The organism is Dyadobacter diqingensis, from assembly GCF_024220585.1.
Taxonomy (GTDB): domain Bacteria; phylum Bacteroidota; class Bacteroidia; order Cytophagales; family Spirosomataceae; genus Dyadobacter; species Dyadobacter diqingensis.
In genome coordinates this window covers 1-115,343 of record NZ_JAMXKF010000002.1, presented here as the reverse complement: position 1 = coordinate 115,343, position 115,343 = coordinate 1, and the positions used below count along the sequence as shown (strand labels likewise).

The 115,343-nt window shown below is 43.9% G+C and carries 104 protein-coding genes and 2 pseudogenes (1 of these 106 running past the window's edge); 48 read left to right on the top strand and 58 right to left on the bottom strand.

Annotated features, from left to right (window positions below; genetic code table 11):
• Positions 1 to 162 carry the 5' end (the start) of an LLM class flavin-dependent oxidoreductase gene (locus M1L62_RS06290; protein WP_310589960.1) on the bottom strand. The gene continues 867 nt to the left of window position 1, outside the view, so the window shows 162 of its 1,029 coding nt (coding positions 1-162); it begins with the start codon at positions 160 to 162; its stop codon lies beyond the left edge, outside the window.
• Positions 163 to 552: 390 nt separating this feature from the next.
• On the opposite strand from M1L62_RS06290, the gene purL reads away from it, so the two are divergent.
• On the top strand, positions 553 to 4,218 hold the full coding sequence (gene purL / locus M1L62_RS06285; protein ID WP_254412175.1) for a phosphoribosylformylglycinamidine synthase: 3,666 nt from the start codon (positions 553 to 555) through the stop codon (positions 4,216 to 4,218).
• A 122-nt stretch (positions 4,219 to 4,340) separates the two neighbouring features.
• Here the strand turns inward: purL and M1L62_RS06280 are convergent, their stop codons facing one another.
• Positions 4,341 to 4,760 (bottom strand): hypothetical protein, encoded by a 420-nt coding sequence (locus M1L62_RS06280; RefSeq protein ID WP_254412174.1) that lies wholly within the window; start codon positions 4,758 to 4,760, stop codon positions 4,341 to 4,343.
• Between the two features lie 354 nt (positions 4,761 to 5,114).
• Here M1L62_RS06280 and M1L62_RS06275 point away from each other — a divergent pair, with 354 nt between their 5' ends.
• The 3 genes from M1L62_RS06275 to M1L62_RS06265 all read left to right on the top strand — a co-directional run bounded on the left by M1L62_RS06275 (position 5,115) and on the right by M1L62_RS06265 (position 8,258).
• Positions 5,115 to 5,996: a DUF6528 family protein gene (locus M1L62_RS06275; protein ID WP_254412173.1), complete on the top strand. Its 882-nt coding sequence runs from the start codon at positions 5,115 to 5,117 to the stop codon at positions 5,994 to 5,996.
• Positions 5,997 to 6,254: 258 nt separating this feature from the next.
• Positions 6,255 to 7,265, top strand: coding sequence for an aldo/keto reductase (locus M1L62_RS06270; protein WP_254412172.1), 1,011 nt, complete (start codon positions 6,255 to 6,257; stop codon positions 7,263 to 7,265).
• A gap of 72 nt (positions 7,266 to 7,337) precedes the next feature.
• Entirely contained in the window at positions 7,338 to 8,258 is a 921-nt protein-coding gene (locus M1L62_RS06265) for a helix-turn-helix domain-containing protein (RefSeq protein WP_254412171.1), read from the top strand.
• A gap of 18 nt (positions 8,259 to 8,276) precedes the next feature.
• Here the strand turns inward: M1L62_RS06265 and M1L62_RS06260 are convergent, their stop codons facing one another.
• The 6 genes from M1L62_RS06260 to M1L62_RS06235 form a co-directional block, all read right to left on the bottom strand.
• The gene (locus M1L62_RS06260) at positions 8,277 to 9,059 is read right to left on the bottom strand and encodes a phage tail-like protein (protein ID WP_254412170.1); all 783 of its coding nucleotides are present in this window, start codon (positions 9,057 to 9,059) and stop codon (positions 8,277 to 8,279) included.
• Positions 9,060 to 9,160: 101 nt separating this feature from the next.
• Positions 9,161 to 9,388 carry a DUF2905 domain-containing protein gene (locus tag M1L62_RS06255; RefSeq protein WP_254412169.1) on the bottom strand — a complete coding sequence of 76 codons (228 nt, stop codon included), beginning with the start codon at positions 9,386 to 9,388 and terminating at the stop codon, positions 9,161 to 9,163.
• An 18-nt stretch (positions 9,389 to 9,406) separates the two neighbouring features.
• Positions 9,407 to 9,697 carry a Dabb family protein gene (locus M1L62_RS06250; RefSeq protein WP_254412168.1) on the bottom strand — a complete coding sequence of 97 codons (291 nt, stop codon included), beginning with the start codon at positions 9,695 to 9,697 and terminating at the stop codon, positions 9,407 to 9,409.
• A 120-nt stretch (positions 9,698 to 9,817) separates the two neighbouring features.
• Positions 9,818 to 10,783, bottom strand: coding sequence for a 3-keto-disaccharide hydrolase (locus M1L62_RS06245; protein WP_254412167.1), 966 nt, complete (start codon positions 10,781 to 10,783; stop codon positions 9,818 to 9,820).
• Positions 10,784 to 11,144: 361 nt separating this feature from the next.
• Positions 11,145 to 11,555, bottom strand: a complete 411-nt coding sequence (locus tag M1L62_RS06240) for a response regulator (protein WP_254412166.1) — start codon at positions 11,553 to 11,555, stop codon at positions 11,145 to 11,147.
• 228 nt (positions 11,556 to 11,783) lie between these two features.
• The gene (locus tag M1L62_RS06235; RefSeq protein ID WP_254412165.1) at positions 11,784 to 14,282 is read right to left on the bottom strand and encodes a PIG-L family deacetylase; all 2,499 of its coding nucleotides are present in this window, start codon (positions 14,280 to 14,282) and stop codon (positions 11,784 to 11,786) included.
• A 436-nt stretch (positions 14,283 to 14,718) separates the two neighbouring features.
• Between M1L62_RS06235 and M1L62_RS06230 the strand changes: the two genes are divergently transcribed.
• From M1L62_RS06230 to M1L62_RS06205, 6 genes are all read left to right on the top strand, one after another.
• Positions 14,719 to 15,108 (top strand): hypothetical protein, encoded by a 390-nt coding sequence (locus M1L62_RS06230; protein WP_254412164.1) that lies wholly within the window; start codon positions 14,719 to 14,721, stop codon positions 15,106 to 15,108.
• Positions 15,109 to 15,238: 130 nt separating this feature from the next.
• Positions 15,239 to 16,714, top strand: coding sequence for a sulfatase family protein (locus tag M1L62_RS06225; RefSeq protein WP_254412163.1), 1,476 nt, complete (start codon positions 15,239 to 15,241; stop codon positions 16,712 to 16,714).
• Between the two features lie 99 nt (positions 16,715 to 16,813).
• Positions 16,814 to 17,386, top strand: coding sequence for a DUF2975 domain-containing protein (locus M1L62_RS06220; protein WP_254412162.1), 573 nt, complete (start codon positions 16,814 to 16,816; stop codon positions 17,384 to 17,386).
• Positions 17,387 to 17,388: 2 nt separating this feature from the next.
• Positions 17,389 to 17,589: a helix-turn-helix domain-containing protein gene (locus tag M1L62_RS06215; protein WP_254412161.1), complete on the top strand. Its 201-nt coding sequence runs from the start codon at positions 17,389 to 17,391 to the stop codon at positions 17,587 to 17,589.
• Positions 17,590 to 17,669: 80 nt separating this feature from the next.
• Positions 17,670 to 17,867, top strand: coding sequence for a KTSC domain-containing protein (locus tag M1L62_RS06210; RefSeq protein WP_254412160.1), 198 nt, complete (start codon positions 17,670 to 17,672; stop codon positions 17,865 to 17,867).
• Positions 17,868 to 17,946: 79 nt separating this feature from the next.
• Entirely contained in the window at positions 17,947 to 18,327 is a 381-nt protein-coding gene (locus tag M1L62_RS06205; RefSeq protein ID WP_254412159.1) for a hypothetical protein, read from the top strand.
• Positions 18,328 to 18,382: 55 nt separating this feature from the next.
• On the opposite strand, the gene M1L62_RS06200 is transcribed toward M1L62_RS06205, so the two are convergent.
• Complete coding sequence (locus M1L62_RS06200) at positions 18,383 to 19,312, bottom strand: Nif3-like dinuclear metal center hexameric protein (RefSeq protein ID WP_254412158.1); 930 nt, start codon at positions 19,310 to 19,312, stop codon at positions 18,383 to 18,385.
• 90 nt (positions 19,313 to 19,402) lie between these two features.
• On the opposite strand from M1L62_RS06200, the gene M1L62_RS06195 reads away from it, so the two are divergent.
• The 6 genes from M1L62_RS06195 (at position 19,403) to M1L62_RS06170 (ending at position 28,073) form a co-directional block, all read left to right on the top strand.
• Positions 19,403 to 19,582 (top strand): hypothetical protein, encoded by a 180-nt coding sequence (locus M1L62_RS06195; protein ID WP_254412157.1) that lies wholly within the window; start codon positions 19,403 to 19,405, stop codon positions 19,580 to 19,582.
• 84 nt (positions 19,583 to 19,666) lie between these two features.
• The gene (locus M1L62_RS06190) at positions 19,667 to 20,245 is read left to right on the top strand and encodes an RNA polymerase sigma-70 factor (RefSeq protein ID WP_254412156.1); all 579 of its coding nucleotides are present in this window, start codon (positions 19,667 to 19,669) and stop codon (positions 20,243 to 20,245) included.
• Positions 20,246 to 20,314: 69 nt separating this feature from the next.
• Positions 20,315 to 21,424: a FecR family protein gene (locus tag M1L62_RS06185; protein WP_254412155.1), complete on the top strand. Its 1,110-nt coding sequence runs from the start codon at positions 20,315 to 20,317 to the stop codon at positions 21,422 to 21,424.
• A 157-nt stretch (positions 21,425 to 21,581) separates the two neighbouring features.
• The gene (locus tag M1L62_RS06180; protein ID WP_254412154.1) at positions 21,582 to 25,106 is read left to right on the top strand and encodes a SusC/RagA family TonB-linked outer membrane protein; all 3,525 of its coding nucleotides are present in this window, start codon (positions 21,582 to 21,584) and stop codon (positions 25,104 to 25,106) included.
• 15 nt (positions 25,107 to 25,121) lie between these two features.
• Positions 25,122 to 26,651 (top strand): SusD/RagB family nutrient-binding outer membrane lipoprotein, encoded by a 1,530-nt coding sequence (locus tag M1L62_RS06175; protein ID WP_254412153.1) that lies wholly within the window; start codon positions 25,122 to 25,124, stop codon positions 26,649 to 26,651.
• 126 nt (positions 26,652 to 26,777) lie between these two features.
• Positions 26,778 to 28,073, top strand: coding sequence for a purple acid phosphatase family protein (locus tag M1L62_RS06170; RefSeq protein WP_254412152.1), 1,296 nt, complete (start codon positions 26,778 to 26,780; stop codon positions 28,071 to 28,073).
• Between the two features lie 27 nt (positions 28,074 to 28,100).
• Here M1L62_RS06170 and M1L62_RS06165 read toward each other — a convergent pair whose 3' ends face one another.
• Positions 28,101 to 28,811: a LytR/AlgR family response regulator transcription factor gene (locus tag M1L62_RS06165; protein WP_254412151.1), complete on the bottom strand. Its 711-nt coding sequence runs from the start codon at positions 28,809 to 28,811 to the stop codon at positions 28,101 to 28,103.
• Position 28,812: 1 nt separating this feature from the next.
• On the bottom strand, positions 28,813 to 29,853 hold the full coding sequence (locus tag M1L62_RS06160; protein WP_254412150.1) for a sensor histidine kinase: 1,041 nt from the start codon (positions 29,851 to 29,853) through the stop codon (positions 28,813 to 28,815).
• A 253-nt stretch (positions 29,854 to 30,106) separates the two neighbouring features.
• Between M1L62_RS06160 and M1L62_RS06155 the strand changes: the two genes are divergently transcribed.
• Positions 30,107 to 32,548: a TonB-dependent receptor gene (locus tag M1L62_RS06155; protein WP_254412149.1), complete on the top strand. Its 2,442-nt coding sequence runs from the start codon at positions 30,107 to 30,109 to the stop codon at positions 32,546 to 32,548.
• A gap of 78 nt (positions 32,549 to 32,626) precedes the next feature.
• On the opposite strand, the gene M1L62_RS06150 is transcribed toward M1L62_RS06155, so the two are convergent.
• Positions 32,627 to 33,319, bottom strand: coding sequence for a DUF2461 domain-containing protein (locus M1L62_RS06150; RefSeq protein WP_254412148.1), 693 nt, complete (start codon positions 33,317 to 33,319; stop codon positions 32,627 to 32,629).
• A gap of 119 nt (positions 33,320 to 33,438) precedes the next feature.
• Entirely contained in the window at positions 33,439 to 33,822 is a 384-nt protein-coding gene (locus M1L62_RS06145; RefSeq protein ID WP_254412147.1) for a winged helix-turn-helix transcriptional regulator, read from the bottom strand.
• Between the two features lie 193 nt (positions 33,823 to 34,015).
• On the opposite strand from M1L62_RS06145, the gene M1L62_RS06140 reads away from it, so the two are divergent.
• The 3 genes from M1L62_RS06140 to M1L62_RS06130 all read left to right on the top strand — a co-directional run bounded on the left by M1L62_RS06140 (position 34,016) and on the right by M1L62_RS06130 (position 36,055).
• A complete protein-coding gene (locus tag M1L62_RS06140; protein WP_254412146.1) occupies positions 34,016 to 34,402 on the top strand; it encodes a hypothetical protein in 387 nt (128 codons plus the stop codon).
• 5 nt (positions 34,403 to 34,407) lie between these two features.
• Entirely contained in the window at positions 34,408 to 35,394 is a 987-nt protein-coding gene (locus M1L62_RS06135) for a hypothetical protein (protein ID WP_254412145.1), read from the top strand.
• A 160-nt stretch (positions 35,395 to 35,554) separates the two neighbouring features.
• Positions 35,555 to 36,055 carry an anthrone oxygenase family protein gene (locus tag M1L62_RS06130; protein WP_254412144.1) on the top strand — a complete coding sequence of 167 codons (501 nt, stop codon included), beginning with the start codon at positions 35,555 to 35,557 and terminating at the stop codon, positions 36,053 to 36,055.
• 53 nt (positions 36,056 to 36,108) lie between these two features.
• Here the strand turns inward: M1L62_RS06130 and M1L62_RS06125 are convergent, their stop codons facing one another.
• Positions 36,109 to 36,669 carry a cupin domain-containing protein gene (locus M1L62_RS06125; RefSeq protein WP_254412143.1) on the bottom strand — a complete coding sequence of 187 codons (561 nt, stop codon included), beginning with the start codon at positions 36,667 to 36,669 and terminating at the stop codon, positions 36,109 to 36,111.
• A gap of 144 nt (positions 36,670 to 36,813) precedes the next feature.
• A complete protein-coding gene (locus tag M1L62_RS06120) occupies positions 36,814 to 37,818 on the bottom strand; it encodes a helix-turn-helix domain-containing protein (protein ID WP_254412142.1) in 1,005 nt (334 codons plus the stop codon).
• A gap of 244 nt (positions 37,819 to 38,062) precedes the next feature.
• Between M1L62_RS06120 and M1L62_RS06115 the strand changes: the two genes are divergently transcribed.
• The 4 genes from M1L62_RS06115 (at position 38,063) to M1L62_RS06100 (ending at position 40,630) form a co-directional block, all read left to right on the top strand.
• Positions 38,063 to 38,683, top strand: a complete 621-nt coding sequence (locus tag M1L62_RS06115) for a YceI family protein (protein ID WP_254412141.1) — start codon at positions 38,063 to 38,065, stop codon at positions 38,681 to 38,683.
• A gap of 53 nt (positions 38,684 to 38,736) precedes the next feature.
• The gene (locus tag M1L62_RS06110) at positions 38,737 to 39,612 is read left to right on the top strand and encodes a c-type cytochrome (RefSeq protein ID WP_254412140.1); all 876 of its coding nucleotides are present in this window, start codon (positions 38,737 to 38,739) and stop codon (positions 39,610 to 39,612) included.
• A 105-nt stretch (positions 39,613 to 39,717) separates the two neighbouring features.
• Positions 39,718 to 40,158 (top strand): GNAT family N-acetyltransferase, encoded by a 441-nt coding sequence (locus tag M1L62_RS06105; protein WP_254412139.1) that lies wholly within the window; start codon positions 39,718 to 39,720, stop codon positions 40,156 to 40,158.
• Positions 40,159 to 40,171: 13 nt separating this feature from the next.
• Positions 40,172 to 40,630: a GNAT family N-acetyltransferase gene (locus M1L62_RS06100; protein ID WP_254412138.1), complete on the top strand. Its 459-nt coding sequence runs from the start codon at positions 40,172 to 40,174 to the stop codon at positions 40,628 to 40,630.
• A 6-nt stretch (positions 40,631 to 40,636) separates the two neighbouring features.
• On the opposite strand, the gene M1L62_RS06095 is transcribed toward M1L62_RS06100, so the two are convergent.
• From M1L62_RS06095 to M1L62_RS06065, 7 genes are all read right to left on the bottom strand, one after another.
• On the bottom strand, positions 40,637 to 43,039 hold the full coding sequence (locus tag M1L62_RS06095; RefSeq protein ID WP_254412137.1) for an ABC transporter permease: 2,403 nt from the start codon (positions 43,037 to 43,039) through the stop codon (positions 40,637 to 40,639).
• A gap of 190 nt (positions 43,040 to 43,229) precedes the next feature.
• Complete coding sequence (gene msrB, locus M1L62_RS06090; protein WP_254412136.1) at positions 43,230 to 43,784, bottom strand: peptide-methionine (R)-S-oxide reductase MsrB; 555 nt, start codon at positions 43,782 to 43,784, stop codon at positions 43,230 to 43,232.
• A gap of 180 nt (positions 43,785 to 43,964) precedes the next feature.
• A complete protein-coding gene (gene bshB1 / locus M1L62_RS06085; RefSeq protein ID WP_254412135.1) occupies positions 43,965 to 44,696 on the bottom strand; it encodes a bacillithiol biosynthesis deacetylase BshB1 in 732 nt (243 codons plus the stop codon).
• Between the two features lie 57 nt (positions 44,697 to 44,753).
• Positions 44,754 to 45,830 (bottom strand): M23 family metallopeptidase, encoded by a 1,077-nt coding sequence (locus tag M1L62_RS06080; RefSeq protein ID WP_254412134.1) that lies wholly within the window; start codon positions 45,828 to 45,830, stop codon positions 44,754 to 44,756.
• An 86-nt stretch (positions 45,831 to 45,916) separates the two neighbouring features.
• Complete coding sequence (trxB, locus tag M1L62_RS06075; RefSeq protein ID WP_254412133.1) at positions 45,917 to 46,885, bottom strand: thioredoxin-disulfide reductase; 969 nt, start codon at positions 46,883 to 46,885, stop codon at positions 45,917 to 45,919.
• Positions 46,886 to 47,066: 181 nt separating this feature from the next.
• Positions 47,067 to 48,968 (bottom strand): OmpA family protein, encoded by a 1,902-nt coding sequence (locus tag M1L62_RS06070; RefSeq protein ID WP_254412132.1) that lies wholly within the window; start codon positions 48,966 to 48,968, stop codon positions 47,067 to 47,069.
• Positions 48,968 to 49,549, bottom strand: coding sequence for a 7-carboxy-7-deazaguanine synthase QueE (locus tag M1L62_RS06065; protein WP_254412131.1), 582 nt, complete (start codon positions 49,547 to 49,549; stop codon positions 48,968 to 48,970). The genes M1L62_RS06070 and M1L62_RS06065 overlap by 1 nt, the downstream gene beginning before the upstream one ends.
• A gap of 146 nt (positions 49,550 to 49,695) precedes the next feature.
• On the opposite strand from M1L62_RS06065, the gene mnmE reads away from it, so the two are divergent.
• From mnmE to M1L62_RS06050, 3 genes are all read left to right on the top strand, one after another.
• The gene (mnmE, locus tag M1L62_RS06060; RefSeq protein ID WP_254412130.1) at positions 49,696 to 51,063 is read left to right on the top strand and encodes a tRNA uridine-5-carboxymethylaminomethyl(34) synthesis GTPase MnmE; all 1,368 of its coding nucleotides are present in this window, start codon (positions 49,696 to 49,698) and stop codon (positions 51,061 to 51,063) included.
• A gap of 227 nt (positions 51,064 to 51,290) precedes the next feature.
• Positions 51,291 to 51,899, top strand: coding sequence for a helix-turn-helix domain-containing protein (locus tag M1L62_RS06055; RefSeq protein ID WP_254412129.1), 609 nt, complete (start codon positions 51,291 to 51,293; stop codon positions 51,897 to 51,899).
• Complete coding sequence (locus M1L62_RS06050; protein ID WP_254412128.1) at positions 51,896 to 53,023, top strand: site-specific integrase; 1,128 nt, start codon at positions 51,896 to 51,898, stop codon at positions 53,021 to 53,023. Before M1L62_RS06055 ends, M1L62_RS06050 begins: the two co-directional genes overlap by 4 nt.
• A 66-nt stretch (positions 53,024 to 53,089) precedes the next feature.
• On the opposite strand, the gene M1L62_RS06045 is transcribed toward M1L62_RS06050, so the two are convergent.
• Entirely contained in the window at positions 53,090 to 53,794 is a 705-nt protein-coding gene (locus M1L62_RS06045) for a hypothetical protein (RefSeq protein ID WP_254412127.1), read from the bottom strand.
• 227 nt (positions 53,795 to 54,021) lie between these two features.
• On the opposite strand from M1L62_RS06045, the gene M1L62_RS06040 reads away from it, so the two are divergent.
• Positions 54,022 to 54,372, top strand: a complete 351-nt coding sequence (locus tag M1L62_RS06040) for a helix-turn-helix domain-containing protein (protein ID WP_254412126.1) — start codon at positions 54,022 to 54,024, stop codon at positions 54,370 to 54,372.
• Between the two features lie 469 nt (positions 54,373 to 54,841).
• Here the strand turns inward: M1L62_RS06040 and M1L62_RS06035 are convergent, their stop codons facing one another.
• From M1L62_RS06035 to M1L62_RS05925, 23 genes and pseudogenes are all read right to left on the bottom strand, one after another.
• The gene (locus M1L62_RS06035; RefSeq protein WP_254412125.1) at positions 54,842 to 55,177 is read right to left on the bottom strand and encodes a recombinase family protein; all 336 of its coding nucleotides are present in this window, start codon (positions 55,175 to 55,177) and stop codon (positions 54,842 to 54,844) included.
• Entirely contained in the window at positions 55,128 to 55,286 is a 159-nt protein-coding gene (locus M1L62_RS06030; protein ID WP_254412124.1) for a hypothetical protein, read from the bottom strand. The genes M1L62_RS06035 and M1L62_RS06030 overlap by 50 nt, the downstream gene beginning before the upstream one ends.
• Positions 55,287 to 55,357: 71 nt before the next feature.
• Positions 55,358 to 55,651: a hypothetical protein gene (locus tag M1L62_RS06025; RefSeq protein WP_254412123.1), complete on the bottom strand. Its 294-nt coding sequence runs from the start codon at positions 55,649 to 55,651 to the stop codon at positions 55,358 to 55,360.
• Positions 55,652 to 55,662: 11 nt separating this feature from the next.
• A complete protein-coding gene (locus M1L62_RS06020; protein WP_254412122.1) occupies positions 55,663 to 56,733 on the bottom strand; it encodes a hypothetical protein in 1,071 nt (356 codons plus the stop codon).
• Between the two features lie 25 nt (positions 56,734 to 56,758).
• A complete protein-coding gene (locus M1L62_RS06015) occupies positions 56,759 to 57,559 on the bottom strand; it encodes a hypothetical protein (protein WP_254412121.1) in 801 nt (266 codons plus the stop codon).
• Positions 57,560 to 57,598: 39 nt separating this feature from the next.
• On the bottom strand, positions 57,599 to 58,441 hold the full coding sequence (traN, locus tag M1L62_RS06010) for a conjugative transposon protein TraN (RefSeq protein WP_254412120.1): 843 nt from the start codon (positions 58,439 to 58,441) through the stop codon (positions 57,599 to 57,601).
• Positions 58,442 to 58,474: 33 nt separating this feature from the next.
• Positions 58,475 to 59,803: a conjugative transposon protein TraM gene (gene traM, locus M1L62_RS06005; RefSeq protein ID WP_254412119.1), complete on the bottom strand. Its 1,329-nt coding sequence runs from the start codon at positions 59,801 to 59,803 to the stop codon at positions 58,475 to 58,477.
• Positions 59,804 to 59,805: 2 nt separating this feature from the next.
• The gene (locus M1L62_RS06000; protein WP_254412118.1) at positions 59,806 to 60,204 is read right to left on the bottom strand and encodes a hypothetical protein; all 399 of its coding nucleotides are present in this window, start codon (positions 60,202 to 60,204) and stop codon (positions 59,806 to 59,808) included.
• Positions 60,205 to 60,250: 46 nt separating this feature from the next.
• Complete coding sequence (gene traK, locus M1L62_RS05995; RefSeq protein WP_254412117.1) at positions 60,251 to 60,868, bottom strand: conjugative transposon protein TraK; 618 nt, start codon at positions 60,866 to 60,868, stop codon at positions 60,251 to 60,253.
• A 46-nt stretch (positions 60,869 to 60,914) separates the two neighbouring features.
• Entirely contained in the window at positions 60,915 to 62,027 is a 1,113-nt protein-coding gene (gene traJ / locus M1L62_RS05990) for a conjugative transposon protein TraJ (protein WP_254412116.1), read from the bottom strand.
• 11 nt (positions 62,028 to 62,038) lie between these two features.
• Positions 62,039 to 62,671 carry a TerB family tellurite resistance protein gene (locus tag M1L62_RS05985; RefSeq protein WP_254412115.1) on the bottom strand — a complete coding sequence of 211 codons (633 nt, stop codon included), beginning with the start codon at positions 62,669 to 62,671 and terminating at the stop codon, positions 62,039 to 62,041.
• A gap of 7 nt (positions 62,672 to 62,678) precedes the next feature.
• Positions 62,679 to 63,314, bottom strand: coding sequence for a hypothetical protein (locus M1L62_RS05980; protein ID WP_254412114.1), 636 nt, complete (start codon positions 63,312 to 63,314; stop codon positions 62,679 to 62,681).
• A 10-nt stretch (positions 63,315 to 63,324) separates the two neighbouring features.
• Positions 63,325 to 64,002, bottom strand: coding sequence for a conjugal transfer protein TraI (locus tag M1L62_RS05975; protein ID WP_254412113.1), 678 nt, complete (start codon positions 64,000 to 64,002; stop codon positions 63,325 to 63,327).
• Between the two features lie 13 nt (positions 64,003 to 64,015).
• Positions 64,016 to 66,487, bottom strand: coding sequence for a TraG family conjugative transposon ATPase (locus tag M1L62_RS05970; protein WP_254412112.1), 2,472 nt, complete (start codon positions 66,485 to 66,487; stop codon positions 64,016 to 64,018).
• Positions 66,488 to 66,541: 54 nt separating this feature from the next.
• Entirely contained in the window at positions 66,542 to 67,549 is a 1,008-nt protein-coding gene (locus tag M1L62_RS05965) for a DUF4133 domain-containing protein (RefSeq protein ID WP_254412111.1), read from the bottom strand.
• 339 nt (positions 67,550 to 67,888) lie between these two features.
• Positions 67,889 to 68,191 carry a DUF4134 domain-containing protein gene (locus M1L62_RS05960; protein WP_254412724.1) on the bottom strand — a complete coding sequence of 101 codons (303 nt, stop codon included), beginning with the start codon at positions 68,189 to 68,191 and terminating at the stop codon, positions 67,889 to 67,891.
• Between the two features lie 114 nt (positions 68,192 to 68,305).
• Positions 68,306 to 68,833, bottom strand: a complete 528-nt coding sequence (locus tag M1L62_RS05955; RefSeq protein WP_254412110.1) for a hypothetical protein — start codon at positions 68,831 to 68,833, stop codon at positions 68,306 to 68,308.
• Positions 68,834 to 69,205: 372 nt separating this feature from the next.
• The gene (locus M1L62_RS05950) at positions 69,206 to 69,499 is read right to left on the bottom strand and encodes an HU family DNA-binding protein (RefSeq protein ID WP_254412109.1); all 294 of its coding nucleotides are present in this window, start codon (positions 69,497 to 69,499) and stop codon (positions 69,206 to 69,208) included.
• Positions 69,500 to 70,302: 803 nt separating this feature from the next.
• Positions 70,303 to 70,458: a hypothetical protein gene (locus tag M1L62_RS05945; RefSeq protein ID WP_254412108.1), complete on the bottom strand. Its 156-nt coding sequence runs from the start codon at positions 70,456 to 70,458 to the stop codon at positions 70,303 to 70,305.
• A 271-nt stretch (positions 70,459 to 70,729) separates the two neighbouring features.
• Positions 70,730 to 71,149, bottom strand: a pseudogene (locus M1L62_RS05940) (XRE family transcriptional regulator).
• A 529-nt stretch (positions 71,150 to 71,678) separates the two neighbouring features.
• The gene (locus tag M1L62_RS29540) at positions 71,679 to 73,013 is read right to left on the bottom strand and encodes an SMODS domain-containing nucleotidyltransferase (RefSeq protein WP_254412107.1); all 1,335 of its coding nucleotides are present in this window, start codon (positions 73,011 to 73,013) and stop codon (positions 71,679 to 71,681) included.
• Complete coding sequence (locus M1L62_RS05930; RefSeq protein ID WP_254412106.1) at positions 73,000 to 74,196, bottom strand: HNH endonuclease; 1,197 nt, start codon at positions 74,194 to 74,196, stop codon at positions 73,000 to 73,002. Before M1L62_RS05930 ends, M1L62_RS29540 begins: the two co-directional genes overlap by 14 nt.
• A 49-nt stretch (positions 74,197 to 74,245) precedes the next feature.
• Positions 74,246 to 75,163, bottom strand: coding sequence for a BRCT domain-containing protein (locus tag M1L62_RS05925; RefSeq protein ID WP_254412105.1), 918 nt, complete (start codon positions 75,161 to 75,163; stop codon positions 74,246 to 74,248).
• 468 nt (positions 75,164 to 75,631) lie between these two features.
• On the opposite strand from M1L62_RS05925, the gene M1L62_RS05920 reads away from it, so the two are divergent.
• The 6 genes from M1L62_RS05920 (at position 75,632) to M1L62_RS05895 (ending at position 82,213) form a co-directional block, all read left to right on the top strand.
• On the top strand, positions 75,632 to 77,083 hold the full coding sequence (locus M1L62_RS05920) for a tellurite resistance TerB C-terminal domain-containing protein (RefSeq protein ID WP_254412104.1): 1,452 nt from the start codon (positions 75,632 to 75,634) through the stop codon (positions 77,081 to 77,083).
• The gene (locus M1L62_RS05915; RefSeq protein WP_254412103.1) at positions 77,080 to 78,393 is read left to right on the top strand and encodes an ATP-binding protein; all 1,314 of its coding nucleotides are present in this window, start codon (positions 77,080 to 77,082) and stop codon (positions 78,391 to 78,393) included. Before M1L62_RS05920 ends, M1L62_RS05915 begins: the two co-directional genes overlap by 4 nt.
• A gap of 2 nt (positions 78,394 to 78,395) precedes the next feature.
• The gene (locus M1L62_RS05910) at positions 78,396 to 80,519 is read left to right on the top strand and encodes a DEAD/DEAH box helicase (RefSeq protein WP_254412102.1); all 2,124 of its coding nucleotides are present in this window, start codon (positions 78,396 to 78,398) and stop codon (positions 80,517 to 80,519) included.
• A 283-nt stretch (positions 80,520 to 80,802) separates the two neighbouring features.
• Entirely contained in the window at positions 80,803 to 81,213 is a 411-nt protein-coding gene (locus M1L62_RS05905; protein ID WP_254412101.1) for a hypothetical protein, read from the top strand.
• Positions 81,214 to 81,432: 219 nt separating this feature from the next.
• On the top strand, positions 81,433 to 81,843 hold the full coding sequence (locus M1L62_RS05900; protein ID WP_254412100.1) for a hypothetical protein: 411 nt from the start codon (positions 81,433 to 81,435) through the stop codon (positions 81,841 to 81,843).
• A 232-nt stretch (positions 81,844 to 82,075) separates the two neighbouring features.
• The gene (locus M1L62_RS05895) at positions 82,076 to 82,213 is read left to right on the top strand and encodes a hypothetical protein (protein WP_254412099.1); all 138 of its coding nucleotides are present in this window, start codon (positions 82,076 to 82,078) and stop codon (positions 82,211 to 82,213) included.
• Positions 82,214 to 82,466: 253 nt separating this feature from the next.
• Here M1L62_RS05895 and M1L62_RS05890 read toward each other — a convergent pair whose 3' ends face one another.
• A complete protein-coding gene (locus M1L62_RS05890; RefSeq protein ID WP_254412098.1) occupies positions 82,467 to 82,772 on the bottom strand; it encodes a helix-turn-helix domain-containing protein in 306 nt (101 codons plus the stop codon).
• A 477-nt stretch (positions 82,773 to 83,249) separates the two neighbouring features.
• Here M1L62_RS05890 and M1L62_RS05885 point away from each other — a divergent pair, with 477 nt between their 5' ends.
• From M1L62_RS05885 to M1L62_RS05875, 3 genes are read left to right on the top strand one after another with little or no spacing between them, the layout of a single operon-like run.
• Positions 83,250 to 84,623 (top strand): TlpA family protein disulfide reductase, encoded by a 1,374-nt coding sequence (locus tag M1L62_RS05885; protein ID WP_254412097.1) that lies wholly within the window; start codon positions 83,250 to 83,252, stop codon positions 84,621 to 84,623.
• A gap of 11 nt (positions 84,624 to 84,634) precedes the next feature.
• The gene (locus M1L62_RS05880; RefSeq protein ID WP_254412096.1) at positions 84,635 to 87,862 is read left to right on the top strand and encodes a SusC/RagA family TonB-linked outer membrane protein; all 3,228 of its coding nucleotides are present in this window, start codon (positions 84,635 to 84,637) and stop codon (positions 87,860 to 87,862) included.
• Positions 87,863 to 87,879: 17 nt separating this feature from the next.
• Positions 87,880 to 89,226 carry a RagB/SusD family nutrient uptake outer membrane protein gene (locus M1L62_RS05875; protein WP_254412095.1) on the top strand — a complete coding sequence of 449 codons (1,347 nt, stop codon included), beginning with the start codon at positions 87,880 to 87,882 and terminating at the stop codon, positions 89,224 to 89,226.
• A 124-nt stretch (positions 89,227 to 89,350) separates the two neighbouring features.
• On the opposite strand, the gene M1L62_RS05870 is transcribed toward M1L62_RS05875, so the two are convergent.
• From M1L62_RS05870 to M1L62_RS05850, 5 genes are all read right to left on the bottom strand, one after another.
• On the bottom strand, positions 89,351 to 89,599 hold the full coding sequence (locus tag M1L62_RS05870; RefSeq protein WP_254412094.1) for a hypothetical protein: 249 nt from the start codon (positions 89,597 to 89,599) through the stop codon (positions 89,351 to 89,353).
• A 131-nt stretch (positions 89,600 to 89,730) separates the two neighbouring features.
• Positions 89,731 to 90,153, bottom strand: coding sequence for a MauE/DoxX family redox-associated membrane protein (locus M1L62_RS05865; RefSeq protein WP_254412093.1), 423 nt, complete (start codon positions 90,151 to 90,153; stop codon positions 89,731 to 89,733).
• 176 nt (positions 90,154 to 90,329) lie between these two features.
• Positions 90,330 to 90,890, bottom strand: a complete 561-nt coding sequence (locus tag M1L62_RS05860) for a cyclic nucleotide-binding domain-containing protein (RefSeq protein ID WP_254412092.1) — start codon at positions 90,888 to 90,890, stop codon at positions 90,330 to 90,332.
• 21 nt (positions 90,891 to 90,911) lie between these two features.
• Positions 90,912 to 92,111, bottom strand: coding sequence for a hypothetical protein (locus M1L62_RS05855; RefSeq protein WP_254412091.1), 1,200 nt, complete (start codon positions 92,109 to 92,111; stop codon positions 90,912 to 90,914).
• Positions 92,112 to 92,284: 173 nt separating this feature from the next.
• Positions 92,285 to 92,428 (bottom strand): hypothetical protein, encoded by a 144-nt coding sequence (locus M1L62_RS05850; RefSeq protein WP_254412090.1) that lies wholly within the window; start codon positions 92,426 to 92,428, stop codon positions 92,285 to 92,287.
• 547 nt (positions 92,429 to 92,975) lie between these two features.
• Here M1L62_RS05850 and M1L62_RS05845 point away from each other — a divergent pair.
• On the top strand, positions 92,976 to 94,034 hold the full coding sequence (locus M1L62_RS05845; RefSeq protein ID WP_254412089.1) for a hypothetical protein: 1,059 nt from the start codon (positions 92,976 to 92,978) through the stop codon (positions 94,032 to 94,034).
• Between the two features lie 418 nt (positions 94,035 to 94,452).
• Here M1L62_RS05845 and M1L62_RS05840 read toward each other — a convergent pair whose 3' ends face one another.
• From M1L62_RS05840 to M1L62_RS05830, 3 genes are all read right to left on the bottom strand, one after another.
• Positions 94,453 to 95,595, bottom strand: coding sequence for a sensor histidine kinase (locus M1L62_RS05840; RefSeq protein ID WP_254412088.1), 1,143 nt, complete (start codon positions 95,593 to 95,595; stop codon positions 94,453 to 94,455).
• Complete coding sequence (locus M1L62_RS05835; RefSeq protein ID WP_254412087.1) at positions 95,588 to 96,421, bottom strand: LytR/AlgR family response regulator transcription factor; 834 nt, start codon at positions 96,419 to 96,421, stop codon at positions 95,588 to 95,590. The genes M1L62_RS05840 and M1L62_RS05835 overlap by 8 nt, the downstream gene beginning before the upstream one ends.
• 127 nt (positions 96,422 to 96,548) lie before the next feature.
• On the bottom strand, positions 96,549 to 99,629 hold the full coding sequence (locus M1L62_RS05830; RefSeq protein ID WP_254412086.1) for a lantibiotic dehydratase: 3,081 nt from the start codon (positions 99,627 to 99,629) through the stop codon (positions 96,549 to 96,551).
• Between the two features lie 475 nt (positions 99,630 to 100,104).
• On the opposite strand from M1L62_RS05830, the gene M1L62_RS05825 reads away from it, so the two are divergent.
• The 3 genes from M1L62_RS05825 to M1L62_RS05815 all read left to right on the top strand — a co-directional run bounded on the left by M1L62_RS05825 (position 100,105) and on the right by M1L62_RS05815 (position 101,875).
• Entirely contained in the window at positions 100,105 to 100,476 is a 372-nt protein-coding gene (locus M1L62_RS05825; protein ID WP_254412085.1) for a single-stranded DNA-binding protein, read from the top strand.
• Between the two features lie 35 nt (positions 100,477 to 100,511).
• Positions 100,512 to 101,570, top strand: coding sequence for a DUF932 domain-containing protein (locus M1L62_RS05820; RefSeq protein ID WP_254412084.1), 1,059 nt, complete (start codon positions 100,512 to 100,514; stop codon positions 101,568 to 101,570).
• 65 nt (positions 101,571 to 101,635) lie between these two features.
• Positions 101,636 to 101,875, top strand: coding sequence for a hypothetical protein (locus M1L62_RS05815; protein ID WP_254412083.1), 240 nt, complete (start codon positions 101,636 to 101,638; stop codon positions 101,873 to 101,875).
• Positions 101,876 to 102,120: 245 nt separating this feature from the next.
• Here M1L62_RS05815 and M1L62_RS05810 read toward each other — a convergent pair whose 3' ends face one another.
• A complete protein-coding gene (locus tag M1L62_RS05810; protein WP_254412082.1) occupies positions 102,121 to 102,405 on the bottom strand; it encodes a hypothetical protein in 285 nt (94 codons plus the stop codon).
• 575 nt (positions 102,406 to 102,980) lie between these two features.
• Between M1L62_RS05810 and M1L62_RS05805 the strand changes: the two genes are divergently transcribed.
• From M1L62_RS05805 to M1L62_RS05785, 5 genes and pseudogenes are all read left to right on the top strand, one after another.
• On the top strand, positions 102,981 to 103,508 hold the full coding sequence (locus M1L62_RS05805) for a hypothetical protein (protein WP_254412081.1): 528 nt from the start codon (positions 102,981 to 102,983) through the stop codon (positions 103,506 to 103,508).
• A 767-nt stretch (positions 103,509 to 104,275) separates the two neighbouring features.
• Positions 104,276 to 104,656, top strand: a complete 381-nt coding sequence (locus tag M1L62_RS05800) for a plasmid mobilization protein (RefSeq protein WP_254412080.1) — start codon at positions 104,276 to 104,278, stop codon at positions 104,654 to 104,656.
• Entirely contained in the window at positions 104,650 to 105,930 is a 1,281-nt protein-coding gene (locus tag M1L62_RS05795) for a relaxase/mobilization nuclease domain-containing protein (RefSeq protein WP_254412079.1), read from the top strand. The genes M1L62_RS05800 and M1L62_RS05795 overlap by 7 nt, the downstream gene beginning before the upstream one ends.
• A gap of 24 nt (positions 105,931 to 105,954) precedes the next feature.
• Positions 105,955 to 106,524 (top strand): annotated as a pseudogene (locus tag M1L62_RS05790) (S1 RNA-binding domain-containing protein); the annotation flags it as partial.
• A gap of 481 nt (positions 106,525 to 107,005) precedes the next feature.
• Positions 107,006 to 108,148: a CHAT domain-containing protein gene (locus tag M1L62_RS05785; RefSeq protein ID WP_254412078.1), complete on the top strand. Its 1,143-nt coding sequence runs from the start codon at positions 107,006 to 107,008 to the stop codon at positions 108,146 to 108,148.
• Between the two features lie 362 nt (positions 108,149 to 108,510).
• Here M1L62_RS05785 and M1L62_RS05780 read toward each other — a convergent pair whose 3' ends face one another.
• Together M1L62_RS05780 and M1L62_RS05775 are read right to left on the bottom strand one after the other, a co-directional pair.
• Positions 108,511 to 110,583 carry a caspase family protein gene (locus M1L62_RS05780; protein WP_254412077.1) on the bottom strand — a complete coding sequence of 691 codons (2,073 nt, stop codon included), beginning with the start codon at positions 110,581 to 110,583 and terminating at the stop codon, positions 108,511 to 108,513.
• Positions 110,580 to 111,884, bottom strand: coding sequence for an alpha/beta hydrolase family protein (locus M1L62_RS05775; RefSeq protein WP_254412076.1), 1,305 nt, complete (start codon positions 111,882 to 111,884; stop codon positions 110,580 to 110,582). Before M1L62_RS05775 ends, M1L62_RS05780 begins: the two co-directional genes overlap by 4 nt.
• Before the next feature lie 508 nt (positions 111,885 to 112,392).
• On the opposite strand from M1L62_RS05775, the gene cas5 reads away from it, so the two are divergent.
• Entirely contained in the window at positions 112,393 to 113,325 is a 933-nt protein-coding gene (gene cas5, locus M1L62_RS05770) for a CRISPR-associated protein Cas5 (RefSeq protein ID WP_254412075.1), read from the top strand.
• 300 nt (positions 113,326 to 113,625) lie between these two features.
• The coding region (gene mobC / locus M1L62_RS05765; RefSeq protein ID WP_254412074.1) for a conjugal transfer protein MobC at positions 113,626 to 115,343 on the top strand (1,718 nt) is incomplete at its 3' end.

Here is a 115,343-nt window from a genome sequence, read left to right as displayed (position 1 = left end):
GTGATGTTCGGCAAGCCAGTAGCGGGTATAACCAAGTTTTTCTGCTTCCCGCGCCAGTTCAAGGCTCGTTTTAAAAGTATCAGCCGGCGTTTTTCCTTCAATGACAGTGGCCAGGTCGAGGACCGAATAAGCAACAGGTTTTGACTCTTTTGTATGCATCATATCGAATATTTTTGACTGAATATCTGTCGGGATATCCTTCATTATGTAAGTAATTCTGGTAAGTAACTAACGGTTTCTGATTGTTAGTCACACGTAACAACTTAATCTAACACCAAAAGAATATGAATAGTTGAATAATCGTTCAAGAATTATTGAAGAAATTTTCTCCGATCGCAGAAATACCCTTGGACGCCTCGTAACTCGCTTTTTTCATGAGGCAGCATGCTAAAAAGGACTTATCACATGTCAATTTAATTACTTTTCATGAACTATAACCAAATGAGGGAACCATTCAGCCGCATAAAGGTTTTTTATTTTATCAGAACTATTTTACGCTACGTATGGACATCGCGAAAATTTCAAAGTAACTTTGCGCCATAATAACATACCATGATTTATTTCTTTTCCAACGACCACGACACTGTTTTTGCTTTACAGATAGAGCGAACTCTCACCGAGCCTGACATTGCTAAACTAAGCTGGCTATTTGGCGGTGCAAAACTTCAAAAGGAAACCGTCCTGAAAAACTTCTTCGTTGGTCCGCGTGCCGCCATGATTACCCCATGGAGCACAAATGCCGTTGAGATTACCCAGAATATGGATATTCAGGGAATCATCAGGATTGAGGAATTTAGAAAAGTTGAAGCGGATTTTACCGGTTTTGATCCTATGTTATCTCAGAAATACGATGAGCTAAACCAGGAAATATATCTGATAAGTCTTCAGCCGGAGCCGATCATCGAAATCAACGATGTTGCAGAGTATAACCAGCAGGAGGGACTTTCCCTTAGTGATGAGGAGGTAGATTATTTGAATAAACTTTCTGAAAAACTTGGTCGTAAACTGACTGATTCTGAGGTTTTTGGGTTCTCGCAGGTTAACTCGGAGCATTGCCGTCACAAAATATTTAATGGTACGTTCGTGATCGACGGGGTGGAGCAGCCAACGTCATTGTTCAAGCTGATCCGTAAAACCTCTGAGACAAATCCAAATGGAATTGTTTCGGCTTATAAGGATAATGTAGCTTTTGTAAAAGGGCCTCGTATCCAGCAGTTTGCTCCTAAGCGCCCGGATGTTCCTGAGTATTATGAAATCAAAGATTTTGATTCGGTTATATCTCTAAAAGCCGAAACACATAATTTCCCGACGACCGTTGAGCCGTTCAACGGAGCAGCGACAGGGTCAGGCGGAGAGATCAGAGACAGGCTTGCCGGTGGACAGGGCTCATTGCCTTTGGCCGGAACCGCTGTTTATATGACCTCTTTTTCTCGTCTGGAAGAAAACCGTCCATGGGAAAAGGGAGTGCAAGAAAGACAATGGCTGTATCAAACGCCGATGGATATCCTGATCAAGGCTTCAAACGGAGCTTCCGATTTTGGAAATAAATTTGGTCAGCCATTAATTACAGGGTCATTGCTGACTTTCGAGCATGAAGAAGATGCGAGAAAGCTTGGGTTTGACAAAGTGATTATGCAGGCTGGCGGTGTTGGTTATGGCAAAGCTGATCAGGCGAAAAAAGAAAAACCATCTGTTGACGACAAAATTGTTGTTTTAGGCGGAGAAAATTATAGAATCGGGATGGGCGGAGCTGCGGTTTCGTCGGCTGATACCGGGGCATTTGGTTCTGGTATTACCCTGAACGCAATTCAACGTTCAAATCCTGAAATGCAGAAAAGAGTCGCAAACGCGGTTCGTGGTATGGTGGAAAGCGATAACAATACCATCGTTTCTATTCATGACCACGGCGCAGGAGGTCACCTGAACTGTCTTTCTGAACTTGTGGAAGAAACTGGCGGAAAGATTGATCTGGATAAATTGCCGGTAGGTGATCCAACGCTTTCTGCCAAGGAAATCATCGGTAACGAGTCGCAGGAGCGTATGGGACTTGTGATCAGCAAGGAAAATGCAGCCACCCTGCAAAGAATTGCAGACCGTGAAAGAGCGCCGATGTATACGGTAGGAGAGGTAACTTCTGACCATCGTTTTACATTCGAGTCGGCTACAACAGGAGCCAAGCCAATGGATCTTGCAATGGATGACATGTTTGGAAGTTCTCCAAAGGTGGTTATGCACGACAAAACTATTGAAAGAACTTATCAGCCTGTAACTTACGATGCGGCCAATCTGGCGGCTTACCTTGAACAGGTACTTCAGCTTGAAGCGGTTGCAAGTAAAGACTGGCTTACCAATAAAGTTGACCGCTGTGTGGGCGGGCGTGTTGCCAAACAGCAATGTGTGGGCCCGCTTCAGTTGCCATTGAACAACTGTGGTGTGATGGCGCTGGATTATCAGGGAAAAGACGGAATTGCGACATCCATTGGACATGCTCCGCTTTCGGCGCTTATCGATCCTGCGGCAGGTAGTCGTAATGCGATTGCTGAGTCATTGTCAAACATTGTCTGGGCTCCGCTTAAAGATGGTCTGGAAAGTGTATCACTTTCGGCCAACTGGATGTGGGCTTGCAAGAATGCCGGTGAGGATTCACGTTTGTACAAAGCGGTGCAGGCCTGTTCTGAATTTGCGATCAGCCTGGGAATCAATATTCCGACAGGAAAAGATTCTTTGTCGATGAAACAGAAGTACAAGGATGCAGAAGTGATTGCGCCGGGTACTGTGATCATTTCGGCAGCTGGCCATTCTGACGATATCAGGGCGGTGGTAGAGCCGGTTCTTCAAAAAGACGGAGGTGATATTTATTACATCAATCTTTCTGGTGACGCCTACAAACTGGGTGGTTCTTCTTTTGCACAGATTCTTAACAAAATAGGAAACGAGACACCGGACGTTTTGAACGCAGAGGCGTTCAAAAATGCCTTTAATACCATTCAGCAGCTGATCAAAGCCGGAAAAATCCAGGCCGGTCATGATGTTGGCAGCGGTGGTTTGATCACAACGCTTTTGGAGCTTTGTTTTGCAGACCGTAATCTGGGTGCAGCCATCGATCTTTCTTCTTTGGGAGAGCAGAATATTATTGAAAAATTATTTGCTGAAAATATCAGTATCGTTTTCCAGGCGGATAAATCTGCTGAGGCAGTTTTGGATGCCAATGGCGTAACTTATCACAAAATTGGTTCTGTCGATTCGAAAGCGGCTCTGACCGTTAAAGATGCAAGCGGAAGCTGGAATTTTGACGTCGATCATCTGCGTGATGTCTGGTTCAAAACTTCGTTCCTGCTGGATCAGAAACAGAGCGGTGAAGTGAAAGCCAGAGAACGTTATGACAACTATAAAAACCATGTGCTTAACTACACGTTCCCGATTCAGTTTGACGGGAAAGCACCGGTAATTGATCCTTCAAAACCAAGACCGAAAGCGGCTGTTCTTCGTGAGAAGGGAAGTAATTCGGAAAGAGAACTTGCCAATGCGATGTATCTGGCCGGTTTTGATGTGAAAGATGTACACATGACTGACTTGATCTCTGGCCGCGAAACGCTTGAAGATATCCAGTTTATTGGTGCCGTTGGAGGATTTTCTAACTCGGACGTTTTGGGTTCAGCAAAAGGCTGGGCGGGTGCATTTTTGTACAACGAAAGAGCAAAACTTTCACTGGAAAACTTCTTCAAACGTGACGATACACTTTCAGTAGGTATTTGTAACGGATGTCAGTTATTTGTTGAGCTTGGTCTTATCAACGCGGATCACGAGGAAAAACCAAAAATGCTTCATAATGAAAGTAAAAAACACGAAAGTGGCTTTACTTCACTGACCATTCAGGAAAACAATTCGGTGATGTTGTCGACACTTGCCGGCAGTACGCTGGGAGTTTGGATCTCACATGGTGAAGGTAAATTTGCGCTTCCTTATACCGAAGATAAGTATAAGATCGTAGCCAAATACGCTTATGAAACTTATCCTGCGAACCCGAACGGATCAGATTACAATACGGCTATGATGTGTGACAATTCAGGAAGACACCTGGTGATGATGCCTCACATCGAGCGTTCTCTTTTCCAGTGGCACTGGGCTAACTATCCGGCAGGCAGAAACGACGAAGTTTCTCCATGGATCGAAGCTTTCGTGAATGCAAGAAAATGGATAGAAACATCAGGAAAGTAAGATAACAGGACTTGTTAAAAACAGGTTTGAAAATAAAGTAAACAGGGTTGCGGGATTAGTTCAGCGACCCTGTTTTTTATAAGTAGTGTTTGTAAAGACGTGGCAGGTCGTTTTGGCCTCGTTTAATTATCGTGGAAATTAAGCATATTGCCATACACCACTGAATCGTCGATCAAAATTGCGTAGGCCCGGTAGTTTATATTGTTGGTGCACAACTGCGGCCCTATTTTTGACTTGTCGCCAACACTGGCAGGCAAATCAAAAATGACTTTCAGATTGTTTTCAATGGTTGGATTCTCAATCACAGGACCGTTTCCGGCTCCAAACGCACTGTACACCACGCCATATTCTTTCACGGGCAAACTCCCTGTTCTCACCACATTCAATGAAAAAACAATAGAGCATTTCAGTCCGTTAGGATTGGAAGTGATCGGCAAAGTTTTTAACTCGATTTTCTCGGGTATGTCGTGATCCGTACAGGAAAGGGCAAAGGCTAATAACACCAAAAAAATGGTACTTCGAAGTGGAGATAGTTTGGTCATAAAAGATGTAATTAAGTAGGACAATAATTAACTTTTATTGAACAATATTAATATTTTTATTTTTAAGTATCCTTAAAATTTTTGAGGAAGTGGGCCTGATTGTTTTTATGGATAGGGCGATTTATTTAACGGTCGATCGCTGAATTGCAAAAGCCCGGATCGTAAATGAAATCGGGGTTAAGTAACCATTTGGTAATCTGTGAACCTGTTGGCCGGATGCAGATGCTTTGACAAAAAGTGTTCATGTGAAGAAATCTATAATTTTCGATAATCAGACTGTTATAAACCATCCTGTTTTTATATTTACCGAAACGCTGATCAGGCGGATTTCAAACCTAATATCCTGAACCCAAGATGAAAAAAAGTGTTTCTGTTATCTTTTTATTGCTGATAAGTACCTTCCCAACTTTTGCGCAGTCCGCAAAAACATTGCTGGTTTGTGGCGACAGTAAAGTGCTTTTGGTCGATTATAATAAATCCAGGGACAGTATCCCTCACATCGTCTGGACCTGGGATGCGCATGCAGCCAAAGACCTGCCGGAATTGTACCGGACTAAAATGTTCAACACCATGGATGACTGCAAGCCGGTAAATAACGGGAAGCAAATCCTGGTTTCGGCGTCCTCAGGGGCCATCGCACTCCTGAACACTTCGGACCGTAAAGTTCTTTTTTATGCAGCAGTACCCAATGCACATTCCATAACGCTGCTGCCTGGCAATATCGTGGCTGCCGCAGCGTCTACGGCTAAGGATGGAAATAAAATCATGTTATTTGACAGGGCTCAGCCAGAAAGGGCAGTTTATACCGACAGTCTTTACTCGGCACATGGCCTGGTGTGGAATGAAAAGAGAAAGAGCCTTTTTGCGCTGGGATATCAGGTGTTGCGGGAATATAAACTCGCTTCCAAGGACAAGCTTGAACTCAAAACGGAATGGAAAATACCCGGTATTGGCGGACATGAACTACAACTTACTGCTGACGGGAAAAATCTTTTTGTGACAGAACACAACGGCGCATGGATATTCGATCTGAGCACTTATAGTTTTAAGAAAATCGAGGGGTTTCCTGACGCGGAAAATATCAAGAGTTTGGGGCAAAGTCCATCGGGACAATACATTTACACCATTCCGGAACAAAGCTGGTGGACCTTCCATGTCCGGTTTTTTCAGCCGTCACGCAGCCTGGCTTTTCCTGGCCTGCATGTGTATAAAGCGCGTTGGTTTGAAACACATTAAGAAATAAGAACCCCGGAAGGCCGAAGTTCTTATAAGCAACATTTCTACCTAATTCATTAGAATGAATTGGCCGCAAATTTACCGCTTTTTGTTATTAATCTAATATTTATAACAAAAAAGATATCAGGCGGTATTCTTCCTTTTATTGTCATCTGACTCCAATTTGTATACAAAATGAACCGTTTTGTATAATCCTGCAAAATCTGAAACTGCCACCTTTGCAGTGTTAATAATTACTTCATTATACAAAATTGGTTTATGAGCAGTATTAAGAAAATAGAACTGGGAAGTCAGGGACTGGTGGTGCCGGTGCAGGGTCTTGGATGTATGGGTATGACAACCATTGCCGGCAATGATATTTACGGGACGGCAGATGAAAAGGAATCCATTGCGACCATTCACCGGGCTTTGGAGCTGGGTGTAAATTTCCTTGACACAGCTGATCTTTACGGCCCGCTTTTAAATGAGCGGCTGATCAGCAAGGCCATAGCTGGAAACCGGGATCAATATCATATCGCTACAAAATTTGGTTATGAAGTTGACGATAACGAGCAGCTTACCTGGGCAATCAATGGACGTCCTGAATATGTGAAAAAGGCGGTGGAACGCTCTCTGAAAAACCTGGGAACGGATTATATCGACCTATACTATCTGCACCGTGTCGATCCTGAAACGCCCATTGAAGATACTGTGGGGGCGATGGCGGAGCTGGTTCAGTCGGGAAAGGTGAAGTATATCGGATTATCGGAAGTTTCAGCACAGACGTTAAGAAAAGCACATGCGATTCATCCGATCACGGCAGTGCAAACGGAGTATTCTTTATTTGAACGCACTGCGGAAGAAAACGGGGTTTTTGATACACTTAGGGAGCTCGGAATTGGGTTTGTATCCTATTCTCCCCTGGGACGTGGTTTCCTTACCGGAGATCTGAAAAATCCGGAAGATTTTGAAGCAAACGATTTTAGGAGAACCATTCCTCGTTTTCAGGGTGAGAATTTTTATAAAAATCTGGAACTGGTAAAAGAGATACAGAAACTGGCGGAAGAGAAAGCCGTAACGCCTTCACAGGTGGCTATTGCCTGGGCCTTATCAAAGGGAACAGTTCCGATTCCGGGTACGAAACGGATCAAAAACCTGGAAGCGAATGTAGCTGCTACGGATATTACTTTTACACCGGCGCAGTTTGCGCATCTGGAATCGATTGTGCCGGTGGGCATCATTTCCGGTGACCGCTATGACCAGACGTCCATGGCGGGCGTGAATTTGTAATTAATTCCCCAACGAAACAGGAAAGCATGTAATTTTGTACAGCGCTTTCCTGTTTTCAAAAATAAAGATCAGATGAAAAAAACGTCCGCCGCGCCACATATTATCAACTCCATTGCTGAGTATCACAGCATTGTAGGTTTGCCCGGCCCTGAGCATCCGTTGATCAGTGTGATCGGTCTTACCTGTAATCCGGATATGCCGCAGTTGCCGGACGACAAACTGATCTATAATTTTTACAGCATATTCCTGAAAAAAAATATCGATGCCATTGGTTATGGCCGCAAATATTATGATTTCAGCAACGGAGTCATGGGTTTTTCAATGCCGAGACAGGTTTTTACACTGGACCGCAATGTTGATTATTCCAGGATCACGGGCTGGATGCTGCTGATACATCCGGATTTTATACGAAAATATCCGCTCGCCAGCCGCATAGACAGTTATGGATTTTTCTCCTATAACCTGAACGAAGCGCTGCATCTTTCTGAAAAAGAAGAGGCGATGGTCGATAGGATTATGATGGATATCCGTCATGAATATCAGCAGTCGATTGATGGGTTCAGCCAGGACGTTATCGTATCGCATATTGAGGTGCTGCTCAACTATTCCAATCGCTTTTATAACCGACAATTTATCACAAGAAGCAGCTCGGAAGAGGAGCCGCTGGTCCGTTTTGAACAGCTGATCCGGAAAATTTTCCAACAGGAGGATGTTGGTCAGATTCCCGGCGTAAACGAAATTGCCGAGCAACTCAATGTTTCTGCGCATTATCTCAGCGATATGCTGCGTTCGCTTACGGGCATGAGCGCACAGCAGCACATTCATAACCTCTTGATTGAAAAGGCAAAGGAAATTCTGCTGACAACCAATCTGTCAATTAACGAAACTGCCTACAAGCTGGGTTTTGAATACCCGCAGTATTTCAATCGTTTATTTAAAAATAAGACGGGCATCACGCCGGCTGCATTTCGTAAGGAAACAGCTAACAATTAGTTTTTCACTTACCTGGAACTACAATTTTCGGATTGCCCATGACACCCCGGGAGTAAGTCCGCCCCCAATGTTGACACTCGGTGTAAAACCCGAATTCAGATAAAACAGACCTATTACGTCACCTGCATTTAAAATAACATTTCTGGATAAAGTCACGACACCCCTGTCCAGTACAGCCTTTAAGGTTAGTACCAATACAACATTAACGTTTAACATCGGCAGATATCCACTTATAAGGCTTGAAGTTATCGGCGCCACTTTTCTAACCTCAAAATATGGATTTACACCGGGGCCTGCACTGACTGAGGTAGTCACTGTCAGGTTGTAGTTAATTGTTGTTTCAATAGCATAGGTGCCTGTTTCCGGAACCGTGAAATTTCCCGTTGTCGGGTTAAAACCGGGTGCATTATAAGAAGGGTTTGTGACACTCCATCCGCTAAGTTGTGTATTAGCATTTGTGGTGACCGAATTCAATGTTGCAGAAAAGCCAAGGTCTTTCGCAGGCGCGGGGACAGATTCTGAGCTAACCCGTTTCCAGCCTTCTGTTTCATGGTAAAAGTAAAATCCGTTTATGTCGTTGGTCTGGTAAACCAGCAATCCGGTTGCCGGTGTCACGATTGACTCGCGGTCGGCTTTCAAAATTCTGGGAATTAAGATTCCTTTGTTCGGACTGACTACTTCCAGCATGGCATTGCCATCCGGTGTGGTGGTTCCAATACCAACCTGGGCTTCGACGGACGAAGTTTTAACAAGGAAACAAGACAGTGCAAGAATTGCAGAAATACGGGTAAAGGTTTTCATACATATCAAGTTAATAGAGAAGAATTTCTACGAAATATATAAAAATTTTTCTATAACCGACTGACTTGAAGACCGGATTTAGGGAGCGACCGGCGTTTCTGCTAATTCAGGATTTTCCTTACCAGGAAAATAATAAGATTCAAAAGCCCGCTTAAAAGGATCATGGTTGTGATTGGGAAAAAGAATTTGAAATTCTCCCTTTCCACACGAATATCTCCTGGGAGCCGGCCCAGCCAGTGGAGTTTGTCGCCCAGAAAGTAAACCACAGTGCCGAGCACCAGGAGAATCAGTCCGGCTATGATGATGTATTTGCCTGTATTTTGAGACATACCTGACTCTGTTATGACTTAGAACGGTGCATAGTCAATTTCCAGAAAATCTTCGACATCACGCAGCCAGAACTCCTGTACAAAATAGGTATGATCAGGATGGTTGGAGTAGGCGTCATAGGTCTGTTGACTTTCAAATTCCATGGTCAGGCCATAATCAAAGTTGTTTTTCGGGCTTGTTTGTTTCAAACACTGAAAGTTAAGAACGCCGGGTATTGAAACTAATGCCCTGGCGGCGTCAAGAAATGTTGTTTCCTCTGTCGAGTTTTTCGGGTATTTCAGTTTGAAAATAACGGAATGCTGTATCATGGATTTGCGGTTTGAAATGCGGGATTATGTTGTTCTGTTGGTTCAAGAAACAGTATGTTAAGAAAAAACCGTTATCTGAAATTGCTCAGGATAACGGTTTTTTCTTAATTTCTGCGTTGATTATTTCGCAGGTGTGATGATGATGTTACGGTATTCAACCGGACCATGATCTCCCTGGATGTACAACGGACCTGGCTCACCTTCATTACTGTCAAGCGCACCTCCGGTAATGCCCGGAATTTCCTGATTTGTAATAACCGTTTTGCCATTAACCACCAAAGTCAGCATTCGGCCGATTAGCGTAATGTCAAATGACTGCCACTCGCCCGGATCTTTCGCCATCATTTCGCTTGGCGTGATAAAGCCGTAAACGGCACCAAGCTGATCCAATGCCGGTTCCAGTCCTTTTCCATCGGTAACCTGCATTTCATAACGTCCGCGAAGATACACGCCGCTGTTGCTGCCCTTTGGGATTTTGAATTCAGCATGCAGTTTGAAATCGTTGAATTTCTGATCAGTCACAAGATTAGCACCCGATTTTGCACTTTTCAAAACGCCGTTTTCAGCCACCCATTGGTTGGTGCCTTCTGCATGCCATCCTTTGATGGTATTTCCGTCTGTCAAACGAATTGGCTTTCCCCAGACCGGAGCCGTAGCCCTACGTAAGGAAGGTGCGCGTACGCCTGTCCAGGTATAGGTTTTTCCGTCAGGTGTTGTCAGCGAACCACTTAATTTTTCGCCCTGAATCGCTCCTTCGAGTGTGAAATCCTTATCACCTCTTTCCCATTGCGGGGGTATGGCGAAATGGAATTTTCCGTCTTTGAAATGAACTTCAGAAATCGGGCGGGCGCTTCCTGAAAATGAAACAAACTGGCCGATCAGTGTATGATTGCCTGAATGTCTTACTTCCAGCCAGGATGGCGACGGTTTGCCGGCCACATCAACAGTGATATCCCATCGGCCTTCAATCGGAGAGGCGAGCGGTTTTGCGATGGATGGCATTGTCAAAATAGCCAGAAGCAATGTGAAAGCCGGCAGCAGGTGCCGGGAAAAATGGCGTAGGTTGGTTTGGAATAATCTGTTCATACAATGGTTATATTAAGAGGCGTCAATTTACTTATAAAAGTTTAATAAATAGCCGGCAAGCAGCCTTTAAGCTTTGGCTTAGGCGTTTGTCTGGTAGTTAGGATTTGATTTACAGTATATTAGGAGAGGGGAGTGATTTGGCTCCGGTTTTTCGAATGTTATTGAAATCTCTCAAAGATGATACATACCCAGAAAACTTTTATGAGGGCCTTCTTCCTTGTAAAAATAAATACCGATCAGGAATCTGGTATTGTCGTCCACTTTACTTCTTTGAGTTCGATACACGTGCATGAAAACGCATCCTGAGCCAGGAACGTCAACACGATGAACATGAATCTTTTCATATCAGAATAAGTTCTGTTTAACTCTGCTCGAAATCAAAAAAACAGGTTTGGAGGGCTTGTGCGATTTTTATAAAACCGTCGTAGTTATTGGGTTTTTTAATGAAAGCATTAATGCCGGTCTGATAAGCTTCGTCGATCAAAGTTTTGTCGGATGATGTCGAGATCATGACGGCTGGAATATGTTTTAACTTGTTATTGGCCCGGATGGTTTGCAGGACTTCGATACCGGTGACCCTGGGCATGTTCATGTCAAGCAAAATAAGAATATTGGCCTCTTCTGTATTTTCGGATTCGATAAGATGCAGCAGATCATCTCCGTCGGCGGCTTCAACAATTTTTATTTCCAGATCCAGTTTACGGATAGCATCCGAAATAAATAAACGGTCATCTTCATCATCGTCAGCAATGTAGATAATTTTCGGCTTCATTCGTAAGGGTGTAATTTAAGAATCATGAACGGCGTAAATAACCGAATCATGAGCGGATGGTTTGGATATGCCTTAAAGATAAGGAAAATACTTTTTTGGACTTTTTATATTGTACTGATTTTGGTCACATAATTTGATACGCACTTAGCGGCGAAATGGTTAGTCGGGGTGACGGAGTTCATTACCAGTATATTAGGCCTAGTATGTGTTTGCAGGCAGGAGATTTGGTTATTTGCCAAGCGAAATCAAATTGGAGAAAACACGATATGCTCCGGGCACACCGGCCGGCAGCTGACGGAACCAGCTCATGGTTGTGTATACATAATTTCCTTTGCCGTATTTGGCGATCAGGATACCGCCGTCGAGTTTTTCACTGCCAGGATCATTGCAGGAAATAACGGTTTCATATTGTTCAGACCAGCTTTCAGGCTGATAAAGACTGCGCTCCTGTACCCATCCATCGAAATCCTTTTGGGTGATTTTGTTGGGGTAATTTAGAGCTCTGCAATCAGGTTTTAAGAAGCGGACTTCTGCCTGCTCGACCGTAACCCTTTTACTGGAAACCTTGAACGGATAGGGCCCGAAATCTTCCATAAGCAGTCCCTGATCGGAGTTATATTGGACGATTAAATTTCCGCCGTTTTCGACATAATGCAGCAACACCGGATTGATCACTTTCAGACGTTCCACGATGTTGTAAGCCCTGACACCGACTATAACCGCATCGTATTTTTGAAGTTTTTCTGTGGATATATCGCCATCCGGCAAAAGCTCCACGTTGTAGCCGATCTGCTGTAAACTGGCCGGTACCATATCGCCGGCACCCTTAATGTAGCCGATCAGATTCCCGGTTTTATTAATTTCCACTCGCACCACCTTTGCTTTGGCAGGAGGAAAAAATACCTGCGTAGGGATATGCGGATAGCTGATCATGCCAAGGCTTCGGTCATATGTTTTACCATCAACAGACACCTCTGCCGTAATCTCATTTTCGTCCGCAAAGTCGGGAGGGAATAATTGGAAATCAACACATTGCTCGGCTCCTTTTGTTTTAAGGCTAAATGTGACAGAGGCGGGTTCGCAACGCCAGCCAGAAGGAGTTTTCAGTTTTACCAAACCCGAAAGATTGTCTTTACCAGCTTTAACGACCACATTTATTTTTTTATCATCCTTTCCGTCAAACAGATAAACCTTCTGACTTACGCTCACATACGCGGGTGGGGTGATGGTTAAGGGCTGATAAATCTCGCCCAGAATCGGATCCGTTTTTTGATAAACCACTGGTGCGGAATAGTGGAAATTTTTACCATCAATATTAAGCTCAAAATCGATTTTGGCGGATGGGACGTTTTCTGCCAGCCCGATTTCCTGTTGGCTGCCAATTTTAAAAAGCCCTAATGTACCTTCTTCACGTAGCCAGTAAGGCTGTGAATACGTGACATTTTCAGGAATTCTGATCTGGCTGGAAAGCCTGATCTCCTGATTATTAGTCAGACGAATATTAACCAGCGAATCTTTTTTCTCAAACGGAAAGCTTATCTTTTTCAAAACGACAGGGAGCGAAGATCGGTTGATCGCTTCGATTTTCAGACTTAACTGCTCACCGGGTGTATAGGAATAATCCTGAGAAGTGACTTGCAGATACAAACCAAGCGAATTCTGGATGAGTTTGTCAATATCCTGTAACTTGGTTTGTTTCCAGTATCCCTCGGGTAATTTTTCTATTTCAGACTTAATTTTCAACAGGGCAGGGGCAACGGCAGAAGGATTGGTTGGCTGGTAACTGCTGATTACCTGCGTAATAAGTTGGTCAAGCCGACCGGCTCCTTTGACCCGACTCCAGTCGGTGCGGACACCGTCCATCAAATCTGAGGTAGCTTTCTCGCCTTTTACATGTTTGAAATACTCAACCAGACTTCCCCGGAAACCAATCGTTCCGAATCCCTGGCTGCGGTGCTGGCTTCGGCTTTCGGCCGCAATTTCACCATACGACTTGCCAAGTAACGGGTTAAAAATGCCCACGTCTATTTTCAGGTACTCTTTCGCATCCTTTTCGTCCACCTGGTCCCTGCGCTGGTTCCACCACATACCGGCATTCCAGACCAGACGTTTTGTTTTCCAGGGTTTAACAAATTTTAATTGTTCAGGAAATTTATCGGGGTCTGCGGCAGCATCGAAAGCCTCTTCGGCAAGGATCGCCGAGGCGATATGGTGGCCATGTCCGGCTCTTTCGTCCGGTGGGAAACGTGTTACAATTACGTCCGGTCTGAAATTCCGGATCACCCATACCGCATCAGAAAGAAGTTTTTCCCGGTCCCAAATGGTAAAAACTTCTTCTGCACTTTTGGAAAACCCAAAGTCCACAGCCCGCGAAAAAAATTGCTGGCCTCCATCGATTTTTCTTGCTTGTAAAAGCTCCTGCGTCCGGATAATCCCCAGGTTTTCTTTGATTTCCGTACCGATCAGATTTTGTCCGCCATCCCCGCGCGTCAGCGAAAAATAGGCGGTATTATAAAGTTTTTCATTGGCCAGATAAGCGATGAATGTCGGATTTTCATCATCGGGATGCGCCCCGAAATAAAGTACATTACCCAGCACATTGAGTTTTTGAATGCCCTGTAAAATCCTGGATGAAGAGGGGCGGACCTGCGCCTGCACCGTCTGCGGTAAAGAAAAACCGGCAAGAATGAATCCAGTCAGCAGAAAACGGGTGAAATGGCGCAGCATAACTTTCAAAGATTGTGGTAATACAAAAGGGCTTCCGGAGATTTACCAATGCAATATAGTAAATAGTGGATAATACTATATATAAATTATAGAGTTAATATAGAATAAAATTGAAAGAATATAACTTCGTCTTAAATAAGTCAAATTCAGGGAGGTGAAGGTTCAAAATGACCTGATTTTGATGTTATTCATTCTTTTCTGATAATTCATGAACGTTGTCTGGTTTGGTGATTTTAGGATCAAATGCGGGTGGAACAGGATATCTGTGTGCCCGAAATACTGCCTCCGGTAAATAAATATAGTCTAGTAAATCTATGGGTTTTATTTGTTTTTTAAAATATTGTTTTAATTTTGGCTGATCATAGCTATAACAGCGATAAGAAACGAAGCTTGCTCATCGACTCATTAAGATAAACTGGTTGTTAAAACAGAAAACATGACACACGAGAAAACATTTATACTGGCAGTAGGCAGGGAAGCGAAAATTATTCTGCACGGAAAAATACAACGAAACGGAAAGGAGATCGAGGTAGGTTTTGAGTTTTTAATAAAGGACTCGCACGACCAGTATTTCCACAGTCCGATCGGCATCAACCATCCGCAGTACTGGAAGCTGAAAAAATCAACTCCCGAAAAAGCACAATTACTGGAAATGGAATACAGCGGTGTTTCCAGAAAACAGCTTAATGAAGCCATCCGGGAATTCAGGCATTTTATCGGTCCCGGATTTAATCTGAAGTACAACGTGAAAATTCAGGACAGGATCAAAACGCTGAAAGGCATTCGTTTAAGCACGGGAACCCGGCGGATGCTCGCGGCGGTTTAGTAACGCATCAAGTTTTATGGCAAGGATCCGGCGAATTCAGATTTCCGGATCTTTTTTTGTTGTGAAATCTTGAAACTTAGCGAAAAACATAAAAACTTGCCAATAGACAGTTAATTCCTAAATCACCTGGATGTTAAAGTACATGAACCGGAAATGTATTTCATTTCTTCAGCTCGCTGGTTTCTTTTTATTGATTCTGCTCAGTAGTAGCAGCAAACCTTTCAGCAAAAGCCGGCCTGTTGCCGGAAAACCCAATATCCTTTTTATTTTCACTGACGATCAGCGGTATAATACCATCGCAGCCTTGGGAAATCCCGAGGTGATCACGCCAAATCTGGATGCGCTGGTCGGGAAAGGGACCACTTTTACCCAAGCCTATAACATGGGTGCCTGGCATGGCGCTATTTGTGTAGCCAGCCGGGCGATGCTGCTGACGGGATTATCGGTTTGGCAGGCTAAAAAGCAGGAAACTAATTATACTCCGCTGATTCAGGCGAACGGATTTTGGCCGCAGCAGTTGAAACAGGCTGGTTATGAAACCTACATGAGTGGAAAATGGCATGTAGAAACTGATGTTAACAAGCTTTTTGACCACGTAAGTCATTTGCGTCCTTACGGTATGGCAAACCAGACGTCAGCCGGCTATAACCGGCCGCTTTCGCCATCGGATACAACCTGGCAGCCCTGGAAGGAAGAATACGGAGGTTTCTGGACCGGCGGAAAACATTGGAGCGAGGTGCTGGCCGACGATGCCGTTGGTTACATTCAGGAGGCGTCTCAGAAGGAAATGCCGTTTTTTATGTACCTGGCTTTCAACGCGCCACACGACCCGCGGCAGGCACCCAAACGCTGGGTTGATAAATATCCGGTGGAAAAGATCAAACTGCCGGCCAGTTATCTGGATGAATATCCTTTCAAAGACGCGATGGGATGTGGCAAGGATTTAAGAGACGAACAGCTGGCTCCGTTTCCGCGGACGCCCTATGCTGTCAAAAAGCACATCCAGGAATATTATGCCAGTATTTCTTATATGGATGAGCAGGTGGGAAGGATTTTGTCGGCATTGGAAAAAAGTGGAAAACTGGAAAATACGTATATCATTTTTACTGCTGATCATGGGCTGTCGGTAGGGCATCATGGGCTCATGGGCAAGCAAAGTATGTTTGATCACAGCGTTCGTCCACCGCTTGTCATAGCCGGCCCTGGTATCCCGAAGGGCGAGAAACGTGACCAACTGGTGTATTTTCAGGACGTAGCAGCTACGACTTATGAACTGGCGGGGATTAAAAAACCTGCACATGTTTTCTTCAACAGTTTGTTGCCGTTCATTAAATCAAAAAATAAGGTGGGGTATTATGCAAGTATTTATGGCTGTTACACCGATCAGCAGCGGATGGTACGTACAGCGCAGTACAAACTGATTGTTTATCCAAAAGCTTCTAAAATACTTCTATTTGACGTGAAAAAAGACCCGGAAGAAATGCACGATTTGTCGGGACAGACGGCCTATAAAAGTGTTTTGAGAGATCTGAAAGAAAAATTGGTGTCGCAGCAAAAACAAATGCAGGATGAGCTTGATCTGACGCCATATTTGAAAGAGATATAGGTTTACTGGTTTGTCTATAACAATAAATATTTATTGTTTATCGATAAATATTTATTGTTAAATTCTTTTTTATACTTATGTTTGAGAAAAAAACGGCTCATGAAAAAGAATAATCTTTTGAATTTCTGCATCCTTCTATGCAAAGGATTTTGTGTTTTGCAGGTCGCTGCTTTTGTCGCGCTTACGGTAGCCTTCATCCATTTTCAGGTTAACCCTGATTATTATGATTTCAAACCAGCGAAGTTTTCATCTGGAGATGCGATGTTTTCATATAGTTTTACGGAAAAATGGTCGGCTCAGCCTTCACCGGAAAACAGTGAATTATCGTTAAACCAGATCACAGTATTTTCTCTGTATTTAAATTATTTGCAATTCAGTTTGATGATCCTTTTTACCTTTCTCTCGGTACGGGAGTTTGTTAAAGTTGTTACCTCTGTAACCCGGATTGAAACTTTCCGGATTTCAAATATTTACTCTTTCCGAAAAATCGGCAAGTATCTTTTGATTGTTTTTATTCTTTCGGGTTTTTCTGTTATTCATTTTAAAGAAGCGACTTTCAGGAGTTTCTCGCTTCATCTGATGCCTCTTATGCTCATGATTTTTTCTTACATCATGGCTGAGATTTTCCGGGAAGGAAATAATCTCTCAGAAGAAAACCAACTTACCATCTGACCATGCCTATCATAATAAATCTGGATGTAATGCTGGCAAAGAGAAAAATGTCCGTAACAGAATTGTCGGAAAAAGTGGGGATAACACTCGCCAATATTTCAATACTAAAAAACGCGAAGGCCAAGGCGATCCGGTTTTCCACGCTCGAAGCGCTTTGCAAAGAACTGGATTGTCAGCCGGGAGATATTTTGGAATACCGATAACCTCCCAACGTAGGATCAAGGCACGATTGTTGATTAAGATTTGTAAGTGATTCTTGTGCGACAATCAACCACTTCTAATCATGCCGTCGTCCGTTGTGTCCAAAATGGCCTACCTTGCCGAGTCTGAGACTTTGCGCATAACCTTTGTTTCGGGGATAATCTATGATTATAAAAAAGTCCCGGTTAGCGTTTATGAAGCCATGAAAACAGCCTCTTCCAAAGGAATCTTTCTAAATGAGGTTATCAAAGGGAATTTTGACTTTGAAAAAATCCACTGACAACGGGGAAAATTTGCGCAGGTATGATTCTTGTTCTGATAGGTTAAAACAGTTCAATTTTCAATAAATCCTGTTAGTTATGAAAAAGATCATCGCAGTTATAGCATTAGTTGCCCTTTCAACCTGGACTCTCGCTCAGAAAGATACGACCAAATCAACGGCGCAAAAGGTAGGCTCGGAAGTAAAAAAAGATGCCAAAGCAGTCGGTAAAGGCGTAAAAAAAGGAGCGAATAAGGTGGGCGAAGTAGCCGAAGACGGATATGACGCAACCAAAAAGGGGGTTAAGAAAGGAGCAGAGAAAGTGGGCGAAGTAGCCGAAGACGGATATGACGCAACCAAAAAGGGGGTTAAGAAAGGAGCAGAGAAAGTAGGTGAAACAGCCGAAAAAGGTTACGATGCTACCAAAAAGGGTGTAAAAAAAGCGAACAAAAAGGTGAAGGAAGAAGCAAAGGATTTATAACATTAAGGGAAATATTTGGTAATGCCTGCTTTGAAAAAAGCAGGCATTATTCGTTTTAAATCCAGGTGAAAGGGTCACCGGAGGCTAAATGCGTAACTTTGATATCCGTCAGTTTTGGTTGTAGCCACTCCGCTACCCATTCCATACCGGGTTCTTCGCTTACGGCATGGCCCAAAACGATCAGTGAGATTTTTTTGCCGAAAGCGCGGGCATCGCGGATATATTCAACAGTTTCCCACTCAGGCGATTCCCCAACAATCAATACGTCCGGATTTTCTGACTCGGCAACGGAAACCTGCCTTTGTCCTCCCCAGGCGCCGGGAAGGAGCGCTATTCGTTCACAAGACTGCGCCGGATCACCGATAGTCCTGACATGCGAAATCCCAAGGGAAGATTTTAGATGCTGCACCAACTGCTGTAAAGACAACTTCGGAATGGTTAACATCACCTGCCCGGTTTTATAGTACGGCAGCCAGTTGGCTTTTTTAGCAACCCCATAACTGATTGCATCCGGCTTCAAAGCGTGGCAATAGTCATGAAACCGCCAGACAGCAATTTTATGTTTTTCCAGAAGTGCCTGTTTTTCTTTTAAAACACTGTTGTTTTTTACCCAATCCGGGTTATCACTATGGTTGTAAAACGACGGCTCATGCGCAATAATAAAATTGGCATTTTGTTTTACGGCCTGTTCAATGACAGGAATGGTCGGAAACATTGTTGTAATTATGCCTGTCACAATTTGATCTGCTTTCCCGCTTTTGAGCGTGTCTACCGTATCTTTCAAAACAGACAGGTTTCCCTCTTTCAAAATCAGATCCATAATTTCCTGGACGGTCAGCGACTTTTTTACCGGCAAACCAGTATGATTTGTAAACGAGGCATGCAAACCCAGCAGGGCAAGCGCGCCAGCTGATTTTAAGGAATTTTCGATAAATTTTCGTCTTTCGAGACTGGGAGTAGAAAAACGGGAAGGTAGCTTGTCCATTGTGTTTGTTTTGCTTTTTATATAAAATGCGGCGAAATGATTAATTTACCCTAGCAGCCGTGGCATTTGATTCTTTTGCTGATCAATTTGATGAAAAATATTCAATTTGAAATAATGCAGGCGAAAAATGAAAGAATTGAACAGTTTCTTTCCCAGTATGTTAGTCTGTTTGAGGGAGAAGTGCGTATTGATGTAAAGACGGATGGCATTTCTCCTGATGAGCGTGGGTCAGGCATGAACCAATGTTTCGTAATTGTTAAATTTTTTTGAGCGCTTGATTGAAGATGTCTGACCATTTACCTTAGTTGAAAAAATAACGAACCCTGCCTAAGGCGACTTTATCTTACAGCGATCATGCAGAAGTATGCTGAATTATCTGATGAAGATTTGCTAATCCTGTTTCAGGAAGACAGTGAGGGTGTTTTCAAAGAAATTTACAACCGCTACTGGTCACCACTTTACTCCGCCGCCTACCGACGCGTAAAGTCGCGGGAAGTATCTCAGGAGATCGTTCAGGATATTTTCACGAGTTTCTGGATCCATAGGGATGAACTGCATGTGAAAACTTCACTGACCGGTTATTTGCTGACGGCTGTAAAATACCGTGTTTTAAATCATTTTGAGAAGGAAATGGTTAGGAGAAATTACAGGAACCTGATTGTCAATATGCCCGATCAAAGCCCTAACCTTACCGAAGAAGCTGTTTTTTATGAAGATCTTAACCGGCAGCTGGACCTGGAAGTAGCCCAATTTTCTCCCAAATGCAAAGAAGTATTTGAACTCAGCCGCAAAAGTTATAAGTCTAATAAAGAGATCGCCGATTTGATGAATATTTCGGTCAAAACCGTCGAGAATCATCTGACCAAGGCCCTGCAAATTTTAAGAATCCAGTTTAAGGAAGTAATGATCCTTTTCATTTTCTCACAGCTCTAAGCCGTCCGTAATCGTTTCGGGATCGGAAAAAAACACCTTACAAAAATATTTTTTCAAACTGACTGGGGGATGTTTCATTCTGACCTGACTGTACTTTATAAGGAGCCGGATTTAATCTCCTTTCGCAAATCAACACAGATGTCAAAAGAAATCTCGCCGGAGCTGATCCGGAAGTATATCAACAAAACATGTACACCGGAGGAAGTTCGTCTGGTCGAGGCCTGGTATGGATCGTTTGAAAAGGAGCAGGACCCTTTGCTTGATATACCTGCTGATGCGCGTCAGGAACTGAAAGGGGAGATGTTTGACAATATCCTTACCAATATTGGGAGAGACGACCGGTCAAAAATATACCCCGTCACAGGCCGTAGCCGGGTCATGTATTATACGCTTGTCGGTATCGCGGCGACGGTACTGCTGATATTGGGTTGGCAGTGGTTCGATGTCAATAACTCCTTTAAACAATCGGCTGATCTTGAAATCGTTTTTGAGAACAGCTCCAAAAGCATTAAAAGGCAGGTACTTTCAGACGGTAGTGTCGTGTGGCTGCAACCGCATACGGTCATTCGTTATCCGCAGGTTTTCATAGGCGGGCTTCGGACGGTACGTCTCACCGGCGAAGCTTTTTTCGAAGTAACCCGTGACCCGGCGCATCCGTTTATTGTGTACAGTGGCCATGTTATCACCAAAGTTCTTGGAACAAGTTTTAACATCAAGGCACTTGAAAGGGCACCGTCGGTGGAAGTTTCGGTGGTGACAGGAAAAGTAACAGTCGGGGTGGATGAAATTTTGCCTTCGCAGAAAAATGATAAAACAGAGGGAAGTCAGGTGGTGCTTTTGCCTGAGCAAAAGGCTGTTTTTCTGGAAAATAAGCAAATCCTGAAAAAGGAGGAAATCCTGCCGGGGAGAGAAAATGACGTCCGGATCTGGGAAAAAACAAGTGTTGCCTTTGATAACAAACCGATGTATGAAGTCGCCAGAACATTATCGGAGGAATATGATGTCGCGATCCGCATAGAATCGGAGGCATTAAAAAATTACATTTTGAAAGCCGATTTTTCCGGTCAAAACCTTCCTGATATTTTAGAAATGATGGAAAAATCACTGAATGCAACTTACGAAATCAACGATAAGGAAATCGTTTTCAAACCCAAATCAACTAACCCAACTGCGCAATAGTATGAAGTAAACACCCGGCGAAAATTTTAACAAAAAAAGAGCCGAAAGTGTCATCACCACTTCCGGCCCTATTAAAATTCCTTCCCGCATCACACCTTCTGAAAGGTGAACGGGGATGAACTGTCCCATCATTATCACAAATGAAACTATCAAATTTATGAATTATTATGTACAAATGCCGTTCGATTGGTGGAAAATCATGAGAATTACGTGTATTCAATTATTTGTCGCCATAGTATTTGCCTGCGCATCCTTTGCGCATGACAGCAGGGCGCAGCAGGTTCTGGACAGGAAGGTAAGCCTGTCCGTGCGAAATGTCAGTTTGCAGGAAGCGCTCCGGAAATTGGAGCGTTCCGGTGAGGTGAAATTTGTATACAGTGAAAATGTTGTAAGTACAAGCCGCCTTGTCAGCGTAGAAACTAAAAATGCAAGGCTGACCACGGTTTTGGATAAGTTGTTTCAGTCCTATGGCATTACTTATTCGGTGGTCAATGACAGGATTGTACTGGGTAAAGAGATGTCGGTACGCGAAGAGGAGGCTGCCGACGACGACCTGACCTTTTCGGCAATGCCTTTACAAATTGTTGCAAAAGGCGTTGTTACAGATGAAAAGGGCGAAGGACTTCCAGGCGTCAGTATCGTTTTAAAAGGAACGCAGCGCGGAACCACCACCAATAGTGAAGGTAAATTCGATCTGGAAGTTCCGGATGATCAGTCCATTCTTGTATTTAGTTTTGTGGGATATAAAACGCAGGAGCTCATCGTTGGTAAAAGTACCAGTTTGTCTGTTTCGTTGATTCAGGAAGATAAATCGCTGAATGAAGTGATTGTTACTGCCCTGGGTGTAAAGCGCGATGAGAAGGCTCTGGGCTATTCGGTGGCGCAGTTGGACGGTTCCGAGATCAGCAACGTTAAATCTCCAAACATGCTGAATGCGCTTGCAGGCAAAGTGGCCGGTGTAAATATCGTGAGCACAAGTACCGATGCAGGCTCGACAGCGTTAATGACGATCCGCGGACAATCGTCCATTTCGAAATCCAATCAGCCTTTGTTTGTAGTGGATGGGGTTCCGGTTGCCAACTCATTGAGAACACCAAATATGGCCGTTGGGCGCTCTGTGACGGATTACGGAAGTCCGATTGGTGATATAAATCCTGATGATATCGAGACCATAACCATATTAAAAGGAGCAAGTGCAGCTGCGTTGTATGGTAGCCGTGCAGGAAGTGGAGTGGTTCTGATCACGACAAAAAATGGCTCTGATGCCAAACGAGGCTTGGGTGTAACGGTCAACTCTACGACGATGTTTGACAAAATCTGGCAGTATCCGGGTTTTCAGAATCAGTACGGGACCGGGGATTTTCCGGGTACCAACAATACCAAACAGGGAAGTTCCTGGGGGCCGAGACTGGACCAGGGAACAAAATTTGTCCAGTGGAACAGTCCGGTTGACGCGAGCGGCAAAGCTGTGCCGACGGACTGGGTTTCTTATCCCGACCGTGTGAGCGACTTTTTCAGGACTGGTGTGACTTACACCAATAACCTGGCCGTAACCGGCAATAACGGCAAAGGCAATTTCAGACTTTCCTTCACCAACATGACCAATCAGGGTGTGGTGCCGAACACAGGTTTGAAACGGAACACACTTGATTTTGCAGCGGGACATAAGTTAAACGACAAAGTCAGGATCTCGACCAACATCGGTTATACCAACAATTCCAGTGATAACCGCGCGGCAGCTTATCGCGAAAGTGTGACGGAAGTTTTGTATAAAATGCCAGCGAATGTTGACCTGAACCAGATGCGTAATTACTGGAAACCCGGTCGTGAAGGCTTTGAGCAAGTAACCTATGATCCGGGCGGACAGGATAACCCGTTCCTGATTGTCAACGAAGAAACCAATGGATATAGCAGAAACCGTGTTGCCGGAAATATCCAGGCGATGATTGACATCACGAAAGATCTGAGTCTGATGGCGCGGACCGGGCTGGATTTTTATACCGAAGACCAGGATTTGAAAAGACCTTTCAGTGCCAAAAGAACGGCGAAGGGGGGATATTTTATCAATAACCTCTTCTTCATGGAACAGAATACCGATTTTCTTTTGACTTACAAAAAGAACATTACGCCTGACTGGTTCGCTTCGGTTTCGGTTGGAGCCAACCGCATGAACCAGAAATCGAGACAGCTTTCGCAAACGGCGGGAAGCCTTGTGCTGCCTAACATCTACAATGTTGCCAACGCTCAGGCCGGATCACTAACGTCCTATCAGTGGAATTCAGACAAGCGGATCAACAGCGTTTACGGAACGGGTGAGCTTGCTTACAAAAACATGGTATTTCTTAACGTAACCGGAAGAAATGACTGGTCGAGCACATTACCTGAACAGAATAACTCCTTCTTCTATCCGTCTGTTTCACTGAGTGCAGTGCTGACCGATATTTTGAAAGTCTCTTCCAAAACATTGTCCTTTGCCAAACTGCGCGCAAACTGGTCGCAGGTGGGTAGTGACACAGACCCTTATCAGCTTTTTAATACAATTCAGCTTACCGACTGGGGTAGTGTAAAACGTGCTAACCTGGAATTTGATCTAAAAAACAATATGCTCAAACCTGAAATCGCTACTTCGTATGAAGTGGGGGCTGATCTCCGGTTTTTTACAGGCGGCAGGTTAGGGCTGGATATCACCTGGTACAAAACCAATAACCGTAACCAGATCATAAAGATACCAACTTCGATCGCGGCGGGTTCAAGCACGAAACTGATCAATGCAGGAAATATCCAGAACGCTGGCTGGGAAATTGGCTTAAATGCCGTTCCTGTCAACACGGCATTGCGCTGGGAGATTTCTGCCAATTTTACGAGGAACGTAAACAAGGTGGTTGAGCTGGTGGACGGTGTTTCGGAATATTCCATGGGGAGTGCCGATGGTGATAACATCCGTTACATCATCAAGGAAGGATCGAAAATCGGGGATATGTCGACACCAACCTGGATCAAAGTGCCGGACGGACAGTTTGCCGGACAGCCACTTCTGGATGCAAACGGGAGACATCAGCGCTCGACGAGTTATGATTATGTAGGCAATTACAATCCTGATTTCACAGTTGGGTTTAACAACACTTTTACCTACAAAAATGTAACGCTGAATTTCCTGATCGACTGGCGCAAGGGCGGGATGTTTTACACATATCCTTTAAGACAGATGATTTTGCTCGGTACGTCTGATAAAACGCTGACCGGTAGAGACGCCGAATCCGGTGGTTTGCCGTGGATCGATTCGGAAAAACGCAACCGGAATGACGGGATGATTATTGACGGTTATATCAAAAATAGCGACGGAACGTATCAGAAAAACGACAAGGTGATCGCGGCTTCTGACTATTACGACAACCTTTACAACAAGTATTACGAGCGTTCGATGTACGAATCCACGTTTATAAAACTTCGTGAAGCGTCTCTTACGTATGCCTTCAAAAACAAGACTTTGGGCAAATTGCCAATTCACAATCTGACGGTTTCACTTATCGGTCGTAACCTTTTCAACTGGACGGCGGCTAACATCGGTTTTGATCCTGAAACGAGCATGAGTGTGGCTGAGGATGGCTTTCGTCAGGGTGTAGGTCACTGGACCTTGCCGGGTGTTCGGTCTTATGGATTTAAAGTTGGCTTCAATTTTTAAACAGTGTTCTTGAAAATGAAAAATATGAAACCATTTTTCAGTACTTCTCAGAGAAGGGTTGAAAGATTAAAAAAGAAAATATCTTCCGGGCTATTCTTCGTCGCTTTTATCGGGATCTGCCTGAGTTCATGTACGGATGATTTTGAAAAAATAAATGAAAATCCTAACCGGCCGGAGTCTATTAATTCAGATTATCTCATGTCGAATGTGATCGTTTCCACGGCGTATTATTATCAAACCCAGGCGTTTTCCGGTCGGCCTGCCATTGCCGGGAGGTATATGACGCTGGTCCGTACAACCGGTTATGATCTTTTTAACTGGGGCCCGGTTGGCTGGTATGATGCCTATTCGTTTTTGATGGTCAATAAAACGTTGGCAGATCAGGCGGAGAAGCTGGGAGAGTCTCAGTACCTGGCAGTTTCCAAAATCATGAAGGCGTTCAATTACGCTTATGCAAGCGATCTTTACGGGGATCTGCCCTACACGGACGCTTTGCAATCGAAGGAAAGCAATCTGACGCATCCGAAGTATGATCTGCAAAAGGATATTTATCCGGACTTATTGCGTGAGCTGCGTGAGGCGAATGATTTACTGGCGTCGACGGATAAGGTGATTTTGGCCAGTGCAGATATGATGTACGGTGGCAAGGCGCTGTTGTGGCGGAAACTGGCGAATTCTTTGAGGCTGCGTATGCTGCTTCGGATTTCAAAAAATTACCCTGCTGCGTTTACCGAAATGCAGGAAATTGTGAAGGATAAGTCCAAATATCCGGTATTTGAAAGCAATGCCGATAACGCGGAAATCAAGTATTTGGGAGATATCGCGGCAAACAGCTGGCCGGGCGGAACACTCGCCATGATCGACTACGATTTTGTGAAAACAAAGGCGAGTAAAGAAGTGGTTGACCATCTTCTGGCCAGAAATGATCCGAGAGTGTCGGTTTGGTATACGCCGGTTAAAACCATGGCGGGGGCCACTGTTGATAAAAATGAATATGTTGGTGTGCCCAATGCGATCGACGAACCGGCTTCCTACAACGGTGGCGAGGATCATATCTCTCAGCTCGGGTCTATTTTTAGGAAAAACTCGGATAATATGCTCAAAGCAAGTCTGATTACCTATTCGGAGGTTTGTTTTATTCTGGCTGAGGCGCTGCAAAGCGGAAAAATTACTGTCGCGGGCGAAACTGCCGAGTCGTACTATAACAAAGGGATTGAGGCTTCGATGGATTATTATGGTGTGAAAGCCGAGGCTGCAAAGAGAGATTATTACAACCAGACGCTGGTGAAATATGACGGCACACTTGAACAGCTTATCACGCAGAAATGGCTTTCGATGTTCTTCAAAACCTCTGAGGGATGGTTTGATCACCGTCGTACTGGTTTTCCTAAATTCCGTACAGGGCCACTTGTTGTCAATAAGTTGATTCCTAACCGGTACCGTTATCCGGATAGCGAAAGTGCTACCAACAATGAAAATTACAAGAAAGCCGTCAGCGTTTTCGGAGCTGATGACGAGTATACGTTAATGTGGTATCTCAAATAGAATCAGGTTACTTCCAATAGCCTGATCCGCTTTGTGAACCGTATCCTTATGTAGTCGAATGCATGTAACCGGGTGATGCAGACAACTGTTCACCCGGTTCTTTTTACTTTTAAAACCCTAATCCTGATGCCAGTTAAAATTTTCATCTTTTTGTTTTTTCTGCTTGGTTATATGCCGTTGTACGCGCAGATAACAGGCAATCCGTACCTTCCCGGATCATTTCCTGACCGGATTATTTTAAACATAACCCAGGATCCGTCCATTTCCATGGCTGCAAACTGGCGCACACAGGAGTCGGTCTCGGAAAGTTTTGCTGAAATTGTGTTGGCAGATGCTGATCCCCGTTTTGTTGATAAGGCAAAAAAGATCAAGGCCATTTCTCAAAAACTTCAGTTCGAAGATACGCCGACAGCCGTTTACCATTCGGTGATTTTTGAAAATCTGACACCCAACACAAAATATGCTTACCGGGTGGGGCAGGGAGAGCACTGGAGCGAATGGATTCATTTCAATACCGCCGGAAAGGTCGGGGAGAAATTTTCCTTTATTTATTATGGTGATGTGCAAACCAATATCCGCTCGCTTTGGTCGCGTGTGGCGCGCGAAGCCTACGGGAAAGCGCCCGATGCGAGACTGATGATGTATGCAGGGGACCTGATCAACAAGGCAAACAGGGATATCGAGTGGGGTGACTGGTTTCAGGCCGGCGGGTTTATTCATAGCATGGTTCCAGGATTTCCTACGCCCGGAAACCACGACCATTTTGATACGCCGGAGGGAGTTAACACGACATCCGTTTTTTGGCGGCCACAATTTACACTGCCTGAAAACGGTCCGAAAGGATTGGAGGAAACCTGTTATTATGCCGACGTTCAGGGCACCAGATTTATTTCCCTGAATTCGGATCAGGTGGAAGTTTCGGATCAATATCTGGAAAAACAACGGGTATGGATGGAGGATATCTTGAAAAATAACCCGAATAAATGGACGGTGGTTACGTTTCATCACCCTATTTTTTCTCCGAAGTCCACGCGTGATAACAAGCGTATGCGGGAGAATTTCAAGCCGCTTTTTGACAAATACAAAGTTGACCTGGTTTTGCAGGGGCATGACCATACCTACGCGCGTGGTATGGCAAAAATCCCGATGAACGAAAAAGGCGCTGTTTCCGGTACGATGTATGTGGTGTCGGTGAGTGGTCCTAAAATGACAGATTCCAATGTGGAAAGAAGGGACTGGATGGATCGTTCAGCTCTTTATACGCAGCTTTTTCACGTCGTTACCATCGATCATGACAGGCTCATGTTTGACACTTTTACAGCCACCGGCGAGCTTTATGATGCTTTTGATCTGATCAAACAAAAGGGGAAGATCAACAAAATCATTGACCGGATTCCGGCCGGGGTTAAGGAAAGGAGATAAGGTCTGAAAACCGGTTTAGGCGACGTTTTACAGACCGATACTTTTCAGAAAATTTTCCCTGTAATTGCTGCCTATCGGGATTTCGTGTTTTTCGATAAAAATCCGGTTTCCTTCGATATGGGTTATTTTGGACTTGTTGATGATGAACGAGCGGTGCACGCGGAGGAACAGCGATTGGGGTACCAGTTCTTCAAAGTTAGAAAAAGTCATAGCCGGCAAAAGTATATTTTGTACCGTCACAATTTTGGTGTTATTACCGTTGGCTTCGGCAAAAAGCAGATCGTCGAAGCCAACTTTAAAAATTTTTCCTTCTGTTTTCACAAAAATGTAGTCCTCGGTTTTGGCAGCATTTGTCTCCGTCGGTATTTGTGGTTGGACCTGCAATTTTTCAATAGCCTTATCCACAGCGATCACAAACCGGTCGAAGGAAAATGGTTTTAACAGATAGTCGCAGGCGGCGAGGTCAAAAGCGTCCAGCGCATATTCTTTGTAAGCTGTCGTGAAAATAACAACGGGTTGATTTTTTAGCGTTTTCAGGAACGAAATGCCGTTCATCACAGGCATATTGATATCCAGAAATAAAATGTCAATCTTCTGCTGTTGCAGGATCAGCTTTGCATCCAGTGCGTTGGCGCAGGATGCCGCCACGTGCAGATAAGGCAAATGAGCGCAATAAGCCTGCACAATGTCCCTGGCAATCGGTTCATCATCTACGATCAGGCAGTTAATTTCTGTCATTTTATTTCATCTTTAATTGTAAGATCACGCTATACGACGACGCCTCGTTTTTGATCTGTAATTCATGTTGGCCGGGGTATAAAAGTTCCAGCCTTTTGTTGACGCTGGTTAACCCGAACCCACTATGTTTAGGAATCAGTTCGTCAGGTTCCTGGCTAAGACCACATGAGTTTTTGATCGAAAACAGAATGGAATCCGCCCAGATTTTAAGTTGTATGTCGATAAAAATCTTTGGCTCGGCCGTATTTTTGGAATGCTTAAACGCATTTTCTATAAAAACAATCAGGAGCATTGGCGCTATTTTTATATCCTCGCGGGTTATCTCCTCGAAATCCGTTGAAAGTACAAGCCGGTCGCCGAGCCTTATTTTTTCAAAGTCAATATAGTTGTTAATATACGCCATTTCATCTTTTAGCGGCACAAATGTCTCCGTTGCGTCATAGATCGAATAACGAAGCAGGTCGGATAATTTCAGGAGCAGCGGCGGTACTTTCTCATGCTGGGTAATGGAGAGGCCATACATGTTGTTGAGCGTATTAAACAAAAAATGCGGACTCAACTGCGATTGCAGCAAATGCAGTTCACTTTTGCTGTGCGCAGCCGAAGTCTGTGCTTCATTTAACTGATTTTGCGTAACCGCCCTGACAATTTTTACCAGCATCCCTATGCCAACGCTCAGCATCACAAAAGGTATCCAGTAGAGTAAAATATTCAATGCGCGGCGCCCTTCAAGCGGATATTCAGCATGAACAAAAAGTTCGATGATACTCACGACGATCAGGACTGAAAGCAGTATAATCAGACTAGCCGGCAAGGTTTTTAGCCTGGAAGCCCAGGTAGCAATGAGATATCTTCCCAAAAAGACACCTCCAAAAAAACACATCGTAACGGCCGTAGCGACAGCTTCTTGCTCATGTACGCCAATCGCATCCACGAAAGAACTGGTCGCCAGCCATACAGGCACCGCAGCAATGGCCGTCAGAATGAAATACAGGTAATCTTTCGGAGTCAGTTTTTTGAGATCGTTATTTAGATCGTTCATATGATTTTCGTTTGCCCGTGATTTTAATAACAGGCCGTAAATTTCAGGAGCCGCGGCATGACTTATAAATTCTGCTGACGAATATGTACTAATTCCTGACGGAAACCATATTTCGACTTTCCAATCACTTTGACATTGAAAAACCTGAATCTGTCAGGCTTTTCAGGCGGTTCGACAGCATTGTTTCATGCCTTGAACGGTGAGATCCATCTTTGTTTCATCAATCTATTAGCCAATGATTAAAGCAAACAAGATGTCCAAACTAATCACCTTTCTCTTCTGCTGGTTTCTGACTGTGGAAACCTTTGCTCAGTCCGGAATAATTGCCGGGACTGTGAAAGATACAAAAAACGAAGTAATACCGGGGGCAACTATAAAGCTGCTCAGGGGCACGGACTCCACAATGGCCGCCGGAGAAATAACCGACGGCAAAGGGAAATTCCAGTTTAACGCACTGGCCAGTGGGGTTTATTTTCTGACTATTACGGCAATGGGACAAAATCCGTATCGTAGTGTATCACTGACGATCGATGATACACACAGCCAGATTGTTCTGCCGGCAATTCTACTTCTTTCTGCCAAAAGTGTTATTCTGAATGAGGTTGTTGTAAAGGCAAAACGGCCTTTGATTGAGCAGGATATTGACAAGACGATTGTCAATGTAGAAGCTATGATCAGTGCTGCGACGAGTAGTACTTTGGAAGTTTTGGAAAAAACGCCGGGTATCACGCTGAGTGCCAATGGCGAAATCAGTCTGAATGGGAGGTCCGGTGTGCTGGTGCTGATCGACGGCAGAGCAACCTATATGTCGGGACAAGACCTTGCTGCTTATTTAAAATCGATTCCGGGTGGAGTGCTTGACAAGATTGAACTGATCGATAATCCGTCTGCAAAATATGACGCGGCGGGCAACGCGGTGATTAACATTCGTTTGAAGAAAAACCGGGCCGGCGGTTTTACCGGGAGCCTTTTCACAGGTTATTCGCAGGGCCGTTACGGACGGAGTAATGACGCGCTAAACCTGAATTATCGTTATAAAAAGTTGAATGTGTTTGCAAATATTGGTTATGGTTTTGAGAAAAATTATACCGACGAAAATTGGGACAGACGATTTTTTGATATCCGGAATGCGTTGACTTCTTCGGTAAAACTGGAAAATAATCAGGTGTATAAAAACAATGGTTTGAACGCCAACCTGGGACTGGATTATGCGATTTCAGAAAATACCACCTACGGTTTTCAGGTAAATTACAATGGATCAGAAAGAAAAGGCCGTCTGGATTATTACAGCGATTATTTCAATGCAAATCATGAGCTTGATGCGATTGGCACGGGTAACACTGCTGGACGTGAGAACCGGAAAAACCTGGCGACAAACTTTAACTTCGTGCATAAATTTGGCAAAAGTGGCCGGGAGATTTCCGGCGATATCAACTATCTGAATTACACTACACGAGGCAATCAGCTACTAGACAACTTTGTCTATCGGCCGTCCGATGCTGTGACAACGGGAAACCGTTTTATCTATCTTATCCCTTCTGACATCAATATTTATACGGTAAAAGTTGACTATGTGCAGCCGCTCAAAAACAAGGCCCGGTTGGAAGCCGGTTTCAAATCGAGTATTGTTGACAACGACAACATCGTGAATTATTACAACATGAATGGAACGTCGGAAAATATCGATTACAGTAAATCCAACCATTTTAAGTACCATGAAAACCTCAATGCGGCCTATGTCAATTCACAAAGATCCTGGAAACGGCTTGGCGTTCAGCTTGGATTACGGGTTGAAAATACACAGATCGTTGGTAATCAGCTTGGTAACGAAGAGGTAACGGCGAGTCGCTTTACTAAAAATTATACAAGATTTTTTCCGTCCATTTTTGTCAATTATAAACTTGATTCGGTCAACAAAAATGCGCTGACTTTTAGCCTGACCAGAAGAATAGCGCGGCCGAATTATCAGTTGCTGAATCCGTTTTTATTTTTCCGTGACAAATATTCCTACACGGCCGGAAACTCTGATCTTAATCCGCAGTACCAGTATCGTTTCGAACTGAAATTTACACACAAACAGTTTCTGCGTATGGGGCTTAGTTACAACAAATTTATCAATTCCATTCTGAATGCGACAGACGTCAGAGACAGCGTTTTTATCACAAGACCGCAAAACATTGGCGGCGGTTTTATGGTGCTTTTATCAAATGGAATTTCATTGGCGCCAGCCAAATGGTGGAATATGAATCTAGAGGCTTTGCTGTCCAGAATCGGGGTTAACGGATTTGTAGATGGTAAACCACTGGATTTAAAAACTTATATGGCCAGGATTAATTTATACAATCAGCTGACAATCAGTAAAAAATGGAGCGCCGAGATTAGCGGGTATTACGCGAGCCGGGATCTGGCGGGGCAGGGTTTTACAAAAGGAATGTTCAGAGCTTACTTCGGTATCCAGAAAAAGATCTGGAAGGACAAGGGCAGCGTCAGGCTGACTGTGGAGGATATTTTTCACTCGTGGGTTTATCACAATCAGTCGGAGGGGCTTAAACAGGCAGATTATTTTCAGAGAAGTCAAACGGATACGCGTCGGGTAGGTCTGGCGATGACCTATCGTTTTGGTAAAGAAACATTTGCAAGAAAGCGCCGGCATAACAACAATGCTTCCGACGAAGAAAAGGGGAGGGTGGAGTAGCCTGAAAACTTACCATTCGAAATACAGATGCTCGTCTTTAAAATCTGTATTTCGAATGGTTTTTCCGATAAAGTTGCGTCAGATTTCAAGACCGTTGATGTCCGTAGTTAACACGGCGCTCATATAGTCGAAAAAAGGCCGCATGTTTTTGAAAGTCTGGTTGACGGCCTGGACAAAATCAGGGCTAAGTACTTCTCGATCCGAGAACCGCTTCATTAACAAAAACTGTTTGTAACGAAGCAGGTCGATGGATTCATGGCTGGCATCAAAGCCCTTTGGAGACGTTTTTACCTGCTCACCATGCAAAGCACCAAAGGTGTCAATGAATGTTTTGCTGCCAATGATATTTCTCAACGGAGCAGAATCAAAACTGATATCATCACGGACACGTCTTAAATCTTCCGGATTGGGTGCCCAGAAGCCGCCGCCAATAAAGCTGTTGCCCGGTTCGATATGAAAATAATATCCACCCCGAAGTTGTTTGGTCGCGCGCGTGAAATTACCACTCCAATTGGTTTTATACGGGATTTTTTCCTTTGAAAAACGTGTGTCCCGATAGATGCGGTGAAGGCTCTTTTTGCCCGATGGTGTTTCTATCAGATCGTGTTTACTGAATTCTGCCAACAGGGCATCCGCAAAAATTTCGATGGCATTTTGCTGTTCAATAAAGACATCCTTGTGGGCATTGAACCAGTCCCGGTTATTGTTCTGTTGTAGCGATTTCAAAAATTCCAGGCTTGACGCCGGGATTTGCGTTTGTTGTGCTGACATTTTATTGAAAACCTTGGTGATTGTGATGAATCAGAGCACTTCATAAGAAATGTCCCTGATAAGACAATGGCAGAAACCCGCGCAAAGTTCCATAGCAAAATGTGGAACGGCCCGGGTTATCAGTCTTGATACATTATTGTCCGCCGGTGTTCAACTCCCCATTTCATGATTTCAATGATGGCCTTATCGAGCGTTTTGCCGTAAGGCGTGATCTCATATTCGACGGTAATGGGTTTGGTATCACAAACTGTACGTTTAATTAGCTTGTTGATTTCCAGTTCCTGCAATTCTTTGGATAACATTTTAGCAGCTATTCCGTCAACTTCCCGAAGCAGTTCCATAAACCGTTTTTTGCCCCGGAAACTCAAAGTGCCAATAATCAGAATCTTCCATTTCCCATCTATGATGTCAAGCGCATCCCGGATTCCCAGTGTCATTTCGTTTCTTTCCGCCTGATAATCAATCTTACAGGCATTGATAAGCTCTTTTTCCAGTGGCTCCATATCTTTTCTTTAGTTGCGCTAATTTAAAAGTATTATCCTGTAAACACAGACTGATTTTCAGAAGAACGTAAAAAGGGAAGCTTTTAATCATGCTGAGATAGTTTCATCGAGGAAACCAGTTTCCCACATGAAACAAATAGCTGTTCCGTCTTCAAACTTGGAGACTTTTACGGCGTCAAATAATTATCACAAAATGAAATATCTCAAATATTACACGGCTGTCCGCTTTTTGCTTGGCACCTTCCTGACACTTACTCTGGTGATGTCTTTCCAAAAAACGCCCCAGCAGATGGGCATGAGCCCGACTGCAATCCGCATAATCACAGGCCTTTGGGATACTGGTTATCTCATGCAAACGGTAAAAGTGCTTGAAATTATTACTGCTTTATCGCTGCTTTCCAATTATTACGTCCGGCTTACCACGATCCTTTTTATACCGGTTATCATCAACATTATTCTGTTTGACATTTTTGCAGATAACCTGAAAGGTCTTGCCGCGGCGGCGCCCATTCTACTGCTCTCCATATCGCTTTTGCTGATCAACAAGCATGCTTATTCATCTCTTTTAATAACAAAATAAATTCTATGAAAAAGACCCTTTTCTTGCCTGTGTTGTTTTGCCTGTGCGGCGAAGCAGAGGCCCAGACACGCCAACCGGTGAAACAGGCCGTATCCGCTTTGAAGACCGATAAATTCCCACTTAGAAAAAATTTTGAGTTACAGGCTGAGCAGTTCGCTCCCAAACACTACACGCCGGAGGTCAGGTCGGGGAATCTGAACAGCGGAGAAATTTCAAATCATTACCGCCTCAAAGCCGGGGTTAATATTCCAATATATAAAAGTAAAAACTGGCAGGTTTTTACTTCGTTGCGGTATAAATATGAACTGTTTGAGTTTAATAATTTCGGAGAAAATTCTGGTTTGCCTTTGGCCAATTCGGTAGAAGATAAAATGGAATTTCATCTGGTAACAACCGCCATTAATGTCACGCGCTTTTCCTCCCTTTTTAATAAACCGGTGATATACAACGCGTCGATAATTGCCGACGCGACCGACAAAAGCATGGGCCGGGTGAAAGGGATTGTTTCTGCGACGATGATTTTTAAAAGAACTGAAAATACGACAATTACGGCGGGTCTGACCGGCTTCGCTGATATTTCCTCGCTTTACCCGGTTTTGCCGATTTTCTCCTATCAGCAAAAATTCAAAGATCCGCGCTGGACAATTGATGTAACACTTCCGCAGCGTTTGTTCCTGCGAAGGACTTTGTTTCCCAATAGCCGGTTATCGCTTGGCAGCGAGCTGGAAACCGAAGTTTTGTATGTAAACCTTAACAACCCGGATTTTATCAAAACTTATGACTATCGCCAGTTTGAGCTGAAATCCGGGATCGTTTATGAGCATAATCTGGGGAAAAACATTGTTACAACTTTTAAAGCTGGTTTAACCCATGTGATTGCCTCCCGGGGAACTGCAAAAAACCAGCCGGCGGGCGATTATTCTTTTAAAACCACTCAGGATCCAACCGGTTATTTCAACATTGGTATTTCGTTCAGCCCGTTCGAAAAGTAAAATTGATAGTCGTATGTGAAAATTCAGAAATCAAGTGTTCAGTGTCGATAATGATCAAGAGTTGAGGTGCTGCCTTAACTCTTTTTTGCTGTCGGATTTATTCTATTTTTTGCCGGTCCATCTATGCATTTTTGTAACCGAATTTAAAACCTTTAAGGCCATGACGTCAATTTCCAATTTAGTTTTAATGACCACCGCCCTGACCACGGCTTTAATCGCCGGTCTTTTTTACGCCTACTCCTGCTCGGTAAATCCTGGTCTGGCACAACTTGGCGACAGGGAATACATTGCCGCGATGAAGTCCATCAACGTGGCGATTATTAACCCGGTTTTCCTTTTCAGTTTTATGGGGACATTACTCCTTTTGCCAATTAGTGCTTTTTTGCAATACCAGCACGGCGTGTCCACGCGCTTTTGGTTTTTACTCGTAGCAACCTTGGTTTATGTAATAGGTACTTTTGGTGTTACCGTAACGGGAAATGTTCCTTTGAATGAAACCCTGGCCCAATTTGATCTGCAATCGGCTTCGGTAGAGGTCATCGCTAAACAAAGGGCAGATTTTGAACTGCCATGGAACCGCTTTCATACGATACGTACGGTTGCCGGGGTTATCTCGCTTTTACTGGTTATTCTGGCTTGTCTGGACAGGAGTGCAGAATAGATTCATTTTCACGGTTTTGAATATGAAATTCCAGAGGGGAAGGACAGGCAGTCTTAGTTTTCGGGTTTCATAGGAGGCCCTACAATTTGCATGTCATGCCTGGCAAAAATTGCCGCCAGTTCTTCTTTGGTTGGCTCTTTTGCCAATGCAGCCATATAAACGAAAAAATCTTCAAGCTTTCCGGCTGGCTGTACGATAACGCTCATTTTCGCTTGTTCACTTACCTGAATCCAGGCGTGGGCGACTTTTCGGGGCAAAAAAATGGTTTCACCCGCTTTAAGCTGAAACTTTTCCTGGCCTACCTGGAAATGATATTCGCCTTCCAGTACCTGAAATATTTCGTCCTGATCAGGATGGATATGCAGGGGAACTCCACGCCTCGGCGAAAGACCTGTCTGTTCAAAAATGGCGAGTTGACCGTTGGTATCTCTTCCGGAAACCTTCACATCCTGCACATTTGAGTTGACGCCTTTCAACTGAATGTGCCCGTGATATCTTCCCTCGCCTTTCTTTACAGCAAATGGCTTTTTGTCATCTGTTTGTTGGTCGCTAGGCTCGGATGAGGCCCATGGAACCGCCAACCATGCGGATTGAATGAATATCCTTCGTTTCATAACCGGGAAAATTTACAGGATTGATTAATTCAGCTGCTGATGGAAGCTGAATTGATAATCCAATTTACAGAAACCGGAAATGAATGTCCAGGTTAATTTATTTAATGGGCTAGTTGTCAGTTAGATATATCGGTGTTTTCGGGGTTATATTGTCACCGGTCTGCCTTTGTTCTGATAAGCCGAAGGGCTGACACCCATATATTTTTTAAAAGCGATGGAGAAATGCTGGGAATGTTCGTAGTTCAGGATGCTGGCTATTTCATCTACTGAAAGGGTGCAATTAGCCAGTAAATTACCGGCATATTCCATCCGTAGTTTGCGTAAATAGTTGAAAACGGTGGTATTGAACAATAACTTAAAGCCCTTCTTGACTTTAAATTCGTTAAGCAGACAAATCCGGCTTAGCTGCGTCAGGTTAAGATCTGCAAGGAAATTGGTATCCAGATAATTTTTAAGCAGATGAAGTTTTTCGGCTTCGTCCGCACGAATTTCTTCATGCACTGAAACTGTCCTGCGAAACTGCTCCATTTGCAGCGCGAGTAATTCCAGAATCCTTGACTGTAAAAGCAGATTTCGCATCGGCCCGGTTTCATTCGTATTTCTGATAGAGTCGATCAGACGAAGCATGTATGGCGTGGTTTCAGGATTATTCCGGTTTCCTGAAAAGGGTCTGTTATGTTGCAGATCATCAATAACGCGGTCGCTCCACGTATCTGAAATATCCAGGCAAGAAAGAAAAAAGTCCCTCTGCAAGCTGATATGCAGCATTTCAACTTCCTGATTTGCCGCTATTCTGCTTACGTCTTTTCCTTCGGGAGAATACACCAGATTGTGATAATTCGGACGCATGTTTAATTCATGACTCAGGCCTGAGAAACAGGTGTCCAACCTGCCTTTCATGAAAAAGTTGATATTGATGGTGTCGGTTGAGTCAACATCGCGAAGTTCGGAGTCATTATGCATTTCAAACCGCATGTCAGTCACCTGCATATAAGGTGTTGCGATGTGCGCGAAATTGATCCGTCCAACCGAGGGATGAAAATAACCCGGAGCGGTTACTGGCTTGACAGGAATACTGTCCGTTACCGATTTCGGAGCCGGCAACGCCTCGAAACTAATAATGTCCGCAGCATTAATTACAAATGCCATAACAATTTTTGATTTCTACTTTTTCCCAAACAGAATGAAATTCTGGTAGCAAAAGTAGGGTTTTGATTCATCCGGGGCGGCAGATCTGGCGGTAAAAAGCTTAATAGTTATTAACCGGTACCATCAGGTTTAAGCGTTTTGAAAAAATCCGTTTTGCGTATCCCGTATTCCATTTGGCGTAGGTTGAAGTGATTTTGAATGATCATTTTTGCAGCAGTAAAAATCACAAATCAATCTATTAGTCATGAAAAAGAAACTTTTGCTATTAGCAGCCGTTCCGGCATTTTTATGGAATTGTACCGATCACGATCTTGCTTCATCAACAAAATTTACCCTTAACCCGCAGTCGGTGGCTGAGTGGAAAGGATTCCTGAAAACCGGTTATTTTAATAACGGTACCATTGCTGTTGAGAGTGACGACATCACCGTGCAGGATGGGCGTGTAAAGAGCGGTTCGTTTACCATTCCGGTTTCATCCATTATCAACCTTAACCTGCCGACCGAACAGGTGAAGGAACAGCTGGTACACCATCTTCAAAGCCCTGATTTTTTCAACATGGCGCTACACCCGGATGTGACCTATAACATTACCGACGTTAAGCCGTATTCGGGGGCGAAGGAAGGTGATGTTGCAGGAGCAAACTATCTGGTTAACGGTAATTTAACGATCCTTGGAAAAACTAATCCGGTATCTTTTCCTGCTAAAATTGTGATTGCCGGAAATCTTTTATCGGTAGAAGGAAATGTCAAATTTGACCGGACAAAATGGGGGATAACTTTCGCGACGGCTCCTGATCTGGCGCCGGAAAATTATATTGAGCCGATGGTTGAAATTCATTTGCAATTATCGGGGGAGAAAAAATAAGAACGGAATTGTCTGCCCGCCAAGGTCAGACAATTTTTAAAATATCATTAGCCATGATCATAAAAATATTAAAATGGGCAGGGATAACGCTGCTATCGGTAATCGCTTTGCTAGGCGCAGGTTATGGTCTGATTGCCATGAACATAAAAAACAGGACAGTCCGACAATACAATTTTGACAACGAGGTTTTAGACATAAAATCGGACAGCGTAACGCTAGCGCGGGGAAAACATCTCGTGGCGATTAAGGGCTGTCAGGATTGCCACAGCAAGGACCTTTCAGGCAGGATCATGATGGACGACGGCGCCGTCGGACGACTTTCAGCCAGCAATCTGACGGGTGGAAAAGGAGGTCTGCCGTCGGATTACAGCGCCACAGACTGGATAAAGGCACTTCGTCACGGCATTGATAAAAGCGGACAGCCACTGATCTTTATGCCCTCGCACGAAACAACACTACTGTCTGAGCAGGATATGGCCGCCATTATCGCTTACTGCCAGACGGTTCCTGATGTGGATCATGAGCTGCCTCCGATCAACCTCGGGCCGGTGGCCAATGTGATGAGTTACTTTGATAAAATGCCACTGTTTTCGGTTGAAAAAATTGATCATGCGAAACCGATGGTAGCAAGAGCCGATACCGTAGAAGGAATAAAACTAGGAGAATACCTCGCTGTGTCATGCAGTGGTTGTCATCGCGCAGACTTTAAGGGAGGTGACCCATTGGCTCCCGGACTTCCACCCGTGCCGGATATTACATCAAGCGGAAACCCTGGCAAGTGGACGCAGCAACAGTTTTTACAAACCCTGCGAAGCGGAAAAACGCCGGATGGCCATCAGATGAAAAATGATGACATGCCCTGGCAGATGACCGCTCAATACGAAGATAAAGAGCTTGCGTCGTTGTATCAGTTTCTTCATTCCAGATAATGGGGAGCCGTCATTCGGCTAGTGATTATTAACGGTTATTGTGCCTGAATGAGCTAAATACGACACGAAATATTATATTGCAGATTAACGAAGCGTACTTTTAGCATGTCACTTTTTATTGATTCACCATCCAGGGAAGACTATTTTCAGATTACTGAACTTTGGGAGGCATCGGTTCGAGCCAGTCATGATTTTCTTGGCGAGGCAGATATTCAGTTTTTTAAACCGCTTATCCTGCATGAATACCTTGACGCCGTCGATTTATACTGCGTTCGGGATGAGCAGGATAAAATAACCGGCTTTATCGGGCTGGCCGAAGATAAGGTTGAAATGCTGTTTGTACATCCGTATTCTTTTGGGAAAGGAATCGGCAAGTTTTTGCTGCAATTCGCAATCAGCGAGAAAGGGGTGACCCGGGTTGATGTGAATGAACAAAATCCCAAGGCCGTGGACTTTTACAGGCATATGGGTTTTGACGTAACAGATCGTTCGGAAACAGATGGTCTGGGCAAGCCTTTTCCAATTCTGGCCATGAAACTGCAATAATTATTAATATCACATGGAGATTAAGAAATACGAGGAAAAACACAAAGCCGGAGTTCTGGAACTGTTGAGATTAAACACGCCGCAGTATTTTGCACCGGAGGAACGGGAGGATTTGATTGAATATCTGGACAATCGCCTGGAGTATTATTATGTCGTTGAAATGGAAAATAAAGTGATGGGTTGTGGTGGTCTCAATTTGTCTGATGACCCTGAAACGATCAGGATTTCATGGGATATCATTCATCCGGAAAGCCAGGGGAAAGGGCTGGGCAGCCAGCTCACGAAATTCCGGATTGAACGTATCCGCGAAATGGGTGGTATCAAAATCGTGTCGGTCCGTACCTCGCAGCTTGTGTACAAGTTTTATGAAAAACTTGGTTTTGAACTAAAAGAAGTTGCCAAAGACTTTTGGGCCGAGGGTTTGGATATGTACCGGATGGAATGTCACATCGATTCGTTTGTCTGGAAATAAGCTGGGCTACTCCGTGCTGATGGCTTTTACCGGATTCATTAACGCAGCCCGGAAAGTCATCATACCGACGAGCGCGGTGACGATCAATCCAAAAATAATGGTTATGGCTGCAAAATTGGCCCACCCGATCTCAATACGGTAGGCATAGTTTTGCAGCCATTTAGTAAGTCCCAGCCACACCAGTGGAAAGGCAATAACCAGGGCAACGGCTGTAACGATCGCAAATTCTTGCAGAAAAAGCATCACAATGCTCGCCTCCGAAGCACCCAAAACTTTCCGTATGCCAAGTTCTTTGGTCCTTTTTGAAACATTAAGCGATACCATTCCCAGAATTCCCAACAGCACAATGATGATGGCGAGGACTGTGGCAATGCCCGCTGCCTTTTTTAGTTGTATTTCTGATTTGTAAAGTTTCATAAGCGTATCGTCCATAAAAACATATTCAAAAGGAGCATCCGGCATCAGCTCGCGCCATTTTTTTTCGATACTGTTAAGTGACGTAGCAATATTACCAGGCGGGATTTTGAAAGACAAATACCGGTAAACGCTGGCTGTTTTGATATGGAGAAAAGCCAGTGGCTTGATCTGCTGGTGCATGGACTCGAAGTGGAAATCCTGTGTTACTCCCGCGATGATTAGGGGAGTACTACTGAAATGCATCCGTATCTGCTGGCCGACGGCGTCCTGAGGACTTTGATATCCCAGCGCTTTTACAGCCGCTTCGTTGATCACAATTTCGTCGGCTTTGTAAATCCCTTCTTTTGCATGGAAGAATTTTCCTGCCAGCACTTTAAGTCGATAGGTATCTGCAAATTTCTCGTCCGTGGAAAGCATCTGCGTGTAAACGGCTTGCGTGGAATCCTGACCTGTTTTGTATAAACCATTGGTATTTCCAAAATTTCCATTCGGTATTTCATAGGACAAACTGACCTGGGAAACTTCTGTAATACGTCCCATTTGATTGCGTACCGACTCCATTTTTGTGACACCTTCCGGCGTCCAGTCGCGCGGGGCGGCTATGGATACGATGGATGTTTTGTCGTAACCGAGATCTTTGCTGAAAAAATAACTGACCTGTTTGGAAATTAAAGTTGCGGCGGCGAAAACAAATAACGCAATGGAGAATTGTGCCACGATCAGGACTCTTCGGAACAGAATGTTATCCTTCACAGACCGAAGTTTTCCTTTCACTGATTCAATGGCGGGAAGTGAGGATAGAATAAACGCAGGGTAAATGCCGGCCAGTAACGCAATGATTCCTGTGAACGCGATAACCGTAAGTATTGAATAGGGGAGCAAAGCAAAAAATGAACTGATCTGTCTGCCCAGAATATCTGCGAAATAAGGCCGGAAAAGCTCATAGAAACCAACTGAGAGCAGCATAGCTACGGCGGAGAGGATAACCGACTCGGCCAGAAATTGTTTGATGAGCTGGCTTTGAAGACTGCCAAGCACCTTGCGGACACCGATTTCCTTGATCCGTGAGGATGAATTCCCGATGGTAATATTGACAAAATTGACAACGGCCATCAGCAGGATGAAAAGAGCAACGCCCGATAAGGTGTAAATCATTTTTCTTGCGAGACCGTTATTCTGCTGCATGTAAAAATCGGTCAACGGTGTCAGATAAACTTTCAGATTTGTCCTGATGTTTTCCGGGGTATTGGTCGCTAAAAGCTGCTGTATGGCTTTGTTCAAATCCTCTTTTTTGATACCTTCTTTCAGTTCGAGGTAGGTGATCATGTAGGGGAAAGACCAGCTTTCGGCATTTTGACGGCCTTTCAGACTACCGAGCGGAATGAAAATATTGGCAGGAGATTTCAAGAGATTAGTTACCGAATTGTCGGGAATCGTTTTCAGAACGGCCGTAATCTTATACTCCTGTTTTTGTCCGACAAAGTTATCCAGGTTAAGTATCTGACCGAGCACGTCCGTTTTTCCAAAATATTTAATTGCTTTTTCTTCCGTAATCGCTACCGAATTGGGTTGCTGCAAGGCTGTTTTGGCATCACCATAAAGCAACGGAAATCCATACATGGAAAGAAAAGTGGAATCTCCGGCCTGGACATCCTCCCGAAAATGTTTATCGCCGTTTGAAACGGCCACCGTTATCCCGTCAAAGCGGTAGTAATTCGCAACCAGATTCGGATAATCTTCTTTGAGCGATTTTCCCAGCGGACCCAGGGTCGCAATTTCGATCCCCATATTTTCGTCCGTCCATTTGCTTTGAAGGATATACTGATTTTTGGGGTTTTTCAAAGTCGCATTAACCTGCCATTCGCTCCACACATAACTGCCGATCAGGAAGGTAAATGTCATGCCGGCAGAAAGACCAAAAATGCTCACCAGTGAAAAGAATTTACGTTTCAAAAGGTTCCGCCAGGCGATTTTGAAGTAGTTATGGAGCATGGAGTTTGTCAGGCTAATTTGGAAAGTATTTCATTTCCCAAAATTAGGAGAGTGTCGGTGGCTAAGCTAACAGGATCGCCGGATTTAACGCTTTTTAACTTTTTGGTTTCTTACAGTATGAACGAAAAAACAAACGGCGTTAAATCAGGTCTGCCGATTTAACGCCGTTTGAAGGAATCTGTGATTCAGGTTATTTACCGCTTGTTGATTTTTTGTGTTTTTTGGAATAACTTTTTTCAGCCGTTTTGGCTTTTTCAAAATCAAGTACCACACCATTGATGCAATAGCGCAAACCTGTTGGAGGAGGTCCGTCGTCAAAAACGTGTCCAAGATGCGATTTACAGCGTCCGCATGTTACCTCCGTTCTGACCATGCCCAGACTTGTGTCTTTGTGGTAAAGAATTGAAGTTTTACTGATCGGCTCGTAAAAACTTGGCCAGCCACATCCGCTGTCAAATTTGGTATCGCTTTGAAAAAGCGGGTTCCCGCAGACGGCGCAATAGTATGTGCCAATTTCTTTGGAAGTTTCAAATTTGCTGGAAAACGGGCGTTCCGTTCCTTTCAGTCGGGCTACGTCATAAATCTCGGGTGAAAGCACTTTTTTCCAATCCTTGTCCGACTGATTTACCTTATTGGTGTCAGTATGCGAGTAAACCGGACTTTTGGTCTTTTGTTCTTGACCATAACAACTTTGAAACCATAACCCTGAGATTATCAGAGACAACATTATCAGTTTATTTTTCATTATCGTCAGCTTTATTTTTTAAGATATACGAAATTTAGGCACGCAAAGATGTAACATATTGACATTTCACCTTGTTCCGGCAATTTGATATTCGCTTGGTTTTGTTGGCTATGAATGTAAAACAAAAGCCTGAAATCAAAAATTCGATCCCAGGCTTTACTATCGGGTAAAAATTGCAGGTCAGATGAATGAAGAAAGATCCTGAACACCGAGCATACGGCGTGTCGTAAATCCTTCGCCATATTTAACGCCAATGGCATGTCCCATTTCCTGTGCTCTGGCTATAATAAATTCCAGAAAAGCAGGGGAGGAGATATAACTTTGCGGCTCATCGCTGTTTGCATCATATTCAGAGTTAAAGAACTGGCTTTTGAATGCACGGACTGCCTGTATTTTTTGGTCATGGAATGCAGTAATATCCACCACGAAATCCGGTTTGATGTATCGGTCCTGGATGGAATGAAAAACCAGGCGTGGCCTCCATGCTTCCTGTTTATTGCCCTGCTCGTCAAAAGTTTCAATCATCCTTAGTCCCGAATAGAAACAGCTGTCGGCTACCAGTTGTGCTCCGCGCCCGTGATCGGGATGGCGGTCGTCGATGGCGTTCGTTATAACGATATCCGGCTGGTACTTTCTGATGTAAGGGATAATTGCTTTCTGCTGTGCTTCTATATTCTGAAAAAAGCCGTCTGAAAGGCCCACATTTTCCCTTATATCAACATTGAGCACCTTGGCCGCGTCGGCAGCTTCCTGAATACGGCCTTCGGGTGTACCTCTGGTTCCAAGTTCTCCACGGGTAAGATCAACAATCCCGACTTTTTTACCCAGTGCCATTTGGGCTAGTAAAGTACCTGCACAACAAAGTTCTACATCGTCGGGGTGTGCAGTTATGGCAAGAATATCAAGTTTCATTGGGGCTTTTTGCTTTCTATTGTAAAAATAAAGCCGGAATTAATCCGGCTTGACTTGTTATTTGATTCTTATTTTTTGGCCCAGGCGTAAAGTTGACCGGGTTGATATCCGGTTCTTTTTGGCAATAGCCGAAATAGCAACTCCGTATTTTGACGCGATGGATGACAGCGTATCTCCTGAACGCACTTTATGCAAAATCGAACGTGTGTAGGCGGCCGGCGCATCGCCAGCATCAAACTCGCTTTTTGTGGTACGTCCGCCGCGGAGGTGACTCCATGCATTGCTGGTTAGTAAAAAGTGATCCGATTTGATCTGAGCATTTTCCCAGTCGTAAATATTTCTTGGGTCAAACGGATTTCCTTCGTAACGGTTTTCATAGTGTAAGTGAGAGCCAGAGCTACGGCCGGTATTACCGCCAAGCCCGATTACCTCACCAGCTTTCACCAACTGGCCCGACTCCACCAATTGCTTGGAAAGGTGACCGTAGAGTGTTTCCAACCCATTGTAATGACGTACCAGAATGAATTTTCCATAACCGCTTCCGTCCCAGGCTACAATCCTGACCATCCCGTCATACGTTGACCGGACCGTGTCACCTGTTTCCAGATCAAGGTCGGTTCCGTTATGCCAGCGGCCCCAACGATAGCTAAAATTAGAAGTCGTCGGTGTCTGCGGCATGGGCGTGCTCCACATCCGGTTAACAGCAGGGTTATACAAAGTCAAATCGACAGGTTCGTCAAAATCAAGCGGGCTCAAACCATAAGGGTTGATGGTCCGGGCGTCCCAGATCACGTAATACTCGGCAGATTTTACCCATTCGTCTCCCACAAGAAGCGAATCGACAACTTCTACCACATCGGTTTCTCCTTCGTCAATTGTTGAAGTGTCCTCACTTACAACGGGATTGAGCGGTTTTACAGGTTCAAACTGGCTCTGGAATTTTAAGGTAGAGGTTTCTACCTGGTATTCGTCCTCGGGCTGAGGCGTTCCTACTTTGGTTGGGCCTTCATTGGCATTACTTCCTGCCTGATTGATTTTCGGGTTTTTCTTGAACTTTCCTCGCTCTTGTGCTTGCGTGTTCCAGGGGATCAAACACACGACCATTAGCAAACCTACAATAAGCTTTTCTTTCATAAATATTATTAATGTATCGGGCTACCAACTGTGTTTTGCACAAATTGGTAGCCCGACTTTAAATGTCTGAGTTGTCCGGTTTATTCTTAATTTGTTTCAAGGATATCGTCAGCGATCACCTCAACCTCACGCTCCATCAGGAAACGTTCAGCGTCCAGAGCAGCCATACAGCCTGTGCCAGCGGCAGTTATCGCCTGGCGGTACACATTGTCCTGTGCATCACCACAGGCAAATACTCCTGCAACATTGGTATGTGCAGAGCCTTTGATGGTTTTGATATACCCTGTTTCATCCATGTCGATATATCCTTTGAAAATTTCGGTGTTAGGCTTATGACCGATCGCAACGAAGAATCCTGTTGCTTCCAGTACGCTTTCTTCACCTGTTTTATTGTTTTTCACGACAACACTTTCCAAACCTTCTTCACCATTCAGTCTTACGGTTTCAGTGTTCCATAAAATCTCTATGTTTGGAAGTGTTTCAAGGCGTTTCTGCATGATTTTTGAAGCACGCATTTCGTCACGACGAACAACCAGATATACCTTGCGGCACAATTTGGCAAGATAACTTGCTTCTTCAGCAGCCGTATCACCCGCACCTACAACAACTACATCCTGGCCACGGAAGAAGAAACCATCACAAACGGCACAGGCAGATACGCCACGTCCGTTTAGTCTCTCTTCGTCAGGCAGGCCAAGCCATTTGGCAGTAGCACCTGTTGAAATGATCACGGCATCAGCCAAAATCTCCTTTTGACCGTCAATGATTACTTTGCGAGGATAAGTCGTAAAGTCAACCGAAGTCGCCATACCGTAACGAACATCCGTTCCGAAACGTTTGGCTTGTTTTTCAAAGTTGATCATCATCTCAGGACCTGTAATTCCGTCCGGATAACCTGGGTAATTGTCAACTTCTGTGGTAATGGTTAACTGCCCGCCCGGCTGCGCTCCCTGGTACAGGACAGGATTAAGACCGGCTCTTGAAGCATATATGGCAGCGGTATATCCGGCAGGACCGGAACCAATAATAAGGCAATCTACTTTTTCAGATGTCATGTTAATTTCTTACTTATAATAATCAAATTCTTTAATTCAAAGTGTGTACAGGGCAGAACCGGCTAAACCTGTTCTCTGTAATAGTGTGTTAAAAAGAGTGTGCTGAAATTTTGCACGCACGTAGGGATAACATATGCTTATAGACAAAAGTGCGAAATTTCACTCCTTTTTGCAAATATTCTTACAAAACCCGCCACTCAATCCGACGATTCTTCTGTCGGTTTTCTTCTGAATCATTTTTGGCTACGGGGCGTGTTTCGCCATACCCTTTGGCAGTGAGTCTGGTGGCTTCAATTCCCGATTGTTGCAGGTAATTCATCACCGACTGAGCCCTTTTTTTAGAAAGTTCGAGATTAACCTGATCGGTACCTACGTCGTCTGTATGTCCTGATATTTCGATGCCGATCTGTTTGTTGTTTTTCAGGAAATCAACCATCAGATCAAGCTCTACTTTGGATTTATCATCCAGCGTAAAGGCGCCGGTATTAAAGAAAATATTGTTTAAAACTTCAATCCTGTCTTTCTCAATGGCCTCCATCGGAACATCAAGGTTAACCGAAGATGCCGAGTCCGCTACCGAAAATGTAAGGCTTTTAAATAAATATCCGCTTTTGGAAACATAAAAGGCATACTCACTTCCTTTGTTTAACACTGCCAGGAAATGACCCGTTTGAGCGTCTGACGAAAACTCGGCGACTTTCTCCTGCTTTTTCAGGTCATAAAGCTCAATACTGGATGCCAGTGGTTTCTGTGTTTTTTTATCGAAAACTTTCCCTTTGGCATAACGGGTAGGGGTGATCAGATTTTGCAGCGTATCCGGCAAATCGAAAGTATACAACAGCGAGCGGCCTTTGGATTTATCAGAGCTATCGTCGGTATAATAGGCTTTTTTACCGTTTGCCGAAATAAAAAGAGCAACCTGATCTGCCAGCGTGTTGATGGGATATCCGATGTTTGTCGGCGCTGACCAGGTAGTATCCACTTTCTGGGCAAGAAAAATATCAAAACCTCCCATACCCGGAAGTCCGTTTGACGCATAAAAGAGTGTTCGTCCGTTGGCGTGGATGAAAGGGGCATTTTCGTCATCCGGTGTATTAATGCCCGGTCCCAGGTTTTTAGGTTCTGACCAAAGGTCTTTGCCTTTCAGAACAGAATACCACAGGTCCGATTTTCCCAGGCCACCCCGGCGGTCGGAGGCAAAATACAAAACCCGTCCGTCGGCCGAGAGGGAAGGCTGTGACTCCCAGTTCCGGGAATTGATACTCTCACCCAAATTCTGCGGCGCACTCCAGTCGTTGCCTTGTTTCTTGGAAATGTATAAATCGCACCCGCCATAACTATCCGGGCGGTTGCAGGCCGTCAGCACCAGCGTTCTGCCATCTGCCGAAATGCTGCATGTGCCCTCGTTATTGGTAGTGTTGATGGATTTGGAGATTTGCTCAGGAACATCCCAGCCCCCGTTAATGCGGTGCGTTATGTAAATATTTTCGTCCCTGTTTTCAGTCAGTCCCGTAAAAATAAGTGTTTCGTCATCAGCGGTCATGACAGGGAAAAACTGCGAGTTCAGAAAGTTGACTGTATCGCCCATGGATTGTTTGTGCACTTTCACAGGGTGCTTCAACGCGTTCTGCGCAAAACGGGCCGAAGCCGTGCTTTTTTGCGCCAGTCGTGCCAGTCCTGATTTGGCGGGAGCCAATGCCAGTGCCTTTTCAAAATACACAATGGAAGAATCGTATTTCTCAGCCTGAAAAAAATTACTCCCAAGCCATTGATAAGCCGTGGAAGACTGAGGATCGGAAGGCCGGAGCGTTACAAAACGCAGAAAATGTTTCCGGGTAAGTTCTGTTTTTTTTTGCAGCTCATAAATCTGAGCAAGTCGCAAGTGCAGTTCTGCATTATTTGGATCGGTTTCTTCCACCTTTTCAAACAGCACCATCGCTTCATTCAATTGTCTGGCTTGCCAGGCTTTTTGTGCCTTTTCAAAAGTCTCACGCCCACGACGCGATAACGGCGCATCCTGCGCGTAACCAGGTGAAGGATGCAACCAGACTAAAAACAGCAGGCTCAGAAGAAAGCGGTACATTACGGGATATTCATATATTTATGAGTCTGTAACGACATTTTCCATTTTGGATTGTCTTTGATATAATCAATTATCAAAGGCAGCATCTGCTCATGTTTACTCCATTCGGGTTGCAGCAATAAAGTGCAATCGCTATTGACCAGCGCCGCGTGCTCTTCTGCAAATTCAAAATCACTTTTGTTATAAATGATCGCTTTCAGCTCGTTGGCATTTGTATAAATGTCGGCGTGAGGCATTTTGAATTTCTTGGGAGAAAAACAAACCCAGTTCCAGTGCCCGGTAAACGGATATACCCCCGAAGTTTCAATATTGGTTTGAAAACCGGCAGCTTGCAAGGCGCCCGTCAGTTCGTCGAGATTATACATCAAAGGTTCTCCGCCGGTTATCACCGCAAGCCGGCCAGGGTAGGCCAGGGCACCTTCGACAATTGTGTTGATCTCCTGTTTTGGATGCGCATCCGCGTCCCAGGATTCTTTTACATCACACCAGTGGCAACCGACCTCGCAGCCGCCTAAACGAATGAAATAGGCCGCTTTTCCACTATGCTGGCCTTCTCCCTGCAAAGTGTAAAATGCTTCCATGACAGGAAGTTGACTGGTGACGATGGGTAATGTTTCAGTTAGCAAAATTCAAAAAGTAAATAAGCAATATATAAAATTGGGTACTAAGATAGGAGGTAACAAAATAAATCCTGAAATAATTGCTGACTGAATGCCATCTTTGCATTATGATCAATAATCCAATACATCAACAGGAAGCAATTTGCGCATTGGCAACACCGTCAGGTGTAGGCGCAATTGGAGTAATACGCGTTTCAGGACTTAATTCAATAAGTATTGTAAACGAAATTTTTAAGGGAAAAAATCTGAATCTGGTTGAAAGTCATACCGCGCATTTCGGCACGATTCAATCCGAGAGCGAACTTATTGACGAAGTGCTGGTTACGGTTTTTAAAACACCGAAATCTTTTACCAAAGAAGATTCCGTGGAGATTTCCTGTCACGGCTCTGACTATATCCTTAAACAAATCCTTAAACTCCTGATCAAAAAAGGAGCCCGCATAGCACGTCCGGGGGAATTTACCCAGCGCGCATTTTTAAACGGACAATTTGACCTGGTGCAGGCCGAAGCCGTTGCCGATCTTATCGCCGCGGATTCAGAGGCCAGTCATAAAACGGCATTGAACCAGCTACGTGGAGGGTTTTCGAAGAAACTGGCATCATTGCGTACCGAGTTGATTCATTTCGCATCGCTGGTGGAGCTTGAACTGGATTTCGGTGAGGAAGATGTTGAATTCGCTGAACGCGACGATTTAAGGCAATTGATTATCAAACTTCGGAAGACAATCGCACCGCTTATCGAATCATTTGATTTTGGAAATGCGTTGAAGGAAGGCGTTCCGGTAGCGATTGTCGGCTCGCCCAATGTTGGCAAATCGACTTTACTGAACGCACTTTTAAATGAAGAAAAAGCCATTGTGACCAGTGTTGCCGGTACAACCCGTGACGTGATTGAAGACACGATGGTGCTGGAAGGGTTGAAATTCAGGTTTATCGATACGGCTGGTATTCGGGAAACAACCGATCTGGTAGAGTCGATCGGTATTGAACGTTCGCGCGGGGCCATGGAAAAAGCAGATATCGTGATTTTCCTGTCGGACAGTGAAGAAACATATTTGCAAAATAAGCAATTAGCGACGGAAGTTTCGGATAAAAAAGATACTCTTTGGGTATTAAATAAACTCGATTACAACCAGACATTGTTTGAAAAGTTAAAAGAAGAAAATCCGGAATTAGTCGGCATATCAGCTCAAACGCAGGAAGGTTTAAAAACGCTTACCGACATCCTGGTTGCACGCGTCTACGGACAATCGGCAACGGATACGGTCGTCACCAACCTGCGTCATTACGAACATTTGCTGAAAACCCAGGATGCGCTAAATGAAGTAATCAACGGGCTTGACACAGGAATCACTGGTGATTTTCTGGCGCAGGACATCCGGTTGTCATTACATCACTTGGGGGAGATCACTGGTACTATCGTGACGGATGATTTGCTGGATAATATTTTTAGTAAGTTTTGTATCGGCAAGTAGGCGCACAAAGTAACTGCAAGTAAATAGATATAAACGGTTGAAAATTAGACTATTAATCAAAATTTTCAACCGTTTTCTTTTGGGCTTTTTGTTAAGTTTTGTCTATTTTTGTCCCCTATTTGTCCCTCAAGATTGTCAAATTTTGAGGGACAAAAAACGGGAGAGATTACTTCCCTTATTTACCCTTAAATCACCTTATTTACCCTTTTGTAATCTTATATCTGCTTATGAGCTCCAATATTAGTATTACACGGATTTGCGAACATTGCAGCAAAGAATTTACAGCAAAAACCACGGTTACCAGATTCTGTGGCGATGAATGCGCCAAGCGTAACTATAAGCTTCGAAGGAAGAATGCGAAGCAGCAAAAAATGCAGATCAGGATTCAGGAAAGCGACAGGCAGACCCAGGCGATCAGAGACATTCCTAAGAATCAGGTCTGGGATAAGGAGTTTCTCACCGTCAATGATGCTGCTCTTGTTTTAGGCTGCTCGAGCAAAGCTATTCATTCAATGATCGCATCCGGCAAGTTAAAAGCTATCAATTTAGGCGTCAGAAAAACAAGGGTTTTACGATCGGAAATCCAGCGCCTGTTTGAGCTGCCCGCCCTTGCCGTGAAACCGGTGCCAAAAGTTACATTGGAAGAAGAACCTCTGACAAAAGACAATTGTTACACTGTTGACTATATCACGTCTTCTCTGGGTGTCACCAGAGACTCTGTTTACAGTATGGTCAACAGGAAGAAAATTCCTAAATTTCAGGAGGGTAAGGAAATTTATGTTTCCAAAAAGCATATAGATCGGGCATATCGTTTAATGAGAGGAGGTGGAAAGTGAGCAAGGTAACATTAAGACGAAAGAAAATCGGAAAGGGCAGGATTGCCCTTTACCTGGACATTTATCCGCCGGTTCCAAATCCGGATACCGGTGCGATGACAAGGAAAAATTATCTCAAGATTTACGTCTATGAGAAACCCAGAACTGAGCTTGAGCGGCTTCACAACAAAGAGACCATGGAACTTGCTGAAACGATTCGGTCCAGAAGGCAGCTTGAAGTACAAAATAAAAGGTTTGGTTTTTTATCCGCCCGGATGATGAACGGAGATTTTATTGAATTCTTTGAATCACAAAAAGAGAGGCGAAACGGGACCAATCTGGAAAATTGGAGAATGGCTGTCAGTTATTTTAAAAGTTTTGCCGGTGATAAGGTGCTGTTTCCGCAGCTGAATGAAACGTTCAGTGAAGAATATGCGGATTATTTATTATCAGCGCCAGGCATCGGTAGATTTGGCAGATCCATTTCAAGGAATACGGCCGTCAGTTACTTTGCAAAATACAAAGCAACTTTGAAAGCAGCATTCAAAAAAGGTTTACTTGCGGTCAACCTCGGGGAGATCATTGATAGTATTTCTCCCAAGGACACGCATCGGGAATTTCTATTCCAGGATGAAATACAGCTTTTAGCCAATACGCCATGCAGATCTGAAATAGTAAAAAGAGCGTGTCTGTTTTCGATTCTGACTGGTCTGAGATTCTCCGATATCAATACGCTTACGTGGTCGGAATTAAAAGGCGTCAGAGGTAACTATTTTATCCAGTTCCTGATCGACAAAACCGGCAGCGCCGAGTTTATGCCAATTTCTGACCAGGCTTACGACTTACTGGGGCAGCCATCACAAGGAAAAGTATTTACGGGTCTCAAATACGGTCAGGTAGATTATATTCTTCCCGAATGGATTAAGGATGCCGGAATTTCGAAGCATTTAACTTTTCACTGTTTCAGGCACACATTCGCAACTTTACAATTGCTTTTTGGGACAGATATTGTGACTGTGTCCAAGCTGCTCGGGCACAAAGATCTTAAAACAACAATGATCTATGTAAAAATTGTAGATAAACTTAAGCGGGATGCATCGCATAGAATCAAGCTGGTTATTGACGGAGATTTAATTCCAATCTAAGCGCTTAGGGGACCTGTGTTGTGCCGAAATGTGCATCAGCGCTAAGATCAGGACAAGGTATTTTGCTCAGCGAAATGATTCTTTTAGCTCATTTAAGTATTGGTCGACTTGATCGAAGTGATAAGAAGGGTATACAGTGTTTAAAAATGGTTTAAATTCGTTTTTAAAATTATTTGAATTCCATTCCAAAATGGAAAGAAATGGTACTGCCTGCCTACGGATACTTCGAAGAAATGCGCATAGAGGTATATAGGGAGGTGCATAGTGAATTGCATTTTCTGTGAGTTTTGTAAAGAGCTTGTGATCCAGGCTCGTTTTTAAGTCATTCAGAATGTGCTCAGCAGTGCTCTGTTTTCCACCTTCGGAAATCAAAAATGCCAGGACCGGGAGGCCCTTGTCATGAAAGAATGTTATTAAAAATTGCTGAAATCGCTCTTCCAGATGAAAAAGTAAATCCTGACTTAGGAAATAGTATTCGGCCTTAAATGCATTGATATCGACATTGTCCTGGTGTTTTTCGGAAAGATATTTAAGAAGTTTTTCTTCCGAATCGGTCACCTGGTTAATCATAGGGGCATAGTTTCCCAGAATGCTTCGGATGGTGTACTTTGGATTCCCAAGTTGGTCGAAATAGGAGCTTTTAAAATACTGCGGCTTCTGTTTATAAATTAATTGAATGTAAAGTGGGGTGGTTAAATTCCCGTGGAAGGGCACCATTTGCAGGCGCGTATTGAAATAGACCTTATAGCTTAATCGAAGTTGCTTTTGCATTTTAACCATTACGTTGTTAGATATCACAATAGTAGAAATTAAAATTATGATAATAAAATAATTTATCATAATTTTAGTTAAATTTGAAAGGCTTTTGTTTCTCACTTCCAATTGTTTGCAAGTAAGGCGGAAAGGTAAGGTCTATGTTGCAAGTGGTTGTTTATAGTACCGAAAAGTTTGGAGCGGAAAGAACGTATAGGATTTTCAGGAATTAAAACAGTTTTAACATGGATCGAATTACTTTTGAGAATTTACCAGCAGTAGTAGGCGAAATCAGAGACAGGCTAACGCAAATTGAAAAGCATTTGGAGAGTTTGGGGTCTTCCGAATCTTCGGCCAAACATTTGATGACGATTTCCGAGGCTGCTTCATTTTTAAGTCTTTCTACTTCTACAATTTATAGTAAAGTTTGTAAGATGGAAATACCAGTGCATAAAAAAGGTAAGCGCTTATATTTCGAAAGAGATGAACTATATGGGTGGATCAAAAACGGCAGAAGGAAGACTGCGGAGGAGTTACATCAGGCCGCAGATGAGTATTTGAAAAATGCTGGGAAAAGACTTCGTCAGATGAGTTGATTGGGAAATTCGGTGTAACTGGGCTCTCCATCACTTTTGATGAAGAACCAGAAATGTTAGAAAAATTTGGATTCCAATAAGTGCGTTCATGTTGGTTTACCAAATCATATTCAGGGATTTCATTGTGTCTGTTAACCCGCACTGTTGGGCTTTCACCAAAAGTGAAGATGAGTCAGCTTAAACCGTATTGAGGTGGTCAGTTACAGGTTCTCCCTCAATTTTGGTGAGGATTATTATGAATGTAGTAAACAGCGAGAAGTGGAAATTCGCAATCGATTGCTATAATTCCCATGGAAACGAGGAATTGATGAGCAGAGGTTTGGCGCTTGATTATAACGCTAAGAAATAACCGTTATTACGTGAAAGAAAATTCATTAAATTAAGATAAACGCACATTTAAATCAATCTGATCTATTCAAAATGGTTTAAAAATCTATCTACGTTTCACCAAAAGTGGGGAAGAACCCAGTTACACCGAATTTTCCACACTTACCACCTTAATCGCATATTGTCCCTGGAGTTTTTTTATCGCAACAATGGCCTCCCCGGCATCGCGACTAAAGCGGTCGAAAGCAAACACAACCAAGTGATCTACTGTTCTGTGGTGCTTTTCGATAAAATTATTGAGCCTTTTGAAGTCAGGTCCGTCGAAATTTCTTGCGCTGAAACCTTCGTCAGTAAATGTGTCAGCAATGTCGACGTTATTACGCTCGCACCAGCTCTGAATCATCATCTGCTGACCGTCAATGCTGTGATTACTTTGCTTGTCGTTCGATATTCTCAGATAAGCGATTGCTTTCTTCATATTCATAGGTGTTGAAAAAAAATCCTACAACAATGGATGCTAGTAAAGTTGCAAATTTTTCGTCATCCACATTTTCATCGCTTCTATTCGTATGCTCTAAACGCTCCATTTTTGAATGTTTTTAAAATAATAAAGCCCGGAACCGGGCTTTAAAAGATTGTTGTTTGATGATCTGGTCCGCTACTTGCAAAGGAGTAGGTTTATCTGGCTTGCCTTCCCTTTATAATAAGATGGCTCATACCTAATGTAATTGTAGTCATCAAGCTCATGCAGAAGCTTAACAAAGGTGGTACTGCTGGAAATTTTAGCAGCCAGCATGACTTGCCTGGAGTATGCTGAAAGAGGCCCCTTACAGCCCTGATTCTCCCAAAGAAGAATCAGGGCTGTATAAAGTCCTATGTGCTTAATACCGATCCGGGGATCCGTTTCGATATCGAAAAAGAATCTTTTCAATAATGCAGCTGCCTCTTGCATGATCTATAAAATTAAATTGCGATCCCGTTTTTCCTTGACTTTTGTTTGCTGAGATCCTGCTTAGGTCCAAGCTGTTGGATTTGCTCTTTCGCAGTTTTTTCTCCCAACGCTTCACTCATCGTCAGCTTTTTATTTTGCTCGTCATAGAGGTTAAGTGTTTTAAACTGAGGATTGGCTTCGATAAACAAGTTGACTGAAACATTGCCCCGCGTGATGGTAACCGGCTGCTTTTCTCCCTTACGAAGTCCTTCCAAAAGATTTTGCCTGCTTTCAGGGGATAGATTTTGCTTCTGAATCAGTTTTTCAGCTGCTTTGTCCAGGTCAAATCCGTAATTGTGCAGAAACTCTTTGACTTTGTGATTCCCCGAAGGATCCCTGTCATTGAAATCAAGCTGGATCCATTTGGGTTTAGACGCGCCCGAAAAATCAGAACCTTCTTTCATTACCGCTCTGCCGGCCAGCAGATTCACAGCCTGCTTAGCATTGATACTATCTTTGGCATCCGTTTTAAAAATCTGAGAAACCGCCTGGTTCGGATCCTTGGCTTTATGCAGGGATGCCTGATACTGGTCAAAACGGTAGGAGCCATCCTGCTGTCTGGTAAACGATAAGTTGAAGTTCATTTTCTCGTTCTCATTTATGTAATGCGATAGTGGAATAGAAAAATTTTTCTGTCCCCGACTCACATGCTGCGAAAGTTGATCGGCCGCATACCCGAATCCATTCTTTTTCATTGCGTCACCGAGCTCTTTAAGGTTGCTGTCGTGCTTTTGGTTAACTTGTTGCAGGATTTTTCTCTGCTGAAAGGGTTGCAAGATCAGGTTATATAACTTCCTTAACAGACTCGGATATAGCTGGTCGCGAAGCTGGGATCGCTGGGCGGCCAGAATACGAAGTGTAATTTTTTCCTCGTCATTTGCTGAGCGCCCATATTTGGCCTGGACGTGATTGTAAAAGCTAAACTTTTCCTTTAAAAAGGCAGGGTCTTTTAAAATAGAAGGGGAGAAAATCTTTTCCAGACGCTCTTCTCTTGCCTTCCAATCATTAAGCTCTGCTGCAACCCTGTTGATATTTGGATCCATCGGCATGCTCGTTTAAGAATTGTATTTACGCTGAGATTTTTTTGCCAGTCCTGTTTTTTCGGGATGGATGATCAGAGTCGTCTTTGTCTGGCTTCAACTCCTGTTTTGCGTCCTGGCTGTTTAACTGCTGCTGTGAATTGCCTTCCCTTTCGGTTTGTTTAGGTCTGTCAAGCGTCAAACGGCGATCGTTCTGATCATAGACAACAACGGCTTTAAACTGAGGATTCGCTTCAATGAAAACCTTTTGATCACTGCCGTTACTGGATAATGTCACGGCCTGACGGTTTCCTTTTCTCAATGATTCCAGAATCCTGGTTTTATCGCTGTTGTCGGAAAGCTCTTTGATGGGAAGCTTTGCAATGGACTTCTCCAGATCAAATCCGTATTTTTCGCTGAACTGTTTAAATTTGAAATTTCCGTTTAGCGCACTCTCTTTGAAATCGAGCTGCACCCAGGCGTTATAAAGTTTTCCTTCTTTACTAACCAGATCTTTGTTGACAGCCCGGCCATCAAGAAGATTGTAAGCCTCTTTCTGGGTGATATTTCCACCTTCGCGGTTGATGTAAAAGGTTTGCTTTACAGCATCCGTTTCATTTTGCTTTTTTAAGGAAGCAGAGTAGCTGTTAAAAAAGTACATATCACTTTGGCTGGACTTTTTAAAATGAAGCGATGAGCTTAGTTCGTCTTTGCCATATTGAGCGGTATGCGCCAAACGAAATTCAGTTTGAGCCTTGGCAAGATTTTCTTTTAAAGCAGCTTCCAGATCTTGGCCGAACCCGGTGAATTTTATCTGGTCTCTCAGGTATTCAAAATTTTTCTCGTTCATGATCGTATTTGATTAAGTGTTGAAAACTCGGGGAATGGCTCAAAGAGTTGGTTTGGCGTTAATGATCGTCTTGTTTTGCACCTGTAATTCCAGATGCCGTCCGCCGTTTTTCTCCATCAGTTGGATCGTTAGTTTTTTGGCATCAGGAATCGTAAATTTTGGAAGGGCAAAGACAAATACATGGGATTGATTCGCCGGGATTTTATCGGTGTTAGCATGCACATACAAGGGCATGACTTCGGTTTCTTGGGCCGCTGTCCTTTTCAGGCGCTTTTTGTCACTGACAAAAAAGCGAAGGCTTTCAATGTCGTAGGAAATAGTTGAGCGGTTGCTTACTTCCAACCGGTAAAAAATCACATCTTCGTTGATATACAGTCCGCTGAGCGAAAGCTTGGCTTTGTGCGAAGAGTCTTTAAGATTACTTAAAGACTCTTGCTGCTCAAAGGCCAGCTGTGAACTATTTTTAAGGAACTCCTCATTAAGCTCTTTTTCCAGCACCGCATCAGGGGCTTTGGATTCAATTGGAATTTTGATCAGTTCAATGTTCAGCTGAGAAGGCTCCTGGCAGTAATTTAAGACAAACGAGTATAGTTTTCCGTCAGAGGTGATAACAGTCAGGTTTGTCTGCTGAAAGTCTTTGGCAGCCGCTTTCAGCTGCAGAATATTTTCAACTCCTTTGGCTTTCTGGGCCAGAATGTCACGACTGCCCTTATCAACACTTTTTACCGCATAGGGAAAAATCAGATTGACTGTTTTGTTGTAGGTGATCTCCAAAGGAAAAGGTTCAATGACAAAGAGCTGCACATCCTGTGCCCACGCTTTTCCACCAATGGCCAGGAAAAGAAGGCCAATGATTTTACAAAATTTACTGTTTTTCATCATGCTTGCATTTTGATTGTTACGTTGAAGTTGAGGTTAGATGGATTTTAGGTTTCCGTCTCTGAGAAGAATCTGGTAACCGGCCTTGACCGATACTTGCACAAGCCTGGCTTTTTTTCCAAGTAAAGTTTTAGCAGCCTGTATTCCTGCGCTGGCTGCCTGAGCCCCTATTGAGGGGTCAACAGATCCAAGTGATAAACCTTGAATATCCTGGCTTACAGACTGCTTAGCAACGTTTCTTGAAATGGAGCCTGGAATGTAGATCCCTGCCTGTCCATCCAGGTCATAGACAGAAAGCTTTACCGGGAACAGTGAGTTATTCAGCCGGATAGAAGCGATATCAATCAGTAACCGCTCACCATTTACCGAGACGGTGCCGAATATAAAATTGTCTTTAGGGATCAGTGTTCCGGCAACATAGATATCGGCTGTAAGTCTAAGCTTTATCGTCGAGCCCGTCACCAGCGTCTGCTCCTGATGCACCACTGCTTTAATGGTATTGTCCACACTTGCGCTCACAGGCTCATCCAGAGAGAAAAATCCATTGGTCTGAAAGCTGATCATCGAAACGGGGCTGCTGGCTGAATCGGGCTGGTTTGCTGAAAAGTTTCCTATTGGCGTCTGATCAACCGAGCCTTTTACAGGATAAGACTGAGATTGCGGGCCCTCAGTGTGGGCTTGAATTCTACTTGCAACCCGCTCAGGATGCTGTATGTCAAGAATTTTTTCAAGCATGCTGTTCAGCTGTTGCAACTCAGGATCCTGAGGTTCAATGTTTTGCTGACCATCCAGATTTGTCATCAGAGATTCAAGTTTTTGCAGATTTTCATCAGCAGCGGAAACTGCTGCTTTTTGCGTAGGCTCAGATCTAGTGGCGGGCTGGCTAAACTGAGGTTCACTGCTTTTGGACAGCACAGAATCAAGGGTTTTAAGTTTACTGATAATACGGGCCTGCTGAGCGCCCAGGTAGATTTTCCCTTTGTAAGAAACAGGTTTTTGTTTTTTAAGTCCACTTTGTGGCGCGCCAAGCCCCTGCATTGAAAGTTCTCCCGCTGATTTATCTGGCTGCGTTAACTCTGCACTGCGGTAAGGATCTTTTTTTAGCTGCTCGCGGATTTTTGCAGAATCATCCATAGCTTGTTTATAGTAGGTAAGCTTACTAAAAGCAGTTTCATCTTTTAGCCTGGCGTCTGGAAGGCTTGTGTTTAAGCCTTGGGGCTGAGTCTGATCCACCTTATTTTTATAGATCATTTTAATTCCAATAGCCCAGTAGGCCAGCGTCAGAAAGGGTAGTATTAACAAAGGCAGATAAGTGTAGAACTTTCTGTTTTGTATGAATGCGGCAGAATGCAGTTTTGCTTCCATGATTATTTTGGGGTATGGTTTAATTGATTTAAGCTGTCTTTTAATACAGCGTTTTCAAGGCTGTCCAAATAGTTATTTAGCTCCGTTTGTGCCCGTAACTGCTCTTTGATTCCAAAAGGATCAAATGCCCATATGTGACCTTGCCGCGCACTTGTTCCTGTTTTATTTAGAGAAATAAATCCTTCAAAAATCAGGTAGGCGCAGTAGGTGCTACTTACGGTGATCACCGTTACGCAGAGTGCTTTGAGCCATCCGTAGGTAAGTTTTTCCGCCCTGGATCCCATGTAGCTTGCCCAGCAGCGCTGCAACGTGATAAGTTTTTGAAAGATCTGTCCGGCAAGCTTGTAGTCAGCTTTCTCTGCTGGTTTTCTGGCGCGGTGCGCATTGAATTTGTAGAACATAGCTGTTAACGTTTAGGTATTATAAATTCGTAGATTCTGAAACTGGCTACCGGTTTTGAACACCGATGTCCCTATTTTCAACTGTGATCCATTTCTCGATCAAAAAGCCGTGTGGGTTGTTGTCGGATCGGGAAACTGTTCGTAGCGACCCTTCGGTAATCAGTCTTCGGGTAACGATACTGGTTGGGCGAATAATGCGCTGCTGAGCAATACATTTAAAACTGTAAGGATAGCTGCTGATCTGTACCCGGATGCTATCAATCTGAATCTGCTGGCTTATGTTTCCTGAGATAATGCCGGTGTAATAACCAGATTCACGCAGATCATCATACTGCTTTTTTGCTGAACCATCTGCCAGATACAAAGCCTTGGCAAGACTGGATTGAATGGCTTTATCATCCGGATCCAGCGTGAAAAAGAGCTTATGGAAACTGGCGATATGATCGCGTGCTTCGACAGGGATATTTTCGCTTCTGGGTGAAGCATAGGCTTCAAGAATTTTCCCTGATTCCAGAATGTAAACCCTTGACTGAGCCGTTTCAACACTTTTAAGACTTTTGAAAAGTGTGAAGCAGCAGAAAAAAGCGGAGCTGATAAGTGCCACAAAAGTGAAAGTGCGGATATGCTTGAAAGCCGTGTCAATATTTTTTGCTTTTTGAAACATGACATGTATAATTTAATAGACAAAATTGTCTGTTTTGGAAATTTAGCTACTTGCCGGGGCCCTTCTCAGCGGCCTTGGGTAACCTTCCAAAGCCACCACCTGCTGGAAACGCTACGTTACCCGCAGCCATGGCCGTATTGGCAAAAAGTGAGGTGACCTTATGCAGCAGGGTATTTTGTCCGCCCGCCTGAATGATGTAGCCTGCCACCGATGGGACTGAGAAGTAGCCTACTATCCCAATGATTAAAAAAATTAAGTATGCCATATCGTGGGCATTAAAAAAAGTGTCCCCGTTTTCCTGGACTTGCCGGATATCAAGCGCTATCATTTTCTCCTGAATTTTTCCGATGATCGCGCCAAAGATGTTGGCTACCGGAAGCCACAGGTATATATTAATGTAGCGGGCAATCCAGGAAGTTAAAGTGTGCTGAAACCCGTCAAAAACAGCAATTCCAAAAGCAATAGGCCCGATGACAGCCAGCACAATCAGGTGAAATGTCCGTATTGTATTGATACATAAAGCTGCCGATTCAAACACAACACGCAGGATTTCGCTGAGCGCCGCTTTAATTGAGTTTCTGAAATTGTAGCTTTGCTTGGCCATGTAAAATTTGATATCATTGGAGATCCCGTCAGTAAATCCTTCGGAGTAGCCATCACCGTAGGTGTATTTCAGCCACTTCTCCCGGCTTCCCTTCTGATCATCACCCACATACATTTCCCAGAATTTGGATGATTTAACTGCGTCTTCCTTCTTTTTTAAAAGCAGGGCAATGGCTTTGTCTGAGTCCTGAACCATGCCCGAGGTGCCACGGACCGTAGGGGAGAGTACCGCATTAAGAAGCGCGATGACCGAGGGGAAAATAAAGATGGCAAAACCCAGAACGAACGGACGGAAAAGCGGATAAAAGTCAATCGCTTCCGCGTTTGCAAGATGACGCCACACGCGTGAGGCGATGTACCAGATCGCTGCGAATCCTGCAATGCCGCGACCGACACTAATCAGTTTGGCACAAAGTGGGAGCATCTCGTTATATAGACTATCGAGTACTCCATTTAGCCCGCGCACCTGCTCAGAGAATCCCTGTGCCTGGCAAAAGTTGGGCAATAGCGCTGCCAGAATCACATAAATTGTGACTTTAAAAAATCTCGTTTTCATCAGGTTGTCTTTTAGGGTTTTAGCTCGTAAAGCTCCTTGAGCATCAATGCATCCGATAACTCATTTTCTCTTTGTGCTTCCAGTACTAAGGCGCTTCCGTTGAAATGCCTTAGAAAGGAAAGCTGGTCGGTAATCTCTTCATGAAGTTTATCGATGGCCCGAAGCCTTTCATCATCGGATGCCCTGAGCTTTTTGGCGGTTAAGACCGTTGCGAGCGCATCCAGGTTTTTTAGACTTGACGTTGTTAGCTGATCATATACCTTCTCGATATACGTAAGCTCGTCTTGCGAGAATTGGCCAGATGCTTTGAAGCGCTGGTGTGCCTGACCAAGTTCTCTTACGATCGCGAGCTGGGCCTGAATGATATCTTTAACGCGGGCGTAGTTTTTAACCGCAGGGCTTACCTGCAATAGGCCATCCAAAAATGCTTCATGCAGTTTGAAATTTCCTTCTGACAGATCCTTGATCGTATTATATCCTTTGAAAAGGATTTCGTAACCAGCTTTGAGCTCGTTCAGGATTTTTCGGAGTTGGCTGAGCTTTTCAATATTCAGTATCAACTGAGTGACCTCGGCCGTCTGTGCTTTCAGTGGACAAGTGCTACCCAGTAAGAGTAGCAAGAGCAAAATGCTTAGTTTTTTCATCGTGGTTTTAATTTAATCCGTGAATATTTTTTCGGATGATGATTTCGGACTGTTCATTTTTGAGCTGCCTGGCAAGAAGCTTTGTCTTCTGATCAAAATCTTTGACAAAAATGTAATTGTCCTGCATCTGCTGAAAGCAGAGTTCAATCCGCTCGATGCGCTGATCGTCGCTCATCGAAAGGTTTCCGTTTCGAATAACAAGAAACAGATTGGAAAGCACAGACTGACAGTCATCATAGACCAACTTTAAAACCTTATTGATGTAAGTCATTTGATCGGCACTAAAAGAGGATCCAAGCTCTGCGGGCAATTTTTCGCAGGTCTGGTTGACGTGGCCGTGCAGGTCGGTGATCTGCTGCAGCCGGCTGGATGATCCGATTTTCGGATTTACGATCAGCAGTGAGTCAAAGCGGTTTTTATGGAGTTTGAATTCGCCCCGTTTGATTTCACCAATCGTGGTCAACCCCTCTTTGGCGATCTTGTAACCTTTTTCAGTGAGCTCAAGATAAATTTTCAGCTGTGCGATCTGCTCAATAAGATATTGTTTCTGCGTGGCAGTCTGCCGGAACCATTCTCTGAAATTTTGAGCCTGGCAAAGATTCGAAAGCAGCAGAGCCAGTAAAGTAACCGTTAAATTTTTCATTGCTTTCTGTTTACTGGATTCCGTAGAGCTCTTTGACCACTTTTGCGTCAAACTCACTATTGGCGCGTGACAGACTCAGAACTTTATTTTCGTGATTGAAGCTGCTGAGCTCATCGTAGACTTTGTCAACCTGAGCAGCCGCTTTGTCAATGATTTCAAGGCGTTTGACATCAGACATCTGGGTGGAAAATGATTTTACCACAAGCGTGAGAAGGTCTACATTTTTGGCCGTCTCATCCAGCATCCCTTCATAGACGTTTTGCATGTAGTAAAGTTCGGCGGCAGTGAAATGTCTGTCCTTTTGAAACAGGTTCCAGGCTTTTTGGTACTCTTCCACTATCAAAACCTGCTTTTGGGCGATCTCTTTTATTTTGAAATAGTAAGCGATCACAACCTTGACTTTTTTAAGCTCGTCGTAATACTCTTTATATAGATCCCGCTGCTTTTTAACCCAGTCGGTAATCTCGTCAAGCTTTAATTTGGCCATCGTATTTTCCAGCGCCTTTTGGGCATTCTGAAGCTTAATAACTGCATTTTGTCTTCTTTGAATCAGAAGATCAACAGCCTTTACAACCCGTTTGATTGCTTCTTTGATAATCTGGGCCCAGGGGATTGCCGCTTGAGCTGTTCCAACCGGTGTGATCGTGGCAAATGACACCATCAGGATGAATAGGGTTCTTTTTAACATGATCTGTATTCGTTTATTTCCTGGCAGTGGCCGCCAATTCATGCGCAAGCACCTGAATTCCCTTTTTGATGCTTCCGTATTTTTTTGCGTATTCATTAACCCTGACTTTTTCGGTCTGCTCAGTGGTGTAGCTCAAATACTCCTCAGGGCTCACTTCGGTCCGGTATACCTTGGAAAGTACGCCGCCGAGACTGATAAATACTTCCTTATATTTTCGAAGCGGATCATTTGCCTTGTTAACCGAAAGCACCAGCGCCTTTTCTTTTTCGGTCAGTCCTAAAAGCTCCTGGATCTGATCAAACTTGTTCTGGTATTTGGATTGATCGAGCAGTATCTTACAGTCCGAATTATTGATGATGGCCTGCTTGACAATTGGGGAAGAAATGATATCTTCTACCTCCTGGGTCACCACAATGGCTTCTCCAAAGTATTTTCTGACTGTTTTAAAGATGTACTTTATGTACTCAGCCATGCCTTCTTTGGCGATTGCTTTCCAGGCTTCTTCAATCAAAAGGACTTTTCTGACGCCTTCCAGCTTACGCATCTTACTGATGAAAAGCTCCATGATGATGATCGTTACTATCGGAAATAAAATGACATGCTCCTTGATGTTATCCAGCTCAAAGACGATAAAACGTTGATGCAAAAGATCCAGATTTTTACTTGCGTTTAAAAGATAGTCGAACTCGCCGCCGCGGTAGTAAGGCATCAAAACGTAAAGGAAATTGTGAATATCAAAATCTTTCTCTTTAACATTATCAGTCTCGATGATGCGCACGAAATCCGCTTTTAAAAACTCATAAAAACTATTAAAACACGGGAAAATCTCAGTGTGTCTGTCCAGATGTGAAAAGTACTGGGTCAGTGCATTGGAGAGCGCTACGTACTCGCTGCGTTTAAAGGTCTCATCGTCCTTTTTCCAGAGCGATAAAAGCAGTGTTTTTATGCTTTCCTTCTTTTCGGTGTCCAGCTGCTCACCCTCCGGGATAAAAAAGGGGTTAAACTCGATCGGATGCTTTTCATCGTAGGTAAAGTAATAGCCGCCTACCATATCACAAAGGCCTTTATAGCTGTGGCCTACATCGACAAGTACGATATGAGCACCAGTTTCAAAGTAACTTCTGACCATATGGTTGGTAAAAAAGCTTTTACCTGAGCCCGACGGTCCTAAGATGAATTTGTTTCTGTTGGTACAGATTCCCATCCTGATAGGCTCGTCGGAAATATCCACATGAATGGGCCTCCCGGTCAGGCGGTCACCGAGCCTTATACCTACCGGACTGATCGAATTTCGGTAGCTGGATTCCAGGTTCAGAAAACACGCAGCCTGTTCAGTAAACGTGTCAAATGTTTCGTTCATCGGAAAATCAGCCTGATTGCCGGGAATCCCTGCCCAATAAATTTGAGGAGCCCCCACGATCTCCTGCCGTGCACTGGCGTCCATCTGGGCGAGTGCAGAGGTAGTCATATTTTTAATTTCTTTCAGCTCGGTCAGATCATCGCTCCAAACCATCAGGTTAAAATGCGCTTTCACTGGCATTCGCTGCTCTTTGATCGCTTCATTTAAAAATTCATTTGTCGCATCAAGTGCCAGATGGTTCTCGCGGGCATGCAGCGACAAGGATTGTAGTCTCAGCCTTTTGCTTTCAAGCCGCTTCAGGGTCTTATCAGGGTCTTCAATAAAAATGAACTGGTTGTAAATATGATTACAGGATAAAAGCTGACCCAAACTGCTGGCAAATCCGGTACTGAATTTGGTACGGTCACTGGAATACTTCTCATAATAAATACCGGGGCTGCAGCTGCCAGGCAGATCCGCTGCGTCAGCCAGCGCGTAGAGCTGACAGTACTGGTCACCGATTTTTATGCCCTTTTCAAAATGGATATCACGCAGGAGCTTGGATGAGCTGTTATCTGATAAGTAAAGGTACTGCTCCAATAGCCCCTGCTTAACTGCTGTGCTAAGTAGCTCACCATCATCTAAAAGACGCATTTTTACAAACCCCGAATCTTCCATGATCCTTTTAAACTGGCCTGTGCTGCCACGGAACTCCTGCAAGGCTTGTTCATTTAGTGTCTGTTTTGGAAATAAACTTGGCCTTAAAAGGTTAGAAAAAATCGAGCTCGCAGGTTTTCTGTCACCAGGTTTTTTAGTTATAAAAACGTAGCATCGGTGATCTAGAAACGGCCGCTCGTTGAAGAAACGTTCCGAGCTATGGGTCAGAAAACTGGTATCTTCCTTTGAAAAGTCAGCTTTATAGGCACTTTTTAAAAAATAATCCTGCTTGTGGAAAACACTTCCGACAGGAAGCATTTTCAGCGCTTTAACCCAGCTTTGATGAAAGGCGTCGTACTGCTGGTCTGAGAGTGTGAAAATCTCAGGCAACTGAACCTTAAAGCCTATGGTGACATCGCCTTGTTTGGAGAGAAGGCATCCACCCGATATTTCCAGAATTGGTATTAAGTCATCGAGTAACCTTTCCATTTGGATTTGAAGTTTTAATGATTGAAAGCCAATTTGTTTGTAGCCAGCTACGGGCTATTGGAATATTCTTCTTGAAAATGAGCGGATGATCTTCGGTGTCTTTCTTTTGGCCATGGCCTTGATCAGTCCGTGTTCTCCATATTGTGCGTTCAGATGATAGACGATGGTTGCAATGACAGCACCCAAAGCCAGTGTAAGTAGCAGCGTGATATAGGTGTTGACTTTGAACATATACAGGACTGCATAAAACAGCAGGTCAATCAGAAGTCCTAGTCCCATGTATCCGATGTACTGCGCTTTGAGTCCCTTGAAGACAAGACTTTTGTTTATTCCCTTATTGATCGGATATTGTTTATTTGCCATGATTTCTGTTTCTTCAATCGGGTTTAAAATTGCACCAGATGGTAACCTATTGACATGTGAGCGAATTCGGCCCGAGCTGGTGGCTGAATTTTCGAGCAGTTCGCTTTGGAAATAGGTTACCGTTTTCAGCGGTGGTACTTGTTTGACAGCTGGTACAGATTTGACAACCGGAACGAGTATGGCAGCTGCTTCTGGTTCAATAACAGCGGAGGATCCGATACTTTTTCCAGCGCCATGTACTTTTGGCTGAGGCACTGAATTTCTCTTCTTTCTTTTCAGGTAATGCCTGATAAAGTTTGATATCGTAATATAAATGCTGTGCTGCTCGGCAGTATAAGAATTGAATTTGAGAAGACTAAATACAGGCTCACAGGCACTGAGAACATCTAAAACCTGATCAGTAAGCTCATTGACTTTTACCCATTTTAAAAATGTCCTAGGGAACTCGCTGGCAATGACCGCGCATACATAACCAAAGCGTGATGGGCGAAGCTCCGATGTAATCAGCTCAACACTTTGATCGATAATCTCCTGCTGCGGTTGACCCAGTGCAATCATCTCCCTGATCCTGTCACAGGTTTTCTTTACCTTTTTTTTCAGAGAGCGCGGCTTGGAATATTGCAGGGAATCTTTGATTAAAATCTCTGGATTATCCAGGTAAAGATAGGGATGGTAATCGGCTGTCAGTAGCTCTTCCATAGTCGTTAAAGTTTAGAAAGCATTTCAAAGGGATCCAGAAGAAGGATTAAAACTGGTGATTTAATTCTGCTTTCGGTCTGCGGATATTTGCCGCTCATTATCTCAGAACGCATTAGAGTTTAAATGTCTGAGTATTGATTGTTTGTTGTGATTTTTATACAACCGGCAGAGGCCTAGGCCTCTTACCGGTTGTTCCATTAAAGTACTTCTTACGTTATCCAGATACGCTTTTCTCGCAGTTGCTGCGAATGAAGCTGTTTATAACTAGCTTTAATTTTCTGCGGCCCGGAATTATAAGAAGCCCCTCAGGAATTTTAATGATAGTATCAAGCTTACTGCTTAGACCCCGAAAAAAGATTGCAGAACGGTTGCTACCACTACCAGAAAGATACAGCTTCCAAACCATGCTGCGGCAACTTTATTGGTATCCTGATCACCAGCATTCCATTTTTGGAATACTTTGACTGCTCCTACAAGACCTAAAACCGCCCCGATCGCGTACATCAGGTTGGTGCCCGGCTCAAAGTAGGATCTAACCTGCGTGTCGGCCTCAGAAATCCCGGCCGCGCCGTCTTGCGCTTTCGAAATGATTGCTCCGAGCATAATGCTCCCTGTAAGCAGCCAGCGTCTGCTTTTAAACATACCCTTCATTCTCATCTCCTCTATCTGTTTAAAGTTGAACATGCACTGCTACTTTAAAATCCGGTAGGGGCCTTCCCGCAACGCACGGGAAGCTTACCTACAGAAACTGCCTCATCAATCAACCTGATTCCACATCCTCAACCTGTCTTCACTGTTCAGGTGGATAAAGCCGTATTTTGCTAGTTCCGCTTCAATCAAATGGTTGACCGAAAGCTGGAACGGTGTGCCATATAGGGCGGGATATTCCTTAAATGTCATTTGAGTAAGAAGAATGAATTCTTCTTTGCTGTACTCTTTGTTATGCGCTTCTTCGATGGCTTGTTTTAGATGAAACGATAATTGCTCCAACTGCTGCATCATACCTTCGTTTTCCCAGGGCTGTTCCGATTCAACGTCTTCTTCCTGATAAGCCTGAGGGATTTTAAACTCAGAATTAAATTTAATTGGCTCTTCTGAATATCCGTTTTCAACCTGTATTGGTTGGAAAGAAAGATCGCTAGTTTTGGCTGGTGGACTTCTCCACCTCGAAATCCTGGTTTTTAGATCATGGCGGTAGAAAATAAAACCGACCAGAAGGTAGTAGGCAGAGAGCAGCGGGGTAACAATTGATACATAGGCCACCCATGGATTAGCTGTTAACATAGGGCATTTGGTTTACTTGAGAAGTTGAACTTTCGAAGCCTTTTAGACATCCTGACACCTTGTGAATGCTGCGGCTCGTTTTATTGATGTCACAAAGTAAACACTTAGATAGGGTAGCAATAAAGTCCAACTTTTTTTGGACCCTTTTAGGACGTTTTGGGTTTTTTGATAGAATTACCGGTCTAAATGCCGAAATTTAAGGGCTGTTCAGCCAAGTAAGGGTAAAAGGTAGCAAAAGGGGACAACTTCTTTAGGACCCTTTTGAACGGTGTAAGTTTATGATAATCAGAGTTTAATTGTCGAGGTGCAATTAATAAAGCCTTGGCGATGCTCCGTCAAGGCTTTAAAACTGGAAGTTATTTATTCAGGTGCCTATGCGTGCTGATGATTTCCTTCTTTAACCTGATTTGCAAAATCATCCGAAGGTTTAAAATGTGGAATTGTATGTGCCGGAACAAACACGCTTGTGTTTTTCGAAATATTCCGCGCAGTCTTCGCAGCTCTTTTTTTGTTTGTGAAACTTCCAAAGCCACGGAAATAGATGTTTTCGCCACTTGCCATTGAATCTTTAATCGTTACGAAAAATGCTTCCAGTGTTTTTTCAACGTGTTCTTTTTGTATTCCTGTTTTTTCTACGATCTTAAGAACCGTGTCTGCTTTTGTCATAATTCAAGTTTGTTATAAGAAGGTAAAATTAGATCAGAAGTTTGATAATCTAAAGATTGATTAGAGTTTGAATCACCTTACCAATCAATTAGGTAAATTGTTGTCGCGCTTAACAAAGCCAATCATTGGCTCTTTATCGCCTTTAAATCGTCCGCTTAATTTTGATTCCCTCATTCCTTTCAATGGTAGCAAGAATTATTTCCATCCGATTACCAATTAAGCAATCATATTTTCCTTTCCGGAATTCTATCATAATTCCTAATAAATGTGCTGAAGACTTAAATTTATTGTGCTTAAATTCGATGTCTGCGTACCATACTCCGCAACCACTTAGACCATAGTGTTCCGTCTTGATTTTCTCCAACCTATTGGTTTTAGTATTGACAGCTTTACCCTGAAATTCGAAAACATAATGAGCAAGGGGATTTAATCCATAGTATTCAAAAACCTTATCTTGGCTTGCAAAAATAAGCAGACCCAAAGGTAATTGTTTTACCTTCTATACGCTTTTGATTAATAACGGGATAACCAAATATGCAATAATTTGCCTCTATTAAAGACTTCTTGTGATGAAGCATTTCCCTAATCGATATAAAATGATAATAGGAACGCAATATTGAAACTAGTCTTGGAGCTAATTTGATGTAAGCGACATCAAGCCTGTCATCTCCGTCCAACTCGGTTCCATAAGCATGACCTGCTACAGATATATAATCATCCTTAATTGGTATGATCAATTTATTAGTATTCGACCAGTCCTCAATAACATGTGAGGCTGTCAAAATATAACAGGATACCCCTAATTAAATCAATACTCCGGACGCAAAAGGAACAGCAACTTTTGTATCGTCCTCTTTGAAGAATTGACATGTAGCTAGCCCGATATCGCCTTCGATTAACTTGTTCAATTCTCCATTAATGAGTGTATCGATGTAGTCGTCTAATTCATCTTCTTCCATAATTTGTTTAGCCAGTTTAAAATCCGATAAGTATTGACACTATGTTTCAGTCGAACTTTTATCAGTTCGATCTTTGCCTCCCTGTCTTCGCTGTAAACTATCACTTCCCGGCTCATACGATCAATTGAAATGTCAGGTTTATACTATTGCCAACATTAACATGTTGCAATAATTTCGAAAAAAATCTTTCGTATACTTAGTTGCCTTATATCATGAATAAATATTGATAGTAATATTTGCGCTATCGAAATATTAAGCACTAATAAATGGTTTACATTTTTTTTTCAATCAACCTCTCCATCATCTCATCCTTTTCCTTCAACATCCGCTCATACAATGCAATCTTCTCCTCATGAAGCTGCATTAAATTGTCAATTGGATCTTTCTGGATAGTTCCGTAATTCAGAGAACTGCCAACAGCCTGATCATTGAAAGTAGTTGTACTGATATTAATTGCTTGATCCTCGTTTAAATTCCGAATTGCCTCAACCGGGATTTTGAGAATCGCCGCAACTTACTCCAAACTGTCGGAATCGATCTTTTCTTTTTGTTCGAAGAGTGAGATTTTTTGCTGATTCCAATCTTCGCCGAGCTCAAACGCTAGCGCATTCTGCTTTACAGTCATCATTTCTCTGAACCTCTTCAAATTACGGCCTTCGTGGGTCTTCGGATTGAAGGTAGTATGTGCCATGTGGAAAGGGTGGTTGGTTAAAAAAAGGCAATTTAAATAAATCTGCCGGGAAGTACTTGAATAACTTACGGGCTTTGCAATGTATGGTACCGGTCGGATTGTGTTGAAAATAGGCGCGGTCATTCTGTGCTTTGCAGAAAAAACGTTAGTGCAAGAATTTGTATCACAATTGTAGAAATCAACATAATGAGCACACTGCCACACTCCGACGTGTCCGAGGACTCTGCACTAGACCATCTCTACCGCGCCTATGGTCAGGAGTTCAAAGATCTGCTTTGATTAGCCGTCCGCACCAAAGTGACGCCGAGACCTGGATTGAAGATCTTTGGGATATGTACACTGGTTTTACCGATCCATGAAGGGGCTTTTCAGCCAGGAAGCCGGCTATAATCCGAGAGGTCACAACCGGTTTGTTTCTTTCAAAGAACTGGCGTTTTTCTTTCGCGATGTTGGGAACATGAAAAGAAGGTAGGATGCAGAAGAGCGAACGGAAAATATCTGCCTGCTCTTCTGACTTTTGAATTATTCTTCACACAATCGTTACAGATTGTCTATCCTTCGCAATACAGACACCGTTTTTTAGGATATATACCTCGACATAGTGATTGCCGCGAAAATTCGTCGTCTCTGAATGCGAATCTTCACCCTTTACAATTTGGCCGCGTATTGAGTTGTGCCGGATAGCTTCTTGGCCGCGATTTAGCGTTTTCCAGTATACCTCATATGGCCAGGGTACATTGGTTTTGATACTAAATGATAGAGAGCGCCCAACTTTCACCCTGCTTCCTCTACTTGCCAGCTTGAAGTCCATAAATCCGGCTTTCTTTGTAACTCTTCCCAATATTTGAACGAAAAAAGAAGAGTTGATTTGCTCATTTACACCCAGGTCAGAAAGATGTTGCTCAGTGTCTGCGTAGTTAACGATGCTGCCATCGGACATTCTCCGTTCCGAATTTCGTTTCTCGTCTGGCTTTTTGAAATCCTCTCCAAAAACTTTTTGCCATTTAGAGAGACTTTTGTCCTGATCGGTCTCTTCGTATGCATCGCATACTTTTTCAGAATAATCGATGATCTTGCTTCGAAACACTAACCAACCATCTTGATCCCATCGATCTCCGAAGTTTTCACCCGTGTCCCCAGGATCAGAAATGGTTGGCATATAATAATTGCTTTCCACATAAGAACTTAGCTTTCGAAGTATTGTATACAAAGCTGTTGGGACATCTTCATAACATTTAGGATCTTCCAGAAGAGCAACGTCATTAACCTGCTGGCCAAGTAACGTGCTTAAAATGATTGATTTAACGCTGAACGTTCGCTTATAATCCCGCAAAAACTTAATCAGGCGGACAACTTTGACGAAGTGGTGTTTTGTAATCCGATTTTTATCATCAAGCCATTCTGTGAATCTTTCAGGATCAGTTAGTTCAAACAGATCTTTATGGCGATTTGTCACATATTTCGCACCATGCCTTTCTAAATAGGGAACGATATCAAGGTGAAAATCATTTGCATATTTAATGGTCACACAGCGTGTTTTCCGACTTGCCTTGTCTTCGTAGATACTCCCCTTGAATGCTTTATAGAGGTTATTAACATAGTCGCAGGCGTTCCAATCTTCAAACTCTTCGATGTGAAGTAAAACGTCTGCATCATACTCATCTGTTGCTTTTACGGGCTTTATTATTGTTTTATGGGCATATGATCCTTGGGGAATTACATCCAAGAAATTATCCTTGAATTGTTGCGAGTTTTTCAAAAAATTAGTTATAGCCTCAGTTCGATCGTCCAAGGTGTCAATCCTGGTAGAATTAAGATTCACTTCATTTTCAAGAAAGTATTTGAAGTAGTTAGTTAGTTTCACGAGAGTTGATGGTTAGTGCTGGTGCATATGTTTCGCCGTTATAATCCCAAATTGCGAGAGAAGGATGCACATTTCGCATTATGCCTCTTCCACACACAATTGCGACGGTGAGAGGGGCAGCTAAAAACAGTCTGATTTCTGAGCAGGATTTATGATCTACTTCAATCTGACTTAGAAAATCATGGTAGGTCTTAGTGAAATTCTCGAGAGATTTGCGCTTTCTCACGGTATCCCGAGTTGGTAACACATTTTTAGGGCGAAGGACGTAAATATTTTGGCCTTCTGAATCGGGAATTGTAGATAAATCAATTGTACCACTTATGTTCAGAACCAAGATAACATTGGAGCTAGATGAGTTTTGAGTTTGAATGGCTTCAAATTCAATATCACCACCATCTTCTGGCCAAACCCAACTTTCAGTGTTGCCCCGATGTTTTTGCAACAGCAGTGTCGGGATTTTATCATCTAATTTATATCCTAAATAGACCAATAGAGGAATTCTTGAAAAAGCAAAAATAGAGAGATGCCGAATTTTACCTTTTTTAACTCCTTCAATAATTACTCGAAATGCGTTGTCTATTATGAGCATCCCCATAGACCAGTAGTTATCCCAATTATCCTCTGGCTCAGGTAGGGTCGTTAGATCAATTTCGACACCTTGTTTATCGAAACTGTCTAGGAAGTGCGCAAATTTGTTGTCACAATCAAGTAAGTCGACCATGGCTCTCTGCTGTGACAATTCAACAGTTCCACCACGGATGTTTCCTAGCAATCTGATGACAACAGATTCTGAGTCGTCTTTAAGATTCGTTAAACGGAAAATTCGTGCTTCGTGGTTTTTCTTTAATAGAGCCAATCTGTCAACAGTAAAGACCTCAATCGCTTCTTTTGAATCGGCTATTTTGTGATGCTCAGCACAAAGCAAAATCAAGTTCTCAACCAAATTTCTTTCATTCAAGGGCGTGTCAGCCTCTCCCCGCGGTGAATTTGCTTTCTTAGTCCAGCCAACGATATGGGCCATTTCTCCGACATTTACGCCATACACTAAATCCAAGAGATATTTGTTGCAGTATGCGCATCTACCACCGGATCTCACCCATAACTTAACTCTATCAGCTTCCTTAATACTCGGACGCCTATCGACAGAGTAATTATCAAGTTCAATTGTAGTTAATTCTGCCATTCTAGTTACGAGATGGATTATACACTTGCTTGGGGTTTATGGAATCGGCTTATTTATGAGTAAAACCAAAAGGAGTTAAAGAGGCAAACAAATCCTCCTCAAAAACCACTTCTGGGCCGGCGCCTTTCCTTTTCATATTCATGGCCTTCTCCACCTTTCGCCCGTACATCTCAAATGCCCAGGCAGGGTTCCGCACGTCGCATATCACCAGGTAGTGGAGCTTTGCGGTCACTGAGTCTGCGGCAATGCCTCCGTACATTTCAACAATTTGCGCCAGTTCCTTCCGCGAATACCTTGAAGATTCCCCGGTAAAGCAAAAGGTGCATTCCTGGACCAGGATTGAAACCTGCTGCTCTGGTAGCTTGACGGGATTGGTAACTTTTTCCTGCTCGGCTGGTTTGATGGATGTAATGGATTGGCAGAAAGCCAGCAGCTCGCTGTGATCATCCGCCGATAATTGCCGCTCGGCCTGGATGCGCTCTATGGCTGGTAGCAGCGTGTCAAACGGCCAGGTTTTGAACATCGGTGCATTGTTGGAAGTCCAATTGCCCAAGGCAGTGAGCTCTTCGATATTGATCGTTTGGTCGGCCGAGATTCCGGCCAGAAATCCGCCAAGCTGTTGCGTGGAAGATGTGATCACATCATAGTATGGATTACGGTTGTAATCCAGATAATTCTTGCAAAGCCAGATCAAATCCGCAGCCTCTTCCTCTGTGACAATACCATCGCTGATAGCGGCATTGATCTTGTCTACAAACTTGTTGTAAGGAGCCTTGGCCTGCAAGCTGGAAACAGAGCTGATCCAAGCGCGGAGCATTTCAATCTCGTTGTCATTAATGTGGCCATCAGCCTGAATGCCGACGATGAGCCCATAAAGGGTATTTAAATCTTTATGAACCTGAGCCGGCCCGCAGAATTGGCGGAACGAGCCGCTGTCGTAAGTGTCAAAGTGGGAGGTGTTGAGCATTTGAGAAGTTGAGTTAGGTTTATGCTAACAAGTAACTTTATTGTGCTACCTACTTCTACAAAATCAGATTACTTATTAAACGGTTTTTAATGAGTTGACGCGAGCTTCAAATTCCCTTTCGGTGAATGGAATGGCCGATTTGCTTAGCCGAAGATTTAAAATGTATCTCGGTAGCTGGGCTTCAAGCTCAATACATTCGGAAAACTGCTGGTGATTTATGACAACTATTTCTAACTTAGCTCAACAAACCCTCAACTAATGACATATTTAATAATTATCGGCCTAATACTGTTTTTTTTCTTCAAGCTTGTTACGAAGTTGGCCGGAGTGAATGACAACAGTTCTAAGCCCAGGTCAGTGAGTCCGCCGGTCAATAGGCAAATAAACAAATCTTCTACCTACCAAGACACCTCTGTATATAAACGGTCAGTGGTACAAGCATCTACGATTTCAAATCAAAAACGCACAATGAATTCGTTTCATGACGAGTCCATCATAGAGGTTACACCTGAGCCCATCAGAATTTCATATGATAGCTATTATTCTGATTTCGAGAATAGATCAGCACATACACCAGCTTACGATCCTGATGAATATAAGCTTGGTAAAAAATACAAGGATAAACTTGCTTTGACGAAACAGGAGGTCGGCTGGTTGAACAAATTTTGGAATGATGCCAATGTCTTTAATTCCATTGAAGGTTGCGAGACGGAGATAGTCAAGTTGTATATCGCGTCGATAAAGAAAATCAACAGCTTTTTAAAGAAAGAAGCTTCGACGTTAAGTCGCGAGATTGAAGCGATTGCACAGAAGTCTTTGGATTTTCAAAAATCCCAAACGACTTATTGGACCGACTATGACGTCCGAAGCCACAAGGAATCTATTGAGAAGGAAGCATTTCAAGTCATTTACAAGAGATGTGAATCAGTTGTCCGGGATCGATGGAATCATAAACGAAAAATACAGGCCGAATTTTATCCTTACTCTCCTGAGATCAAAGCGCTATTTGATGAACGATTGGCCGTGGTTATTGACGATGCTGTCAAAAAGTGTTCGCAGCACATAGGGGAGCCTGATGATTTGACGGAGATTGCATTAAACGAAATAGGGACTGGCAGATGGAAAATATACTTTGAAGCAATTATAGAAAATCAGCTGGCAGACGAAAGCGCGACCATCGCACAACTCTATCGCTTGGGAGAACTAAATGCAAAAAACTCGAATGTTGAACACGTTTTCTACGAAGCGTCTAAATTTCTTGCAACTCGGGACAAGGCAGAGAGCCTAAGATTTTATCTGCACTATATCTGGCACGATCTCAACTCTAAACAGGTTGATAGCAAGCAGCTAAATAAAACAATTCAAAAAAAGCTTTTCTCAAAACAGCAGGAATTCGAACACTTCCAGTCTATTGTTGATGATTTAGTCAAAACAAAGGATTTGCCAAAGGCTTTAACGGGTGTTTCTAGTATTTATACCCCTAAAAGAAGGTCGATTGAAATTGATATTTCTGCGGTTCAATTGGTTGAAAGACAGCATGCGGGAACAGTTAGTATTTTAAGCGAGTACTTACGGGACGAGAATGAGCAGGTAAGCGATAATATTGAATTGGTAACAGATGGAGAATTGATCATAGTAGTCGATTCAGCCTCCCCAGCGGCCGAATCAAACGTTGACGGATGCGCTGTAAACCTTTCCGCTGTTCAACGCCAATGTCTTCAAATCTTCGAAAGTGAGGAGTTCGTCGTGCCATTCGGTACAATAGATTCTTTTGCAAAACAGAATGGGCTTTTTAAAAATCAATTGATCGATGGCATCAACGACCAGTGCATGGAGTTGCTTGATGACGTGTTGATTGAGGAGAGTGAAGAGGGATTCGAAATCAATGTAAATTATTATAAAAAGATTTTTGCTGCATGATTACCAACGTAAAACCCAAAGAAGCTACCGCTATCATTAATTCACTACTTGGAGGCGTTGTGCCGAAGATTGGTGTACAACATATCACCGTCGGACGATCGGACGAAGTTGAAGCTTTTTTGAAAGCGCTCGATGACGTGAAGAATGGGCATAGTATTGTAAAATTCTGGATCGGAGATTTTGGGTCGGGCAAGTCTTTCATGCTTCATCTTTTGAATACGGTTGCCCTCAAACAGAAATTTGTTGTTGCAAACGCAGATTTTACACCCGATAACCGTCTTTATTCCAACGACGGGAAGGCAGTTGCGCTGTATGCAGCAATAATGGATAACATCGCAATCCAGACAAAACCTGAGGGAGGTGCATTAGCAACTTTGCTGGACAAGTGGATCGAGCAAATCATGATGCAGACGGCTACTAGCCACAATATCAGCCTTGGGGAGATTCGCGATGAAAAGCATAGCCCACTTATTCAGCAGAATATCGTTCGAACCGTCAATGAAATTACTGAGGTCGGCGGATTTGATTTTAGCTGGGTCATCACCAAATATTACGAGGGATTTATCAAGGAAGATGACGCATTGCGCCGCAATGCATTAAAATGGCTGAAAGGAGAATACAGAACAAGGACAGAAGCCAAGCAGGATTTGGGTGTGCGGGATATAATCAACGACCTTAATTTTTATGACATGCTTAAAAACTTCTGCAAGTTGTTTGTGAGTATAGGCTATGCTGGGTTCATGATTAACCTTGATGAAGCGATCAATTTGTACAAGATCTCAACATCAGTAATGCGTGAAAAGAATTATGAGAAGATTCTTACGATCTACAATGATTGCTTTCAAGGTAAAGTTAGCAATCTGTTTATCAACTTTGCCGGAACCAAGGAAGTTCTTGAAAATCCACGACGTGGCCTTTTTAGTTATCAGGCCTTGAAGTCGAGATTAGAGACCAACAAGTTTGAGACTCTGGAAATACGCGACTTTGCTCAGCCTGTCATAAGACTACTTCCGCTTGATAACAACGAGATTTTTGTGTTACTCAAAAAACTAAAAGAAGTTTTTGATTTTCACTACTCTGTCGAGCTTGACATTTCGGACAGCGACATCCACCAGTTTATGGAAGAGCTTTACAACAAACCTGGCGCGGCAGAATTCCTGACTCCTCGCGAGGTCATTCGTGATTTTCTGAATATTCTCAGCATTATCAGACAAAACCCTGGAGTGGATAAAAGGAAGTTGTTCGGCGAGATCGAAATTCACGACGAGAGACCAGACGAATCTATCTTTGCGGACATTGAAGAACTTTAGGCGTGTTTGACTTACTATCTGAACCTATAAGGAAATACATTCGCGACAAGCGATGGGAGTACCTGCGCCCCATTCAGGCAGCAGCGATAAAGAAAATACTTTCGTCCGACGAACATGTTATTTTGGCTTCTCGTACCGCCTCCGGAAAGACGGAGGCAGCATTTTTGCCAATCTTGTCCAAAGTAGATTTCCGCGAGCCCGGTGTGAAGGTTATTTACATTTCCCCGCTAATCGCCCTGATTAATGATCAGTTTCAGCGGATCGAAGATCTTTGTTCATATTTGGATGTAAGGGTAACAAAATGGCATGGCGAGGCAAGCCGCAGCTTAAAAGAGCAGCTCATAAAGAATCCAAGTGGCGTGCTTTTGATTACGCCTGAATCTTTGGAAGCTATGCTTGCAAACGCGCCTCAAAATGCACGCAAGTTGTTCGGCGCAGTCAATTACATTGTTATTGATGAAATTCACTCTTTTTTGGGCGCTGATCGGGGTATCCAACTGAAATCCATTCTTGCTCGGCTGAAACCACTGAATTCTGGAAAGGCGTCTGTTGTAGGGTTGTCAGCCACAATTGGAGACTATGCGCAGGCCAAGACTATGACTGGGGATGAAGCGAACACAAAGGTATTGCTAGATAAATCGGTAAAGGAAGTAGATGTTAAGCTAAGATATCATTTGTCGGACGGCGCAGACCTGCCCATTGACTTAATGAAAAATTTGTATTTGGAAACAAGGGATCATAAGGTTCTTATATTTCCAAACAGTCGAAGTAGATGTGAGGAAGTGGCGGTGAAGTTGAAAAAGCTTTCTGATAGAGTTAAAGGGCATCCTTACTATTTCTCACATCATTCTTCAATTCACAAAGAATTGAGGGAGTACATTGAAACATTCGCCAAAACAAATGTTAGATATCCTTTTGCGATCGCTTGTACATCAACATTGGAGCTCGGGATTGACATCGGATCAGTGGATATGGTCGTTCAGATTGATTCGGTTCAATCCATATCGTCCCTAGTACAGAGGCTTGGGAGAAGCGGGCGGCGTGAAGGCGAAAAAAGCAAGCTGCTCTTCTATGCGACAAATCCTTGGTCGCTGTTACAGACACTAGCCTGCTTAGATCTTTTTGATGAGGGCTATATTGAACCGTTAAGACCAGCGAAGAAATCATACGATATTCTTCTTCATCAGGTACTTGCTTACGTCAAGCAATTTTCTGAATGCGATTTTAACAAACTTTGGGAAAATATTCACAGTAATCACGCTTTCACTGATATCGAAGAGCATGAGCTAAAAGACATTGTAGCTTGGTTGTTGGAAACAAATCTATTAGAAAAGATTAATGGGCAACTGATCATTGGTGTCGACGGGGAATACATTGTAAATTCCAAGGACTTCTATACAGTTTTCAAAACAGAGCCAGCTTACAAAATACTCCATCAAGAAAAGCCAATTGGAGAAATGCCGTTCTCCCCTCAGTTAGAGATTAATGAAAACCTAATGCTTGCAGCGAAAATTTGGAAAATAATAGACATTGATCACAAAGCCTCTAAGATCAGCGTCATTCCAGCAAGTGATGGGAAAAAACCGGCATTTTCTGGAAATGGGGGCATCGTTCATTCAAAGATTCGTGAGAGAATGTTAGAAGTTCTGGTCGCAAAAAAGGAGCCAGCTGGAATGGACGAAACTGCTTCCGAAGCCTTGCGGCAACTGCGAAAAGAATTTTCAGGATTTGGTATTGAGTGCCTGGAAGATGACCGGCCTGTTCTTTATAAAGACAGTGTCGTACAGCTGTATACATTCCAAGGAACACTTGTGAATAGAACATTGGCTTTCTTTCTTCGAAAGCTGAACATCAGCTTTACGTATGAAGAGTCTGACAGCAGTTTTGTTTTTCGGGAATTGTCTCAGGATTTACCGACTGTTTTAAATGAAGCAATGAGGCTCTTACCTAACCTACACGCTCACATATCTGCGGATCTGGAGGAAAATCCCTCTTTATTAGCTTTTTCGAAATGGGGAGAGTATTTGCCTATTGAATATCAATGTGAGTTGCTGATTAATAAATATTATGATTTTGAAAATGCTTCGGCATTTATAGAGAGGGTGAATTTTGTGCGATTTACTTGATTAAAGCTGTTAGTCTGCGCGTAAAAATACAAGGTGCGGATATTTGCAGTGCGGATTCAGCAGGAGTTCTTAAAAATTGTCGATTAACGAAGTTGTTGTGTTTTCACAAGCCAATTCCGTAGACAATGTCTGCGGAATCAGTGCTCAACTAACTTTTGATCAGCAAAAACGGAATGAATTTTTCCGTTGACTCTATAAATTATGATTGATTTCCTTTGGAAGATCGGGGGGCTAATGACTTTGTTTTCAATATTTAACACCTTGGAAAACGTGAATTTTATCTATGCTTGACCTGTACAATAGGATACTAAATGCAATCCTTAAAAAATATCCTGAACATGAAGAGAAAATAGGGTTGCTGCCGGAAGAATATCCGGAACACTATGAATGCAGGTATGTATTAAACGGTTATTTGCCAAAGGCATTTCATTTAGCAAATGATGGCGAAAACCGGCTGTTGCTATCGATATTCCCTGCTGCAACTTCGGGCAACTATACTCATTACACCATTCACAATATTTTCGATAATAATGGAATTTCATTTACATCCGACAATGCGGAAGTTTTCTTGATAAATATTGATAAGCCATTAAGTGTATTCCACATGACCAATTCTGATAACAGCGTTGATGAATACCTTCCATACACTGAGAAGAAGTTAATCGGTGCAATTTTTAAAGCTTTAGGAAAATGAAATGCTCAGACAAGCTGTGGGTTTAGACATAGATAGAAATATCTTTTGCTTTGTTCAGTTAAACGATATCTAAATTAAGCGATTTATAAAAAACTAACCCCTACTACGTCCTTTACTTTGTGAACACAATTTCATACTATTGAGAAACTTTCCCCTCTATATCAAATGCCATACCTTAATTCAAAACGGCCCAAGAGGCGCTCAGGTATAAAGACTACATTGTTAGTAGTAATTCCGACGATTATTATAGCAGGCTTAGCTTATGCTATATCCGTTCAAAATAAAAATCCTGAAGTTGAATACTATCATAATGCCGTTTCTGCCGAGAGTTATGAGTATGATAACCCATCTAAGTTTTTAAATTCCGATGGGAAATATTGGCGCACAATTCTGGGCGGGAAGTATCGCATCCAGGGTAGAATTAATAATACTGCCACCATAGCAGTTTATAAGGATGCAGTTCTCAATATTAAATTTTACAGTCGTACAAAAACTAGAATAGGAGAGACTCAGGTAACTCTTTACGATGTATTTCATCCAAAGCAAATCGTTAACTTCGATATCAAAGTTGACGCTCCTAAGGCCGCTACCGAAGTCGGCTGGGAGGTATTAAATGCAGCGAGAAATTGATTTAGAAAGTCTATGCACCTCTCCACTTACTTAAGTTAACTTATTGTCAATCTCCTTTCTTGTGTTTGTGCGGCTTTAGTGATGGCGTATTAGCAGGAGTGTCTTTGTTATCTCGTTGACGCCTGTCAGGTTTTCCTGTTGACTCAGCAATTCTTTTTGGTCCCGGTTTAATTCCCATGATCTTTTGTAAGTTAGTTAAATACAAATTATGAATTTATTGTGACAATTCATAATGAATCTATTAAGGCAAGATATTTCTATCCTCTATGTTATGGGTACCGGAATGCTTTCGGGAGCGCTTGAAAATCTGGGAAGATATTTCGATTCCGACGCCTTCGGAAGAGATTTATTGCTTGAAAGCTACGCTTAAATCAATGGATTTATCTTTTCCGATAGATAAATATTCAGAACTTTAAGGGCACTTGCAATAAATGTGAGTGTTCTTAAAGTGACAGACTCAGTCCATTGCAAGCAATGCCGGACTTCAAAAACTATTGCAACTTTTATTGCAACCAAAGAAAAAAGGACTTAGTTTTTGAATCTAAGTCCTTGATTTTCAAGTGGGCGCACCTGGGGCGGAGCCAGTAACTTACTGATTATGAGTTAGTTGTTTAATTATAATTTTAGAATGATTTATTTCTGTCGGTAAATAATGGGGAATCAAAAAAGTCTTTTAAACTAATGTCAATGGAATCGCAGAATTTGTAGATACTGTAAATGGAAGCACCTCTCCCGGATTCTAATCTGTGTAACGCTTGTTTATCAGTATCCAAATTTTCGTTTGCAAAATGGTTTTGCTTCTTACCGGAGGACTTTCTGAGTTCTTTGATCCTTTTGGCAATAGCGTTCTTAATCAACAAGTCTTGTTCATCTAATTTTGCACTCATAGGTGCAATCAAAAGAATTTTCAAAAATAAAAAGTCAGCCATTTGGATGACTTTTTATTTTTTTATATATTTGTTATGTTTAAATACTGCGATACTTCAAAAAAAAATTAGAAGCATTCGTTTAGTGTCCCAATTAGAAAACTAGTAATTTTTGGAACGGGACCAAGTTGAATCGCTCACGACCTAGGCGTGAGATCAGCTTGCTGTTCCAGGGTCTACCAGTACCTCTAATGAAACAAGTTGAGTCTCACGTCCTTTAAGGTTCAACCGCCGCCCAATTTTAGGAACTCAGCTGAATTGATTGCCTTTTGTTTCACGTTGCTTTGTGTAGCACAAACCAAATTGCGCGTATGATGTCGATTCTTGCCTTAGTGATCTGTCCACCCGATTGAAATATGGATTTTTATGATTGGTTACTTGTATCCGTTTTTCGGTGTTCAGGGTCTTCGTTTTTTTAAGGTTATGCCTTACTGAAAACGTAACGGAATTCTATTGTTTTCACTCCATTATTTAGCTGCAATGAACACTCGTTTTTGCTTCCCAGGTAAGCTATTGCCTTACCTTTTATATTTCTCTCTTTTTATATTTCTGCTCTGGTGTTGGAAACCGGTACGTGCACAGTCTCTGAACTCCTTCGGGGCACCTTCGATCGGAGAAAAGGTGCCTGATGTGACCATTGACAACATACTTCATTTCAAGGGACAAAGTGCTAAACTGTCAGATTTCAGGGGCAAACTGCTGATTCTTGATTTTTGGGCGACCTGGTGTAAGCCCTGCGTAATGATGATTCCTCGCATGGATTCGCTCGAAAAACAGTTTGAGGGCCGTTTGCAGTTTCTGCCGGTCACCTATCAAACCAGCCAGGAGGTGTCTGTTTTCCGGGAAAGACTTGCCAAACGTACCGGGCAACGTATAAAGGGGCCGGAAGTGGTCGGCGACCAAAATTTGAAAGCGCTCTTTCCGCACAGCGGCGTGCCTCATTACGTATGGATCGATCAGCATGGAGTACTTCGGGCTATCACGAATCTGGATGAGATCCGGGCCGATAAAATTAAGGCCTTTCTAAGCGGTGACAGCCCGGTTCTTTCTATCAAGAAGGATGCAGACAGACTGACCTACAACCGCCAGCAGACAGCGCTGACTGATTTTTTGGCGCAAAATAAAAATGTTTCTGCCCAAAGCAATTACCACGCCCTTCTGAGCGGTTATATTCCCGGCCTTAGCGGGGGGGCCGCCCTGCATAAGCCCAGCGGCGGCAGTGACAACTGGCGGGTCACCTTCACCAATCTGAATCTTCAGACACTGTTTGCTAACGCCTATGGAAAGGGGAGACGCTTTTTTTCTTCCACTACGATCGCTGTGGAAGTGAAAGACAGCCTGGCTTTTTTTCACATGGGACAAAAAGCCCGTGACTGGATGCCTTTGCATTGTTACTGCTACGAGCTGATTGTACCTTCTGCACTTGCAGACAGCGGATACAATATCATGCAGAAAGATCTGGACAGGCTTTTTGCACGCTACCAGGCGACACTTGAAATCCGGCAGAAAAAGGTGCTGGCACTGGTCAGGACCTCACAGGCCGATAAAATGCGCTCGTCGGCGGAAGCATACAGTGATGACTACGACGGATTTAACTACAAACTTCGCCATGGAAAACTTGCCCATTTTGTAATTGGTCTGAACGGGATGTACATGCAGAGCTCGCCGCTGGAAATCGTTGATCAGACCAGCTATGAAGGCTACGCCGATCTTGATCTGGAAGTGAAATTCTCAGATCTGCAAAGTGTCAACAGCGCCCTTTCAAAATACGATCTGAAACTGGTCGAAAAATCAGAGCCCAGGGAAATTCTCGTGATCCGGGACCGCGCTCTCAAGCATTCTTCCACATACTAACCATTGCTGTGATGAAAATATCTTTTATATCATCTATCTCTTCAATTTGTTTATGTCTGCTTTCAGCCCTGTTTTCTACCGCTTCCGCTCAGTATCTGATGGTCGGAAAAGTGGTTACTGTGCCGGATTCAGCCTCGCTGCCCGGCGCGGTGATCATCACGCAGGGCAATGCTTCGGGAGCAACATCAGATGAAAACGGCGTTTTTAAACTGCGCATTCCTGAATCGTCAGCGGAGCTGCTGATTTCTTATATCGGTTACAAACCGCGCCTGATTCGGGTAAGTTTTCCCTTGCATAGCCCGCTTATTGTTGCCCTTGAAGCGGATGCCAATCAGCTGGGGGAAGTCGTGATTTCCACCGGCTACCAAAGCGTTCCAAAAGAAAGGGCGACAGGCTCGTTTTCTACGGTGGACAATGCGCTTCTTAACAGGCGCGTAAGTACGGATCTGATCAGCCGGCTCTATGATGTGGTGCCGGGGCTGATTGCCAACCAGGGCAAATCCAACGCCCGGGGTCTTTTGATCCGGGGGCAAAGCACGATTAACTCGGGCAGTCAGCCGCTGATTGTAATAGACAATTTTCCGTATGAGGGAGATCTGGCTACGATTAATCCCAATGATGTGCAGAGCGTTACCGTGCTAAAGGATGCGGCCGCCGCCTCGATCTGGGGCTCGCGCGCCGGAAACGGGGTTATTGTCATTACCACCAAGAAAGGTGCAGCCGGCATGCCGACCCAGATAAGCTTTAATTCTAATGTAACTTTCGGCCAGAAGCCTGATCAGTTTTATCAATCCAGGATCAGCTCATCTGATTTTATAGACAATGAGATCCGTTTTTTTGAAAACGGCCGCTACAAGGCGCTTGAAAATAACATTAACCAGTACCCTTTCACGCCGGTAGTCGAGCTTCTGATCGCACGCCGTGATCAGAAGATTTCACCCGAGCAGGCGCTGCAGCAGATCGATGCACTGCGCAGTGTGGATGTGCGAAATGATTACGCGAAGTATCTTTACCAGCCTGCTACCGCCCAGCAGTACGCGCTCAGTCTTCGGGGTGGGAGTGAAAAACAGAAATTCTTTGCATCGGCAGGTTATGACCGTAGCCGGGCCTCTGAGGTAGGAAACAGCTCCCAGAGATTTACCATCAATCTGAATAACAGCTATACGCTCAGTAAAAGACTTGATGTTTCTGCCGGCATTTATTTTACCCAAACGGCCAGCAAACAAAACAGCCAGGGCATTCCAACCTACACCAACCCGCTGACCGGATTCACCGGCGGTGTGATGTATCCCTATGCGGCGCTTGCCAGCGATGACGGATCGCCGCTTGCACTGATTAACGAGTACCGGCTTTCCTACCTGGACAGAGCGGTGGAAAAGGGACTTCTGGACTGGCGTTACAGACCGCTTCAGGAGCTGTCTTACGCAGATAACACGGCCCGGCTTACTGATTACCGGCTGCAAACCACACTGAATTACAAAATTGTCGGTGGCCTAAAGTTCAGCGCCCTTTATCAGTATAGCAAAGGCATCAGTACGGCGCGTAATTACTACAATGCTGATACTTACCTGGCGCGTAGCCTGATCAATACATTCAGTGCTGTTGATGTTGCCGGAGTACTGACAAGACCGATTCCGACTGGCGGAATTCTTGACAAAACAGAAAGCAGCTACAGCGCCCATAACCTTCGCACGCAGCTGGACTATAGCCGCGTGTTTGGCAGCGGAGAGCTTAGCGCGATCGGGGGCTTTGAGCTTAGAGATCTGACCAGAACAGGAAGCACCTTTCGAACCTACGGCTATGATGATAACTACGCTTCGGGCAAGGCCGTTGATTATGCGACAACGTTTCTATATTTTGTTAACCCGGCCGTCAGCTCGCCTATCCCCAATGTAGATACCCAATACCAGGAAACAGACCGCTACCTGTCCTATTACGCGAATGCCGCCTACACTTACCGCAGACGTTACACGCTTTCGGCCAGCGCAAGAACCGACCGAAGCAACCTGTTCGGGGTGAATGCCAATCAGAAAGGGGTACCGCTTTATTCGCTGGGTGGCGCATGGCAGATTAGTCAGGAGCGCTTTTACCATGCAGGTTGGCTTCCTTACCTGAAAATGAGGGGCACTTTTGGTTATAGCGGAAACAGCAACAAGAATGTCTCTGCCTACACAACAGCCTCCTTTGGTGTGCGCGGTGATGTGGGTACGGGAGCTCCCTATGCGGTTATCCAGAACCCGCCGAACCCGGAGCTGCGCTGGGAGCGGGTCAGGACTATTAATCTGGGCGTAGATTTTGAAACCCGCAGCCGGGTTTTAAGCGGTAGCCTTGAATACTACACCAAAAAAGGGCTTGATCTGATCGGCATCATGCCGTATCCGGGCAGCTCGGGCGTAAAGACCTTTACAGGGAACTATGCTTCTACCGCAGGGCATGGAATCGATCTGACCGTAAGCAGCCGGATCTTTGACAAGAGCTTCAAATGGTATGCTGACTTTCTTCTAAGTCAGGTTTCAGACAAGGTAACGCGATACGATGCAGCTTCCACCTCTATATTTTATCTTAGAAACGGCGATGGGGTAGGTACCTACCCTTTGGAGGGAAAACCGCTTTACGCGGTTTATAGTCTGAGCTGGGCAGGTCTGGATCCGCTCACGGGTGATCCGCAGGGGTATCTACACGGTGAAATCAGCAAGGATTATGCAGCGCTTTTAGCAGTTACGCCTGAAAACCTTATTTATCACGGTCCGGCGCGCCCAAAGGTTTTCGGTGCACTTCGAAACACTGTTTCGTGGAAGTCCCTGTCACTTTCTGTCAACGTTAGCTACCGGTTAGGTTACTACTATAAAGATCAGTCCGTTTCCTACACTCAGGTAAACACCGGTGTGCCTACCCATGGCGATTACAGCCGCCGCTGGCAAAAGCCTGGCGATGAGCAGACCACCAGTGTTCCTTCGATGCCAGCCGCGCTCAACAGTAACCGTGACAGTTTTTACTTGTACTCTTCCGCGCTTGTCAGAAAAGCGGACCATATCCGTCTGCAGGATATTAATCTGAGCTATATGCTCACAGGATCCGCATCAGGGAAACTGCCGTTCCGCTCGGCGCAGCTCTATGTGTATGCCAGCAATTTGGGTATTATCTGGAAAGCTGCCAAAGGCAGTTTAGACCCTGATTATGCGCAGTCAATGTTCCCACCGGTACGCACAGTGAGTGCGGGCGTCAAATTCGAGTTGTGATCTTAACCTGATTAATAATGAAAACAGTAAAGAATCTTATTTTAGCTTTGGTAATCATGGGTCCGATGCTCTGTTGTGAGAGCGGGTTTTTAGACAAAAAACCTCAGAAGTCACTTCTGGTGCCCACTACGCTAGGTGATATGCAGGCGCTGCTGGACAATAGCCGGGACCTGATGAATGTATCACCGTATTTGAATGTGATCACCGACGGGGAGTTCAGACTACTCGATGCGGGGCTTAACAGTGTTGCCCGTGTGGTTCAAAATGCGTATGTATGGAGCAGTGAGCCGCCCGCCACCCAGGGGGATTGGGATATTCCTTACAAGCAGGTGTTTTATTGTAACGTTGTACTCGACGGGCTCGCCAAATTAACAGATCAGGCTTCGAGTGATGAATACAAAAGGATCCGTGGCGATGCGCTCTTCTTTCGCGGGCTGGCGCTGTTTAATCTGGTACAGCTGTTTTCTGTTCCCTACAAGGCAGGTTCGGCAGATACCAAAATGGGTATCCCGCTGCCGCTGTCTTCGGATGTGAATCTGAAAATGCCGCGGGCGAGCCTGAAAGCCACGTATGATCAGGTGCTGAAAGATCTCTTGGAAGCAGCCCCGCTGCTTGCAGCCAGACCCTTGTATCTGACGCGTCCATCCAAGGCTGCCCTTCAGGCGCTTTTGGCGCGGGTTTACCTTTTGATGGGAGATTATGCTCTTGCCGCTCAGCATGCAGATGCTGCGCTGGCGCTGCAAAATTCACTGCTGGATTATAATACAGTGCCCACTCAAAGTGCCATTTCTTTTCCACTGCCGCTGAGCGCAGTGAATCCGGAAGTGCTGTTTTATTCCAGGGCAAATACTTCATTTTTGAATAATGCCTCTGTTTTTGCGGATTCGGCGCTTTACTCGGCTTATTCCGAGAATGATCTTCGAAAGAAAATCTATTTTACCAGTGCACTCAAATACAAGGGATCCTATACCGGCACAGCGAATCCCTTTCAGGGGCTGAGCACCGATGAGCTTTATCTGATCAAGGCCGAGTGCCAGGCCAGAATTGGTGCTGCTTCGGAGGCCCTAAAGACCCTTGACGTGCTGCTGCAAAAAAGATGTGTTACCGGAAGATACCAGCCTTTAACGGCTCTAAGTACACAGCAGGTACTAGAAATTATTATCACAGAGCGCAGAAAAGAGCTTGTGGGAAGAGGGCTATGGTGGCAGGATCTCAGGCGCCTTTCTGGTGATTCGGGCTTCAGTTTTAATTTGAAAAGGGTCTCGTCAGGTGTTACGCATTTACTTGTTGCCGGTGATAAGCGTTATGTTTTTAAGATTCCGCTCGATGAGCTTGCAGGAAATCCAATGGAGCAGAATCCCTGAAGGGAACGGGGGTGATTCTGTTTTCAGTGCACCGGTCAGTAAGATGCTCACAGAGAGAATCGGGTCAGTAGGCAAAAAAATCCCCGGCTCAGATAGCGGGCCGGGGATCTAAAAGAGGCAGGTGTTACTGAGCTCTTCCTTTCTCAAAAGCGGAGAGATTGCCCTGACTGTCACGGAAAGCTTTACAGTTTACCTGGTCATCCTCTTCACAAGTTATGCCGCCGGCCGGAATTGGGGTCCAGGTTTCTGATGGGCCATCCGGTGTAGCATTATACACATTCGAAACAACGGCTGTCGCATTGTTGGCAACTGCCAATCCGCCGCCCAGCATTAAAGCAGCAGCAAAAAGGAAATCAATTCTTAACTTTTTCATAAGCGTAAAATTTAAACGGTTAAAAAAATGGAAGGATATTTGATTGCTTACTCGGTTTTCAGGTTTTCAGCAGGGCCTGGCACAGGTAAGGCAGCCGTTCTGGCTGTGCCTACTGCGTCTTTTGATATGGTTCAGTCCGGTCTGTTGGCTTTGAATTTTAGCAGCCAAATTCCGGCAAGTGAGAGCAAAAGAAAGAACAGATTGAAAACAAAATGCACCTTAAATCCCATGTTTTTGAGTACCCCACCGCAGCTGCAGGGCACTTTTTCATACACATTTAAAAGCACCAGCCCCATATACACAGTAAATACCAGCATTAGAGCCGCGGATCCGTAAAGCCCGTGCAATCTGAACCTGGGAATTATAAGCAGAAAGACTGCTATAAGCTCAGTAGCGGGGATCAGCCAGACAAGCACAGGTACCGACCATGGTGGGACGGTTTGATTGCTTAGCTCGCTTTGAAACCTTGCGGGACTGGAAAGCTTGGCCGTTGCCGTGTAAAAGAATAAAAGAATCAGTGCTGCACAGATCAGTCTGAGTAGATTGGTCTTCATCTTATTGGATTTTATAACGTTGATCCGGCATTTGATAGAGTCCTGCTGTTGGATCCTTTCTGCTTGCCACGAAATAAAACTAGAATGAAAAAAAATAATTCAACTTCCTGTTTTGTAAGTAGATATAAATTTGTTTTTTGTATGAAGGCCCGTTTTTTGTTTTTTAATGCGCTGTTTTATTCGAAATTTCTTCGGATTCCGCTCATTCTGCCGGCAGAAATTTCCAGGTAGCTGGCAATATCCCTCAGTAGCAGGCGGGATGATGGAAAAATCTGCTGAAACTGCACATAACCCTGCGCGGTGGGCAGCGAGCAGAGAAAAGACCTGAGCTCACCGTGGTTGCGATCATCAAGAATGATCTTACTGGAAAGTTTGGGTGCCTCGCCGAAGCCGTGATACAGATAAAGAATGCTGCTATCAGAAAGTGTTGTCACCTGGCTATCTTCTAATAGCAGGATCCGGTCCGCAGCCGTTTTATGTTTTGGGCTGTTGGCCAGAAGCATCACCTGATTTTCTTTCCAGAACCGGGTAACATGTTCTTTTCCTTCCTGATCCTGATAATACCCTTTTGCAAGACCTTTTTGAATATACCAGATCATAGGTGTGTGACCGTTTTGTCTTAGAATATCACCTTTTTTATACTGTTTTTGCGTTAAGGCTTCGCTTAGCGCCTTCATAAACGGCTCGCCAAGCGGATAAAGCGCTGCAAAATGATCAGTGAGTTTTAAATTTTTCATAAGGTAGATTTATTTTTGATGTCAGTATTCTTTGATCCAGACGATGACTGATTCGAGCAGCTTGATCACGGTCTGTTTGTCTTTCTCTTCAAAACTGTAAGATTTGGAGCGCATGCTATCCCAGGAAATTTCCGCCTTTCGGGGCGTGGAAAGAAAGGGCACGATACGTTCGAAAACGGCATTCATCGAGCGGGCCTTAAGGATTCTTAGTGAGTCGAGAGCCCTTAAAAATAGTCCGATCTGATCCACCGAAAGCAGCACCAGCACCTTAAAAGGCTCAGGTTCCTGAGCTTGTTTAATAGCCAGTGAATCTTCCTGCCTGCTGATATCTGGCTGGGATTGCTCTTTGAGATATCCAATTTCCTGCGCAAACCAGTTGGATATGAACTTTTTGATATCCGAATCTGCCGGACTCAGTTTGACACCTGGTTTTCGATGCATCTGATTGAACTGCTTGTAATGCAGAAGTAGCTGGTGGATCTTTTCTTTTGCAGGTTCAACCCCATCAATTCGTCTGGCCAGATGCTGGGTATAATAGTTCATAAAGGGCCGGCTGTTGAAATTCAGGTAGACCAAAAGCTCAACCAACGCATCGTCTATTTTGTTTTGCGGCCCACTCCAAAGAATCTGCTCGAGTCCATAGAGAACCTCGCGTTGGTAAAAAATGGTCCGAAAACTTGGCGGCTGCGTATCTGCGCCGCTCGCAGCTGTGCTCAAAGAGCCAAGCAGAATAGCGACTAGGTTGGGATCCGCACTTTTTGATGTGAGCTGCTTTTTTACTTTGCTGATACGGCTGTGATGCTGACGGGCAAACTCGGCAAGGTAAGCATCGGGTGTGCGCTCATCCAGATCCAAATATTCTCCGAAGCTGCTCTGAATAAAGCTTAGAAGTTTATAGATACAAACAAGGGTCTGGTTTAGTGCATCTGCTGTTAGTATGTTCAGCGGATTGATCCGTGTGGCGGCATGGGCCGCGTGATCTAGCAGAATCAGAAGGCTTCCGTGATGCTGTTTAACAAGATGCCCGATCTTTCGTCTGCCCGAAAGGCTCAGACGCTGATGATTTAAAAAGGCAATGTAGTTTTGTTTTTTCTCATGTATTTTTTCGGTCATGTGTTCGTACTGCGCTGTACTAAGCGTATTTACTTCGGATTCACCGGAATCCAGGGCAATGGTTATAATGAAATCCAGCCATTCAAGGGTATTTTGCTTTTCTATCATGAGAATGTCGAGTTAAAAAACTGAAAATTTTCAATCGTAGAAGAGAAGGGTGTTATCGTGGTGTCGGGTGCTGGTCTGCCGGCAACAACGTGCCGCTTTGGTTAAGTCAATTTTTAAAGTTGAAAAAGCAGCTCTTCAAAGAGCTGCTTTTGAGAGGTTGGAAACATTGGATTTTACCTGCGGATAATCAGCGTGCAGATCATGCCGCTGGTTGTGATTGGGTCCGGATCGGATTTTTCTGATTTTTTCTGCCAGATCCGGCTTTTGAAGTAATTAAGTGGTACCTCTTTTAAAATGAGTTTTTGATGCTTTTTCATGATTGTTGGTTTGATTTTGTTAAAAATTGGACAACCCGCAAAAGAAGCATCGCTGAAATAGGTGTAAAAATTTATGTGGTCAAAGGACGCGAAGCTGGGCTGTAAGGCTTTCATTCGTCTTTTAAAGGTATTTTTTCCATTGAAACCGGGGACCAATGGTGGAAGTTGGTTTGAGTGGGTTTTTTGAGCCCAAAGGTTTTAGTGTATTTAGTTTGCCTGTCCAAACCTGGTTACCTGGCAGTATGCAAAAGCTCATCAGCATGATCAGATACGGCGATGTAATTCAGGTAAAGCGGTAAGTTTCTGACTATCGGTATTTTAACTCCGTATGGGTTCATGGGAAACCAGCACTTTGGGAGTATATCACTCAATTCCCTTAAGGTTTCAACTAATAAAATATTCCGAAGTCTTGCAGGGGCCGACATATCAAAAGTGAAGCATAACTTTCTTATTTTGCTGCATAATTTCAGAAATAATCAGGAACTGACATATGGCGACATGCAGGCTATGCGAGTTAAATGAAGCTAACCAAACCGGATCTCATTCAGTGCCATATTCTCTGATAAAAAGTGCTGTAAATTATAACGGTGACAGCAAGCGCGGCAAAGAATTTATTACAAAAGTAGGCTCGCGGATAGATTATCCAGTTTATGTTGGCAGGGACATAATTCCAGAAAAAGAAGAAGAAGCCAGAACTAAGTATCGTTATGAAAATGCCGGCAGGCGGCACGACAATCCTTATGTTGAAGATTACATTTTGTGCACATCATGTGAAAAGAAACTCAGTATCATTGAAGGATTATTTGCCGAGCGGGTAATGCATTTGTCAGATAATTACGATCATCAGAAAGTAACTGAACTCATACTCAAATATGAGGATGGCCTTTTAACCAGGCTGTATGCGATTAGCTTGTTTTTACGGCTGTCCATTTTCAAAAGTCCCTGGGATTTTAAATTAGTTCCGAGTGAGCAACGCACGCTTCGTATTCTTGTAAATAAATGCCTTGCTGATTCAAAAACCGGGACAATGGAAAATCTGCTTTCCTTAGCGCCTTCACTGTGTGCTTATCCTATTTTGGTTATCCATAATCATCAGCTGGAGGATCAGTCTACCGCTGCTATTGTAATGGCAGTTACGAAAATGCCATATACTTTTATTGCCAATCGTTTCATTTTTCTTTTATACATAAAAAAAAGCCACCTTAAAGCTGTCCGGACTCATCTTTTTGGCATAACTGACCTTACCGTCCGCTATAAATACAGCAATAGCCTGGATAATATTTTTTCAATGCTTCTGTTGGATTTAGAATCAACAAATCTGATTAACCAAAGTGTTTACAGTACCCTGGCTCAAAATCACTTGCATCTTGTAAATTCCAAACTAAATCACAGCTACAAAAAGAAATGGTCCGAGCTTCCACACAAAGATGTTTTAGAGGCTGTTGTCGGTATGTTATACCGAGAAGGCTATTACACTGGCAGCGTAGCACCGGGCATAATTGAAAAGGTGATTGATGACGTAGTTGAAAAGTCCTCCCCCGGATTTGTTAAATGGCTTAATTCGAGACCTCCGGGGTTTATTGAAGGGTTGCAAACTGAACAGTAAAACTCTTAAACAATATACTCTGCTCGCAGAGTATATTGTTCCAATGCAAAGTTCGGACTGTTTCTTTAAATTCTCCAGGTAACTTAATTAACAATTAAAGGGCGACATATATGGACAACAAGTATGCACCGTCACATGTTTTAACGGTTGCGTGCATAATTTCAAGGATAACAGTGTTAACGGTTCGATATCAAAAGGCCCGAATTCGAGAAGATGGGGACTCGTTGTATATATAATCTGTTTTGTCAGTTCTGGTTACCTTCTTGTCATTCAGACAAACCTCACCAATAGGATAAAATCGGGTATATTGAATCATAAAAAATTAAACAAACTACGGTGTTCGTTAGACACGGTATAGCGCAAAAACATCTTCCCATATCAATAATATTAACAGCATGTGCTCAGCACGAGTACGCTGTCATGCCACAATTAAGGGCAAATTAAGTTCAATGGTATAACACAGCTGATTTTCTGTCACAGTCAGCAAATAGTTGTTTTTTGCGCTTAGTTGAAGGCGTTTTTTGATATTAGCCAGACCTATCCCAGACGCTTTTCGGTTACCGGTCCTGGTATATAATTGGGGTTTACTATTGGAAATGCTGAACAAAATATGGTCCCCGCATACATCGAGTGCAATATCGATCCGGCACTCTTCAATGGTGTTGTAGACCCCGTGTTTAAAAGCGTTTTCTGTCAGGGTGAACAGTACCAGCGTCGGAACCAGTTTGTTTTCGGGAATTTTACCTTTTTGCTTTATACGGACTTTCAGACGGTCATCAAAACGCCTGGCTTCCAGATCAGTAAAATGCAAAAGTGCCTGCCATTCCTTTTTAAGTAGAATCAGCTCGTCTGCTGTTTTATACAGCGTAAAACGGAGCACATCTGTAAGGCTGACAAGGTACTGGGAAGCTTTTTCGCTGACCGGCAAAAGTTCTGCTAAAACAGAATTGAGGGTATTTAAAATAAAGTGCGGGGCAGGCTGCGCTCGAAGCGTTGCCAGGTCATTTTTTAGCTTGTCGGCTAAAAGATCTCTTACCCTGATTTGCTGAAGTAATCCGTACTGTATCATTTTCAGGCCCAGCGGTAGAAAAAGAAGCTGCGTCTCAGTCACATCGTAAATCAGAAGCATCAGCCAGTCACCAGGCTGGTTTTGACTAGCCGATCTTAGATACATACTGCCAAAATGACTGAAGGCGTCCGAAAGCGTGTTAAGCCCAAATCGCTGGTCAAGCAGCAAAAACACTATTACATTCGCTGCGTGCATGGCAAGCACCATAAAAAGGCCGATAAGAATCATTAGGCTCGTTCCGTAATACTTTTCTTTAAGCCGGTTGAAAACGCCCGCTGCCAGGTAGTACACCGGAATAAAGCGCAGATAATACAGCCCGTAAGAAATCACCCAGCTGGCTTTGTAATGAATCTTTTCTTTTGAGCCGGCAAAGTACAAAAGATGAAAAAGAATAAATCCCAGCCAAAAAATAGTGTGGTATTGGATCCGCTGTCTGATTGTCTGCGTTTGCAGCATATAGCGCAGTGGAAAATACTTTGCATGTCTATCCATAAAGCGGGCCAAGTTTTTTTAATACCTCACTTCTTAAATATCTTGAAATTTTGGCCTTGTGCATGCCTCCATTCATCACGACCTCATTGCCGTTAAGCGTTTCGACGAGCTGACCATTGACTATATACGACTTATGGGTTTTAATAAAAATTCCGGGCAATCTTTCCAGAAGTAGCGCCAGCGAGGTGCGCACCAGATGCTTTTTGCCCTTGGTATACATATACACATAATTGCCACAGCCCTTAATCATGTACAGATTCTGGTATTCAACAGGAAGGATAATTTTATCCACTCGGATCAACATCATCTTTTCTTCAAAGACAGGCGCTTGCCGTGGGTGTGGAAGGATCTGATCAGGCCCGCCATTTTTTAAAAGGACCTGAAACGGGTGCAGCGGATCGCAGTTAAGGCTCTGGGCTGGATCCTGTGATTCTGTCCTGCTTTTAGCTGCCCTTAGCATGCGTACTTTGTGAACCGCTTTCAGAAACCTTTCCATTGAGATGGGCTTTAAAAGAAAGTCTGCAACATTGTGATCAAAACCATCGATCGCAAAACGTGCGTGGGCCGTTGTCAAAATCACCGATGCGCTGATCTTTCCCGCGATCCCAAGAAACTCCAGACCGGAAATATAGGGCATATCCACGTCCAGAAAGATGATATCAAAATCGCGCGCCGAGATCGCTTCAAGGGCTTTGACTGCATTCATACAACCTTCGGAAAATTCCAGCCCGGGAATTTTGCTGATGTAAAATTTAATAGTTTTGTGTGCAGCGCTTTCATCATCCACGATCAGGCATCTAAGCGGCTGCATGGTTTGTTGTTTCATCCGTGTCAGAATTAAAATATTAGAATATTTTACCTGCTGGGTTAGCTTCTGAAATACGTTTTATGATATGGGCTAGATAAATTTAAATCGCATTGTGGTTACATCCTATAACTTACAGGAATATTTTCTACATTTTACTTATTTTCAACAATGAGGTATAATACTTCTTTAGATAATTATATACAGCAAATTCTTGCTGCCGCTGCTGGCTGGCAAACCAGCGGTTTAAAAACAGATGAATAAGATCACAGCTCAGTCTTGCCTTTAAAGCGCTGTCACTGAGTGAAGCATGAAGTGTAAGACGCTTGATTAGTTTAGTTCGCCTGTTAAAATGAGTGCTTATGCTTTTATGGAGAGGTGTTTTTTGACTCTCCAGGATTTGATTGATCCTGGGCTTTTGAATCCGGTAGTTTTGATCCATTTGCCTTCGAATGGATCCTTGACTATCAAGCTCAGCTGAAAACTGCCGGTGCATGGTTTCAATCAGATCTGTTTTACCCTGTAAATCAAGGCCCAGACTATCCAGCATCAAATCCGCTGCCAGCAGCGCTGACTGCCAGCGGAGCTCTGCATCTTGTGCGATCTTCTTCAAAGCATGCACAACAGCGTGGCTGTCGCGATGAAAGATGGATTCGATCCGGGTGTAGAGCTGTGATGGGTAACGCTCAAGCTCCCTTTGGTAGGTGTCGCTGTGAACGCTTCGGACCATGCCACTTTCAAGCAGCGGATCCAGCATTCCATGGAGCTCTTTGAGTATAATGAGCCAGAAATCTTTTTGTTTGCTGTAAAAGCGTAGCCGGATATGCGGCTCAGGATCCTGGTAACGGATAAAAAACCACTTTTGAATGATCCGGCGTTTTTCAAGTGATCTTATTTGGGGAAATAGTACCGTGTTAATCAAATTATCGGAAAACCTTTCAGCGCAGTAGATTTTTAGATACAGCCACTGACTGCCTGTGGTGAAATTTCGCGTTATTGGGTCCTGATTGTAATTTTGTGTCTGGTTTGGGAGCGCAGGGGTTAGCTGCTGCACACTGTGGAAGGGAATTACAAATTCGTTTGAAAAATACTCCCCGTTTTGACTCAGAAGTCCAGCACCTGGCGTTTCAAGGGACTCAGTGATGCGCAGGTCGCCTGCTTTTTTTAGCATCTGAGCCAGCAGCGTTAGTGACCGCTCATTTTCACCGTCGAAAAGTAGCGTCTGATCACCATGGCCCGCCGTAAAATACCTTGGGGTGCTGAGCTTTTTTTCAATTTCTTTCCACCATGCTGTTTTGCTTGGAGCCTGCGGAGTTTCGGGCATATAGCTAAGAAGCCAGCTGGCTTTACTGAGTACGAGCTGCTGATACTGCACGCGCGGTAGAAAAGGGGCATTTTGATACCTTTCCCAGTCCCAGGCAAATGAGATGCTGTTTTGATTTGCCAGATCGCAAAGAAAACGGTAGACGGGAAGTCCTGTGCTGTAATTATGCGCACTACTCAGCACCGGCAGAATCTGTTTATTTAGCTTTTCAGAGCTCAGTAGCAGGTTTTTTCCATCCGGGCAGCTTAGCCAAAGATCCGCCGGAGCAATCCTTTGTTTACCTTCCTTTGAGCTTTTTGCCAGATACGCGATCTCAAAGTCTCTGTAATCAGGCCTTTGAATGATGTTCGAGCCTTTACCGCTTGGCAGATGAGCTATCTCTGCATAAATCACGTTTTCATTGTGCGCCTCTTCGGTTTGCATGATTGTTCTTACTTTTTTTGTTAGCTCAGAATCTCCCGTGCAAAAACGTGTCAGAAGCTTGCCGGCCGACGGCCCTGCAAGCCCTTTGAGCTCAAAAAGAAAATCACCATCGTCAAGCGCCTGCTGTGAGCGGGTGTGAAAACTTCCCAGCACATAAAAGCTTGTTGGCAACTGCCCTTCATTTGCGTTTTCCTGCTTTTTTAAAAGCGCATCACTCAGCGTGATCTGCTGGCAGGCGTTTGAAAAAGTTAGCTGATAGAGCGTCTCTGCAAGCCCGTTTTCTTCTCTGGCCTGAGCATTTTCATAAGGCTTATTCTGATCAATACCGCTCAGAAGCGGAAGCTCGGGGTGCGTTTCGCTGCTCAGTGTTCCGTAGCCTGTCCCATAATCGTAATCCAGTGCTAGAAGCAGCGGGATGGGCTGCTGACCATACCGGGCGGCAAACCGGCGGGTGAAATCTTGCAGCTCCGGGCTCTTTGCCTGCCGGCTCAGCGGGTCAATCCCGCTGAGCTGAGAGCCAAGCTTTGATAGCACCTTCTGGCTGATCTGTGCGGTGTCAGTCTGAAAGCCAAGCGTTGTCTGAACAGTGCTTTCAATAGGGTGATCCGTTTTTAAGAGGTTTTTCAAAGACGCGTTGATCTGTTGGGCCAAGCCGTTTTGAGCAAGCTGCTTTTGTATATCTTTAATTTTGGCTGTCAGGGTTTTTACTCCCTTTAAAGTGCTGAGTGTAGCGCTAAGATGACTAAGGTAATCCTCACCTGTGACATTCAGCTCAATGCTGCTGACAAGGATCTGCGCAGCGATCAGCGATTTTACATATGCCTGAGCGCTAGCGGCACTCAGGTTTTCAGCGCGCAGAAGCTTACTGAGCTGACCGGGCAGCAGCCCGTTTTTAGCCCGATTTAAAAGCTTTTCAAGCGCCGGGTGAACAGCGGCCTCTGTCAAAATGAATGTTGCCTGCCGGGTTTCTTCCAGCCTTTTGATATACCGGTAGCTTTTTCCGGCCCTGTAAAGAGAGCTGTTGGGATAAAAAAGTAGCTGACTGCTTACAGCTGCGTTTTCAAGGACGTGCGCTTTGATTGCTTCGAGCGCACCTGCGTCCAGGCGGCTATGTTTTTTTGTAGGGGTTTGACTTTTGAAGCTGATCTGTGTGCTTTGAGCAGCCTCCATGGTAAAATAGCCAGCGAAAAGCCCGAATGGCGTGCAGCGGCTGGCCATCCGGATCAAAAATTTGTATAAGGAGCCAAGCAGCTGATCTTTTCCACTTACAGGTTCGCTTTGCAGCAACGCCTTCGTTAGCGCATAGAGCGGACCCGAGGCCAGCGCCAGCCCTTCCAAAAGTAAAGGGTCAGAAAAGATTCTTCGCAATTCTGGTTCAAATTCGTTTGGGTTTAAATTGATGCGGGCGTGGAAGTATTCCAGGACATCTCTGGAAAGAATCGGCCTGCGAACCATGCAGAAGCCGTAAGATTGTAGTTTCATTAGATCGCTTTTAAAGGTACAGCACTGGCTGTAAAGTTTTAAATGCGTTTTTCTGAGCTGAAATTTTTGTTTCAGTAGGTGGCAGACCAGATTTGAAAAGGCACTGGGCAGATGCAAAGCGCTTTCAGATGGGTTTGAAAGGTTTTAAGGCTGCTTTGGTGTGACCCCGAAACAAGCGCAAAAGTGCAGCTAAGGTAGTGTCCCCCATTGTTTTGTCCGCGTAAGTGCAAAGTCAAAACGGTTCGGCATAATGCCGGCAGAAGATGGCTTTCTTCTCATTTTATTTCTTTTTTTTCTGCCGGCCCCCCTTCGGGACTTATTCCGCTTTCCCTTTTGGCCCGGGGTGGGGGACACTGATCCCTTGCTTTCTTTTTTTCTTGTTTTTTCTTTGGGGTCAAACAATATGTTTTTTCTCTGGGAGCGGGCTTGAAAGAAAGAAAGGTAAAAATCATTTTCACTTTAATCTTTCAGTATCATGGAAATTGTAGCACGTATCACATCCGATGCCACCGTCGCAAAAACCAAATCCGGCAAAGAGGTCGTCAGTTTTACGGTAGCAATCAACGATTACTATAAACCCAAAGATGGGCAGGGCGTTCAGCTAACCACCTTTGTACGCTGTGCGTACTGGGTGAGTACTGCCGTAGCGGGCCGCCTTTTAAAAGGTGTACTTGTGCAGCTCAGCGGCCGGCTGGGTGTAGAGGCCTTTATTAGTAAATCCGGTGAGCCTGTCGGGGTGATTACCTGCCGGGTTTCCAGTATTAAACTGCACGCGAAGTCGGGCGCTGGCACTTCTCAAGGTGCCGTGGATGCAGCTCCTGCAAACGATGATGATCTTCCTTTCTAATCAAACTTTCTTTCACATTCAAATTCTTAAAAATCATGAGCCATAACATTCATTTCAACGGTAGTACAGCTAAACACAGTTTTTTCTCGGTACAGCAGAAGGCCTGGCACGGGCTGGGGCAGATCCTGCAGGATCATCCGACAAGCAGCGAAGCCATCGCGCAGGCAGGGCTTGATTATAAGGTCGAAAAAATGCCGCTTTATATCGGCGATAATGCTGCGCGTATAGATAAAACCGGTAACGATTATGACAGTGCGCTGATCAAGGTGCCGCATTATTTTGCCAGCGTTCGCACAGACACCGCTTCTCCGCTGGGGGTGGTAGGAAAAGACTACCAGATCGTGCAGAATCAGGATGCTTTCACTTTCTTTGATGCTATCGCTGAGTCCGAAGGTATACGCTACGAAACTGCCGGGGCGCTCGGCGCAGGGGAGCGCATTTTTATAACCGCTAAAATGCCCGGGCATATCCGCGTTGGAAAAGACGATCTGATTGAGCGCTACATTTTTCTGACCAATTCACACGATGGCTCAGGTAGCATTACAGCCGCCTTTACCCCGGTTAGAATCGTTTGCCAGAATACGCTGAATGCTGCCCTGAGCAGCAAAACCTCGGTAGTCAGAATACGCCACACCTCGGGAGCCCAGCAGCGGCTTGCCCAGGCGCACAGCATCATGGGCCTTGCCAGCCGCAGCAGTGAGCAGTCGCAGGCGGTATTTAACCGCTGGGCAAAAGTGCGCATCTCAGACCCTGAGCTTAAAAAGCTGATCGCCATGGCGATGGCCCCGAATCAAGAGGTGCTTGGAAACCTTCGCGACGGAAGCGTTGAGCTTTTATCTTCCCAGTTTTTAAATACGGTCGAAGATGTCTACGAGTATGCGCTGACCAGCCCCAGCCAAAACCTTGAAACCACAGCCGGCACCGTCTTTGGTGCCTACAACGCAGTTACTGGCTACTACCAGAATGTGAGAAGCTTTAAAACGGCAGAAGACAAGGTTAAATCTTTATATCTGGGCGGAACCGCCCAGCTGCGCGGCCAGAGTGCTTTTGATTACTGTGAGCTCTTTGCCACGGGCGCCTTACCGCTTAACTAATTTTTCCACAGGGGCAAGCCTGAGCACTTTCCCCTGTGATTTTCTCCACCTTCATTTTTATTGTTATGATCATTTTAGGTCCAATTTCAAAAGAGCAGCTTATAAGCTTTGCCGTGATCTGTCTGGGCGCTCTGATCCGTTTTATCATTTTGCAACGGCGTTTTAACAGAAGAAGCCCTACCGGCCGGCAGCTTTTTAAAAGCTACCTGCACGGGCTTCTGATCAGCCTGATTGAAAGGCTTTTTCTTCTGGCTTCAGCAGTCATGATTCTGGGCGGGTTTGTATACTTTCTTTTTGCCGGTTGAAAGTGCTGTTCTTACAGGGCAGGTTAAAAAATCACCCCCCGCACGGGGGGCAAGATCGGTACCGCCGAAAGGGAGCAAAAACAGTAAACCCTTTTTTGCTTCCCTTTCGGCGGGCGGCATTTTTGACGGGGTTTTCCCGGCGCGGAATTCCCCGGGTTTTAAAGGGCACTGAAATTGCGGCCTTTGACTGCTGGCTATAACCGTTTAGATTCTTTCATAGGCCTGTGCCTTTGGCCCTAATACGCTCAGCCAATTTGAAGGGTTTTAAGTTTACTGTGAAGCCCGGAAAGTTCTGATTTTAAAAGAATATCACTGACCATTTTTTCAAGCTCCTCCACGGTTTCACTTCCAAAATAATCCGTCACAGCAGGTGCGGCCCCTGCCTGGCCCTTTAGCTGACTTTCAAGGGCCGCCGCAAGCAGTAGCAGCGCTTTACGCGAGACGCGCATATCAAGCTTGACATTTTCTGCCATGCCTGGTGAGCATAACAGCGTCTCATAGACCAGGGCCATTTGCATTGTTTTTTCCATCTTAGCTTTCTGTTTGAAATGGTTTTTTATTGGGCCAAAACTAGCCTGAGAAAATGTTTTTCACCCATTTAGAATCTGAAAGGGTGGGGTGGTGCTATCCGTTGTTTATACCAGGCATCAGAAAGTACTCCGGATGCTGATTTCTTAAACCCGTCGGTTTCTTTCTCTTTGTTCACAAGACACGCTATTGATACGCGAAAGGCGGCTAATTTAGTCATTTTTATCTCGCTTGTTTTCGGCGGTTTAAGCCGGAAGTATGCGTTGGAATTTCTCCCCCTATTGAAAGGCAGATCGGGTGATCTGCTCTTTTTTCATAGACATGCGATTTTCAGATAGTTAAAATGCGTGCTCAGAACTAAAATACTAAGTCGGCCGAAGCAGGATCCACATTTCCTTTTGAGAGATCTACCGACAGTTCTATTTTTTTGCTGAATCCAGGGGGGATCGACGGTCAGATTGCCAGGTGTATATGCTTATTATTTTCGATAAAATTTAATCGTCTCATACATAGTGGATTGTATTTTTTTGTATTTTGTGACTGAATGTTTACTATTTGATCATTTAAAGAAAAAGCAATGATTCCAGCTGACCAGCAAAATAGTACCGGCTACAAATTTGTATTTTCAGACCATTTGTTTTACCGTTTGGCAAGACACCTTGTTTTCTGGGCAATGTTTCTGGCTGTGAACGTGAGTGTTCAGTCGCCGGTTGATTATCATTTCAAAGGCTCGCCGCTGCTTTTTTATGGCATGTGTATACCTGCCTATTATCTGGGTTCTTACCTGATAAAAATACTGGGACAGAACTATTTGCAGGGGCTGGCGCATTTAGTTGTGGCTGCCGTAATTCTTCTTCTTACAGCTCATTTTTTTCTGCTGCTGATTTTTCAGCTTCAGAATCACTTTCTATTCTTCTCTCAGCCCGGCGCTGCAAACCCTGCCATGACAGCGCTTTACAAGGGTGCTCCGCCGATGGGCGGGGCAACTGTCTTATCCTATCTGATATACGATCTTTATTTTCTTAAAGCGCAGCTGCCCGCATTCGCTTTAAAACTAGGTAAGTGGGTTTATACAACAACGCAAAGTAACGGCTCAAACAGCTAAGTCCAGGTGGCTGTCTTTGAAAGGTGCCGCAGCTGGCAGGGGGGACTGTTTTAGCAATGTAGTTAGCTAAGAAGGTAACAGATTTGAGACCCCTTAAAAACTGAATCAGAAACCGAAGTCCTTTACCACGGTGACACGGAAACTATGACTGACCAATTTGCTAAGGCGCATTTTGGATGCAGTCTTTTCTTTTCTGTAGATACTCCGAAAGTGGGTGCTTTCTACCAGGTGCGGCATTCGTTATTTTTTGCTTACTACTGTCCGTGTACTTGTCGGCAGTATGGCCATCAAGCTGTGCTTTAAATTTGACTGACACGGGCACCTTTGTTTTCTATCTATTGCAAGGCTGCTGTATACCAGTAAAGTTTCAGGCCTACACCTTTTTACCTAAGCATTTTTCAAGGTCAGGGAACCTTTTTTCAAGGTTGAACCCTATTTTCTACCCATTTAGAATCTGAAAGGGTCAAGGTTCTTTACAGCCCGCCGCTTACATTTGTATCACCGCAAAGAAGGATTAAGTCTGCTGCAAATGGCCGTGTTCTTCTGGGAAACGCTTGAGTGAGTTTGCCCTAAGGAAAGCTGAAACCACCTGCCTTGCCGTGGTTGGCCAGATGTACCCAAGTATCACATTTTTGGCGCTTCATGCCAAAATGATGCCCCTTGGGATCTGGCCGGGCCTCAGAGCCCGGTCCGCTCATCACTCGGAACTCGTGAGCGGGAGACTAATTAAATGAAGGATTGCTTTAAATGTGAAAAGGAAAGAGGAGATGAAAAAGGAAAGCAAAAAAGACAAGTGGCTGCACGTGCGGCTAAACCAAGATGAATTCGATAAGATTCAACTGCAGTTTAAGGCGACCACCTGCCGCAAGCTCAGCGATTTTACAAGGCGTAAACTTTTGGGGCAGCTGCTGGTAGGTACCTACCGTAACAGCTCGCTTGACGGATTGACAGAGGAGCTTGCCCAGTTGAAAGCAGAGCTATCTGCGGTTGGAAATAACTTCAACCAGGCCGTTAAAAAGCTTCACACGCTCAGTAAAATAAAAGAGTTTGAGCACTGGCTGATCAGCTATGAGCTCGAGAGAAGAGCACTTGTAAAACAGGTTGAAAAGATTAATGAATTCATCAGTAACGCGGCTGCAAAATGGTAGCGGTTATTCATGCTGGCAGCTCGCTGCGCTCAGCGCTAAACTATAATGAGCGGAAGGTCAAAGAAGGTGTAGCAGACTTTCTGGATGCTGGTTTTTACCTTCAAAGCCCGCAGCAGCTAAACTTTCAGAGCAAGCTTTCAAGGCTGGCTGCGCGTAGCGCCCTGAACACACAGGTAAAGGTAAATACGCTGCACGTCTCGCTTAATTTTTCGCCCGACGAAAAACTTTCGCGCCAGCAGCTCAAAGCAATTGCAGGCAGTTACCTGGCAAAAATCGGGTTTGCAAAGCAGCCTTATCTGCTTTATGAGCATCGGGACAGCGGCCACCCGCATGTGCACTTGATCACGACAACGATAAAGGCTGATGGCAGCGCGATCCGGCTTCATAACCTTGGAAGAAACCAGTCCGAAAGAGCCAGAAAGGAGCTTGAAGCTGAGTTCGGGCTCATCCGCGCCCAGGATCAAAAAACAGTCGCATACGAGCTCAGGGCAGCGGATGTTACGGTGGCGCAGTATGGAAAATCGCAAACAAAAAAAGCAATTGCGAGCGTGCTGCAAGGTGTGCTGGTTCAGTATAAATACTGCTCTGTTGCCGAGCTGAACGCGGTGCTCAGTCAGTATAATGTAGGGGTCGATGGGGGCAGGGAAGGATCGCGAATCTTTCAAAACAAAGGCCTTGTCTTCCGGCTTCTTGACGCGAGAGGCAATAAGACCGGCGTGCCCATTAAAGCCAGTGATTTTCATTTTAGACCCACGCTAAAAGCACTGAGCTTACGCTTTGCATCCAATGAGACCGAGAGAATAAAGCACAAGGCGAGGGTCAAAAATCTGATCGATTTAGCGCTTTTAAACCGGTGCCATTCGCTGCAAAGCCTACGGGGAGCGCTTGAAAAACAGGGCGTGTGGATGGTGCTTCGGACCAGCGGGCAAGGGGATATCTACGGGCTTACCTACGTGGATCAAAAGACCAGATGCGTTTTTAATGGCAGCGCACTGGGAAAGGCTTACAGCGCAAAAGGGGTTCTTGAGCGCTGTGCAGATCCGGTGGAATCGCCCGTTGTTGCCTGGCAAAAACAGACGGAGAAGGCCAAAGAGACAGGGCAGCAGCCAGCAAAAAAAGAAGAATTTATAGTCTTTACCACTTCGCCGAATTATGGATTCACGGCTAGCCCGGACAGCCTTATTAGGGATTTATTTTCCGCTGAAACCGGTGGGCAGCCGGTTCCCTGGCAGCTTAAAAAGACGCGCAAAAGAAAGCGAAGAAAAACCAATTGATAACACTTTAAAGGTTACTAACNTGTACACGTTTCTGACTTGTCATGGACTAAGAAAATCAAACATCCTTCGGACTTCGTTAAGGTAAATGACGAACTTGAAGTTGTTGTTCTTGAGCTTGACGCTGAAAACCGTCGTTTGGCGCTAGGTCACAAACAACTTGAAGAAAACCCATGGGATACTTTCGAAACGATCTTCGCTATCGGATCAGTACACCGTAGCACAATCGTTGCAAAAGGAGACAAATTCGCAACTTTGGAATTGCCATACGGAATCGAAGGAATTTCAGCAGTGAAAAACCTTACGAAAGAAGATGGTTCAGTTGCTGAGGTTGGAGAAAGCCTTGACTTCACAGTATTGGAATTCCTGAAAGACGAAAAGAAAATCGTTCTTACACATTCAAAAGTGAAGCCTTCTGCTCCTACTGAAGACAAGAAAGAAGAAAAAGCTGCTAAACCTGCTGCAACTCAGGCTAAAAGCTCAGCTGGTAACACAGAAAGCGCTGCCAAAGAAGGAGAGAAATCTACATTTGGTGATCTGAGTGTGTTGTCTGCTTTAAAAGAACAATTTGAACATACCGAAAGAAAGGAAAAGGCTGTGGCAAGACGAGATTCAGCGTACTTGCGGGAATATGAGCGTGAGAGCACTCCGGGTTCTGAGGAAGGTAAAACGCATACAGATGAAAATACGGAAGTATTTCCCGAATACAAGGCTACGGCAAGTATAGAAAGCCAGCTCCAAACTTTATATAAAAAGTTTGAAATCTCGGTCGGTGTTGAGCCAGATCTTAACAGGCCGCCACAGGATATTGTTAATGACTATGCATTTGAAATTGTGTTGTATGCACCGTCGGACTTTGATATAATTGGAAACGAACAATTCGAAAAAACTGCGAGAGTTAATTTTAATCTGAGAGAATCAAAAAAAGAACATCCAAAAAACGTTTTTGAACTTGTCCCACTTTCTACTGGGAATTTTGAGCTAAAATTAGACTACTACTACCAAAATCAATGGCTAAATGAAATTACCATTGATATTACTGTTCAATAAATTTAGAATTAACTCTCCCTGAATCTTGAAATATTTTGTAGCTTCTTTACCTCCAGTAGAGGATATTTTGCCGGTAGATTTAACAATCCATATTAGAAGACATAATGCAGTCCAATATCATGTTTACGTAAAACATAAAAAATGGAGTAAACCGAAAAGTTGTATTGCTGAGGGGAAATTCGGCGACTTTGAAGAGCTGCGGTCCAAACTTCTGTCATCAATAAAGACTCTGATCGGAGAAAACATCGATCGGAATCTTTACCAGGTTGCCAGATATGGTTACGCAATTCTTACGAAATTGTTCCCAGACAAGGAACTTCTGAAGTCCGTTCTGGATATCCTCAATGAAGAGGGTTCGGTAAAATCAGTCAGTTTTGTTGCGGATGAGTTTTTCATGCCGTGGGAGCTTCTTTACACCAGGTATCCAACTGAGAAGGAAGTGTCGGTTGAGGATTTTTTGGGAAGCAGGCATATCATTTCCCGTATTGAAAAGCCGGTCAAAAAACAATCTGGTCCGGTAAGAAATGGATTACTGATGGCTGAGACAATCAAGTTTTCGAATCGACCCAAACTTGCTTTGCTGCCCAATAAGGAATTAAACGGCGTTAGTACGATAGAAATTCCTTTTTTCAATCAGATGCATGATAGGAAAAAAATAGTACTCCATAAAATCAGAGATCTCGAGGAGGATAAGTTTGACGAGGGATTCAGGATTTTTCTGGATTTCATTGGAAAAGACTACCATGTTATCCATTTCGCCTGTCATACGAAATACGATGGCTTTGACTCTTTCTTTAATCTTTACAAAAATTTCAACGTTACAATACTGGATCTTGATTTCGAGGATTTTGAAATAAAGTCGTCTTCCCTGATATTCTTCAACACTTGCGAAAGCGGTATTTTAGACGCTCAATCGTCATTCTCACTGGCGTCAAAGTTTCAGGAATATGGTGCAATCGGAGTTATCGGTACGCTATCGGAAATCGATGATGATCTGGCTGCAGATTTTTCCGGGCAATTGTATTCGAAATTTCTGGCAGGGAAAACTGTCGGAGCCAGCATCCTGGAAGTCAGAAAGGAGTTTGCAAAAAAAGGTATTATGGATACACACCTCTACGCGCTCTACGGAAGGGCAGGTATTTCGCTTAAAAAAATTAATGATAACTGAATTTTCGGCGGCGACGGAAATAGTGTCCCTGATAGTTTAGTAATAGCGCATCCACCTTGATTAAGAATGGTTTAACCAACAGGTCCAATCTGTTCTCAGTACTTGTTTGTACCATTGATCAGAAAGATTTTTGCATTCACTCGCCGATAGAAAAAGTCAGAAAAATTCAGTGAGCTAATATTGTCGTTCCCACTAATTGAGTCCGTCGAGCGGCCGTTTTCTTAACATCTTTTAAAACCCTGTCAGCAAAGTGCCAGAAGTAAAGGGCCTTTTGAGAATATGCAGACTCTATGAAATGAATTCAATTCATAGACAACATGAGCAGTATTGATCAGTTTTGAGCCGTAAGTAAGTGATATCAATTACCGGTTTCCGAATTTTGCTGACCAGGACTCCCCTTTAGGGCCAGAAAAAACGGTTAATAACCCCCCGGAGCTAAAATAAGGTAACGACTCATGCAGTAGTGAGGCGACCTCTCTTAGTTTATCCGTTTTATGGGACGATTTGAGCGCGCCAGATTCTAAAAGCCGGTCGACCTGAAGGACGGCTAGACTAAATGCCTCTGACGTACTGGGTAAACCACGATAAAGCAATTCTGTTAAATTGAAGATCATCTCGTTTTGACGGTCCATGTTTGGTTTTTGCTGTGAAAGCCATTGATTACGTAGTATAGGTCCGTCGGCAATATTGGGAAACCAGTTTGCCAGATTAGTCAGCCAATCTCCTTTTGCCAGATCGAACCGGCGTGCTTTCAAAAGCACGGTGGCCGCAATTACAGCAGCAAGGGGAGATTCTGATTTGTCCTTTAACGTCTTGTGAAAGAATTTCATATCGATCATTTTGGCAGCCGCCAGCACATCGGCATTCAGGTATTTTTCCCATAGTCTTGCAACGCGCGCCAGTTTTCCCTCGCCCTCATTGGCAAGATTGATCTTCAGATTCGTAATGTGATGATGTGAATCTATAGAAAATTCGAGGCGATAAAATGGGACCTCTTCTTGTGGATTGAAACTGGCCGTTAAGGAGGCCCAGAAATCCGATGTTTCGTCGGTAAACCTGATCCAGTAACAACCATAAGGTAAGTGAACAGAAAAGGTCAGACGGTAGGCCATTGAGACTTTTGACATTGCTGACCTTTCGACTTTGAGTAATGAGAGCGCGCTTTTGTCAATCTCTTGCTGTGCATTTAGGGGATAAAGTTTAGTTCCATGCCAGAAAGCGGCAACTGAGCTCGCTCCCACTAATTCCTCTAAATTTGCAACATAGAATTTTTCCAGCTTTTGGCTTTCACCGGCCTGGTGACGGATATGGCGGTTCACTACAAAATTGGGATTTTGTCGGTGACTTTCTTTATGGGTACCCAATTCGAAAGTGTCAGAGAAATGATGCAGAGGCTGACCTTTCGGTTTATCTGTTTCGCCTCGCATCTGGCCATTACCGATCGGAGTGGGCACTATGGTGATAATCGAGTCAAGATTCAGCGGTTCGCTTCCCAGCTTGATATACTGTTCGACGGGTTGTTTCACCGCCGCTACCAGCAGTTGATTATAGCGTTCTCTGAGAAACCGGTGTAATATGCTTAGTTGCACCGAACAAAATTCGGGGCTACAGGAAGGTATAAACCCAGCCTGGGACTGAAGACCGTCCAGAAGAGCCTGTCCAAACAATGAGTATCCTCTTCCGGGACTGCCATACTGATGCGCGGGCATACCGGTCGCTGTCGCATAAAGAATTGCTGAATTACAGGCAGGGTTGATGATGTCAGTTCCCGCAATTGTTAGAATTCCATTTCCCCTTATTTCGAGTTTGGCTAGGTCTGGATGGGTGTTTCGGCACGCATCAACAAAGAAAAATTGATCGCAGACAGGGAGTCTGGCCATGGCATCACTCAGCCTGCGGATATTTAAAGCCCGGTCGTAAGTCCCTGGTAGTCTTAAGTAGTCGCTGGGGAGCAGAATTTGTTCACGAAGATGAATTTCAAGGCCGTGTCCGCTAAAAAAGAAGAATGATCTGCTTTGCTTAGCAGCTGTTTTTGGCAGTTTTGCCATAGTACTATTCCAAAAAGAGACAGCCTCTTCGATTTGAGAATACGTGCCCTGCTGATTACTGTCCAGAACGTCAGGCCCGCCGTTTATATCTATCGCTGCTTTGATTTTGTCTTTTTCTTCTGCGGTTGGAGAAAGAAGCAGCCAACACTGTGCTAGCGGCGCTCCGTCGAATACGTAGCTGGTTCTCAGCCACTCAAAGAGCGCATAAGTTGTCCAGGCGGAAACGGCCAGCTGTCCCAGTCCGTAATTCTTATCCGCCAGAGGGCCATTGCCGCCTGCCAGGTGGTCATACCGACTTACGCCAATAAGCAACGCAAAAGTTCCGGGTGTACCCGGCTCCCAATTCGGGTTTGTCCACAGGCCTGGTGTGTCAGAGTTTAATATCATGGGCGTGCTGGAAGTTTATTCCTAAGTTTTTCGGCGAATTTTCGGTAAAAGCTTGGGCGTTGCAGATAGCCGCTATGCGCCTGTATCAGTGATGTTCCGCTGTTATAGGATTCGTCGTCAATATTTTCAAAAATCGGGTTAGCAGTATAGCTCAGATAATCGTTTGGGTCCCAAACATTCCACCAGTATCCAAGTTGATTTTGGGAGGGGAGAGGAACCTTCTGATCGCTGGCAAGATTGATTTGTGGATCACTGACTGCAAAAAGCTTCATCTCTTCAAACACGCCTACTTGGGAGGCCGTGGCGCACCAAAAGTCAACCTTTATGTGCTTGTATTGTTCCATTTGAGGGAGAAAATAAGTCAGTGTGTCGTATGCGATCTGCCCACCCATGCTGTGACTCAATAAAACAATCGGCTCGCCGTTGCGTTCCATTTTGATCTTATGGGCTTTTTCTAGCTGAACCAAAAGTCGTTCTGTGATTGCATCGGGTTTTTGAATCGTACCACGGTGGGTCAGATAGGCAAACACATCACCAAAAAATATGATCACTGCTTTATTGAGCTCGGGACGGAATCTGTTTAGCACACGCGTGAGTGCATAACCTGTAGCCTGATCCCCACGCTCCATTGCTTCATTGAAACGGTCTTTGAGATCCCCCAGCCAGCCTGGGCCGGCCTCTATAAGATCGGTTCTCTGCACTTCGAGTTCAGTATATCGTTTTTCAATCAGATTGAGCAATACCTCAAGCTCGTCCTGAACGCTATCCTGAGCGGCAAGCAACGTGAAGGTTTTAGGTTCAGTGGCAACGTCATCTGCAGCAATAACTGCCAGTGTCTGTTGCCAGGTATTTCTTTTGTTGCTAATAATAACAGCTATTGCCAGATCGCTCAGTTCGTCTGTACTCAGATCTTTTAACCGGATTGTCTGCGAAGCCGCAGGTGGGGCAAAACCAGTGGTAATTAAACCTGAGCTGAAAAGATCGGAAGGGGAAGAAGCTTCGTCTGTAGAAGGTAGGTCCCCGACGGATTCATCCAGTTCTGCCATCAGCTTTGCACGGTCGATCGATGACACATCTGTGGCAGCACCCATCAGTCTTAGAGAAATTGCTTGCAAGCATGAACTGAAATCCCAGGCGAAACTGGCACCCAGATCTCCCCAATATACTTTCAGTATATTTATTTCTTCGTCTGTTTGCGGATTTTTCAGCTCATCAGCAATATATCGCTGAAGCATTGTTTCGAGCGCTGTAAAATCGTCAGGGTCGCGGTTTGCGACGCCGTGAATGTATACGATCGGCATGTAGGTAAAGATTATGGGTTTACTGATTCACAAAAGCACAGGTGATTTCAAACTATCTGGTATGCAGTCAATCTCAGCAGACCACGGGACTGGAACCGATATTCGTTACCAGTTCTTTTGTTCTTAATTTCTTCTGATGTTCAGATAGTTATGTGATATGCAATCTATGAAAAATAATACATATCAAAAATAGAGGAGATGAAAAAAAAGATTTTCAGACTAAAACAAGCGAGGACGAATTGATTTTTTCAAATGTCCGAATCAACCGCTCAAATCGTCTGTTTTGTGAGTTATGAATAGGGCAGTTATTGTACTGGAAATAGTTAGGATATCATAAGTTATCTATTTAGTTTCTGCTAAAAGCAGGATTTGCTGATTACTTATCCCGGATAGTATCTACTAAAAATATTATATTGTGAAGCAATTAGCAAATAGTTTTCTGCTGCCGATTCTGCGCTACTAGATGCCAATTGAAAATAGTGATCTATATATGTTCATAGTTAGGGACGTGTCCGCTATCCTTAACCGTTCGGCTTTCGCGATTTCCATCGCGAAAATAAAACTATTTTATGATGAAGAAGATACAAAAATTATAATGTGTTTTATCGTTAAGAAATTTGAATTAAATATGGCGAATAACAAAAAACTGGTTTCGTTCGATTTACGTGGAGACTTTGCTTTTTTTAAAAAGCCTGATTACAATGACGGAGTTTTATTCTCGTATAACATGCTTCATAAGCCAGCACTTTTGGGAATTCTAGGTGCAATCATCGGACTAAAAGGTTATGAAAGAAACGGAGAGTTACCTGAGTATTATCTACGTCTAAAAGATCTGCCAATAGGCGTTGAGCCGCTTAAAAAGTCCCATGACCGAGGTAGTTTTCAGAAAACAACGGTTGAATATATCAATACAATTGGTTACGCCAATACAGACGGGAACTTGCTTCTGGGAGAGTGTATGTTAATAAAACCTGCCTATAGATGTTATTTGTTGCTTGATATGTCTTGCGAAGATCACGAGCGACTTTTTGAAAATCTTAGAGATGGCAAAGCAGAATATATTCCATATTTAGGTAAAAATGAATTTCAGGCTTGGTGGCTGGATGACTATGGAGAATCTACTTTCCAAGAATATGTTTTTGAAGTGGCCCAGGCCAACTTTGGCAAATACCAAGTAGTTACATTAATTAATAAGCCTAAAGTTTGTATACCTGATGGTGCTGAGGAGCAAAACCTAGGTAATAATTTTAATCTGTTTGAAATTGTCTTCACCTTTGAATCCTACACTTATTTTGAAACTCTACCCGTTGGCTTCAATTTAGTCTTATTTCAATATGAATTGCGTGATTTCGTTCTCTCTAATTTTATACTAAAATCGGGAAATGGTCTTGACGGTTTATATTTTCTTCCAGATAAGAAGTGTTATGTACAGCTCCATTAGGATTATTCTCGAATTAAGTCGGAGTAATAGAACTGTGCTCATCGGTATAGCTCATCATCCGTAGTAAAAATATTCGCTACTGCGCTTAACGATTGGGCTTCTTGTGTAAATTGGCATTATCCGATTTGGTATGGCAATGATTCTACATTGTAGCTATGGGATCGCAGCCTTTNCCGGACAGCCTTATTAGGGATTTATTTTCCGCTGAAACCGGTGGGCAGCCGGTTCCCTGGCAGCTTAAAAAGACGCGCAAAAGAAAGCGAAGAAAAACCAATTGATAACACTTTAAAGGTTACTAACATGCAAACTTCCGAAAATCAGCAGGCTCTTGGAAAGATCCTGGACATGAGCCGCATGGTCGCGATCGCGGTTTTGATACTTCATTTTTATTACCAGTGCTACGCGGCTTTCGCGGGCTGGAAGCTGGTGAGCGCTTTTAGCGACAGGCTCCTTGACAACATTATTAAGACCGGACTTTTCTCAGATTTTAATAAGGCTAAACTCATCGCGCTATGTTTTCTGACGCTTTCACTGATGGGTGTAAATGGAAAAAAGAAAGAGAGTCTTTCTGTCCGCAGTAGCCTGATCTACTTGGGCTTTGGGCTGGCTGCTTACTTTTTAAGCTGCTTTATTTTAAAGGCGGGCCTGACCGTAGGTATACTGGCAACACTTTATATGGGGGCTGTTTGTGTTGGTTTTGTTCTGATCATTTCGGGTGGCACGCTACTTTCGCGGGTGATCTATTTAAAGATAAACAGCAACGATATTTTCAATGAGCAGAATGAGACATTTCCACAGGAGCAGCGGCTCTTAGTGAATGAATACTCGGTTAATCTACCTGCCCGCTACCGGCTCAAAGACAAGTATCATGACAGCCATATCAACATCATCAATCCGTTCCGGGGCACGCTCGTGGTAGGCTCGCCGGGCTCGGGTAAGTCTTACTTTGTGATCCGGCACTTTATTAATCAGCATATTGAAAAAGGTTTTTCAGCCTTCATTTATGATTTTAAATTTGATGATCTTTCGATCATTGCCTACAACGCCTGGTTAAAGTGTAAAGGTAAATACAAGGTTGAACCCCGGTTTTACGCGATTAATTTTGATGATTTGAGCCGTTCTCATCGCTGTAATCCGCTTGATGCTGCCAGCATGCTTGACATTACCGATGCGGCAGAGTCCGCCCGCACGATCCTTTTGGGGCTGAACCGGGAGTGGATCAAAAAACAAGGTGATTTTTTTGTGGAATCACCAATTAATTTTCTGACGGCGGTGATCTGGTTTTTGCGTAAATACCACGATGGCGCATTCTGCACACTGCCGCATGTGATTGAGCTGATGCAGCTGGATTACGATAAACTTTTTACGCTGCTGCGATCTGAAAAAGAGATTGAGGTGCTAATTAACCCTTTTATAACCGCCTATTTAAATGATGCCATGGAGCAGCTTGAAGGGCAGATCGCATCAGCAAAAATTGCGCTGGCAAGACTGTCTTCACCGCAGCTTTATTACGTTTTATCAGGCAGTGATTTTACATTGGATGTAAACAATCCTGATGCACCTAAGATTGTCTGCATGGGAAACAACCCGCAGAAAATTCAAGTCTATGGCGCCGTGCTTTCACTGTATGTAAACCGGCTGGTGAAGATTGTCAATATGAAAGGAAAGCTTAAAAGCAGTCTGATTTTTGATGAGCTTCCGACCATTTATCTAAGTGGCATTGACAGTCTGATCGCGACGGCAAGATCCAATAAAGTAGCCACAACGCTGGGCATTCAGGATTTTTCACAACTTCGTAAGGACTACGGAAAAGAGCTGGCTGATGTGATTGCCAGCATCACCGGAAACATTATATCAGGGCAGGTGACGGGAGATACGGCGAAGCAGTTATCCGAGCGTTTTGGGAAGATCATGCAGGATCGAACCAGCTACTCGATCAATCGGAGTGATACCTCCATCAGCCTCTCCAAACAGCTGGATATGGCAGTTCCTGCTTCTAAAATTGCTTCTTTGAGCTC

Excerpts from the sequence above, each read along its gene's own strand:
- purL (WP_254412175.1), top strand. The coding sequence starts at position 553 with ATGATTTATTTCTTTTCCAACGACCACGACACTGTTTTTGCTTTACAG.
- M1L62_RS06280 (WP_254412174.1), bottom strand. The coding sequence starts at position 4,760 with ATGACCAAACTATCTCCACTTCGAAGTACCATTTTTTTGGTGTTATTA.
- M1L62_RS06275 (WP_254412173.1), top strand. The coding sequence starts at position 5,115 with ATGAAAAAAAGTGTTTCTGTTATCTTTTTATTGCTGATAAGTACCTTC.
- M1L62_RS06270 (WP_254412172.1), top strand. The coding sequence starts at position 6,255 with ATGAGCAGTATTAAGAAAATAGAACTGGGAAGTCAGGGACTGGTGGTG.
- M1L62_RS06265 (WP_254412171.1), top strand. The coding sequence starts at position 7,338 with ATGAAAAAAACGTCCGCCGCGCCACATATTATCAACTCCATTGCTGAG.
- M1L62_RS06260 (WP_254412170.1), bottom strand. The coding sequence starts at position 9,059 with ATGAAAACCTTTACCCGTATTTCTGCAATTCTTGCACTGTCTTGTTTC.
- M1L62_RS06255 (WP_254412169.1), bottom strand. The coding sequence starts at position 9,388 with ATGTCTCAAAATACAGGCAAATACATCATCATAGCCGGACTGATTCTC.
- M1L62_RS06250 (WP_254412168.1), bottom strand. The coding sequence starts at position 9,697 with ATGATACAGCATTCCGTTATTTTCAAACTGAAATACCCGAAAAACTCG.
- M1L62_RS06245 (WP_254412167.1), bottom strand. The coding sequence starts at position 10,783 with ATGAACAGATTATTCCAAACCAACCTACGCCATTTTTCCCGGCACCTG.
- M1L62_RS06240 (WP_254412166.1), bottom strand. The coding sequence starts at position 11,555 with ATGAAGCCGAAAATTATCTACATTGCTGACGATGATGAAGATGACCGT.
- M1L62_RS06235 (WP_254412165.1), bottom strand. The coding sequence starts at position 14,282 with ATGCTGCGCCATTTCACCCGTTTTCTGCTGACTGGATTCATTCTTGCC.
- M1L62_RS06230 (WP_254412164.1), top strand. The coding sequence starts at position 14,719 with ATGACACACGAGAAAACATTTATACTGGCAGTAGGCAGGGAAGCGAAA.
- M1L62_RS06225 (WP_254412163.1), top strand. The coding sequence starts at position 15,239 with ATGTTAAAGTACATGAACCGGAAATGTATTTCATTTCTTCAGCTCGCT.
- M1L62_RS06220 (WP_254412162.1), top strand. The coding sequence starts at position 16,814 with ATGAAAAAGAATAATCTTTTGAATTTCTGCATCCTTCTATGCAAAGGA.
- M1L62_RS06215 (WP_254412161.1), top strand. The coding sequence starts at position 17,389 with ATGCCTATCATAATAAATCTGGATGTAATGCTGGCAAAGAGAAAAATG.
- M1L62_RS06210 (WP_254412160.1), top strand. The coding sequence starts at position 17,670 with ATGCCGTCGTCCGTTGTGTCCAAAATGGCCTACCTTGCCGAGTCTGAG.
- M1L62_RS06205 (WP_254412159.1), top strand. The coding sequence starts at position 17,947 with ATGAAAAAGATCATCGCAGTTATAGCATTAGTTGCCCTTTCAACCTGG.
- M1L62_RS06200 (WP_254412158.1), bottom strand. The coding sequence starts at position 19,312 with ATGGACAAGCTACCTTCCCGTTTTTCTACTCCCAGTCTCGAAAGACGA.
- M1L62_RS06195 (WP_254412157.1), top strand. The coding sequence starts at position 19,403 with ATGAAAAATATTCAATTTGAAATAATGCAGGCGAAAAATGAAAGAATT.
- M1L62_RS06190 (WP_254412156.1), top strand. The coding sequence starts at position 19,667 with ATGCAGAAGTATGCTGAATTATCTGATGAAGATTTGCTAATCCTGTTT.
- M1L62_RS06185 (WP_254412155.1), top strand. The coding sequence starts at position 20,315 with ATGTTTCATTCTGACCTGACTGTACTTTATAAGGAGCCGGATTTAATC.
- M1L62_RS06180 (WP_254412154.1), top strand. The coding sequence starts at position 21,582 with ATGAATTATTATGTACAAATGCCGTTCGATTGGTGGAAAATCATGAGA.
- M1L62_RS06175 (WP_254412153.1), top strand. The coding sequence starts at position 25,122 with ATGAAAAATATGAAACCATTTTTCAGTACTTCTCAGAGAAGGGTTGAA.
- M1L62_RS06170 (WP_254412152.1), top strand. The coding sequence starts at position 26,778 with ATGCCAGTTAAAATTTTCATCTTTTTGTTTTTTCTGCTTGGTTATATG.
- M1L62_RS06165 (WP_254412151.1), bottom strand. The coding sequence starts at position 28,811 with ATGACAGAAATTAACTGCCTGATCGTAGATGATGAACCGATTGCCAGG.
- M1L62_RS06160 (WP_254412150.1), bottom strand. The coding sequence starts at position 29,853 with ATGAACGATCTAAATAACGATCTCAAAAAACTGACTCCGAAAGATTAC.
- M1L62_RS06155 (WP_254412149.1), top strand. The coding sequence starts at position 30,107 with ATGTCCAAACTAATCACCTTTCTCTTCTGCTGGTTTCTGACTGTGGAA.
- M1L62_RS06150 (WP_254412148.1), bottom strand. The coding sequence starts at position 33,319 with ATGTCAGCACAACAAACGCAAATCCCGGCGTCAAGCCTGGAATTTTTG.
- M1L62_RS06145 (WP_254412147.1), bottom strand. The coding sequence starts at position 33,822 with ATGGAGCCACTGGAAAAAGAGCTTATCAATGCCTGTAAGATTGATTAT.
- M1L62_RS06140 (WP_254412146.1), top strand. The coding sequence starts at position 34,016 with ATGAAATATCTCAAATATTACACGGCTGTCCGCTTTTTGCTTGGCACC.
- M1L62_RS06135 (WP_254412145.1), top strand. The coding sequence starts at position 34,408 with ATGAAAAAGACCCTTTTCTTGCCTGTGTTGTTTTGCCTGTGCGGCGAA.
- M1L62_RS06130 (WP_254412144.1), top strand. The coding sequence starts at position 35,555 with ATGACGTCAATTTCCAATTTAGTTTTAATGACCACCGCCCTGACCACG.
- M1L62_RS06125 (WP_254412143.1), bottom strand. The coding sequence starts at position 36,669 with ATGAAACGAAGGATATTCATTCAATCCGCATGGTTGGCGGTTCCATGG.
- M1L62_RS06120 (WP_254412142.1), bottom strand. The coding sequence starts at position 37,818 with ATGGCATTTGTAATTAATGCTGCGGACATTATTAGTTTCGAGGCGTTG.
- M1L62_RS06115 (WP_254412141.1), top strand. The coding sequence starts at position 38,063 with ATGAAAAAGAAACTTTTGCTATTAGCAGCCGTTCCGGCATTTTTATGG.
- M1L62_RS06110 (WP_254412140.1), top strand. The coding sequence starts at position 38,737 with ATGATCATAAAAATATTAAAATGGGCAGGGATAACGCTGCTATCGGTA.
- M1L62_RS06105 (WP_254412139.1), top strand. The coding sequence starts at position 39,718 with ATGTCACTTTTTATTGATTCACCATCCAGGGAAGACTATTTTCAGATT.
- M1L62_RS06100 (WP_254412138.1), top strand. The coding sequence starts at position 40,172 with ATGGAGATTAAGAAATACGAGGAAAAACACAAAGCCGGAGTTCTGGAA.
- M1L62_RS06095 (WP_254412137.1), bottom strand. The coding sequence starts at position 43,039 with ATGCTCCATAACTACTTCAAAATCGCCTGGCGGAACCTTTTGAAACGT.
- msrB (WP_254412136.1), bottom strand. The coding sequence starts at position 43,784 with ATGAAAAATAAACTGATAATGTTGTCTCTGATAATCTCAGGGTTATGG.
- bshB1 (WP_254412135.1), bottom strand. The coding sequence starts at position 44,696 with ATGAAACTTGATATTCTTGCCATAACTGCACACCCCGACGATGTAGAA.
- M1L62_RS06080 (WP_254412134.1), bottom strand. The coding sequence starts at position 45,830 with ATGAAAGAAAAGCTTATTGTAGGTTTGCTAATGGTCGTGTGTTTGATC.
- trxB (WP_254412133.1), bottom strand. The coding sequence starts at position 46,885 with ATGACATCTGAAAAAGTAGATTGCCTTATTATTGGTTCCGGTCCTGCC.
- M1L62_RS06070 (WP_254412132.1), bottom strand. The coding sequence starts at position 48,968 with ATGTACCGCTTTCTTCTGAGCCTGCTGTTTTTAGTCTGGTTGCATCCT.
- M1L62_RS06065 (WP_254412131.1), bottom strand. The coding sequence starts at position 49,549 with ATGGAAGCATTTTACACTTTGCAGGGAGAAGGCCAGCATAGTGGAAAA.
- mnmE (WP_254412130.1), top strand. The coding sequence starts at position 49,696 with ATGATCAATAATCCAATACATCAACAGGAAGCAATTTGCGCATTGGCA.
- M1L62_RS06055 (WP_254412129.1), top strand. The coding sequence starts at position 51,291 with ATGAGCTCCAATATTAGTATTACACGGATTTGCGAACATTGCAGCAAA.
- M1L62_RS06045 (WP_254412127.1), bottom strand. The coding sequence starts at position 53,794 with ATGCAAAAGCAACTTCGATTAAGCTATAAGGTCTATTTCAATACGCGC.
- M1L62_RS06040 (WP_254412126.1), top strand. The coding sequence starts at position 54,022 with ATGGATCGAATTACTTTTGAGAATTTACCAGCAGTAGTAGGCGAAATC.
- M1L62_RS06035 (WP_254412125.1), bottom strand. The coding sequence starts at position 55,177 with ATGAAGAAAGCAATCGCTTATCTGAGAATATCGAACGACAAGCAAAGT.
- M1L62_RS06030 (WP_254412124.1), bottom strand. The coding sequence starts at position 55,286 with ATGGAGCGTTTAGAGCATACGAATAGAAGCGATGAAAATGTGGATGAC.
- M1L62_RS06025 (WP_254412123.1), bottom strand. The coding sequence starts at position 55,651 with ATGCAAGAGGCAGCTGCATTATTGAAAAGATTCTTTTTCGATATCGAA.
- M1L62_RS06020 (WP_254412122.1), bottom strand. The coding sequence starts at position 56,733 with ATGGATCCAAATATCAACAGGGTTGCAGCAGAGCTTAATGATTGGAAG.
- M1L62_RS06015 (WP_254412121.1), bottom strand. The coding sequence starts at position 57,559 with ATGAACGAGAAAAATTTTGAATACCTGAGAGACCAGATAAAATTCACC.
- traN (WP_254412120.1), bottom strand. The coding sequence starts at position 58,441 with ATGATGAAAAACAGTAAATTTTGTAAAATCATTGGCCTTCTTTTCCTG.
- traM (WP_254412119.1), bottom strand. The coding sequence starts at position 59,803 with ATGGAAGCAAAACTGCATTCTGCCGCATTCATACAAAACAGAAAGTTC.
- M1L62_RS06000 (WP_254412118.1), bottom strand. The coding sequence starts at position 60,204 with ATGTTCTACAAATTCAATGCGCACCGCGCCAGAAAACCAGCAGAGAAA.
- traK (WP_254412117.1), bottom strand. The coding sequence starts at position 60,868 with ATGTTTCAAAAAGCAAAAAATATTGACACGGCTTTCAAGCATATCCGC.
- traJ (WP_254412116.1), bottom strand. The coding sequence starts at position 62,027 with ATGAAAACGAGATTTTTTAAAGTCACAATTTATGTGATTCTGGCAGCG.
- M1L62_RS05985 (WP_254412115.1), bottom strand. The coding sequence starts at position 62,671 with ATGAAAAAACTAAGCATTTTGCTCTTGCTACTCTTACTGGGTAGCACT.
- M1L62_RS05980 (WP_254412114.1), bottom strand. The coding sequence starts at position 63,314 with ATGAAAAATTTAACGGTTACTTTACTGGCTCTGCTGCTTTCGAATCTT.
- M1L62_RS05975 (WP_254412113.1), bottom strand. The coding sequence starts at position 64,002 with ATGTTAAAAAGAACCCTATTCATCCTGATGGTGTCATTTGCCACGATC.
- M1L62_RS05970 (WP_254412112.1), bottom strand. The coding sequence starts at position 66,487 with ATGGAAAGGTTACTCGATGACTTAATACCAATTCTGGAAATATCGGGT.
- M1L62_RS05965 (WP_254412111.1), bottom strand. The coding sequence starts at position 67,549 with ATGGAAGAGCTACTGACAGCCGATTACCATCCCTATCTTTACCTGGAT.
- M1L62_RS05960 (WP_254412724.1), bottom strand. The coding sequence starts at position 68,191 with ATGTTTAAAAGCAGACGCTGGCTGCTTACAGGGAGCATTATGCTCGGA.
- M1L62_RS05955 (WP_254412110.1), bottom strand. The coding sequence starts at position 68,833 with ATGTTAACAGCTAATCCATGGGTGGCCTATGTATCAATTGTTACCCCG.
- M1L62_RS05950 (WP_254412109.1), bottom strand. The coding sequence starts at position 69,499 with ATGACAAAAGCAGACACGGTTCTTAAGATCGTAGAAAAAACAGGAATA.
- M1L62_RS05945 (WP_254412108.1), bottom strand. The coding sequence starts at position 70,458 with ATGGAAGAAGATGAATTAGACGACTACATCGATACACTCATTAATGGA.
- M1L62_RS05930 (WP_254412106.1), bottom strand. The coding sequence starts at position 74,196 with ATGGCAGAATTAACTACAATTGAACTTGATAATTACTCTGTCGATAGG.
- M1L62_RS05925 (WP_254412105.1), bottom strand. The coding sequence starts at position 75,163 with ATGCTCAACACCTCCCACTTTGACACTTACGACAGCGGCTCGTTCCGC.
- M1L62_RS05920 (WP_254412104.1), top strand. The coding sequence starts at position 75,632 with ATGAATTCGTTTCATGACGAGTCCATCATAGAGGTTACACCTGAGCCC.
- M1L62_RS05915 (WP_254412103.1), top strand. The coding sequence starts at position 77,080 with ATGATTACCAACGTAAAACCCAAAGAAGCTACCGCTATCATTAATTCA.
- M1L62_RS05905 (WP_254412101.1), top strand. The coding sequence starts at position 80,803 with ATGCTTGACCTGTACAATAGGATACTAAATGCAATCCTTAAAAAATAT.
- M1L62_RS05895 (WP_254412099.1), top strand. The coding sequence starts at position 82,076 with ATGAATCTATTAAGGCAAGATATTTCTATCCTCTATGTTATGGGTACC.
- M1L62_RS05890 (WP_254412098.1), bottom strand. The coding sequence starts at position 82,772 with ATGGCTGACTTTTTATTTTTGAAAATTCTTTTGATTGCACCTATGAGT.
- M1L62_RS05885 (WP_254412097.1), top strand. The coding sequence starts at position 83,250 with ATGAACACTCGTTTTTGCTTCCCAGGTAAGCTATTGCCTTACCTTTTA.
- M1L62_RS05880 (WP_254412096.1), top strand. The coding sequence starts at position 84,635 with ATGAAAATATCTTTTATATCATCTATCTCTTCAATTTGTTTATGTCTG.
- M1L62_RS05875 (WP_254412095.1), top strand. The coding sequence starts at position 87,880 with ATGAAAACAGTAAAGAATCTTATTTTAGCTTTGGTAATCATGGGTCCG.
- M1L62_RS05870 (WP_254412094.1), bottom strand. The coding sequence starts at position 89,599 with ATGAAAAAGTTAAGAATTGATTTCCTTTTTGCTGCTGCTTTAATGCTG.
- M1L62_RS05865 (WP_254412093.1), bottom strand. The coding sequence starts at position 90,153 with ATGAAGACCAATCTACTCAGACTGATCTGTGCAGCACTGATTCTTTTA.
- M1L62_RS05860 (WP_254412092.1), bottom strand. The coding sequence starts at position 90,890 with ATGAAAAATTTAAAACTCACTGATCATTTTGCAGCGCTTTATCCGCTT.
- M1L62_RS05855 (WP_254412091.1), bottom strand. The coding sequence starts at position 92,111 with ATGATAGAAAAGCAAAATACCCTTGAATGGCTGGATTTCATTATAACC.
- M1L62_RS05850 (WP_254412090.1), bottom strand. The coding sequence starts at position 92,428 with ATGAAAAAGCATCAAAAACTCATTTTAAAAGAGGTACCACTTAATTAC.
- M1L62_RS05840 (WP_254412088.1), bottom strand. The coding sequence starts at position 95,595 with ATGGATAGACATGCAAAGTATTTTCCACTGCGCTATATGCTGCAAACG.
- M1L62_RS05835 (WP_254412087.1), bottom strand. The coding sequence starts at position 96,421 with ATGAAACAACAAACCATGCAGCCGCTTAGATGCCTGATCGTGGATGAT.
- M1L62_RS05830 (WP_254412086.1), bottom strand. The coding sequence starts at position 99,629 with ATGAAACTACAATCTTACGGCTTCTGCATGGTTCGCAGGCCGATTCTT.
- M1L62_RS05825 (WP_254412085.1), top strand. The coding sequence starts at position 100,105 with ATGGAAATTGTAGCACGTATCACATCCGATGCCACCGTCGCAAAAACC.
- M1L62_RS05820 (WP_254412084.1), top strand. The coding sequence starts at position 100,512 with ATGAGCCATAACATTCATTTCAACGGTAGTACAGCTAAACACAGTTTT.
- M1L62_RS05815 (WP_254412083.1), top strand. The coding sequence starts at position 101,636 with ATGATCATTTTAGGTCCAATTTCAAAAGAGCAGCTTATAAGCTTTGCC.
- M1L62_RS05810 (WP_254412082.1), bottom strand. The coding sequence starts at position 102,405 with ATGGAAAAAACAATGCAAATGGCCCTGGTCTATGAGACGCTGTTATGC.
- M1L62_RS05805 (WP_254412081.1), top strand. The coding sequence starts at position 102,981 with ATGATTCCAGCTGACCAGCAAAATAGTACCGGCTACAAATTTGTATTT.
- M1L62_RS05800 (WP_254412080.1), top strand. The coding sequence starts at position 104,276 with ATGAAAAAGGAAAGCAAAAAAGACAAGTGGCTGCACGTGCGGCTAAAC.
- M1L62_RS05795 (WP_254412079.1), top strand. The coding sequence starts at position 104,650 with ATGGTAGCGGTTATTCATGCTGGCAGCTCGCTGCGCTCAGCGCTAAAC.
- M1L62_RS05780 (WP_254412077.1), bottom strand. The coding sequence starts at position 110,583 with ATGATATTAAACTCTGACACACCAGGCCTGTGGACAAACCCGAATTGG.
- M1L62_RS05775 (WP_254412076.1), bottom strand. The coding sequence starts at position 111,884 with ATGCCGATCGTATACATTCACGGCGTCGCAAACCGCGACCCTGACGAT.